This is a genomic window from Bradyrhizobium sp. USDA 4504 (genome assembly GCF_054063995.1).
The window spans coordinates 1-115343 of sequence record NZ_JBSSGV010000001.1 but is presented as its reverse complement, the minus strand read 5'-3'; the positions used below and the strand labels follow the sequence as shown (position 1 = coordinate 115343).

88 protein-coding genes and 17 pseudogenes (1 of these 105 running past the window's edge) are annotated in these 115343 nt (G+C 59.5%); 42 read left to right on the top strand and 63 right to left on the bottom strand.

The window, feature by feature from the left end; genetic code table 11:
* A protein-coding gene (locus ACVMB1_RS00525; protein WP_456847875.1) for a GSU2403 family nucleotidyltransferase fold protein crosses the window boundary here: on the top strand, positions 1 to 306 show its 3' portion. Its footprint begins 33 nt before the window's first position; the window shows 306 of its 339 coding nt (coding positions 34-339); its start codon lies off the left edge, out of view; it ends in the stop codon at positions 304 to 306.
* A 235-nt stretch (positions 307 to 541) separates the two neighbouring features.
* Here the strand turns inward: ACVMB1_RS00525 and ACVMB1_RS00520 are convergent, their stop codons facing one another.
* The 5 genes and pseudogenes from ACVMB1_RS00520 to ACVMB1_RS00500 all read right to left on the bottom strand — a co-directional run bounded on the left by ACVMB1_RS00520 (position 542) and on the right by ACVMB1_RS00500 (position 5952).
* Positions 542 to 772 (bottom strand): hypothetical protein, encoded by a 231-nt coding sequence (locus ACVMB1_RS00520; protein WP_456847873.1) that lies wholly within the window; start codon positions 770 to 772, stop codon positions 542 to 544.
* Positions 773 to 1069: 297 nt separating this feature from the next.
* Positions 1070 to 1228: a hypothetical protein gene (locus ACVMB1_RS00515; RefSeq protein ID WP_456847871.1), complete on the bottom strand. Its 159-nt coding sequence runs from the start codon at positions 1226 to 1228 to the stop codon at positions 1070 to 1072.
* Between the two features lie 1815 nt (positions 1229 to 3043).
* Positions 3044 to 3744 (bottom strand): annotated as a pseudogene (locus tag ACVMB1_RS00510) (ATP-binding protein).
* A gap of 11 nt (positions 3745 to 3755) precedes the next feature.
* Positions 3756 to 5294, bottom strand: a complete 1539-nt coding sequence (istA, locus tag ACVMB1_RS00505; protein ID WP_456849836.1) for an IS21 family transposase — start codon at positions 5292 to 5294, stop codon at positions 3756 to 3758.
* Between the two features lie 403 nt (positions 5295 to 5697).
* A complete protein-coding gene (locus ACVMB1_RS00500) occupies positions 5698 to 5952 on the bottom strand; it encodes a hypothetical protein (RefSeq protein ID WP_456847869.1) in 255 nt (84 codons plus the stop codon).
* A gap of 452 nt (positions 5953 to 6404) precedes the next feature.
* Between ACVMB1_RS00500 and ACVMB1_RS00495 the strand changes: the two genes are divergently transcribed.
* From ACVMB1_RS00495 to ACVMB1_RS00455, 9 genes and pseudogenes are all read left to right on the top strand, one after another.
* Positions 6405 to 6569, top strand: a complete 165-nt coding sequence (locus tag ACVMB1_RS00495) for a hypothetical protein (RefSeq protein WP_456847867.1) — start codon at positions 6405 to 6407, stop codon at positions 6567 to 6569.
* A 648-nt stretch (positions 6570 to 7217) separates the two neighbouring features.
* Positions 7218 to 7448 carry an RNA-binding protein gene (locus tag ACVMB1_RS00490; RefSeq protein ID WP_456847865.1) on the top strand — a complete coding sequence of 77 codons (231 nt, stop codon included), beginning with the start codon at positions 7218 to 7220 and terminating at the stop codon, positions 7446 to 7448.
* Between the two features lie 67 nt (positions 7449 to 7515).
* The gene (locus ACVMB1_RS00485) at positions 7516 to 8130 is read left to right on the top strand and encodes a hypothetical protein (protein WP_456847863.1); all 615 of its coding nucleotides are present in this window, start codon (positions 7516 to 7518) and stop codon (positions 8128 to 8130) included.
* A gap of 10 nt (positions 8131 to 8140) precedes the next feature.
* Positions 8141 to 9214: a helix-turn-helix domain-containing protein gene (locus ACVMB1_RS00480; RefSeq protein WP_456847861.1), complete on the top strand. Its 1074-nt coding sequence runs from the start codon at positions 8141 to 8143 to the stop codon at positions 9212 to 9214.
* A gap of 48 nt (positions 9215 to 9262) precedes the next feature.
* Positions 9263 to 10147 carry an IS1 family transposase gene (locus ACVMB1_RS00475; protein ID WP_456847859.1) on the top strand — a complete coding sequence of 295 codons (885 nt, stop codon included), beginning with the start codon at positions 9263 to 9265 and terminating at the stop codon, positions 10145 to 10147.
* A 72-nt stretch (positions 10148 to 10219) separates the two neighbouring features.
* Positions 10220 to 10543: pseudogene (locus ACVMB1_RS00470) on the top strand (DUF4172 domain-containing protein); the annotation flags it as partial.
* Entirely contained in the window at positions 10516 to 11022 is a 507-nt protein-coding gene (locus ACVMB1_RS00465; RefSeq protein WP_456849834.1) for a Fic family protein, read from the top strand. The pseudogene ACVMB1_RS00470 and the gene ACVMB1_RS00465, both read left to right, overlap by 28 nt.
* A 21-nt stretch (positions 11023 to 11043) precedes the next feature.
* On the top strand, positions 11044 to 11256 hold the full coding sequence (locus tag ACVMB1_RS00460; protein ID WP_456847857.1) for a hypothetical protein: 213 nt from the start codon (positions 11044 to 11046) through the stop codon (positions 11254 to 11256).
* 465 nt (positions 11257 to 11721) lie between these two features.
* The gene (locus ACVMB1_RS00455) at positions 11722 to 12303 is read left to right on the top strand and encodes a cation transporter (RefSeq protein ID WP_456847855.1); all 582 of its coding nucleotides are present in this window, start codon (positions 11722 to 11724) and stop codon (positions 12301 to 12303) included.
* Between the two features lie 328 nt (positions 12304 to 12631).
* Here ACVMB1_RS00455 and ACVMB1_RS00450 read toward each other — a convergent pair whose 3' ends face one another.
* Positions 12632 to 13249, bottom strand: coding sequence for a cell envelope biogenesis protein TolA (locus ACVMB1_RS00450; protein WP_456849832.1), 618 nt, complete (start codon positions 13247 to 13249; stop codon positions 12632 to 12634).
* Between the two features lie 152 nt (positions 13250 to 13401).
* On the opposite strand from ACVMB1_RS00450, the pseudogene ACVMB1_RS00445 reads away from it, so the two are divergent.
* Positions 13402 to 14004: pseudogene (locus ACVMB1_RS00445) on the top strand (ATP-dependent DNA ligase); the annotation flags it as partial.
* A 121-nt stretch (positions 14005 to 14125) separates the two neighbouring features.
* Here the strand turns inward: ACVMB1_RS00445 and ACVMB1_RS00440 are convergent.
* The 5 genes and pseudogenes from ACVMB1_RS00440 to ku form a co-directional block, all read right to left on the bottom strand.
* Entirely contained in the window at positions 14126 to 14590 is a 465-nt protein-coding gene (locus ACVMB1_RS00440) for a metallophosphoesterase family protein (RefSeq protein WP_456849830.1), read from the bottom strand.
* A pseudogene (locus ACVMB1_RS00435) lies at positions 14587 to 15083 on the bottom strand (NUDIX domain-containing protein). Before ACVMB1_RS00435 ends, ACVMB1_RS00440 begins: the two are co-directional and overlap by 4 nt.
* Positions 15084 to 15150: 67 nt before the next feature.
* Positions 15151 to 15813, bottom strand: a complete 663-nt coding sequence (locus tag ACVMB1_RS00430; RefSeq protein WP_456847853.1) for an HAD family hydrolase — start codon at positions 15811 to 15813, stop codon at positions 15151 to 15153.
* Between the two features lies 1 nt (position 15814).
* Positions 15815 to 16150, bottom strand: a complete 336-nt coding sequence (locus ACVMB1_RS00425; protein WP_456847851.1) for a hypothetical protein — start codon at positions 16148 to 16150, stop codon at positions 15815 to 15817.
* A gap of 5 nt (positions 16151 to 16155) precedes the next feature.
* Complete coding sequence (gene ku, locus ACVMB1_RS00420; RefSeq protein ID WP_456847849.1) at positions 16156 to 17085, bottom strand: non-homologous end joining protein Ku; 930 nt, start codon at positions 17083 to 17085, stop codon at positions 16156 to 16158.
* A 142-nt stretch (positions 17086 to 17227) separates the two neighbouring features.
* Between ku and ACVMB1_RS00415 the strand changes: the two genes are divergently transcribed.
* Entirely contained in the window at positions 17228 to 17623 is a 396-nt protein-coding gene (locus tag ACVMB1_RS00415; RefSeq protein ID WP_456813776.1) for a hypothetical protein, read from the top strand.
* Positions 17624 to 17678: 55 nt separating this feature from the next.
* Here ACVMB1_RS00415 and ACVMB1_RS00410 read toward each other — a convergent pair whose 3' ends face one another.
* From ACVMB1_RS00410 to ACVMB1_RS00400, 3 genes are all read right to left on the bottom strand, one after another.
* Complete coding sequence (locus tag ACVMB1_RS00410) at positions 17679 to 18059, bottom strand: ImmA/IrrE family metallo-endopeptidase (protein ID WP_245311697.1); 381 nt, start codon at positions 18057 to 18059, stop codon at positions 17679 to 17681.
* 181 nt (positions 18060 to 18240) lie between these two features.
* Positions 18241 to 18606 (bottom strand): helix-turn-helix domain-containing protein, encoded by a 366-nt coding sequence (locus ACVMB1_RS00405; RefSeq protein ID WP_456847847.1) that lies wholly within the window; start codon positions 18604 to 18606, stop codon positions 18241 to 18243.
* Positions 18603 to 18908 (bottom strand): hypothetical protein, encoded by a 306-nt coding sequence (locus tag ACVMB1_RS00400; protein WP_057019390.1) that lies wholly within the window; start codon positions 18906 to 18908, stop codon positions 18603 to 18605. Before ACVMB1_RS00400 ends, ACVMB1_RS00405 begins: the two co-directional genes overlap by 4 nt.
* A gap of 224 nt (positions 18909 to 19132) precedes the next feature.
* Here ACVMB1_RS00400 and ACVMB1_RS00395 point away from each other — a divergent pair, with 224 nt between their 5' ends.
* A complete protein-coding gene (locus ACVMB1_RS00395) occupies positions 19133 to 19519 on the top strand; it encodes a hypothetical protein (protein ID WP_057019391.1) in 387 nt (128 codons plus the stop codon).
* Complete coding sequence (locus tag ACVMB1_RS00390; protein WP_456813774.1) at positions 19488 to 20108, top strand: DUF6036 family nucleotidyltransferase; 621 nt, start codon at positions 19488 to 19490, stop codon at positions 20106 to 20108. Before ACVMB1_RS00395 ends, ACVMB1_RS00390 begins: the two co-directional genes overlap by 32 nt.
* A gap of 99 nt (positions 20109 to 20207) precedes the next feature.
* Here the strand turns inward: ACVMB1_RS00390 and ACVMB1_RS00385 are convergent, their stop codons facing one another.
* The 3 genes and pseudogenes from ACVMB1_RS00385 to ACVMB1_RS00375 form a co-directional block, all read right to left on the bottom strand.
* A complete protein-coding gene (locus tag ACVMB1_RS00385) occupies positions 20208 to 20378 on the bottom strand; it encodes a hypothetical protein (RefSeq protein WP_245313790.1) in 171 nt (56 codons plus the stop codon).
* 126 nt (positions 20379 to 20504) lie between these two features.
* Positions 20505 to 21839: an IS5 family transposase gene (locus ACVMB1_RS00380; protein WP_456847845.1), complete on the bottom strand. Its 1335-nt coding sequence runs from the start codon at positions 21837 to 21839 to the stop codon at positions 20505 to 20507.
* A gap of 613 nt (positions 21840 to 22452) precedes the next feature.
* Positions 22453 to 22560: pseudogene (locus tag ACVMB1_RS00375) on the bottom strand (NUDIX hydrolase); the annotation flags it as partial.
* 869 nt (positions 22561 to 23429) lie between these two features.
* Between ACVMB1_RS00375 and ACVMB1_RS00370 the strand changes: the two are divergent.
* The gene (locus ACVMB1_RS00370) at positions 23430 to 23834 is read left to right on the top strand and encodes a hypothetical protein (RefSeq protein ID WP_456847843.1); all 405 of its coding nucleotides are present in this window, start codon (positions 23430 to 23432) and stop codon (positions 23832 to 23834) included.
* Between the two features lie 740 nt (positions 23835 to 24574).
* On the opposite strand, the gene ACVMB1_RS00365 is transcribed toward ACVMB1_RS00370, so the two are convergent.
* Entirely contained in the window at positions 24575 to 24814 is a 240-nt protein-coding gene (locus ACVMB1_RS00365) for a hypothetical protein (RefSeq protein WP_456847841.1), read from the bottom strand.
* A gap of 379 nt (positions 24815 to 25193) precedes the next feature.
* Between ACVMB1_RS00365 and ACVMB1_RS00360 the strand changes: the two genes are divergently transcribed.
* The 3 genes from ACVMB1_RS00360 (at position 25194) to ACVMB1_RS00350 (ending at position 26923) form a co-directional block, all read left to right on the top strand.
* The gene (locus tag ACVMB1_RS00360) at positions 25194 to 25412 is read left to right on the top strand and encodes a hypothetical protein (protein ID WP_456847839.1); all 219 of its coding nucleotides are present in this window, start codon (positions 25194 to 25196) and stop codon (positions 25410 to 25412) included.
* 1009 nt (positions 25413 to 26421) lie between these two features.
* The gene (locus ACVMB1_RS00355) at positions 26422 to 26622 is read left to right on the top strand and encodes a hypothetical protein (protein ID WP_456847837.1); all 201 of its coding nucleotides are present in this window, start codon (positions 26422 to 26424) and stop codon (positions 26620 to 26622) included.
* Between the two features lie 43 nt (positions 26623 to 26665).
* On the top strand, positions 26666 to 26923 hold the full coding sequence (locus tag ACVMB1_RS00350) for a hypothetical protein (RefSeq protein WP_456847835.1): 258 nt from the start codon (positions 26666 to 26668) through the stop codon (positions 26921 to 26923).
* Between the two features lie 38 nt (positions 26924 to 26961).
* Here the strand turns inward: ACVMB1_RS00350 and ACVMB1_RS00345 are convergent.
* Positions 26962 to 28146, bottom strand: a pseudogene (locus tag ACVMB1_RS00345) (IS3 family transposase).
* A gap of 1098 nt (positions 28147 to 29244) precedes the next feature.
* On the opposite strand from ACVMB1_RS00345, the gene ACVMB1_RS00340 reads away from it, so the two are divergent.
* The 4 genes from ACVMB1_RS00340 to ACVMB1_RS00325 all read left to right on the top strand — a co-directional run bounded on the left by ACVMB1_RS00340 (position 29245) and on the right by ACVMB1_RS00325 (position 31734).
* Positions 29245 to 29820 (top strand): hypothetical protein, encoded by a 576-nt coding sequence (locus ACVMB1_RS00340; RefSeq protein ID WP_456847833.1) that lies wholly within the window; start codon positions 29245 to 29247, stop codon positions 29818 to 29820.
* Positions 29817 to 30782, top strand: coding sequence for a hypothetical protein (locus ACVMB1_RS00335; protein ID WP_456847831.1), 966 nt, complete (start codon positions 29817 to 29819; stop codon positions 30780 to 30782). The genes ACVMB1_RS00340 and ACVMB1_RS00335 overlap by 4 nt, the downstream gene beginning before the upstream one ends.
* Positions 30783 to 31157: 375 nt before the next feature.
* Positions 31158 to 31334 (top strand): hypothetical protein, encoded by a 177-nt coding sequence (locus ACVMB1_RS00330; protein WP_456847829.1) that lies wholly within the window; start codon positions 31158 to 31160, stop codon positions 31332 to 31334.
* 172 nt (positions 31335 to 31506) lie between these two features.
* Positions 31507 to 31734 (top strand): hypothetical protein, encoded by a 228-nt coding sequence (locus tag ACVMB1_RS00325; RefSeq protein WP_081334919.1) that lies wholly within the window; start codon positions 31507 to 31509, stop codon positions 31732 to 31734.
* 612 nt (positions 31735 to 32346) lie between these two features.
* Here the strand turns inward: ACVMB1_RS00325 and ACVMB1_RS00320 are convergent.
* Positions 32347 to 32511 carry a hypothetical protein gene (locus tag ACVMB1_RS00320; RefSeq protein ID WP_456847827.1) on the bottom strand — a complete coding sequence of 55 codons (165 nt, stop codon included), beginning with the start codon at positions 32509 to 32511 and terminating at the stop codon, positions 32347 to 32349.
* Positions 32512 to 33447: 936 nt separating this feature from the next.
* Positions 33448 to 33654: a hypothetical protein gene (locus ACVMB1_RS00315; protein ID WP_456847825.1), complete on the bottom strand. Its 207-nt coding sequence runs from the start codon at positions 33652 to 33654 to the stop codon at positions 33448 to 33450.
* Between the two features lie 345 nt (positions 33655 to 33999).
* Between ACVMB1_RS00315 and ACVMB1_RS00310 the strand changes: the two are divergent.
* Positions 34000 to 34518: pseudogene (locus tag ACVMB1_RS00310) on the top strand (helix-turn-helix domain-containing protein); the annotation flags it as partial.
* An 803-nt stretch (positions 34519 to 35321) separates the two neighbouring features.
* On the opposite strand, the gene ACVMB1_RS00305 reads toward ACVMB1_RS00310, so the two are convergent.
* Both ACVMB1_RS00305 and ACVMB1_RS00300 read right to left on the bottom strand, forming a co-directional pair.
* Positions 35322 to 36107 carry a Crp/Fnr family transcriptional regulator gene (locus ACVMB1_RS00305; RefSeq protein WP_456847823.1) on the bottom strand — a complete coding sequence of 262 codons (786 nt, stop codon included), beginning with the start codon at positions 36105 to 36107 and terminating at the stop codon, positions 35322 to 35324.
* A gap of 567 nt (positions 36108 to 36674) precedes the next feature.
* Positions 36675 to 38057, bottom strand: a complete 1383-nt coding sequence (locus ACVMB1_RS00300; RefSeq protein WP_456847821.1) for a carbohydrate porin — start codon at positions 38055 to 38057, stop codon at positions 36675 to 36677.
* Positions 38058 to 38752: 695 nt separating this feature from the next.
* On the opposite strand from ACVMB1_RS00300, the gene ACVMB1_RS00295 reads away from it, so the two are divergent.
* Positions 38753 to 39115, top strand: coding sequence for a response regulator transcription factor (locus tag ACVMB1_RS00295; protein WP_456847819.1), 363 nt, complete (start codon positions 38753 to 38755; stop codon positions 39113 to 39115).
* 92 nt (positions 39116 to 39207) lie between these two features.
* Here ACVMB1_RS00295 and ACVMB1_RS00290 read toward each other — a convergent pair whose 3' ends face one another.
* On the bottom strand, positions 39208 to 39435 hold the full coding sequence (locus ACVMB1_RS00290) for a hypothetical protein (RefSeq protein ID WP_456847817.1): 228 nt from the start codon (positions 39433 to 39435) through the stop codon (positions 39208 to 39210).
* Positions 39436 to 40360: 925 nt separating this feature from the next.
* Complete coding sequence (locus tag ACVMB1_RS00285) at positions 40361 to 41470, bottom strand: DUF1236 domain-containing protein (protein ID WP_456847815.1); 1110 nt, start codon at positions 41468 to 41470, stop codon at positions 40361 to 40363.
* Positions 41471 to 41695: 225 nt separating this feature from the next.
* On the opposite strand from ACVMB1_RS00285, the gene ACVMB1_RS00280 reads away from it, so the two are divergent.
* Positions 41696 to 41923 (top strand): hypothetical protein, encoded by a 228-nt coding sequence (locus ACVMB1_RS00280; RefSeq protein ID WP_057019402.1) that lies wholly within the window; start codon positions 41696 to 41698, stop codon positions 41921 to 41923.
* 272 nt (positions 41924 to 42195) lie between these two features.
* On the opposite strand, the gene ACVMB1_RS00275 is transcribed toward ACVMB1_RS00280, so the two are convergent.
* Positions 42196 to 42708, bottom strand: coding sequence for a PRC-barrel domain-containing protein (locus ACVMB1_RS00275; RefSeq protein WP_253603894.1), 513 nt, complete (start codon positions 42706 to 42708; stop codon positions 42196 to 42198).
* Positions 42709 to 43089: 381 nt separating this feature from the next.
* A pseudogene (locus tag ACVMB1_RS00270) lies at positions 43090 to 43441 on the bottom strand (glycosyltransferase); the annotation flags it as partial.
* Positions 43442 to 43703: 262 nt separating this feature from the next.
* On the opposite strand from ACVMB1_RS00270, the gene ACVMB1_RS00265 reads away from it, so the two are divergent.
* The 3 genes and pseudogenes from ACVMB1_RS00265 to ACVMB1_RS00255 all read left to right on the top strand — a co-directional run.
* Positions 43704 to 43889 carry a hypothetical protein gene (locus ACVMB1_RS00265; RefSeq protein WP_057019405.1) on the top strand — a complete coding sequence of 62 codons (186 nt, stop codon included), beginning with the start codon at positions 43704 to 43706 and terminating at the stop codon, positions 43887 to 43889.
* Positions 43890 to 44497: 608 nt separating this feature from the next.
* Positions 44498 to 44797, top strand: a complete 300-nt coding sequence (locus tag ACVMB1_RS00260; RefSeq protein ID WP_225648814.1) for a hypothetical protein — start codon at positions 44498 to 44500, stop codon at positions 44795 to 44797.
* Positions 44798 to 45399: 602 nt separating this feature from the next.
* Positions 45400 to 46248 (top strand): annotated as a pseudogene (locus ACVMB1_RS00255) (IS5 family transposase); the annotation flags it as partial.
* Positions 46249 to 46266: 18 nt separating this feature from the next.
* On the opposite strand, the gene ACVMB1_RS00250 reads toward ACVMB1_RS00255, so the two are convergent.
* Positions 46267 to 47103: an IS5 family transposase gene (locus ACVMB1_RS00250; protein WP_076824982.1), complete on the bottom strand. Its 837-nt coding sequence runs from the start codon at positions 47101 to 47103 to the stop codon at positions 46267 to 46269.
* Between the two features lie 71 nt (positions 47104 to 47174).
* On the opposite strand from ACVMB1_RS00250, the pseudogene ACVMB1_RS00245 reads away from it, so the two are divergent.
* A pseudogene (locus ACVMB1_RS00245) lies at positions 47175 to 47681 on the top strand (IS5/IS1182 family transposase); the annotation flags it as partial.
* 728 nt (positions 47682 to 48409) lie between these two features.
* A pseudogene (locus tag ACVMB1_RS00240) lies at positions 48410 to 48505 on the top strand (DNA ligase); the annotation flags it as partial.
* Between the two features lie 275 nt (positions 48506 to 48780).
* Here the strand turns inward: ACVMB1_RS00240 and pyk are convergent.
* The 5 genes from pyk to ACVMB1_RS00215 form a co-directional block, all read right to left on the bottom strand.
* A complete protein-coding gene (pyk, locus tag ACVMB1_RS00235; RefSeq protein ID WP_456847813.1) occupies positions 48781 to 50193 on the bottom strand; it encodes a pyruvate kinase in 1413 nt (470 codons plus the stop codon).
* A gap of 115 nt (positions 50194 to 50308) precedes the next feature.
* Positions 50309 to 50785, bottom strand: coding sequence for an Lrp/AsnC family transcriptional regulator (locus tag ACVMB1_RS00230; protein WP_069276339.1), 477 nt, complete (start codon positions 50783 to 50785; stop codon positions 50309 to 50311).
* Between the two features lie 343 nt (positions 50786 to 51128).
* Entirely contained in the window at positions 51129 to 52907 is a 1779-nt protein-coding gene (locus ACVMB1_RS00225) for an FAD-dependent oxidoreductase (protein ID WP_456847811.1), read from the bottom strand.
* Between the two features lie 30 nt (positions 52908 to 52937).
* Positions 52938 to 53768 carry a phosphoenolpyruvate hydrolase family protein gene (locus tag ACVMB1_RS00220; RefSeq protein ID WP_069276338.1) on the bottom strand — a complete coding sequence of 277 codons (831 nt, stop codon included), beginning with the start codon at positions 53766 to 53768 and terminating at the stop codon, positions 52938 to 52940.
* On the bottom strand, positions 53755 to 55008 hold the full coding sequence (locus ACVMB1_RS00215) for a Tm-1-like ATP-binding domain-containing protein (protein WP_456847809.1): 1254 nt from the start codon (positions 55006 to 55008) through the stop codon (positions 53755 to 53757). The genes ACVMB1_RS00220 and ACVMB1_RS00215 overlap by 14 nt, the downstream gene beginning before the upstream one ends.
* 221 nt (positions 55009 to 55229) lie before the next feature.
* On the opposite strand from ACVMB1_RS00215, the gene ACVMB1_RS00210 reads away from it, so the two are divergent.
* Together ACVMB1_RS00210 and ACVMB1_RS00205 are read left to right on the top strand one after the other, a co-directional pair.
* Positions 55230 to 55730, top strand: coding sequence for a hypothetical protein (locus tag ACVMB1_RS00210; RefSeq protein WP_456847807.1), 501 nt, complete (start codon positions 55230 to 55232; stop codon positions 55728 to 55730).
* Positions 55731 to 55943: 213 nt separating this feature from the next.
* Positions 55944 to 56261, top strand: a complete 318-nt coding sequence (locus ACVMB1_RS00205; RefSeq protein WP_141713303.1) for a hypothetical protein — start codon at positions 55944 to 55946, stop codon at positions 56259 to 56261.
* Between the two features lie 471 nt (positions 56262 to 56732).
* Here the strand turns inward: ACVMB1_RS00205 and ACVMB1_RS00200 are convergent, their stop codons facing one another.
* The 6 genes from ACVMB1_RS00200 to ACVMB1_RS00175 form a co-directional block, all read right to left on the bottom strand.
* Entirely contained in the window at positions 56733 to 57767 is a 1035-nt protein-coding gene (locus ACVMB1_RS00200) for an ABC transporter permease (protein WP_456847805.1), read from the bottom strand.
* A complete protein-coding gene (locus tag ACVMB1_RS00195; protein ID WP_456847803.1) occupies positions 57748 to 59289 on the bottom strand; it encodes a sugar ABC transporter ATP-binding protein in 1542 nt (513 codons plus the stop codon). Before ACVMB1_RS00195 ends, ACVMB1_RS00200 begins: the two co-directional genes overlap by 20 nt.
* Positions 59286 to 60248 (bottom strand): ABC transporter permease, encoded by a 963-nt coding sequence (locus tag ACVMB1_RS00190; protein ID WP_253587986.1) that lies wholly within the window; start codon positions 60246 to 60248, stop codon positions 59286 to 59288. The genes ACVMB1_RS00195 and ACVMB1_RS00190 overlap by 4 nt, the downstream gene beginning before the upstream one ends.
* Before the next feature lie 66 nt (positions 60249 to 60314).
* Positions 60315 to 61490 carry a sugar ABC transporter substrate-binding protein gene (locus tag ACVMB1_RS00185; protein ID WP_069276335.1) on the bottom strand — a complete coding sequence of 392 codons (1176 nt, stop codon included), beginning with the start codon at positions 61488 to 61490 and terminating at the stop codon, positions 60315 to 60317.
* Positions 61491 to 61696: 206 nt separating this feature from the next.
* Positions 61697 to 63211, bottom strand: a complete 1515-nt coding sequence (locus tag ACVMB1_RS00180; protein WP_069276334.1) for an amidase — start codon at positions 63209 to 63211, stop codon at positions 61697 to 61699.
* Positions 63212 to 63595: 384 nt separating this feature from the next.
* Positions 63596 to 63973: a nuclear transport factor 2 family protein gene (locus tag ACVMB1_RS00175; RefSeq protein ID WP_069276333.1), complete on the bottom strand. Its 378-nt coding sequence runs from the start codon at positions 63971 to 63973 to the stop codon at positions 63596 to 63598.
* Between the two features lie 1332 nt (positions 63974 to 65305).
* Between ACVMB1_RS00175 and nodU the strand changes: the two genes are divergently transcribed.
* Positions 65306 to 67015, top strand: a complete 1710-nt coding sequence (gene nodU / locus ACVMB1_RS00170; protein ID WP_456847800.1) for a nodulation protein NodU — start codon at positions 65306 to 65308, stop codon at positions 67013 to 67015.
* 155 nt (positions 67016 to 67170) lie between these two features.
* On the opposite strand, the gene ACVMB1_RS00165 is transcribed toward nodU, so the two are convergent.
* From ACVMB1_RS00165 to ACVMB1_RS00130, 8 genes are all read right to left on the bottom strand, one after another.
* The gene (locus ACVMB1_RS00165) at positions 67171 to 68925 is read right to left on the bottom strand and encodes a phosphoenolpyruvate hydrolase family protein (protein WP_456835757.1); all 1755 of its coding nucleotides are present in this window, start codon (positions 68923 to 68925) and stop codon (positions 67171 to 67173) included.
* Positions 68926 to 68979: 54 nt separating this feature from the next.
* Positions 68980 to 70089: an ABC transporter ATP-binding protein gene (locus ACVMB1_RS00160; RefSeq protein WP_456813751.1), complete on the bottom strand. Its 1110-nt coding sequence runs from the start codon at positions 70087 to 70089 to the stop codon at positions 68980 to 68982.
* Positions 70089 to 70913: an HAD-IIA family hydrolase gene (locus ACVMB1_RS00155; protein WP_456813750.1), complete on the bottom strand. Its 825-nt coding sequence runs from the start codon at positions 70911 to 70913 to the stop codon at positions 70089 to 70091. The genes ACVMB1_RS00160 and ACVMB1_RS00155 overlap by 1 nt, the downstream gene beginning before the upstream one ends.
* Positions 70906 to 71676, bottom strand: a complete 771-nt coding sequence (locus ACVMB1_RS00150) for an SDR family NAD(P)-dependent oxidoreductase (protein WP_253603916.1) — start codon at positions 71674 to 71676, stop codon at positions 70906 to 70908. The genes ACVMB1_RS00155 and ACVMB1_RS00150 overlap by 8 nt, the downstream gene beginning before the upstream one ends.
* Positions 71673 to 72614, bottom strand: coding sequence for a ribokinase (locus ACVMB1_RS00145; protein ID WP_456847798.1), 942 nt, complete (start codon positions 72612 to 72614; stop codon positions 71673 to 71675). Before ACVMB1_RS00145 ends, ACVMB1_RS00150 begins: the two co-directional genes overlap by 4 nt.
* The gene (locus ACVMB1_RS00140) at positions 72611 to 74416 is read right to left on the bottom strand and encodes an ABC transporter permease (protein ID WP_253603920.1); all 1806 of its coding nucleotides are present in this window, start codon (positions 74414 to 74416) and stop codon (positions 72611 to 72613) included. Before ACVMB1_RS00140 ends, ACVMB1_RS00145 begins: the two co-directional genes overlap by 4 nt.
* Before the next feature lie 80 nt (positions 74417 to 74496).
* The gene (locus tag ACVMB1_RS00135) at positions 74497 to 75882 is read right to left on the bottom strand and encodes an extracellular solute-binding protein (RefSeq protein ID WP_456813749.1); all 1386 of its coding nucleotides are present in this window, start codon (positions 75880 to 75882) and stop codon (positions 74497 to 74499) included.
* 383 nt (positions 75883 to 76265) lie between these two features.
* Positions 76266 to 77342 carry a hypothetical protein gene (locus ACVMB1_RS00130; RefSeq protein WP_253587991.1) on the bottom strand — a complete coding sequence of 359 codons (1077 nt, stop codon included), beginning with the start codon at positions 77340 to 77342 and terminating at the stop codon, positions 76266 to 76268.
* Positions 77343 to 80068: 2726 nt separating this feature from the next.
* On the opposite strand from ACVMB1_RS00130, the gene ACVMB1_RS00125 reads away from it, so the two are divergent.
* The 3 genes and pseudogenes from ACVMB1_RS00125 to ACVMB1_RS00115 form a co-directional block, all read left to right on the top strand.
* The gene (locus tag ACVMB1_RS00125) at positions 80069 to 80503 is read left to right on the top strand and encodes an SET domain-containing protein (protein WP_081334933.1); all 435 of its coding nucleotides are present in this window, start codon (positions 80069 to 80071) and stop codon (positions 80501 to 80503) included.
* A gap of 360 nt (positions 80504 to 80863) precedes the next feature.
* A pseudogene (locus ACVMB1_RS00120) lies at positions 80864 to 81069 on the top strand (IS5/IS1182 family transposase); the annotation flags it as partial.
* Positions 81070 to 82006: 937 nt separating this feature from the next.
* Positions 82007 to 82189 (top strand): annotated as a pseudogene (locus tag ACVMB1_RS00115) (transposase); the annotation flags it as partial.
* 37 nt (positions 82190 to 82226) lie between these two features.
* Here ACVMB1_RS00115 and ACVMB1_RS00110 read toward each other — a convergent pair.
* Together ACVMB1_RS00110 and ACVMB1_RS00105 are read right to left on the bottom strand one after the other, a co-directional pair.
* Positions 82227 to 82890, bottom strand: a pseudogene (locus tag ACVMB1_RS00110) (ISNCY family transposase); the annotation flags it as partial.
* A gap of 231 nt (positions 82891 to 83121) precedes the next feature.
* Complete coding sequence (locus ACVMB1_RS00105) at positions 83122 to 84861, bottom strand: NEL-type E3 ubiquitin ligase domain-containing protein (RefSeq protein WP_069276325.1); 1740 nt, start codon at positions 84859 to 84861, stop codon at positions 83122 to 83124.
* Positions 84862 to 85849: 988 nt separating this feature from the next.
* On the opposite strand from ACVMB1_RS00105, the pseudogene ACVMB1_RS00100 reads away from it, so the two are divergent.
* A pseudogene (locus ACVMB1_RS00100) lies at positions 85850 to 86030 on the top strand (IS3 family transposase); the annotation flags it as partial.
* Positions 86031 to 86554: 524 nt separating this feature from the next.
* On the opposite strand, the gene ACVMB1_RS00095 reads toward ACVMB1_RS00100, so the two are convergent.
* On the bottom strand, positions 86555 to 86890 hold the full coding sequence (locus ACVMB1_RS00095; RefSeq protein WP_141713301.1) for a hypothetical protein: 336 nt from the start codon (positions 86888 to 86890) through the stop codon (positions 86555 to 86557).
* A 555-nt stretch (positions 86891 to 87445) separates the two neighbouring features.
* Positions 87446 to 89446: a UvrD-helicase domain-containing protein gene (locus ACVMB1_RS00090; RefSeq protein WP_253603926.1), complete on the bottom strand. Its 2001-nt coding sequence runs from the start codon at positions 89444 to 89446 to the stop codon at positions 87446 to 87448.
* 641 nt (positions 89447 to 90087) lie between these two features.
* On the opposite strand from ACVMB1_RS00090, the gene ACVMB1_RS00085 reads away from it, so the two are divergent.
* Both ACVMB1_RS00085 and ACVMB1_RS00080 read left to right on the top strand, forming a co-directional pair.
* Positions 90088 to 90888: an ATP-binding cassette domain-containing protein gene (locus ACVMB1_RS00085; protein WP_069276320.1), complete on the top strand. Its 801-nt coding sequence runs from the start codon at positions 90088 to 90090 to the stop codon at positions 90886 to 90888.
* Positions 90885 to 92444 carry an ABC transporter permease/substrate-binding protein gene (locus tag ACVMB1_RS00080; RefSeq protein ID WP_456847796.1) on the top strand — a complete coding sequence of 520 codons (1560 nt, stop codon included), beginning with the start codon at positions 90885 to 90887 and terminating at the stop codon, positions 92442 to 92444. Before ACVMB1_RS00085 ends, ACVMB1_RS00080 begins: the two co-directional genes overlap by 4 nt.
* 704 nt (positions 92445 to 93148) lie before the next feature.
* Here the strand turns inward: ACVMB1_RS00080 and ACVMB1_RS00075 are convergent.
* The 10 genes from ACVMB1_RS00075 to sfnG all read right to left on the bottom strand — a co-directional run bounded on the left by ACVMB1_RS00075 (position 93149) and on the right by sfnG (position 103648).
* Positions 93149 to 93952, bottom strand: coding sequence for a glycoside hydrolase family 12 protein (locus ACVMB1_RS00075; protein ID WP_069276462.1), 804 nt, complete (start codon positions 93950 to 93952; stop codon positions 93149 to 93151).
* A 106-nt stretch (positions 93953 to 94058) separates the two neighbouring features.
* The gene (locus ACVMB1_RS00070) at positions 94059 to 94325 is read right to left on the bottom strand and encodes a hypothetical protein (protein WP_141713300.1); all 267 of its coding nucleotides are present in this window, start codon (positions 94323 to 94325) and stop codon (positions 94059 to 94061) included.
* 885 nt (positions 94326 to 95210) lie between these two features.
* On the bottom strand, positions 95211 to 96032 hold the full coding sequence (locus ACVMB1_RS00065) for a prephenate dehydratase (RefSeq protein ID WP_253587998.1): 822 nt from the start codon (positions 96030 to 96032) through the stop codon (positions 95211 to 95213).
* Between the two features lie 218 nt (positions 96033 to 96250).
* A complete protein-coding gene (locus ACVMB1_RS00060; RefSeq protein WP_456813747.1) occupies positions 96251 to 97447 on the bottom strand; it encodes an acyl-CoA dehydrogenase family protein in 1197 nt (398 codons plus the stop codon).
* Positions 97448 to 97469: 22 nt separating this feature from the next.
* Positions 97470 to 98258, bottom strand: coding sequence for an ABC transporter ATP-binding protein (locus tag ACVMB1_RS00055; RefSeq protein ID WP_069276460.1), 789 nt, complete (start codon positions 98256 to 98258; stop codon positions 97470 to 97472).
* 60 nt (positions 98259 to 98318) lie between these two features.
* Positions 98319 to 99650, bottom strand: coding sequence for an ABC transporter substrate-binding protein (locus tag ACVMB1_RS00050; RefSeq protein ID WP_253603934.1), 1332 nt, complete (start codon positions 99648 to 99650; stop codon positions 98319 to 98321).
* A 26-nt stretch (positions 99651 to 99676) separates the two neighbouring features.
* Positions 99677 to 100720 carry a branched-chain amino acid ABC transporter permease gene (locus ACVMB1_RS00045; RefSeq protein ID WP_069276316.1) on the bottom strand — a complete coding sequence of 348 codons (1044 nt, stop codon included), beginning with the start codon at positions 100718 to 100720 and terminating at the stop codon, positions 99677 to 99679.
* Positions 100721 to 100723: 3 nt separating this feature from the next.
* A complete protein-coding gene (locus ACVMB1_RS00040; protein ID WP_253603935.1) occupies positions 100724 to 101614 on the bottom strand; it encodes a branched-chain amino acid ABC transporter permease in 891 nt (296 codons plus the stop codon).
* Entirely contained in the window at positions 101614 to 102459 is an 846-nt protein-coding gene (locus tag ACVMB1_RS00035) for an ABC transporter ATP-binding protein (protein WP_375167114.1), read from the bottom strand. Before ACVMB1_RS00035 ends, ACVMB1_RS00040 begins: the two co-directional genes overlap by 1 nt.
* Before the next feature lie 88 nt (positions 102460 to 102547).
* The gene (sfnG, locus tag ACVMB1_RS00030; protein WP_069276313.1) at positions 102548 to 103648 is read right to left on the bottom strand and encodes a dimethylsulfone monooxygenase SfnG; all 1101 of its coding nucleotides are present in this window, start codon (positions 103646 to 103648) and stop codon (positions 102548 to 102550) included.
* A 541-nt stretch (positions 103649 to 104189) separates the two neighbouring features.
* On the opposite strand from sfnG, the gene ACVMB1_RS00025 reads away from it, so the two are divergent.
* On the top strand, positions 104190 to 104471 hold the full coding sequence (locus tag ACVMB1_RS00025; protein ID WP_141713299.1) for a hypothetical protein: 282 nt from the start codon (positions 104190 to 104192) through the stop codon (positions 104469 to 104471).
* Between the two features lie 367 nt (positions 104472 to 104838).
* On the opposite strand, the pseudogene ACVMB1_RS00020 reads toward ACVMB1_RS00025, so the two are convergent.
* Together ACVMB1_RS00020 and ACVMB1_RS00015 are read right to left on the bottom strand one after the other, a co-directional pair.
* Positions 104839 to 105485 (bottom strand): annotated as a pseudogene (locus tag ACVMB1_RS00020) (peptidase S10); the annotation flags it as partial.
* An 8-nt stretch (positions 105486 to 105493) separates the two neighbouring features.
* A pseudogene (locus ACVMB1_RS00015) lies at positions 105494 to 106839 on the bottom strand (IS5 family transposase).
* A 1575-nt stretch (positions 106840 to 108414) separates the two neighbouring features.
* Between ACVMB1_RS00015 and ACVMB1_RS00010 the strand changes: the two are divergent.
* Both ACVMB1_RS00010 and ACVMB1_RS00005 read left to right on the top strand, forming a co-directional pair.
* Positions 108415 to 108648: a hypothetical protein gene (locus ACVMB1_RS00010; protein WP_141713294.1), complete on the top strand. Its 234-nt coding sequence runs from the start codon at positions 108415 to 108417 to the stop codon at positions 108646 to 108648.
* Between the two features lie 260 nt (positions 108649 to 108908).
* Entirely contained in the window at positions 108909 to 115286 is a 6378-nt protein-coding gene (locus tag ACVMB1_RS00005; RefSeq protein ID WP_456847794.1) for a shikimate kinase, read from the top strand.
* Positions 115287 to 115343 lie beyond the last annotated feature (57 nt).

Below are 115343 nucleotides of genomic sequence, written 5' to 3'. Positions count from 1 at the left end.
GCGCGACGAGCTGGTATGGGAAATAACAAAGCCAACATTTCAACATTGCTGGCAGCCGCGGCTCTGATCTTTCAGCTTTCCCCGCCTCAACGTGGGATCGGCGATGTCATCGCGGCGCTTGCCAAGACCGGCGTTTTTCGCCTTCGCGGATTGCTCATTGGCGCGATCGCCCACCAAACCTATGCCGCCATGCTTGGTGTTCGCCGCTCCGCCGGCTCGCGACAGACCGGCGACGTCGATATCGCCCAGTTCAAGATGTTTCGATGGCTGTCGACGACTCAACGCCGCCCCTTCTGGACGTGCTGAAGGAGGCCGATAAATCCCTCGTGCCGTTCCTCACGGATCTGACGGCCGGTGCATGACCAGCTACGCCTCCAAAGGCGGCTTGCACGTCGAGGGGGAAAGGAGACCGGCCGCCTCCAAAAGCTGCCCGCCCTCACGGCGGTCGGCCGCTGCGTCCTTGATTTCTTGATCGGCGACCCCGAGCCCGCGGTCATCCTGCATGCCGCCCGCATCTCCGTGCATGTCCCGCCCCGGCGCGCTATGCCGCCCACAATCTCATCATCTTGCAGGCGCTTGCAGGTTTGCAGAGCCGGACAATGACCTGCTGCAATCTGAAACCTTGCTTGCGGCCCTGGCCGAAAAGCGCCGCCATGAACTGAAACCGGCCCGGAAGGAAGCTCATGCTCGCGGACCCAAATGGCGCTAGTTGATGCTCGAAGGGCTTTGCTTTGCTCGCGGCCTCCGTGTCGGACGCGGTGCTCAAGACCATGGCGCGCCTCGCTCGCTATGACTTCAGCCGCGACGTCGTGACGTTCCAGCGAAAGGACTCCGGCGGCTTAGTCAACCGCGCAGTACCGCGAGGCGCTGGACGACCGTTTCAGTCCAATGGTGTCGAATAAGACGGGCGGGTGGAGCGCTCCTCAAGAACAGGCCCAGCATCGAGGACATTGGTCGCACCAATACCTCATCGCGCCGGTCGAGGAGCCCAGCACCGTTATGGTCAAGACTGGCGACGTCGAGGGTTTTCGGTGCGAGGAGCGCCCCAACGAAAGCGAGGTCTTCGTCCTCATGCCGCGCTTGATGCCGATCGACCAGACATGCCCTCGCCGCCGACCTGGCTGGTGACCAATTGCCCCGCGCGCTCCAGCACTGGCCGCCAGGGCGCCAACACGAACTCGCGGGATCTCTCAATCAGGACGAACCCGCCACTGTTCAGCGTCAGCATACGCCAGCACAGCTATCTGCACGTTGTCATCAGGTCTCGCTTTTCATCAGGCATTGAACATCCTGTTGCTCTATCTCAGCGCGTCGTCGAGGGTGCGAGGACAATTTAAGCTAAACTGTCCGAAAGCCGAGCAATTGCTGGTGCTCTGCGTATTCGCCCGCTGTCCTAGGCCCCATCGGATGTTCTACCCCTATCCGATCTTTGACCTAGATCAAGCAATCCGAAGCGGAGAACGAACCGGGGACAGCGGAACGTGATTAAGTATCCTAGTTGAATGCATGACTTTGGAAGCACGAAATAACTTTGGAAAGCACTAATCATAAGGGTCGTCTCTGACACCGGGGAAGGACGATGCCCCATCGTAAGTACCGCGCGCTGGAGCGCGAGTGCCATCTACAGGCCGCTATCGCGGGGCACAAGGAGACTAGAGACGAACTCCAAAAAATGGAGCGCGAGTACAAGGTTCTCGCTGATTGGTTAGAGGCGCGACGGCGAGCCGACCAGCAACCGCCCACCGAAGAGTAAGGTAGGCTCAGTTGCGGCTCTGTCGTCGCCGGGTGCCAGTGTTACGACATGGTTTCCTAGCGCTGAGCGCCACATGATCGGCCACAAGCGCGACCAGTACACGTTTATCGGCATGGCCGTCTGCAAGGCGATCATCAGCTAATGCACGGCAAGCACGACAATGGAGAATACGGACTTTTCGTTCAGGACCCTCGCGAGCGCGTGATCGGCGCGCCCGAGATCAGGACGGATGGCTTCCATCCGTAAAAGGTAGCGATCCGCGACGCATTCGCCGGGGCCTGACAATTTCCCCGCCATACGACATGTCCACAGGCCAGCCCAAAGAAACGGCCCCAGCGACGGACCGAGGCCAAGGTTAACTCTGTCATCGCGTCAAGCGCCGGGATCATGCAGCGCTCGTGGGACCCACTCCACGAGTGGTCCGCATCTGCATGGTACCGGGCGTAGGTTTTGTGGCAACCCAGAAACAGGCTGGGAACCATTAACTCTCCGGTCCGGGCGGCTCGCGCCAAAAAAAGAAACGGCCCCAGCACCCTTGGAGGTGATGCTGAGGCCGTTCCTCATTCCGCGCTTGCCGAGCCGCCGGTGAAATAATTAGGCGCCCCTCTGGGCCTTAGTAAATTGACCTTGATGAAACGGCCTACCCAGTCTCGAGATCATCGAATCAAAGCCGGAGCAGGTCAATTAACTGCGTGAATCAAACGTAAATGAATTGCCTATTTTTTCCGGATGCTTAACGGGTGTCCTAATTCCCCTCCGCTGGGTGTCCTAGCTAGGACAGCACCAAAATAACTGACGTTTTCCCGTCGCAGAAATTCCTTCGAGCCGGGAATATGGATTTAGCGGCAAGAAGGGGAATGACCGCGATCGCCCCGCCAAAACGGCGCGTACTCCCGTAGCTGCCAAAGCGCTTTGCGCGTATCCCGTGGGAAGACGGTTTCTTGGCCTCGACGAGCAGCGTGAGGCTTTGATCGATTTCGGCGTCTATTGGCGCTCGCTTGTTGGAGAAAGTCTGTTGAAAGCAGGAGTACGGATTCCGATGATCTCGCCCGGGTGTACCGATTTGATCTCGCCCAGGATTCCGAGATGATCTCGCCCACCATTTCGATTTGATGTCGCCCGGGGCGCGAGGCGTTCTGGCTGTTTGGTTTCTGGCATCGGTGAAGCCGCGGGGTCAGCCTTGAATCGCGGCTTGAGGCCCTTCTTCGTCTGCTGTTGGTCTGCTGTGGGCATGTGGGCAACGCTCTTTGCGTTGTCCAAGCGCAGCGGCATGTCCACAGCGCCACTGGCTCAGGCCTTTCGATCGGGTTTGCGGGTTCGCCGCAGGCTCTCGCCGTTGAGATCGATCCGGTGAGCGTTGTGGACCAGGCGGTCGAGGACGGCATCGGCGTAGGTGGGATCGCCGATCAGCGCGTGCCATTGATCGACGGGGAGCTGGCTGGTGACAGTGGTGGAGCGGCGGCCGTAGCGGTCCTCGAGGATCTCGAGGAGGTCGTGGCGGGCTGCGGCGTCGAGCGGCTCGAGGCCCCAGTCGTCGAGGATGAGCAGATCGATGCGGCCGAGCGCCCGCAGGAGCCGCGGGTGGCGGCCGTCGCCGCGCGCCAAAGCGAGATCGGTGAACAGCCGCGGGACACGCTGATAGAGCACGGAGCGATTGTCGCGGCAGGCCTTGTTGCCGAGCGCCGAGGCGAGCCAGCTCTTGCCCAGATCAGCAGGTTGGCGTGGTCGTCGATCCATTGGCCTTCGACCAGCATCGTCAGGAGGCTGCGGTCGAGGCCGCGCGGGGTGCGATAGTCGATGTCCTCGACGCAAGCCTGCTGGCGCAGCTTGGCGTATTGCAGCAGCGAGGCTTCGCGTTCGAGCAGCAGCGCGAGCCATTCGGCATGGCCGAGGCTTGCGGCATCGCCGCCGGCTTCGATGTCGGCAAAGGCCTTGGCCATGCCATGAAGGCCGAGCGCGTGGAGTTGATCGAGGGTCGGATGCGTGAGCAAGGCGTGATCTCCTAGTTGTAGTAGCGCGGCCCGCGGATGTTGGGATGAAGGACCGGCGCGTTGTCCGCGGGGCGCTTGGGTGAAGGACGCCGATCGAGATTGTTGGCAAGGATCGATTTGACCGAGCCGTAGGTGCGCGCGCCGATGTCGATCGCCCGCATGGCGGCAGCATCGAGCCGCTCTTGCCCGTAGGATTGGCCGAGCCGGATGATGCCGAGGCAAGCGCGGAAGCCCTGCTCGGGGTGCGCCCGCTCATCGAGGATCAGGTCGCACAGCGCGGCGGTGGCCGGCCCGATCGTGGCGGCCTCCTTGCGAATGCGCTCGATGGTCCAGCCGGCGTAGCGCCGATGACTGGACGCCATGTATTCCGGCACGGTGGTGTGCTTGTGGTTGCCGCTCATGCGCTGATGCGCGGCGATCCGCTCGCCCTTGTGGAAAATCTCGACGGTGCGGGCGGTGAAGCGCACCTCGACCTCGGCGCGGACGAAGCGATGCGGGACGCTGTAGTAATGAGCCTCGACCTCGACGTGATAGTCGATGCTGACCCGGCAGATCCGCCACTCGGCGAACACGTAGGGGCTCTCCGGCAAGTCCTTGAGCGCCGGCCGGTCGATCTCCTCCAATAGCTTGCGGCGGGTCACGCCGAGCCGCCGGATCGGCCGCTCCTCGTTGAGCCGGGTCATTAGCTCGGTGATCGCCGCGTTGACCTCGGCGAGGCTGTGGAAGGTGCGGTGGCGCAGCCGCCCGAGCAGCCAGCGCTCGACCATGAGGACCGCCTGTTCGACCTTCGCCTTGTCCCGTGGCCGTCGCGGCCTGGCCGGCAGAATGGCGGTGCCGTAATGCGCCGCCATGTCGGCGTAGCTGCGGTTGATCTGCGGGTCGTAGAGGCAGGCCTTGATCACTGCGACCTTGGTATTGTCCGGCACCAGCAGCGCCGGCACGCCGCCGATCGCCTCGAAGGCGCCGACGTGGCCGCTGATCCAGTCGGCGAGCCCCTGCGTCCAGGTCGCCTGCGCGTAGGTGAAGCTCGATGCGCCGAGCACCGCGACGAAGATCTGCGCGGCGCGTCGCTCGCCGGTGAACCGGTCGATTACCACCGGCACGCCGTCGCCGGCATAGTCGACGAACAGCTTGTCGCCGGCCGTATGCGACTGGCGCATCGTCACCGACAGGCGGCCTTCCCAGGCGCGGTAGAGCTCGCAGAACCGCGAATAACGATACCCGCCGGGTTCGCCTGCGATGTACTCGTCCCACAGGATCGACAGCGTCACATGCTTGCGCCGGAGTTCGCGGTGTACCGCCGCCCAGTCCGGCTCGGCCTGCCGGCGATGGCCCCGCCGGGTGCCGGGACCGGCTCCCGCACTGGCGAACAGCCGGGCTTCCAGCGCAGCGTCGGTGATGTCGTCGGGCAATGGCCAGGTCAGCCCCGCCGCCTCGAACCGGTGGATCGTCAACCGCACCGTCGAAGGGGCTGTCCCCACCCGCCGCGCAATCTCGCGGGTCGGCATCCCGGCCGACTTCAATCTGATCACATCGCGCACATGGCGCATCGCAAACCTCTCCGTCGGCATCCAGGTCCCCCTTCGCAAAGCCGAAAGGCGGGACCGTATCGGAGCCAGAAGAGGCCTCGTCGCCCCGGGTTCGCCCTTGCGATACCCCGGGCGACATCATCCCGGAATGGTGGGCGAGATCATCTCGGAATGGCGGGCGACATCATATCGGAACGGTGGGCGAGATCATTCCGGAATCGTGGGCGACATCGAGCGGAATCAGCACAGGAGTGGTGGGCAGCCGCGCAGCGGCCACCCGATCGCCGGTTTCCACTCGCCATTACATATTCTCCGCATCTCATGCGTAGAATACCCTTGCTTTGCGGCGAATAGACCCCATTTCTCCGCAAAAGATACGGCGAACCTATATCCACGAACTTCAGGTAGTGTCTCAGTTTGAAATTTAGGTTCGAAGCCCGCGATGGGCCATCGCCGCTAATACTTTTTTATTGATGTCCATGCGCTTGACCATCTGCTTCTCGGTCAATGATCGCTTGCGCTTGGTATCCTGCAAAAACTCGTACTCCCATTGATTGATCAGACCGTTTTGGAAGCAAAGAACCACCGCATCTTCGTTTAGGCTCTTAGTTATGTCTTTTCTAATCCGCTTTAGTGCGGCGAAGATTAGGTCGGATCGAATCCCAAGAAAGCGCTTCACTCATACGTTTCCCACCTCGGCGACAGCCTGAGTGATTGTGTTTTTGATGACGCATATTTCAATGATGGGGAAATGTTGGCAGAGGCACGTTTCGGGCTGATCCGCCTCATACACGCCAGTGAGCACCCATTCGCGACGAGCCGTGGCCCAGTCAGTTGCTCTACTCAGCCTTAAGATCGCGGCCTTTAAATTCTCAAGATTAAATCCGTCTCCCATCGCCGCCCCCATTTTTGAAGCTTACCGCTAAGCATTAGCGCGGCGCTCTGATGATGGGAAGCGCATTCGATTCCCGCTATCTCAGCAAAGCTGCCGAACGGAGAGCCCGTCAAAACGGAATTAAATAATTCAGCGTTTTCAATGGATTAATACATTTGATCGATGATAGAGATCTGCCAGGTTGGCAAGTGTAATACAGTGTAATACAAATTGGGCTTGGGCAGCGGAGGCGGTTTATGAGCGAGCAGGAATTGGAAGAGTTTCGCCAGCGCGTTCTGGCTTCGCGCCTCAGCCGCACCTCGTCGCGCGAAATTGCCCGCAAACTCCTTATCGAAGAAGGAGTTATCACGCCTGAGGGCGAGTTTACAGAACGATACGGCGGCAAGAAGTCGGCGGCGTAATTTAGTTTGCACCGCCTTTCGGCATCGTTCGTCCTTGGTTATCATGGCTGTGATCGCGCTGTCGGCGAGCGATTGCTGGCGGGTGAGAAATTCACCCCCAGCAACAATCCGTATGATTGGTTGGGAACGGGAATCTACTTTTGGGAGGCGAATCCTCTCAGAGGGCTAAAATTTGCGGAATACTTGCGGGATAAGCCCCGAGGCAAAAGTAGCGTTCAGGAGCCCTTCGTCGTTGGGGCGATCATTGATTTTGGCCGTTGTCTTGATCTGCTTTCGACAACTGGCGTCGATGCCGTTGCGACAGCATACGAAGACTTTCGGGCGGTCTCAGAAGCGGGCGGAGTTTCGTTGCCCGAAAACCGCTTAGGCGATGATCTTCTGCTCAGATTTCTCGATTGTGCTGTCGTAAATCATCTTCATGCATTGAGGGACCAGTTTAGCCAAGAGCCCTTTGATACAGTTAGAGGAGCTTTCCGAGAGGGAAAGCCACTGTATGAAAATGCAGGCTTTCACGCGGAAACACATGTGCAGATTTGCGTCCGGAACGACGACTACATCAAAGGAGTGTTCAGAGTCCGGGCCGACCACCTGAACCTAGCGCCCAACCCAGGAATGGGCTATGCTTAGCGGCAAGCAAATCAGGTGAGCATGCCAAAAGGCCCCAAAGGCGAGAAGCGCCCCGGTGACGTGATCGGCGCCGCCGTCATGATCGGCAAGATCGCCACCGGCGAGATAGAGGACATCACCACGGAGGACGGCAAGAACGCCGCCGCCGTGGCGCTGGGGCGCTTGGGCGGCAAAAAGCGCGCTGAAGGTCTTTCCCCCAAAAAACGATCGGAAATTGCAAAAAAGGCGGCCAAGAGCCGCTGGAAGCGCTAACTCAGTTGACGTGTCGATTTTTCTTACCTACAAGTAGGTGAATAAAATCGACACGGAGCGTCTGAATATGGAATTCGCCGAGACGAAGTATTTCCGCGAATCTTGGGAAAGCGATCAGCGTTTGAACCAACTCCAGGTGACGCGCCGAGGTTTGCTGGAGGTGCGCGACATTGCCATGCAGGAGCGGTCGAACGCTACAAACTTCCACCCAACCAATTCCCCCGGCACCTTTGGATACCACCATGGCACTTGGGCGCTTCGTGATCGGTTTGTTGGCGATCATTGGGATGTCGATAGGAGCGATGGTATTGAAGCAATCTGGAATGACGAGCTGAAAATCAAAATCGCTTTCTGTAATGTCGATTTGGCCTGCAATGACGAACATGTTCCAAAACCCCGGTCGGAAAAGGGAGCTGGAGCGGAACGTGCCAGCGGCACGCCGTTGTTTGGCAAGCTTCCGCAGTTCGCGCCTCGGCAGGCCGAAACCTCACGCCTATACTATTTGATGGTTGATCAAGATGGGGCTGCCGAATTGACCCGGCCGATTGTCAGCGGCGGAACTTTCACGTCTGCCGTTGAGCGAATCTATCTTTCGCGCGGCATGGATGAAGATTCCAGCGCGGTCGGCGTGGATGATAACGGACCGGTCGACAATTTCGACCCTCAGGTGGTTCGCAAGTAGCGCAGTTCTCATGGGTGAAGAATTTAACCCGCGCAGGCTCACCCTTGCGCGAAAGCGCCGACGACTCACGGCCAAAAGTCTTGCTGAGCAAGCAAGACTTGCGGTTGATACGATCTCGCGTCTGGAAAACGGCAGCAATGAGCCGGATGAAGCAACAATCGATAAATTGCTTCTTGTGTTAAAATTTCCGAGGTCGTTTTTTTTCGATCACGACCCGCAGGAAATCGATACGGGCGCCGTCAGCTTTCGAAGCTTTTCGAAGATGAGCGCCAAGGAGCGTGATGCCGCAATTTCTGCAGGCTCTCTTGGCTTGCAATTGAGCGCGTGGGTCGAGGAACGCTTTGCATTACCGCAGCCGAAACTCCTTGATCTCAGCTACGAAACCGACCCGGAAATGGCTGCTCATTCGATCCGGCAGGCTTGGAGTATCGGCGAGCGCCCAGTCGGCAATCTGATGGGGCTGCTTGAGACTAAAGGATTGCGGATATTTTCGCTTTCGGAAAACACAGCAACGGTGAATGCGTTTTCGTTTTGGAGAGACGAGAAGCCATTTATCTTTTTGAACAACTTCAAGACGGCTGAAAGCAGCATTTTTGATGCGGCTCACGAACTTGGCCACCTCGTCATGCACAAGCATGGTGATCCAAAAGAGACGCGCTCTGCGGAGCGCGAAGCGAACAGATTTGCGTCCACGTTTCTCATGCCGGCCAAGGATGTTCGGGCTACGGTTCCAAGGCGGATCACCATCGATACCGTTTTAGAAGTGAAGAAACGATGGCGCGTGTCTGCCATGGCGATGGCCCATCGCCTCAATTCGCTGAAGCTGCTTTCAGACTGGCAGTACAAGTCCGTTTGCATCGAATTGGCGAAGAGGGGCTATCGCTCTGGGGAGCCGGGCGGGATCGAACGGGAAACCTCTGTTATCTGGCGAAAGGTCTTGACCCAGCTTTGGTCGGAGAAAACCACAAAAAACGATATTGCTGCCGACCTCCATTTGCCTCTCGATGAATTGGAAGGGCTCATCTGGAACCTGGCAGGTGTGCAAAGTGCTCCGGCAGTAGCAGTAATTCGGGCCGTAACTTGATCTGAACTTAATACTTGACGCTAAGCAGAAAGTTCAGTTAAGCGGCTCATGAACAAGCTGCCGCTCCAAACCCGTGTCCAAATCCTCACGATGCTTTGTGAGGGCAACAGCATGCGGTCGATCAGCCGGGTTACCGGCGTGTCGATTAATACGGTCGCAAAGATGCTGGTAGACGCAGGCGAGGCTTGCGCTCTCTTCCATGACGCGACCGTGCGCAACGTGTCTTCTAAGGCCGTCCAGTGCGACGAAATCTGGTCGTTCAGCTACGCCAAGGCCAAGAACGTCAAGTTCGCCAAGTCTGCCCCGGCTGATGCTGGCAACGTTTGGACGTGGACCGCGATTGATGCCGATTCCAAGCTGATCGTCTCTTGGCATGTTGGCGACCGTGGCGCGCACACTGGAACGGCCTTCATGCATGACTTGAAGGCGCGGCTCGCCAACCGTGTCCAGCTCACTACGGACGGCCACAAGGCCTATTTGAAAGCTGTCTTGGATGCGGGTTTTGATGCCGACTATGCGATGCTGAACAAGATTTTCGCCACGGACTACGCCGGTCCGGGCCGCTACAGCCCACCCAAGTGCATCGGCGCTATCAAGAACCCGATCATGGGCAACCCGGACCCGAACCTCGTCAACACCTCATTTGCTGAGCGCCAGAACCTCACCATGCGCATGTCCATGCGCAGATTCACCCGCCTGACCAACGACTTCTCGAAGAAGTTCGAGAACCATTGCCACGCGCTGGCGCTGTACTTCTTCTTCTACAATTTCTGCCGGGTTCATAGGACGCTTGGCGCTACCCCGGCCATGGCGTGGGGCTTGGTCGATCACGTCATGAAAATGGAAGATGCGGTGACCCTGATCGACAAGCGGTCGGCACCGGGTCTGCGCGGTCCCTACAAGAAGCGGGAACCGGACCAGATTTCAAACTGAGACACTACCGAACTTCAGGATTGGCCCCATTTCACTTGGGATGCGGCGAAGCTCCCCCAAAGGCTCGCGGCTGTTCGCAATCGGCAGGGGCGCCTTACCGGTCGCATGGAAGAACTGGGCTTCAAACTAAAAACCGAAGCCAACCTCGAAGCGCTTACCGAGGAAGTGACGAAGTCGAGCGAGATCGAGGGCGAAGTTCTCAGCCGCGACCAGGTTCGTTCGTCACTCGCACGCCGCTTGGGTGTCGATATCGGCGCTCTTACGCCAGCTGAGCGCAATGTCGAAGGCATCGTCGAAATGATGGTCGACGTAACGGGCAAGTACAATGCCCCCTTACCGCCGAACGCCTATCTGGCTGGCACGCTGCCCTGTTTCCTACAGGTCGCAACGGCATGACCAAAATCACGGTGGGAGCCTGGCGCACCGAAGAATCCGGACCTATGCAGGTCGTCTCGGGCGCGATCGGACGCGAGCGCGTACATTACGAAGCACCCAAAGCGACACTGCTACCCGATGAGATGAAATCCTTCATCGGCTGGTTCAACGGCACGCAGGACATCGATCCGGTGCTGAAGGCGGCTATTGCCCATCTATGGTTTGTGACCATCCATCCGTTTGAGGATGGCAACCGCCGCATCGCGCGCGCGATTGCCGATCTGGCGCTGGCACGTTCCGAAAACAGCCCACAACGATTCTACAGCATGTCGGCTCAAATTGGGCAGGAGCGCAATGCCTACTACGATATCTTGGAAGCGACGCAGAAAGGCGACCTTGAGATCACTGAGTGGCTCACTTGGTTTCTCGATTGTCTTGATCGCTCCTTTGACCGTGCCGATACAATTCTGGCACCCGTGCTCAAGAAAGCGCGCTTCTGAAAGAAGCACGCGGGTCAGAAATTGAACGAGCGCCAGAAAGCAATGATCGAACGTCTGTTCGAGGGCTTTGAAGGCAAGCTTAACTCATCGAAGTGGGCCAAACTTACCAAGGTCTCGCAAGACACCGCTCTGCGCGACATCGAAGATCTGGTTGCGAAGGGGATACTCGCGAAGGACGCGGCCGGCGGTCGTAGCACGAGCTATTCGTTGGTTGAGGCCGTAGTAGATTACTAAGGCAGCACTGGGTTGACGTGAGCTTCAATTTGAGCAGCTCGGCTCGAAGGCCTTCCAAGACCTCGCCTGCTCTCTCACCGCCGAAATGTTTGGCCTGTCCAGACGTTTTTGGGATCGAACGACCGCGGCCGTGATGGCGTTTTCCTGGGAGCGCTAAAACGGCAATACCGCACAACCGCGAAATCGACCATCCAGTGTAAGTTCACTGGCGTGCCTGGGGCGAACCTCACCCTTGCAGCGCTTCAAGAAGAACTGCCGAAGCCCGCTGTTCGCTAAGCAGGGCGCAGCCGGGCTCGTTAGTCCGCCCGGCAACTCAAGCAAAGGTCACGGCACTTCGCTAACTTCCGCTCAATCTCTTGCCTTGTCGTCGTGCATGTTTGTTAGCTGCAAAGGGCTCGGCTCTTTTTATCAGGGCTTCCTATTTTTTCTAGGGACGGTACACCGGGGCATCTGGACGATGAAAGCATGATGAGAACGGCACTAAGTAAGACCGTGCGGTTCGTCGCGATTCTGAACCTCGCCTATTTCGGAATCGAATTTGCCGTAGCCGTCTGGATCGGATCGGTTTCTCTATTCGCCGATAGCATCGACTTTCTAGAAGATGCATCGGTGAATTTCTTGATCCTGGTCGGTCTCGGCTGGACGATTCGCAATCGGGCGCGGCTCGGAATGGCGCTGGCCGGAGTTCTTCTGATACCAGCGTTGGCGACACTTTGGACGGCTTGGGAGAAATTCAGCACTCCTATCCCGCCAGAGCCCACTCCGCTGGCGCTAACAGCGGTTGGCGCCATGCTGGTTAACCTGTTTTGCGCTCTCATGCTCGCGCGTTATCGCCATCAGGGCGGAAGTCTCACCCGCGCTGCATTCTTGTCGGCTCGCAACGACGTTATGGCCAATATCGCCATTGTCGCAGCCGGGCTCGTGACCGCATTTGCGTGGAACTCAGCATGGCCAGACATCATCGTTGGCCTTGCAATCGCGGCGATCAATGCTGACGCCGCGCGCGAGGTTTTTGCCGCTGCGAGGCACGAACATGCCCAAAGCTGAATTTCAAACTGAGGCATTACCCACGGTCCTGACCAAGCGGCCTCAACATTTACCGATGGTTGCACCGCAACCGCAAGCCAGCCCACTTTGTCGTCCCCGTCTATCCGGCCAGACTATAAGCGCGGGTGAGCCGGCACTTGCCGAGCTGGACTAAGCGGGGATCAAGAATGAAATGACTTCATTCTTCTGACCGGCGTCAGCTTTTCCTACAATTGGGGCGCGCCGCTCGCATCCGAGGTGCCGAAAGCGAAATAAGAGTATGAGCGCACCGCCATAAGCCGTTGCGAGTTCATGGCGCTGATCGCTCGTGCCGCCGACCAAAGAACCGCTAACTAGCCCGCGCACGCCGCATCGCAGCTTCCAATCGCGCCTTCTCTTTATCCCAGCGATTTTCTTCGGCCCGCGATCTCTTCTCAATAGCCACGACCTCCGCCTGGATGGCCGCGGCTCGTTTCGCGTGTTCCTGTTCGGCCTTGTCCAACGCAGCCTGCGCCTTGTCGACCGCCTGCTGACGGCGTTTTCTCTCCTTCTGTCGGGCGGCCTCCTCTCTCGCTCGTTCCACCTCGCGACGCCTCTGTTCTCGGTCGTAGTCGAGAGCGACCTTTCGCTCCGCAGCCTTGTCGACAGGGCGAGAGGAAAGCTTCTTCGCCTTAGAGCCTATCGGCTTGCGGGCAGTTTTCGTTGGCGTGCCACCGCCGAGATCGGTGGGCAGCTCGGCATGCTCCTTGAAAGATCCGTCGGATCCGACCGGACGCCTGAGCACGACGCCAGGCTTTGCGATGGTCGCGGCGATGACGTCCGGATCATCGCTTTCCTTCGCCGCGCCCTGATGAAAGAGATTGCTGTCTGCGCCCCACGCTTCCAGCGCCGCTTTCATGGAAGGAGCGGCGATCGCCAGATCGAAGAAGCCCAGCGAGGTCAGGTAGGTTTTCAGTTTTCTGGCCATCGGTCTGATCAGACCTTCACGTTCGATAGTTAGCGTCGCGCTCTCTGGGATTTGCCGCGGCGTCTGACGGAACATGCCATGGCTTTAAGCGTTCCCTCATTCTTGAAGGACGTCCATGCATACGCAACACGCTCTGAAAAATTGGCCCTTGAATGAGCCGGACGTCGACCCTGCCCAAGCGCTTACAGCCGATGCTGGCGACGCTCACCGACGCGCCGTTCGACGATCCCGGCTGGATTTTCGAGGATAAGTACGATGGCTTCCGGATGATAGCAGAAATCCGGCGGGGCAAGGTTTCGCTCTACAGCCGCAACGGCAAGATCATCAGCCGCAGCTATATCGAGGTCGCCAAAGCGCTGGAGGGCGTGAGGGGCGACGCCGTGATCGACGGCGAGCTCGTGGCGATCGGAAAGGACGGCGTCTCGCATTTCCAGCTACTTCAAAACGCGCTGCGCCATGAAGCGTAGCTCCTGTATTGTGCCTTCGATCTCATGTTTCAGGACACAGTCGACTTGCGCAAACGGCCTCTGCTCGAGCGGAAAGAACGGCTGAAAGCGATCCTGCCGAGCAACCAGCTGATCGCCTTCAGCCGTCACCGCAAAGCGAACGGCACGAAATTCTTCGCCGAGGCCGAGCGGAAGGGTCTGGAAGGCGTCATGGCGAAGCGCGCCGACAGCGCCTATGCGTCCGGAAGCCGGACGGCGGATTGGCTGAAGATCAAGACAGCAAAGCGGCAGGAAGTGGTGATCGCGGGCGGGCCAAGGACGTCGTGCGCGAGCGAGAACGTCGGCGCAAGTAGAACTTCCGTTCGGCGAAAGCCGGCAAAAAGGATTGACCCACTCGCCTCCTCCGGTGTGAATTCCTCCGCGGTGGCACTCAGTCGCTTCCGAGGCCATGGATTTCCGGTCGCATGCCGTCAGTCGTGAGTTCGAGCGTCGCAAGCGTGATCGGCAGCTTGAAACGCCGGGGTCCCGCGCTGCCGGGATTCAGATAGAGAACGCCACCGACCCTATCGATCTTCGGCACGTGGGAATGCCCGGAGACGATGACGTCGATGCCGGCGCCGGGTTCGGCTTTGAGCGTCTTCAAGTCGTGCAGAACGTAGATCGATTTTCCCGCCAAGCGCACAAGGGTCGTGTCGGGGTAGTCGCGAGCCCACTCGCCACTGTCCACGTTTCCACGAATGGCCGTGACGGGCGCGATCCGGCGAAGCGCATCGACGATCTCGGGGCGCCCGATGTCACCGGCATGGATGATGTGATCGACGCCCGTCACCCCTCGTTCCGCCTCGAGCCTCAACAGGCCGTGCGTGTCCGAAATGATTCCAATCCTGAACATTATTTCCCGGCGCCCTCAACCGCGATCGCCAAAAGGCGATCGAGAAACTTTACCTGAGCGGACAGCATCCTGGTCCGCGCGAACTCGATATCAAACCATTCCGCGCGGTCGACCTCGGGAAAGCTCTGCCGTCGACCGCTTCGAGGCGGCCATTCGATATCCAAGTTATTGCTGGTCAGGCCGCCGGGTCAAAATGGCCCTTGCCGGCGAATGCGATAACGCGCTTCCCTCCTCGCTGTCGGACTTCCCCCAGCGTCCGGAGTGGACCAATCGAAGCGCTGGGGCCGAGTTCTTCGGCAAATTCGCGTCGAGCGACGTTCTCCGGAGCATCATTGGCATCGATTTCACCTTTTGGAATGGACCAGGCGCCATCATCCTTCTTACGCCAGAACGGACCGCCGGGATGAACGAGCAGTACCTCGAGCCCGCGGGCGCCCTTGCGGTATGCGAGAATCCCTGCGCTCGAGGTCGATCTCCTGGAAGTTTTTTCAGCCATATCGCTCCTACTTTGCAGAGCAATCGAGAGCTGAGCAGGCGAGGAGCACTGAAGGCGCGACGACTGACTAATTGCACAGCAAAGATCGTTCGAAACAGGCCAGTAGCGCAGCGAGCCCCGGATACACCTCGGCGCACCCGGCTTTCCTCAATTCGTGTTCTGTGAAGCCTCCGCAGAGCACGCCAATCGAGCGAACTCCCGCCTTACCAGCCGCTTCCGCATCGTACGGCGTATCACCGATCGCAACGGTGCCGGCGCCATCAATCTTGAGCTTCCTGAGAACGACATTGAAGATGTCCGGCTCCGGTTTCGATTCATCTACATCGTCGGAAGAAGTTGTGAGGTCCACGAGATCGACGACGCGAGCGACGTCGAGATAATCATTGACTTCATCCTTCTTGGCCGAGGAAGCAACCGCGATCCGGACTCCAGCATCGCGAACGCGCCGCAGCAAGTTTGGGACCGCCGAGAAGGGACGCACAAGCGGCAGATATTCCGACTTGAAACGCTTGCCACGCCACTCCTCCAGTTCCTTGCCGTGGTCCCGTTGTTCGTCGACGGACAGAAAGACGGGAATGAGCTTGTCGCCGCCTTTACCGATCTGTCCTCTAACGTTCTCAAAGCTGACATCGTGGCCAAACTTGAGCAAAGCTTCCTGCCATGCCAGCGCGTGGAGATCCACCGAGTCAAGAAGCGTGCCGTCCAGATCGAAGATAGCGGCTTTTGGCAACTCACGGTCCTCCACGTTCGGAGTGATTTAGTTTCGCATACCTGCTGGCACCAAGCGTGTTCTTCGCCACGCGACGGTTGAGATCCAGCGAGCCCACGTCCCACCATACCGGACCGCGCTCGCCGCGCGCCTGCTTAACCTCGTCCAGAGTCCTGCGCGCCGTTACTTCGGCCTCGTGGTCGACCGCCTTGATGGCGTCGCGCACCGCCCGCCGCGGCGCCACTAGACGGCCGACGAGATGGTCTCGCGTGATCCCGTCGAGACCGGGATTTGTCATCCGCCAGAGCCTGCGGCGGACGAGGAAGTAGTGGCCGTCCGGCGTCACCGGATGCTTCACGACACCTAAGCCGACTTCCGTTGCGACTTGCCCGCCGGCTTCTTCGCCGCGGTCTCCTTCGCCGGCTTCTTGCCTGCGATCGGCATCAGCATTTCCTTCTGCCCGGCCGCCTTGCGCGGCTTTTTTCCTGAGTTCTTGGGTGCCTCCGTCGCGGCCGCGCCCTCTCTGCCGATGCTCTTGCGCAGCGCGTCCATCAGGTCCACGACGTTCTCACCTCGAGGACGCACTTTCGCGGTGATGGGTTTGCCGGCGCGCTTCTGGTTGATCAGATCAATGAGCGCGGTTTCGTACTGGTCTTCGAACTTGTCCGGCTCGAAATGGCCCGCCTTCTGATTGACGATGTGCTTGGCGAGATCAAGCATGTCCTTGGTGACTTTGACATCCTGAATGTCATCGAAATATTCATCCGCGGGACGCACTTCGTAGGGATAACGCAACAGCGCTCCCATCAGGCCCTTGTCCAGCGGCTCGAGCGCAATGATGTGCTCGCGATTGGTCAGCACAACACGACCGATTGCGACCTTGTTCATTTCGCGGATGATTTCCCGAGTGACGGCGAAGGCATCGTGTCCGACTTTACCGTCAGGACGCAGGTAGTAGGGGCGAATAAGATATCGCGGATCGATCTCGCTGCGGTCGACGAACTCGTCGATCTCGATGGTTCGCGTCGATTCCAGCGCGACGTTCTCAAGCTCCTCCCTGGTCACCTCGATGAAGGTATCGGTATCAACCTTGTAGCCCTTGACGATGTCCTCGTTGTCGACCTCCTCGCCGGTGTCGGCGTCGACCTTGGCGTACTTGATCCGATGGCCGGTCTTTCGGTTCAGCTGGTTGAACGAGACCTTTTCGGATTCCGAGGTGGCCGGATAGAGCGCGACCGGACAGGTAACGAGGGAAAGACGCAGGAAGCCTTTCCAGTTTGCGCGGGGGGCCATGCCGGGAACTCCGATACTGATATCGGATTCAAGACGAACTACCCGGCTTGGTTCCGACATCGCGCCCCGTCCCACGGAAGGATTTTCTCAGCGGCTGCCCGGTCGGACTCGACATTTGTTCTTGTTACGCTCTAATTCGGGCATGACCGACCGACCCGCGAGCTGGCGCATGCCGACCGCGAAGCAGATGGAAAAATTGGCCGCTGAAGCCGACCGTCGACGAGCGCCCTCCGCTGCGGGTCCTGATGCCCCCCTCCCGGCGGAATATTGGGAATCGGTCCTCAAAGACCCTCGCGCCGGCGCGACCGTGACCCAGGCCCGACCGCGACGCCTTTCCGATATTAAGGGCCACGTGCTGCGCGTCTCCTGTCGCCGCTGCGAGCGGACCCTGGAAATCCAGACCGCCGTTGCCGTCCGCTTGTATGGCGATAATGCGCTCTGGAAGGACGTCGCGCAGCGGCTGCTCGATAACACCTGCCAGCAGCGCACGGGCAGGCATGAAGAAGACGGGTGCTGGTCAGGGTTCGAGATGCCGTAGTCGCTCAGGATTTGCCGATCCGGCCTGTTTGCCAAGGATATCTGTGCGCAAGTCTTTAGGCGTGACTCGCTGCAGAGAGGCCGCGCGACAGCAAGTTCACCCCTGCCGAGAGCTGAGTGAGAAGTGTCGCGTAGCCGACCGAACCCGCAGGCGATAGTGAATATCTGCGCTGGCGTCGCCGTTTCCGGCGTCCAGCGTCGCACAGCAAAGGCGCGACGCGAGCCGATGACATGAGGGCGAACCCTGCAAATGTATCCGCCAAGAACTCTTTTGGATCGTCCCAGGGTTGCGCTTTCGCATCCTCGCGCAGTTCATCGATCGACGAGACATGACCGAATACGTGATGGCCGAGCTCCTGCGCACAATTGTAAGCGCGCCAGGGCAGTGGCCGTCGCGCTGAGAGGTGGATGCGCGGAGGAAGGCCGCGCTGATACATCCCTTCCATATTGATGTTGTTGAAGGGCACCACTACGCCCAGCGTCTCGCACAATCCGTAGATGCAGATCAGCCGGCCTGATCGAGCTTGGCCTTGGCCCGTGTGGCCGCGGCGGCTTGCATGCCCTCAGTCGCCAAGGCACGACGGTTGAAGCTGAACTTGGTGGTGCGCGTCACGCTCATCAGCGATCGCCTCCGCTTGGGTTCGGATCGCTGCGCATTGCGGCCAACAGTTTGAGCAGGCGTTCCAGATCATCAGGCTTGAGTTTGGAGAGTTCGCGCGCGGCAAGCTCGACCCGCGGGTCCTGGGCATTGAGCTTTTCTGGCGCCTCGCCAAGCAGAAAAGCGACGCTGACGTCATAGATCTCGGCAAGCCGAGCGAGTTCGTCAGCTGAAACGCGGCGGTTGCCGGCTTCCATTTCGGTGACGGAAGGACGATGCAGGCCCAGTATTTTTGCGACATGACCTTGTGATAGGCCCGCGAGCTTACGTGCCTGCTTGAGGCGCTCAGCAATTTGGCGGCGCTTGATTGAATCAACCTCGGTCATGCTGCTGCGGCTTTTTGCTCGCTTTGCTTCTTGAGAAGGTCGCAGATAAAGCCCGCCGTCTCGTCGATTGTTCGGGCCAGTTTGGTCGTCTCGTCGACGAAAATATTCACGTCTTTGGGAATCTCGGCCTTTATCTCGGTCGCAAGGATTCTGGTCGCGACCGGCCAGACATTACTGTCGAATTTGGGGATGTTCTCGACCGGCTTTATTGCCCCGCTAAGGGGCGGGCATTCCAGGCCGCTATCAGTCTGGATCTGACTGAGGACCTTGATCAGTGTTTCTTTAACGATAACGGGGTCCATGCTTGCCTCCTTCGGACCTCCGACATCTGGTAAGATAATCTTACGTAACGAACCCTCAAGGGGCCGGCATAAAAAGAGAAGGCCTAAAGGATCTGAAGGCTGGTCCTTGAGCGGTGTTGTAACCTAGAGTGGAACTGACAGGAACGCAAAGGGAACAAGGATCGGCGCGGCTAGTTGGATTTTTACAAGCTGATGCTTATGCTCCCCTAGAGGCAACGGAAACGATGACCATTCGGGTCAACCAGGAGCACGTAAACGACACCGCGAAGCTGATAATTCATCGGCTTATTGCGCGGGCGATCGGTCGCGACCCTTCGTTGATCGACAGTGCGAAGATTTCGCTCGATCGTAGCGCTTCGGAGCGTTACGCGGGCTATTCATTCGTCAGCGAATGGGATGATTTGCTTCGCCTTCCGCCGTCGAAGGTACGCCGCCGGTTAACGAGCCGCGACGAGGAAATGACTCGTTTGCGTCTGTCGTCCCCGTTCGTGATTGCCGATGGGATTGACTTTAGCGACGTTGCGCTAAGGCGTCGTATCTGGCAGGCAGCGAAGCGTCTCGCCGTGAAATCGGCTGCGCATGAACCCGCGGGTGCGCGGATTGTCGCGTGACGCAGCAATCATTGTTCGAACCTTTGAAGACCTTATCGAGACGGTCAGGGCGATAGCCCGGCTGTTTGAAACCGACAAGGTCTTCATTATTGGCAGTCAAAGCATTCTCCTCTCGTGGCCGGACGCTCCGGTCATCTTGAGAACATCTGGCGAAATCGACGCCTATCCTGAGAATGCTAGGTTGTGGGAGATCACTCAAAAAGAACTAGATCCGGATTTCCCTCCGGAAGCTTCCGAACAGATCAACGCGCTCTTTGGCGAAGGCTCTGATTTTCACCGGAATCACGGCTTCTATATCGATGGGGTGGACGAAAATACGGCCCGTCTTCCGTCTGACTGGAACACGAGGGCGATCTATAGGGAGGTAGAGGTCGACGATCGAACGGTTTTGGCGGTTGCGCCCTGCCCTGAGGACGTGATCGTGTCCAAACTCGCGCGGTTGTCGGATAAGGACACGGAGTTCGTCGAAGCCTACCACGCCGCTCGGCCCCTCAATTCCGAACTGATTATTGAGAGAATCAAGGCAACCAGTCTAGAGCCCGAATTGCAACAGCGGGCGGTTGGCTTCATGACCCATCTTACAAAGTAGCCGCATGCAACGCTACCGGCCTCGAACGGATAGTAGTTCTACGCCAAGTGGACCGCTCGGGTGATGCTTCCCTTCAACGCCGATCGAGACGACGAATAATTACTTCTGGCCGTTTGCCGCGTCGGCAAGATGGTCGATGCTCTGAAGCACGCCGAGCAGGGCATAGGCATTGAACGGCGTGCCAGCTCCGGTCTCGTAATGGCTCACGAAGTTGCCCAAAATCGACGGAGCATGATGGTTCGGCAGATCATTGATCTGCTGTGATGACATCACGCATCGGTTAGCCGCTTGGTACAGTTTCAGGGCATCGGTGATCGCCTCGATATAGATCCAGAGCGTCCGTCTGGCTCCGCGCGTGGCATAGTCGTTCGTGAAGAACTGGCGCCGGCGCCCGGCTTAAGCGGTGTTTCGAGCCGGGACGGTCTCGAAGAAGGCTCGGATGATGACACGCAAGAGCTCTGCGAACCATCGCAGCAGCAGGCCGAAGTTATAGCCGGCAGCGGCGAGAACAGCGTTGATGCGGTCGCCGAGGCGTTCCTTGAGATAATTTCTGTCCATGCGGTGCTCGGCCTTGACGTGGCCGATGACGGGCTCGACAGCCGCGCGACGCTTCATCTCGCGACGGATGGAAGCTGTGACGCGGCGGACCTGACCCGAGATCCAGACCCTGAACCGATGCGGGTGGTTGTGACCGCGATATCCTTTGTCGACGTGGATACCGCGAGCCTCCACCCCGGTGAGCTTCTCCATGTCGGCGATTACGGGACCGAGCGTGTGCCCATCGAAGGGATTGCCATGCAGCGCCTTGGCATGGAGCACGAACTGGCCGCCCTTCGGAGACGTCACAGGGGTGGCGATGCTGACCTTCCAGCCGAACTCGTAGGGCGCGCGGACTTTACCCTTGCCGATGCACTCAACCTCCGGAGCATGTAACGCATAGACCTTCGGACCGCGCTGATGCTGATCCTGGCTGCGCACCTGCTGCGCTAAACCGAGCAACGGGCCGAAGCGAGCTTCCAGCACCGTATCGCCATCAATCTTGCGGCGGATGTCGCGGATGATCCGGCCAAGCCGTGTCCGCAGGAACTTGAGCTGCCGCCGAGCGCGTTTGAACTGGTGGGCGTGGGTATAGCGGCCGGTCATGATGGCGGCGCGCTTGGCCAGGCGCAGATAGCTCTGGCGTAGCGGCACACAGTTGCGCTTGGCGAGCCCGACCAGCTTGATGATTGCTCGATGCAGGAGCCGCGCGTCGGTCGGATGCGCAACCGCCTTGGGCTGCACCGTGGTATCGACCACCACGCGCTCCAGGTCCTTCGGGCCGAGGGCGCCTGTCTTGTGCGCCACCGACAGACTTTCCTGGATTAGCGCAACGAGCTGCTCCTCGCCGAGCCGCTGCCGCCAGCGCGTCATCGACGATCGATCGAACGGCAGACGCTGGCGGAAGCTCAGCTCGCCGCAGAAGTATTGGTAATAGGGGTTCTCGATCCAGCGAGCGCACAGCACCTCATCTGACAGGTTGTGCATGTGCCTCAAAATGAACAGGCCGGCGACTAGCCGCCTCGGCAAGCCCGGCTGTCCCGACCCTGCTTGGCACACCGAACTGAAGCGCTCATTCAGGATGTTCCAGTCGATCAGCGCTGCCAACCGCACCAGCGGATGACCCATGTCGATGATCTGATCAAGCGCCGGAAGCAACAGGTCTTTCTGGCGATCATCCCGCGGCTTGCTCATCGCATTCCCCAATGTCGACGACGCTGTCAGGGAATCACGAATCACCCAAAAGCAAAACCTAAAACGCAAGAAAGCGAGGTCCAATACCCCGCTTTCCTGCAAAATCGAATACTACATCAAGACCAATTCTGCTTATTTCTCAAGTCAATCCGCATTCTTCACGGACGACATAATCGGGCGGCACGGGAACTTCGAGTTTCGAGATGAGTTGGCCGAGCTTGTATTCGAGATCGTAGCAGAGACGCAGCAACCAATATCGACCTGGCCCGCATTGAGATGCTGTTGCGTTTGGGCTTGAGACGGTCCGCCTCCTGGGCCGATACCATCAGGCGCCCCTTCGGCGGCATCCTTGCAGTTTCTGATGATGCCAATCAGTCGTACCGTTGAGCTTGTCAAAATAGTTCTCCAGGCTTGTGTTGTGGCTCAAGATGAAGAAATGCAAGCCGTCAGCCGCCGTGCGTATCGCAATAACGTGCCTAACGCGTCCATCAAGGCGAACTGATGTCCTGCATCGAAGCTCGAAGCAACATCATCGAGCACCATGAATCGCGGCAGAAGCCGTGCTTTATTGCGGCGGCGAGAAAGATCGCGGCAGCCACGGCATTGGTTTCACCTTTGGAATGGACCAGGCGTTATCATCCTTCTTACGCCAGAACGGACCGCCGAGGTGAACGAGCAGACCCCGACCGCCCTTGCGGTATGCGAGAATGCCCGCGCTCAGATCTCCTGAGAGTCTTTTTCACCGCAGGCCTATCGCTCCTATTTGCGGGGCAATCGAGAGCTGAGCAGGCGAGGAGTAAAGGCGCGCCGACTGGCAAATTGCACAGCAAAGATCGTTCGAAACAGGCCAGTAGCGCAGCGGGCCCCGGATACACCTCGGCGCACCCGGCTTTCCGCAATTCGTGTTCCGTCAAGCCTCCACAGAACATGCCGACCGTGCGAACTGCCGCCCTACCAGCCGCTTCCGCATCGTATCGCGTATCACAAATCGCGCCGGCGCCCTCAATCTTAAGCTTCTTGAGAACGACATTGAAGATGTCCGGCGCCAGCTTTGTTCTTCTATGTCGTCTGAAGAAGTTGTGAGGTCCACGAGATCAACGACGCGAGCGATGCCGAGATACTCATCGACTTCATTCTTCTTGGCCGAGGAAGCAACCGCGATCCGGACTCCAGCGTCGCGAACGCGGCGTAGCAGCTTCGGGACCGCCGAGAAGGGACGCACAAGCGGCAGATCTTCCGATTTGAAACGCTTGCCACGCACCGCCGGCCGGGTTGCCAGACTGGCCTGGCCTGAACAAGCGCTCGGGGCGTTGTTCATTCTCTGCAGGATCAGTAACGGGCTGATCCGACGGCTTGTTCGGCTTGCCATTCTGCCAGCCGCTGGTCTTGATCCCGTGCGCCATCTATTTCTCTCTACTTTGGAACGTCTTCTGCCGTGCTCGTTTGAAAACACGGCAAATGAAAACCCGCCGCGGCGGTGCCGGGCGGGGCCCATCTATTCACTCAAGCTGATTTTGCGAGCGAATTCGGCTACGTCGCTGCAGAAGTCAATTCCTGGTCCGGACCTGTGGAGAACGATAAGGGTGTAACATGAGCGTCATCGATCCAGCCATTGTGCTCGTCATCGGCCTAGCCGCTGGGATGATCGTTTACCTGCTGGTGAGCAAAACCCGGCGTAGGCGCTATAGCCAAAGACAACATATTCCCGATGAACGTGACGCGAACGCTGGCCCGCAAAACCATCCATCCGCAATCGCCCACCCCGAACGCGGTGACGAGGCCCGCTCTCCTACGGCGCTCGGCAGCCGGTACACCCACCTTGAAAATGATCCGACCCACGCAACAAGCGTGGAATTGGGCAGCGTTTTGATGGACCTCAGCGAGTTGGAGACGGACCTCGCCCTGGCTCGGCAAAGCAAGGACACGGATTTAGCTCTCAAAATCCGGCTCGAGATGGACGACTTGGAAAATCGCGCTTCCGAACTAGAGAAGTAACTGGTGAATGGTCGCGATATTCGCCGGGACTAGCGCGGCCGCTACCGAAAGTACGTCATGCCGCCGACAACGATCGATAGGACAAAAGCCAATGCAGCGGCCCCAATAATCCATGGCATGTCACGGCGTTCTCTGGGGGTCATGCGGATTCTCCGGTCGCGAAATTGAGCGCAAAGAAAAGGCCTCAGCACGAGGGGTGCAAGTGCCGAGACCGAGTCCATATCCCTCGCTCAACGCCGATGACGGTCGGCACTGAACAGGCCATCAACTGACCTGCTAGGGGATGGTTCCTATCCCTGTGTTGCCGTATCAGCTGATCGTGCCACGCCATGGCCGCGAGCGAGCCAAAATAAGCACTGAGGCCAGCTCGACGGCTGCTGTGGCCGTTTCAGCCTCAACAACGAACCATCCGCCGGCCTTTGCATGGTGGGCCAGGTCGCACTGAACCGCCTTGGCGATTGTGGTGGCTGCTGATACGGCGATCAGGTGCCCAAAATGCGCTCTCAATGGTGACCGCTGCCGTCGCTGAGCGCCGCAGCCTCGCAACGGCTGGCGCCAAATCTTCGGCGTAGCCGATACGGCAGGCCTTCGGGCTCTCGATGCCGGCGACATAGACACAGCCGAACCGACCGCGCTTCAGCTGGTCCCGTATCGCCTTGGTATAGTCGGCAAGGTCGATCATCGGCGCCCCTCAAATCCAGCCGCCCTATCGCGGCGGTCGCTCCAGCGCTTCCGATCCTTCATCCAGCCGACGCCGCCGATCCACACCTTGCCGTGTGGGTTAACGACCGGGTTAACCCGGCCATGGCCCGTTCGGTCAGGAAGTTCGGCAAGATGCGCCCGGCCGGCTCATCGACCACCTCGATGCTGAGCTCCACCCCGCCGAAATGCTCCAGGATCAACGCGACCGACTTGTCGATCCGGTTGTGGATCGCGCTCGCTGCATCGCTCCCGCTCAGCCACGCGCCAGATAGGGTCATCGTGCGCCCATGCCACGAGCCGCCGAACGCCGCCGTGGTAATGTCCTAGCCAAGTTAGCCAGTCGGCCACGGTCTCGGCTTGGGCGATCTCACGAGCCGTCGGCACGATCCGGACGCGGGTCTCCTTGTAGCCTTAAGCCAAGACAGCATGGGGCGTCAGCCGATTCCAGACCTGCGACGCTCTGAAACTTGAGCTCGGAATCGCCGAGCGCGTCGAGCACTACGATCCCACGGTTGATCGCACCCTTAAGGGTGGAGTGCTGCTGCTTCGGTGTCATCGGACAGCTCCCGCTTCGCGCTTGCGCTTCAGCTTAGGAACAGCACCGATCGATCCCGGTTGACTTCTGAAAAGGCGAGGAATGCTCCGGTGCCCGTTACAATGGTAGCCGCGAAGGATCTTGAGCTCATCGCGCTGCGCGAAATCCGCAGCTTTCCCGGCGCAGAGTACGTCTGCCACGTCGAAGTCGAACCGGCTGGCAGCGATTGGGCGATGACGGCAATAGCCCGCGACGGTGCCGATTTCGATCGCATCCAGTATGCCGTCAGCCTGACCACCAAGAGGCTGAAACAGCGGTATGCGGTACGGTTCGATTGGTGAGCTTGTGCGTGGCGAAAGGTCATGGGCCGACGGGCTGCGCAATTCCGGTCGCCATCGAGCTCGAGACGGTGCGCCCGGGCCTAGCCGCGCGTGTACTGCGCGCAAATACTTCAACGAGCCATCTGACGGCCTCAGCGTCATGGATCACAGCAGCATCGACGAGCGGATATTGCCTCATGTTCGTGGCCGCGCAATGCCATTAGGAGCTACGCCCGCCCCCTCCGCCGGAAAACGATACAAATATTCTGGCAAGGCGTTCGGTACGTCTGCTGATGAGAGTGACCATTAGGAAATCAGCAACCCGCTGAGCGCACGCTCCTTTGAGGGACGGGACCGTTGGGGACGCAGTACGGTCGCGTTTCGGAGGAGCTGGCGTGTGGGCCCTTACGTCGGCTCCTCTTTTAGAAGTTGTTTGAGGTGGGCAACTGCCGTTTCTCCACGTACCCGCTAACGGAAATGGCACTGGGAATTTCAGGGCCCCAGCACTGGGAATGACAGGGCACCGCCGTGACAAACCATTTCGGGCCCGGCGGCGTACTTTTTTGTCGCCGCCGCTTAGAGAGTAGCCAAGTTGATCAACGGCGATCGCCTGCCTTAGTTGGTAGTGCGAGCCTTTCCGGCCGGCCGAGGTCGGTGTCTGGCCGTTCCGCGCCATGGTCCTCGACTTCGTTAGTATACGCGAGAACACGGCGACGCGGGCAACGGTAGCAGGACGGGTTGCCGCGAGAGCCCTCGGGTGGTCTACCGTCTCCTCCCCGACGCGCTGGATGGAGGCGCACCGCTGGTCCAGTACGCCCGCAACGGGACGCGCCCCCGCGCGCACCTTCGGGCTCTCTGATGATTTCATTGGCGCCGTAACCGCATGGTCCCCCAGCAGCCAGACGCCCCCGGCCACACGAGGCCGCCGGCTGGTGGAGTTGGGTGTGCAGGCTAAGGTCAGATGAGTTGACCAATAGGATCGAATGCTACCGCCACGCGTTGTTTTGAGCCTGGAAAGGAGTTCAGCGCAATGGTCAACGTTCGAGAGCGAAGGAGCACACCAACAGGCGCAGAGAGAGAAGCCCGTAAGGTATTCAGGCAGGCAGAAGCCAAGGAAGCTTTGACCGATTACGCTAAAGCGCAGAAGGCATTCCACGAGAATCGAGAACGCCTAAAGGCAGAACGGCTGGCGCGGGAGGCCGAAGCCGCCGGCCTCACCAAGGCAGATTGAGCGTCACAGAGGACCAAGTTTGGCCCACCCGGTGGAGGGTGAAATGGCCCTGCACTTCAGCCGCGTCAACACCGGCGATCTGGAGATATGGATCGCAAGCAGCGACGACTATTCATTCGTTATCTGCAGTGAGAGCCGAAGTGGAGCGGGATTGCACGGAGAGCCGGGCTTTGTTGCGTCATACCGCCCCGACTTTGTGAATATGCCCGCGGCTCAAGTAGCCGGATCGCCTTTTAGCACGATCGCTGAAGCCGAGCGTGCCTGCAATGCGTTTCTGGGTCGTCTCATTATTAAGGGATGACTACCCGAGGCTGGAGCGCGTGACCTGCCACTGAACTTTCATCCAGCGGCAGTTAGAGTCTCGGTGGTTTGTACGCCAAGTGGCGCGGGTGGAGCAACGGACGATCGGCGGAGCTGGTCGGGGTCGCGCAGCCGAGCGTCCGTTGCGGTGAGAGTGGCGGCGTAGGCCGCGGGCGTCAGGTATTGCAGCGAGGAATGAGGTCGCTCGCCATTGTAGTCGGCGACCCATGCCGCGAGTTTGGTCCTGGTGTCGTTGAGATCAGAACAGCGTCTCATTGAGGAGCTCGTCGCGCATCCGGCCGTTAAAGCTCTCGACGAAGCCGTTCTGCATCGGTTTGCCCGGTGCGATGAAGTGCCAGTCGATGCCGGTTTCCTTGCACCAGGCGAGCATGGCGTTGCAGGTGAGCTCGGTGCCGTTGTCGGAGACGATCAGGCTGGGTTTGCCGCGGCGAGCGACAATCGTCGTCAGTTCCCGCGCCACACGCCGGCCCGAGATCGATGTGTCAGGAATGGCGCCCAGACATTCCTTGGTGACATCGTCGACGATGTTGAGGATGCGGAAGCGTCGTCCATTGGCGAACTGGTCGTGGACGAAGTCCAGCGACCAGCGCGCATTCGGCTTTGCTTCCACCAGGATCGGTGCCCGGCACCCCATGGCCTTGCGGCGAGCCCGCCGCTTGCGGACCGTCAGCCCCTCTTCCCGATAGATCCGGTGAATGCGGTTGATCCCTGATGGCTCGCCCTCCCGCCGCAGTCAGGACGAACAGTCGACGGTAGCCGAACCGTCGGCGCTCGTGAGCAAGGTCGCGCAGCCGGGCACGAAGATCCGTATCCGGAGGGCGGCAAGATCGGTAACGGACCATCCTCCGATCCGCGTCGACGATCGTGCAGGCCCGTCGCTCCGACAGGCCCATCACGGCCTTCAGGTGCGCCACAGCGGCGCGCTTGGCGGCGGGCCCTACCATTTTTTTGACAGAAGCTCGCGAAGGGCGGCCGCGTCGAGCATCTGCTCGGCCAAAAGCTTCTTCAGCTTCGCGTTCTCATCCTCGAGCGACTTCAGCCGCTTGGCTTCGGAAGCTTCCATGCCGCCGAATTTGGCCTTCCAATTGTAGATCGTCGCTTCGGAGACTCCGTGTTTGCGAGCCAGTCAGCTGTCGTCGCCCCAGCCCCATGCTCCTTCAACACTGCGATAATCTGCTCTTCCGTGAACCTTGCTCGCTTCATCTGTCCGTCCTTGCTCGGGCCGGACTCTAACTTCCATCTGGAGGAAATACTCAGGGGCAGGTCACGCGGTCTAAAGGCAAAAAATAGATGGATGCAGTCAAGACCGCGAATGGATGGTTGGAGCTACCCCACTGGCTCATCGCTGCGGGTGCATTACTGGTGATCGCCGGGCTAATTGGGCTTGCGATGAATCGTAGGCAGATGGAGATGGCCCAGAATCATCCTGCCAGCGCTCCGAGTGCTAAACCGCGTCAGCAACTGCCTCCGCTACCGGATCTTCTCGACTCACGGCCACGAAGGGATCAGCGCTCGGCGCCTACCGCCGGAAATCCGCCACTTACGAGTAACGATCCTAAATAGCGGTCCGAGCGTGAGAATCACGTAAGTGCGGCTGTCTCAGCAAAGGGGATCGATCTTTTGCAAGCCGACCCGGCGACTTTTCGAGTTGGCGATAAAGTGCGTCTTAGCCAGCTCGGGGCCGACCGGATCAGGAAAGCCCCCTCAAAGACGGGACGCGTGGTGGGCGCCGGCAAAGCAATCAAACTAGCATTTCGAGTCCTATTTGACGGAATGAAGTCCCCGGTTAGCCTGCATCAAAGCTACCTCGAATTGGATGACAGTTAGGAACAATCCGAGTCATTCCTGTCCACAGCTGCGATTTGCGGTAGAGCTGCCCTGTTCCGTACCTCAACCTTATTGACGATTTGCCGCACTTCCTCGATTCCTGCTTCTGATTAGGTTCGAAATCTCGGGAGTACATGTTCGGCGCAACCGGCCGGCATTTGGCCGAGCGGGAAAGAGGAAGCACGGCATCTATGCCGTCAGGGACCGCGGGCTGCCGCAAGATCGTAGGCCAACTCGGTTTAAAGAACTTTTCGAATCATCAGAGTAAGCGCGAGTTTCTAGAATCCCACGGGTAAATCGCGTCGCGTCACTTTCTCCCGATCGCCAGACTTTATTCCAAGGTCCGCGCAACAGGAGCCAAACGGCTATCGACAGGAATGGCCGCCGCCGGCCACTGCGCTCGTTCCCGCAGCACAGGAGTGCTCCGCAGCCCGGCAAGTCGCCGCAAAAAGCCATTCAGTTCGCCGGATGAACATGAACCAAGGCATCCACCACGACGTTATTCTCGGAAAAACGCAGTATCTGGGAAGCAGGAATTGCTTTGGATCCCGACTGGCAGCGGCAATGTTCTCGTCCAACGATGCGAGTAAAACCAGTGAGGCGGCCCGCCGATTGCGGAGAAGGAGCAATTCCTTACTGCTGGTCTTAGTCATTGGATTTCTGTTTTTTGGGGCCGCAGCGGGCGCTCTGTATTATGCGTTGCAGCCGGAAGTTCTCCGGATTGCAGTTGGACCGCCGGGAAGCGACGATCACAAGGTAGTTCAGGCGATGGCCGATGCTTTCGCGAGCGAAAGCCGAACTATCAGGTTATCTCCGATCGCGACAGAGGGGGCAGTCGAAGCCATCGCTCTGCTTGGTGCTGGCAAGGTCGACCTTGCGGTCGGCCGTGGTGATCTGGAGATGCCGGCCGACGCGCAGACAGTTGCCACGGTACGCAAGAACTTCGTTGTGCTGTGGTCGCCTTCCGGACTTGCGGGCCAGAGCGCCAGGGGAAACACGGACCGAAGATCAAGGAGATTGCCGACCTCGCAGGGCATCGTGTCGGCGTGATCGGCAGGACACCAGCGAACGCGACGCTGCTGCGGGTCATCTTGAGCGCCTCCGGCGTTGAGGTGGACAAGGTCGGGCTTTCGCACTTTGGCACGGACCACATCGATGAGCTGGCGCGCGACCTGACCATCGATGCGTTCATGGCGGTCGGTCCGCTCGACAGTAAAATCACGTCCGAGGCCATCGCCGTAACGGCCCGCGTGCGAGGTGAGCCGAAGTTTCTCCCGATCGACGCTTCGGAAGCCATCGCTTTGAAGCACCCTCGTTATGAATCTGAGGAAATTCCACCCAGCGTCTTTAATGCGAAGCCGGCTTGGCCGGACGACAAGGTTGAGACGGTCAGCGTCAGCCACCTAATCGTGGCGCGAAAGACGCTGTCTGAAGCGACCGTGGCGGCCTTTTTCCGGCAGCTATTCGCCATCCGTCAGGCGATTGCCAGGCAAGTGCCTGGTGCTGCGCACATCACCAAGCCAGACACTGAGAAAGACGCCGAGCTGCCGGTACATCGCGGAGCGGCGGCCGTCATCGACGGCAACGAACGCACTTTCCTCGACAGGTACGGCGACTACTTCTGGTTCGCGCTCCTGCTTCTCTCCGGGATCGGTTCGGCCGGAGCTTGGTTGCGTCGCTATTTGAATCGGGACGAAAGGGAAGAAAATACCGGTCATCGCAATAGAATCCTGGCGATGGTCTCCAGCGCGCGGGCCGCGGAGTCAAATCAGCAACTGCTGGCTTTGCAGGGGGAGGCCGATGCCATCATCAGTGAAACCCTCGAGTGTTACGATGACGGCGCGATCGAGGAGGAGGAACTTGCGGCCTTTGGCCTTGTGCTCGAATTGTTGAGGCATGCCATCGTGGAGCGGCGAGTGGAGCTGCAAAGGGCGCAGCCCGAAACAGGCTCGCGGCGGGGCGATACACCGCAGCCTCACGCCGCAAGGATGATCCGGCCGGGCGAAACCTGACACCGCGATCGGCACTGGTGTCGTCAATTAAAAGGACCGGCCAAGGGCCAGCACTAGTCAGGACTTGGGCCTGTGTCCGTGACGCACCTCGGCAACTATGGCAGACCCTGTAAGCCGGGCCGCAGTAACGCGCCAGCCTGGAAGGCCCTTTCGGCTCCTGGAATGGCTGCGGCTGCTGTGCTCGACCGTCGTTCTGCTCGCCCGGACGGAGGGTGATTGCCGTCGGAGTTTGGCCCCGAATCCGACGATCTCGAACACTGATCTCAGGGACACTTGACGGAGATAAAATCGGACCTCGGCCGCGCCGGCTAATTCCGTAACTGCCCCTCCGACAAAGGGGTAAAGTGCCCCGGGTCACATCTGAGGAGCAGCAACATGACCTTGCAAACCCCCGAGATAGTTTCCACCAGGATCGACTGGCGTGTCTTCACGATCGTGGGCAACACGATGCCCCCCCGAGATCCCGACGACGACGAAGAGGACGAAGAGCAAGACGACGAAGAGAATCGAACCGACGAACAGCCGGTTGTGCGCGAGCCGGACGAAGACTGAGCAGGATGCTTATGTTTGACCTAAGCCTGCACTTCGCTCGGGACCATCCTCAATCTGCGCGCGGCGCGCTCGGCCGGCGGCTTTCAAGGTCGTTCTAATTCCGAGAGCAGCGTGCAGACGTTGAACGGACCACGGTTCCTTGTTGGCGTTCACTGGTGCGGAGGAGGAGAGCATGACCCTGATATGGCTTGGTGTGTTCCTTGTTTTCGGCGGCGTACTCCAGATGGCGTATCAGCCAATCTGGCGAGGCCGATTCAGCGGTGGAAAATGGCTTCGTTCTGGGCGCGACACGCTGGAACCTGAAGGACCGGGTAGCGGCTTCGGCATCAAATCGAACTGGCCTGGACTTGTGATGGTCGCGCTTGGCGGCGCTTCCTTGCTGGCCGGAGCCGCCCTCTGAGTTGGACGGCGTTGCCCGTGATCTAGTCCAGCCATGTGCTAGAGCCATGTCTCTACTTGGCCCTGGAGCCGCCGTTCAGAGGTCGGAGTCACTACTTAAAACCGGCGAGATTTCGCGTCCAAGCTCGAATTGGGATCCGTCTCGGCTCGGAGCTGGCACTGGTCTCTCAAAGCATTGCGCTGGCGGCCGACAGAGCCGGTGTCCCAAGCCCTTCAGTGAACTGGCCATATAGCTGGCTATAGGGCATTATGGGCCGATCGTTCCGGTCGGAAGCCGTACCGAGCACGACAAGATGTCGGTCTCATAGATCGGCTCCAGCAGCAGCCCGCTGTGCCACCTTGTCTTCCAATGTCGGTATGCCGAGTGGCCGTTCGGTCCCATCCGCCTTCGGGATGTAGTGCCGTCGCACCGGCGGCGCGATGTAACGTCTGGATTTGAAGCGCCAGGAAATCACCGAAATTGGTCTCCAGCGGTGGAGACCGGTATATGACAGCGATTTCGGTCGGTCCGATCGCAACGAATACCGTGACGAAGCTCGACAAAGAGATTTGAAGGAAGCGTGCACCGCGAATTTCCAACCGGTCGCAACCACCAAAACAATTCCGAAGCTCGTTACAGCCGTTGCCGTTCAATCGAGGATGTGACGATGGAGGGAGGCTTCAAGCTTTTTTCTGGCGGGTCCTGCCGCGTGACAAGGTAGAGCTCGCCGGCTAGCAGCATCACGGCGGCGACCACCACGCCGAACATGGCCAGCACTAGATCGTATGGGTCATCCATCGCATTCCGACACGTCGGTTGGCTGAGCAGTGGCAGCCATCGCCTTTGGCTATCCGCGCGAGCGCTAGTGGAGAATAACAGCGGGTCAAAATGACCTTTGGCTATCCGCGACAGGCGCCGTTGTGAACGGCGGGCGATGGCTCCGCGTCATCAAACGTCGTTCGAAACAATTCGTTCCCGATCGTGGCCGTTTACCGCCAGGGCGGGCTCGGCCCGGTGGAGAGATAGGAACCCTTGACCAATGGTGGGTGCAATAGCGCGTCAAGTTCGAACATGCCCCGGCCGACGGACCAGAACTGCACCGCATAGTGGGCCCGGGTCAAATAGTCACCCGGGCACGCGACGATGTGCGACAGCTTGTCGGACCGGCCGACACGGTGATCCAATAAGCTTGCCTGCTGTCTTTCGCCGCTCGCTACGCCTTGCCTCGGCAACATCGGCCGCTGCGCCGGGACTGAATCCTGGTCAGCCATCGCAGAGGAGCCGGGCTACGGCCAGGACAAAGACAGATCCTCCGTCGCCGCCGGGGTGCGCGCCGTGCTGCCGGCTGCGGATCGCGAGCTGACGGCCCTCCAGATCAGCCCGGATTCCGGCGGGCCAAAGTGCCTGGCCGGGCCGGACTCCAACACCTTGCAGGTTTGCTAGCCGCGGCGGATTACGATTTGCCAGCGGCTGGCCGGCACATTCGCGATCTCCTGTCAAGCCGCGAGGTGGGCGTCGGCTTCGAAGTTGACGACACTCTTGACGATGCCTGTCAGAGGTCCTTCTCGGCGAGAGCCGCTTCCAATAGTTCGACGGCCTCGTCATAACCGGATTCTTCAGCCCAGGTGGCCAGCGTCCACAGCGGATCTCATAGCGCGAGATCGCCTCGGCCGCAGCGAAAACCACATCTCGTACAGACGGGGTCGGCAGCGCTTCGATGCCGCTGACATCGAGTTAATTGAAGAGCGATCCGCGCAACAGGCCGCCGCCGTCGATGCGGAACACGTTGGCATGAAAGATCAGTCCCTGAAGGCCGACGAGTTTCTGGAGCCGACGTCGGCGGCGGTTGACGCGATCTTCTCGGACAGCACCGCGGATTTTGGACTGTTTATCGGCCCCCGCCGGCTTCGCGTGCACTGATCGCTGCTTCCCCGGCGCCACCACTAACTCCTGAATGCGACTCCTTATATTTACAGTTGTTAGGATAGCTAACAGATATTACATATATTTTACTTATTACAGATGAAGGCCACAAATGGCCGAAGATCTGACCCGCTTGAAGGTTGAAAGTAACGAACGTGAGGAGCCGCGGAAGGGAGCCAATTTCCTGAGCAGCGCCGCCATGCTTAAGCACGCAAGTCTTTTTCTCATCTAGGCTGACGGGGAGATGGTCGCAGCAGAAATGCCGCCGTCTCTGCTCCTTGCCATGAAAAGCATTCTCACACTACTGGCTGAAACGGGTGAGGTTCTCCTCCTCAGATCAGACCCTGAAATTCACCCGAGAAGGCGGCCGAAATTCTCGGCATCTCACGGCCACTGGTTTACCAGCGGATGGATTCCGGCAAACTTCCGTTCCGGTTGATTGGGAGGCACCGACGTGTTCTCGTCAACGACGTCATGACGCTGAAGCGCCTCGAGGATCAGCGGCGCGGCTTGACGGATGCGCTTGATCTCGACACAGGCGAAGCGACAAGTCCCGCGACAACAACGGAGAAGAGTCCCTCCTCCGCTAGCCTCCCCAAAACAAGCGACATCGATCAACTCGTGCTCGGCACCACAAACGCTCCATATCGCCGAATGATGAGCGCGACCGATCTTGTGGCTCGCATCACCTCGAGGGATTGGCGAAATTGGATTGCACATATCGTAACGTTCTTCACGGAAGTGCGTCCCGAGCTTGTTCTGGAATTTGCGGAACGGCCCGCCATTCCCATTCAAGATTTGGCGGCTTCCTATGAATCGATGAAGTCAACAACCGGCGAAAGCAGCCCGGCATTGGAGAGCGCACTTGAGCGGCTGGTGTAAACTCCTTGGTCGAACGCTCGACGGGCTGTCGGACCTCGAATGGCAGGGACAGCCAGTCCCCGATTGGGTTCTGGGCGGCGGCACGGCCCTGATGACGACGCCAATCATCGGCTGAGCCGTGACATCGATGCGTTCATTGATGAGCCGCAATACCTTGCCTTCTTGTCGCCAGGTACTACAGACGTATGGACTTGCATCGGCTGGGACAACACCGCGCACTATCTCAAACTCGGATATTCCAAAGGAGAGATCGACTTCATCGTCAGCGGGACTCTCACGGACTTGATTCGATTGAAGAGGAGATTGACCCGACGTCAATTCGAACGGGATCGAAGCCAACGATCATGATCAAGCCGCCGGCGGAGATCGCGCTCAAGAAGATGTTCCCGGCCTGGATTCGCAGCAATCTCCTTCTGCCGGTACGACTTTCGTCGCATACCGGTGACATTGTATGAAAATCAATTTGTCTACACGCTAAAAATCCGATCGGCAGCCTCGGCGCTACTGATGCTCCACGCACTTTCGCTCGAAAGCCAGGGCTCGCCCGACAAATTCCGTTGGCTCTCTGCAGGTGTATTCGCCATTGCCTGATCGGTGAGGGATTGCCGAGTGGGAAAATCTCGACCGGGCGGGTCCCCATTAACGTCTCTCCTCTCGATCCCGTCAGATTGTCAGACGTCGCAGTTACGATCTCGACAAAAGCAAGGGCGACCGCGCGGATGAAGCTCTTCGAAGCTCAGGTCGTGGCCGCGCTGACGGCGGCGAAGTATCCGACGGCCGAGATCCATCGCCCCGAACCGCTGTCAGTTGGCGAAAGGCGTATGCGGCGCGATCTTGTTCTGCGCGATGATGGCTTCGGCACGCGCGAGATTTTCCAGCAGACGCTGGCTGGTCAAAACGAGGAAGTAATAGCCGAACTGCGGATTTTGGAAGTAGATCTCGAGCAGCTTTTCATAGCTGATAGTCAGGACGCGGCCATCCTCGATACATTCAATCGTCGCGGTCCGGCGGTTGTCGGGCGTAAGGAAGCCAAGCTCGCCCATCAAACGCCCCGCTGGAACCTCAACGTTGATTTCGATGACCCGGAATTTGCCGGTAACAGTCAGCAGCATTTCGTTGGCCGGGTCACCCTTCTTCATCAAGATATCGCCCTTGCGATAGTTGCGGTCGGTCATGAACGGCTTGAGCCACTCCATCGACATGTCTCCCTTTGTTGCGGTGCGCGCCTTCTTCACGAGAGCAAGCATTTGACGGAGACGGTAGGCATTGATGGGAATCATCAGCAGATAAAGAAGAAAGGTCGTGACGGCTCCGGTGAGCGCACCGAAGATGGCGAAGAATGCGCAACCGATCATGTTCGCGACCCGCAGCGGCACCATCGTGTGCGTCAGCAATGTAGCGACAAAGAAGATCGCGCCGACCAGGGCGAACATATTGGCAAGCGTGATGTTGTGCAGAAAGATTTCCAGCAGGCGGTTGAAGATGGCGTCCCAGGTCACGTTGTTCGGGTCGAGGCCCATTTGGACCAGAATCTTCGCGAACCTGAAATTGTCGGTTGCTGCATCAAGAATGCGGTCCAGCATGGACATATCTCCTTTGTAGTCAGTGAAGCCAGCTTAACGGAAGTGGCTTTATCGCAGCACAGCAAAACTTGGTCACCAACTTCCGAGACGGTCATTTTCGACGGTTTCAGTGGTGATTGTCGGCTGGCTGATGTCCGCCTCTTTCCCGGAAGCGTCGCACCGGGGCCTGCGGGGGAAGCGTTGCGTTTGGCCAGCCCCTGTGATTCAAGCTTCCAAACTGGGGCTCGAATCATGCCTTACGAACTTGCCATTATGAATGGATTGCCATGCTGCCGAACAAACCACGTGGCGTTCCTCGGGTTAACGACGGCCGATTGCACGGCCTTCACCATCTTCGGCAGTGTCTTGATGATCTTGTTCTCTGCGAAACAGACGTCCTTCAACGTATCATGGGAAATGTCATCAAGCTTCTTGGGTTTGCTTAGGCGGAGCCCTCCTCGATTGTTCGATACGGTCTTCCGCCCATCGCCTCCTAATCGGAAACGACCGGCCCGTGACGAACGCTCTTTTTGAATCCTCGGTTGGCGCAACAAACCTTGTGGACGTCCGCGGCAGAACCGGGCCCTAACGCCTTCAGAACTTCACCACCGTCCGGAGGCCGAAGACCGATGCGTCCTTGAGTCGGAGACCTTTTATGTTGCTGAGCGGATCCGTTGCGCCGCCGCCGGGGCGGCGCACGAACTGAAAGTTCGGCTGCAGCGTGACACCGGCATGGACTTCGTACTGATAGACTGCCGTTAAAAGCGTCTCCGAAGTCCGAACGGGCCAGGCGGGTCCGTAGCCCGCCTGAAAGTCGCGATCGAGAGCCTGCGCCCGAGGCGAGACATGTGCGTAGGCTGCCGAGATCCCCAGCTTGTCGTGGGGACGCGCCTCGTCGAGACCGATGAACTCAACGCCACCATCCGCATAGTAGTCGATCAGGTTCTGGGCGGGCGGACTATAGGATGCTCGCGCGAAGACGCCGATGCCACGCTCGTAATCGTGTCCTACGCGGAAGAGCTTCTGCTCGAAGACGGCATAAAGCCCATAGTCGCCGGCGAAAGTTGCGGGGATTCCCGTAGTGCTGGGATCAGCGAGAGATAGTCCGGACGTGTCGAACCTCTGGTCGTTGAAGTTCCCGAAGTGCCGCCAACCGCCTAGTTTCAGCTTGCCGGCCAGGCCAGGATCGCCTTTCTTGGCGTTCCACTGAAATTGGGCTTCGTACAGCGTTAGTGGCGGATCGTTGATCCGGAAATTGACGCCGTAGCGATTGCGAAGCTGCGGGTCGTCGGGCCCAGGGCCCGCCGCGTTGCCGTCGAAGACTGCTCCGACGAGCGTCAGGTTGTCGGTCACGTCGGCGCGGAAGCGAGCGCCTAGAGCGGCGAGAGGCGGCGATGGACCCCCACTGGGCATGTTCAGCGCGAATATCGCCGGCCAGCCGAGCGACGCGTTCGTGAAGACGTCGGTATATTTGGAGGTGGCAAACTCCGAGTCGGCTGCGAGCTGGCCCGCTCGCAAGGCGATCTTATCGTCGTTCCACTTCTTCTCGAACCACATCTCGTACAGACGGGTCGTCGGCAGCGCTTCGATGCCGCTAGCATCGAGATAATTGAGGAGCGATCCGCGCGACAGACCTCCGCCGTCGATGCGGAACACGTTGGCATGAAAGGTTAGCCCCTGAAGGCCGACGAGTTTCTCGAAATCGAGGTCGGCGGCGAAATTGAAGCGGTCTTCGTAGACGGCGCCGGGCTTCGCGCCGCCGGATGGATTTCCGAGCACCTCTCCGATGTAGGTGACGGCGAACTTGACGCCCTGCTTTTCGAACGGATTGGGCAACACGCCGAGCGTCGTCTCCTGGACGGTGCTCTCTCCCGTGTCGGGATCGTTCGGCTTGAGATCGTCGGTCTTCTTGTCCTCCTGAGCCGCAGCGCTCCCGCAGATCAGCAACAGGAGGATCAGACTTGCCCAACCGCGCATGCGCCACGCACCTCCGTTCTTATGTTGCAGCTTTCGAACAGCGAGGCAACCGGCACGACGGCACGTGCTTGTCGACGAGCGGACGCCTTGTGTACGAAACAGCACACAGGATGCGATCCGCAGTTGATGTTCCAAAACCATGTAGGTTCGAACGATAGCAGGACGCTGCAGCGACCGAAGGGCATAACGATCAGAACCTCAACCAAACAAGAATCAGGGTAGTTTCCTACAGCGGCTCGATCCAGGCCCGATCACCGGCGCCTCGGATGACGGCTCGTCGGGAATCGGGATATCCAGCCGGGCGGTGCCCAGCAGCAGCCACCGCCTTTGCTGCCCTCCTTCACCAAACCGACGGATGCGTCCGCGGCGGCGGCCAAGCTGTAGCGTGCCGACCGGCCTCGTGCCGAATGAAGAGAAGTCCACCGCCGACGTGAGTATTCGAAGGATGTAACCTCCAGCCAATGGCTGCTGAGCCTCGCATGGCGGAGCCGATCAGTCGTCAGCCGCCTTTCCCCAGCAGCCTGCCCCTGCACCGCAGCCGTCCGCGCCGCCACCTTCGCCACGCACGAAAGCGGCCCTCCGATGGCGCCGCGAGGCAAGCCAGAACAGGCCCAATCGGGGGCTATCCGTCAGGAACGGCTCCGTATTTTTGGCCGTTCGACATGCGTAACAGAGCTATCGGATATGAGCTACCAGTGAGCGTGCTTCTTGTCGAGGACGACCCTCTGATCCGCGAATTCATCGTCGAAGCGCTGCGCGAGGCAGGCTACGTGATCCACGCGAGCACCGGGGAGGAGGCACTGGCGTGGTGCAAGCGCCACGTTGCGGACGTGTTGGTCACCGATGTCCGGCTGCCCGGACAGCTCGATGGATGGCAGATCGCGGAACGCTGCCGAGAGCACGATCCGGAACTGCCGGTTATCTACGCAACGGGCTTCTCGCCTGCCACACCCTGTCCCGTCCCCGGCAGCCGCATCGTGCATAAGCCCTTCCATCCGGACGAGATTGTTCGGATGATCAGGGAGTTCGGCGCAGAAAAGTGGGCGCGGCCGGGTTAGCCGCTCTCCTCACCGCCGAGCCTTGGCCGCGATCGCCGTAGCCTGGACCGCGATCTGATCCGTCGCTTTGATCACCACGCCCTTTCCCTCGATCATCCTCTCGGCACGCCTAATTGCTCGACGGCCCGACCGCAGATCTCGGCGGGGTCCTTGAGGCCGGTCTGACCGATCTCGATGATCTTCTTGGCACTCAGTTCAGTCAGCGGGTCGTTGCGATCCTGCACGCCGATCGTGCGCAGGGCCTGTTCGTAAGCTCTCGAAAGCCGGGTGATCTCTTCCGGCCCCAGCGGCGAGTTTTGAAGTATTCGGTAGATGGCCATTATTGTTTCCTGCAGAGCGCAGCATAGCACCCTGCTGAGCGAGCATGCATCTTGGCAGCCAATTTGAGCTTTCGCGGACTGGCCCCGCCTGCGTCCGAGCTGCCTGCCAGCGCAGGGCGGAAGACAGGCGGGGCGGCCAAGGCCCCCCTTTTCCGGGCTGGTCGATAAGCTGCGCGCAGGGGGAACGCTGGCGCGAGCACCGGGTTTGCCCGCCCCAAGGGGCGAACCCCGAACTGGCGCCGCCTCACAGCCTCAAGCGCCCCGAAATTGGGCCTCCATCGGCCAAATAAGAGCCGCGAGGCGAAGATCCAGCCCTCGATCTCTTCCCCTAGAGGGTTATTCATCATCGCGTGCAGCGGCGCCACCATGGGTGCCGAGAGGTAGCGAGCAACTCAGCGCAGGTCGATCTTGGCGAGGAGCGCCTGGATTTCGGCGCGCCCATTCGAGCCGGGGTCGCCTTCGAGCCGCGCCAGCGACTGTCCTTCTATCCCAGGAGCTTCGCAACAGCAGACATCTTGTCCCCGCGGGAACGCAATCCCGTGGAAAGGGCCGCTCTGGGAGCGGCCCTCTTGCTAGATCACCAGCTCCTTGTGCCGAAGCTAGTCTAAAACCGATGCTTGGGCCGCCGCCGTAGTAGCCATAGCCGCGATCGTAGTAGCCCGGCCCGCTATAGTAGCCGTAGCTCCGGCGGACCGCATAGCCGTCGTCTTCGTCGTAGTAGCGTTGGACATAGCGGGGGCCGCCGGTCCGGTAGCAGCGGCCATACTCATTGCAGACCAGTCGCACCTGCTCGATGCCCGCGACCTCCGTCGACGCGATGGCCGCAGGCGCCAGAGGGGCGGCAGTCGCCGACGACGCCATCAGAGCACCAACGAGAGCTCCTAGTGTGATGGTTTTCATGGGGTGTTCTCCTTCCCTAGCGAGCTCAGTTGATCTCTTCGATGATGCGGCGCTCATGGGGCTCGACGATGTAGGTCCGGCTGTCCCGGTTGATGTACCGGTACTCGCGAAGGCTCGGCGCATCCCGATAGACCTCTTCGGGGAACGCTTCGATCTCCACGTCTTCCGGCACGCGCTCTCCGGTGCGGATTTCGGTACGAACCGTGCTGCCGGTGGTGCGACGCTCGCGCTCGACCGGCCGTGCCTTGGCGTGCTTGCGGATCACTTCGCGGTCCCTATCGGTGAACGTCGTCTTGCGCTGCTCGGTGCGCGCCGGCGCCGTGGCCGTGGAGCGACCCGAGTACGGCAGCACCGCGACGATCTTGTAGCTGGAGGGCTCCACGATCACGATCTCGTCCTTCACCAGCACGAAGTCGTAGCCCCGATACTGGGGCACGATCTCGACGACCTCCGCGGGCAGCGGCTGCAGCCGTACATCGCGCGGCACGACCGTGCCGACCGACAGTGAGAAGTTCACGTTGTTGAGCGGCTGCACGTTGAGGTGTGAAATCGACGTGCTGATCCGGGTCCGCTGCTGATCGTTGATGTTCACGGACGCATTCACGTTCGTGTTCGACGAGCGATCGGCCGCGTTCTGCTGGCTGTTCGGCTGCTGGGCCGTGGTGGTCGAATTGCTACCCGTCGGAGACTGCGCCTGACTGGTGCCCGAAGCCGGTGGGTTCGCGCTCTGCGTCTGATTGTTCGCAGGCGGATTGGTCTGCGCCTGGTTCGAAGGCGGATTGGTCTGGTTGGAGGGCTGGCTCGTCTGCGCCTGGTTGGTAGAGTTGTTCGACGTGGGCGCCTGCGTGGTGTTGGTGCCCGTCCCGGAGTTGGAGGTTTGGCCTGCCGCGCTCTGGCCGGTCGCTGGCGGAGGCTGCGTCTGGGCCGCATTCGTCGAAGGGTTGGCTTGCGCCGATCCCGGAGCGGAGTTGGACGACGGTGTCGACGTCGAAGAGGACGGCGGCGTCGACGTGGAATCCTGCTGACGCTGCGCAACTGGCGGATTGGAGCTCGACGTGCTCGGAGAAGATTGTGCGAGAGCCGAAGTCGCGAGCGCAACTGCGGCGGTCGTAGCCAACAATAAACGCTTGTTCATCTGAAATCCTCCTAATTGGTCGCCGAACAACACCGGACGACGGGCCGGGTTCCTGCTGGAGAATTTTCGGCAAATTAGCTGGACGGGCGCAGCCAGACGTTCTTCGAGCCGCGAGCAATTGGTCCAGTGACGCGGCGGCGTGCCTTCCGGCTACCGGTAGAAACGGAGCTTCGCGCGCGCCTCCTCGTTGGAAGTGACTACTTAGAAGCCATTGGAGGAGACACCATGAAGAAGCTGATCGTATGCGGCGCTCTCGCTGCCTTCGCCCTCGGCGCCCAGGCCGCCAGCGCCGCCGAGTTCTACATCGTTCGCGACGCGACGACCAAGAAATGTACCGTCGTCGACACCAAGCCGACGACGACCACGACGACGGTCGTGGGCGACGGCGTCTACAAGACCAAGACGGAAGCCGAGACCGCCGTGAAGACCACCAAGGTCTGCACCGAACAGTAAACGGCTATCGCGGGGCCGAGCCGGCCTCGCGAAAACGTTCTGACAGCCATTGGAGGAGAAGACGCCCGTACTGATCTTATGGGCCATTCCCGTCGCGCTCGTTGTTGGCGGCGGCGGCTGTTGGATAGTTCACATACACTGAGCGAACGGTCGTTCGCATGAAAGGCTCGCCCGCAGCCCAGGCGAGCCTTTTCTGGACCCACTGGGCGCTGGCCGCCGGGCAGAAAAAAGGGCCCCAGCATGGGGCCCTTTTTCCGTGAACTCTCGTCGTCCTAATTGTAGTCCGAGTATTTGAACTGCGGGAGTGCCTTCAACTGCTCCTTGTTGCCGCTCATGACGGCGTGGTCCGGGACCCAATCGTTCGCATTGCGGTTCGTCGTGTTCGTCGAAGCCGCCCCGGTGGTGGTGTCGGTCGAGGTGGTCGAGGTGCTGCTCGAGCTGGTCCGGACCGGCTCCTCGACGAACTTCAGCTTGTCCATCGAGACGGCGATGTCGTGCTCGCCCATCCCAAGGAAGCCGCCGACGCCGATCACCACCGCGTTGATCTTGCCGCTCTTGTCGACGAGCAGTTCGTTGATGTCTCCGAGCTTCTCGTTGGCCTCGTTGTAGACCTTCAGGCCCATCAGCTTCGAGGCGCGCCAATTGCCCTTGAGCGCCATCTTCGCATCGGCCGGCTGGGCGGTGGCCGCCGGCGCGCCGCGATCGGCCGGCTGAGTGGACTGCGCGAATGCAGCGCCGCCGATTACGGCAGTGCCGAGCAGAGCGACGGCAAGAAAGCTTTTCATCGATTATCTCCTCCAACGTGAGCCGCACCTTTCAGATGCCCGGCCCCAACGTCCGCGATTGCCACTTGTTCCTGATCGCTCTTTCAGTCGGACGGGCCGTCCGCAAAGGATTCGCTCCATACTTCATAGGATCGGGACTGAGGCCCGCTGTCGACTTTCGGTGCTCACGAGCCGGACGGCAATTGCCTGGCCTTCGCAGCAGAGGCAAGCCGGCGGAAGCGCGGACCACCGGCTTCGAACAGTCTTTCGGTTGCTTCGCGCAGTCGCCGGGCTAGCTGGACCTTCGGCTGGGAGAGGAAGCACTTCGCCTCCAGTGCGCCTGTCGCGAGAAGAACAAAGTCGCCGCGGCGGAAAGAATAGTTTTCATGCGAGTCCGGCAACTCAACGAAGCCGTTCGGACGGCCGGCGAGATGTGGCTGCCCCTTTCTCCAACCCTTCGCGCCGTCCCGATCGAGCAGCTCGCGATATCGGCGTTCTTACCCCTTCGCCATCCGGCTCGCAGGAAGCGCTCCTCGCACCGGGCGCGGAGCACTGTTCTGTTGAACCGGTCCGTTCGTTCACCGCCCTGATCGCCTGCCCCTCGTTATCCACGATAAAGCCGGTGATGCCGTCCACCCCTTCGGGCACCGAGCCCGCTCGGTAGGCAATCACAGCCGTTCCGCAGGTCATCGCTTCGATCAAGGACGAACCCAAACGCCTCTGGCCACTTGATCGGAAACAGCAAGGCGGCGGCCCAAAGAACGGCGGCTTCCTGATTTCGTTCAACGAGGTATTTTGGCGGCCAAGGAACGCAATATCGAACGAGGATGCAGTTGTTGACCTAGCTTATCATCTGATTTTTATATGAGCCATTTTGACGACAAGACCGCAGGGCGGCGCTTTTGGTTTGGCATCGCTGTGATGGTTTCGGTCAGCGCCTAATCCATAGTCGAATAGCGGAAAATTAACCCTCTTCTGCCGCCAACCTCCTGATCGGCGGCCACAGGCCAGGCCTCATGACGGACACCACCGCCCAAACAGCCCGACTGATGAAGGTGACGGAGGCAATCGTGGCCGAACTGAACCGCCAGGGTGTGGCAGAAGCCGTGGCTGACCTCGGGTTCGATCCGCTCGAGATGGCCCGCGTGGCGATCCGCGCGGCTGACGGCGACGTTGTCCCATTTCGTCGGCCGCAGACCTGAGGCATGCCAAGGATGGTCTGCTCGCCTGCAAAGATGGCAAGCAATGAAGACACCAATCCCGCGCTTAACTCCAGTGAGGACTTGGAGGATATCCAAGTTCATGCCTCGGGGGGCTGGCAATCGACGATGACTCCGAGACTGGCATATTCACCGTGGTGACACCCGGTCGGGCACTACGAGTTCCTGATTAATCAACAAATAGCCAACGAGATCGTGCAAAAGCTCCGTGAGTTCATCCGCGGAGACAGCACTAAATCCACAAGATGAGTGAGCCGGCGCCGCCCTTCTTGCACACCGTCATAGGCAGCGACCGTCATGGCTGGCGCAAGATCGCCTTGGGCGACGCGCCAGTTCGCCGCCCGCGGTCTCCTCGCCTACTACTCGGGCCATGGCTGTAGCCATTCGATCGAGCTCACGCCAGCCAAGATCGGCCAGTGGCCCGATCGCACCGCGCTCTCCCGCCTCGATCTCCATTTGCCTGTATGCTCTGCGGTCGTCGCGGGGCCGACGTCGGGCCGCATGTTGAGTCACCCCAAAGATGGGAACAGCACGACGAGGACGAAAGGAAAATTCCCGTGAAGTGAAACGGCGCCGAGGCAGCGGACTAAATGAGTTTTGAGGTCGTGAGTTGCGGAGCCACGGTAGGTAGCTTGACTTCTTATTCGACGAAAGTAACAGTCAGACCGATTTTGAAAATGATTGCTGCGATTTTTGCTGTCGGAGCGCCGCTCCGGCGACCGGAGATTGACATGGCTGCAGTGCTTGCAAGATTTTTTCCCCGGGCGTCGTCAGGGTCGATCGCAGAAATCGAGTCGCTGGTCTCCGTTGCAATCTTCAGCGGTGTTGGCCTTCTGACGGGTCTGATCGTATTGCTATTGGACCAGTATATTCCGGGCGAATGGTTCTGAGACGCCTGCCCCTGCCGTACCGCTACGTAGTCGTTAGATGATCATGGTACAGTTTTCATGTCATCACAGCGTCTCAAGAGCGTTGCTCAGCCCTACCATCATTTCAGGCGCCCTCAAATGCGAGCAGTGCGCCAAAGCCAGTCCAACATTGGGCCGGGCTCTATAGTCACTCTGACTGGAAATGGGTGGCCGCTGAATATGACGGGCATCACGCCGGTCCCGAGAAAGCGCTGGCCGGACCACGCGATGCGGGATGGCAGGATCTAGTTTGAGAAGATCAGCTACCCGATGATCCACCAGGACGCGGCGCCGCCGGCGCAATACTGGGCCGGGCTAAGACGCGGTCGATGAGAAGAAGTGGCCCCGAGAGCGGCACCTTGGTCAGAATGACCCAGGCTGGTAAGGATCCTTTCGCCTGAGAGCTCAAAGAAGTAGTCGTCCGTGAAAATCGGCTAAGCAATTGAGCTAGAATCGCATTTGTCGTTGCGGACTGTTTTGCGATTGCAGGATTTTGAAGCTTCAGGCATCGGAACCTTGCAATTTCATTTTCAGGATTCCGTCGAATCGCCAGTCATGATTCCGTCGGCGCATCGGAGGTGGCGATGCGACCGAAGAAGCACAGGACGACGGGATCGGGCGATCTGTTCCGGGCCAGGCTGGACCAAATCATCAATATGAAGCACGAGCTGGTTCAACTCGCCGGCAAGGTCGATTGGGACTGGATCGACGGCGAGATCGCGCCGCTCTATAGCGAGAACGGTCGGCCGGGCATCGCGACCCGCTTCATGATCGGGCTGCTGTTGCTCAAGCACATTTACGGCCTGTCCGATGAGGGGCTGTGCGAGCGCTGGGTCCACGACCCGTATTTCCAGTACTTCACCGGCGAAGAGTTCTTTCAGCACGCGTTCCCGCACGAGCGCTCGGACCTGAGCCACTGGCGCAAGCGGCTCGGCGACAAGCTGGAACTGTTGCTGGCCGAGAGTTTGCGGGTGGCGCACGAGACCGGCGCGTTACGCAGCCAAGACCTCAAGCGGGTCACGGTCGATACCACCGTGCAGCCGAAGGCCATCACCTTCCCGACCGATGCCAAGCTGCTGCACGCGGCGATCAAGGGGCTCAACCGCCTGGCGAGGAAGCACGGGGTCAAGCTGCGACAATCCTATCTTCGCATTGCCAAGACCGCGGCAATGATGGCTTCCCGCTACGCCCATGCCAAGCAATTCAAGCGGCATCAGCGGCAGTTGCGCATCCTGCGTAGCCGACTGGGCCGGATCATCCGCGACATCCGCCGCAAGATCGAAGGGCAGGAAGCGCTCGAGAACGCGTTCGCACTGCCGCTCAGCCGGGCCACGCAGATCCGTTCGCAGCAGCAGCGCCAGCGCGGCTGGAAGCTGTATTCCTTCCATGCTCCGCAGGTGGAGTGCATCGGCAAGGGTAAGGCCAGCGCTCCTTAGAGTCTGACTCATAAATCACCCAACCTTAGCTGCAGCCGCGAGTCTGCGGGTCAGGAGCCTGATGTGTGCAATCAGCAGCCAGGCAGCTTCGGTTGCCACCGTCGCCTCGAAGTCCTTGGCGAGGCGGCGGCATCTGCCGAACCATGCGAATGTGCGTTCAACCACCCACCGCCTCGGCAGAAGCTGGAAGCCTTTGACGCCTTGAGGCCGCTCGACGATCTCGACAGTCCATGGACCGCAGTCTGAGAGCGCGTCGAGGAGTTGATTTCCGCGGTAGATCCGGTCGGCAAAGACGTGGCGCAGCCGGGGGAAGTTCATCCGCACGTTCTTCAGCAGCGGTACGGCGCCATGGCAGTCCTGAACGTTGGCGGGATGAACATGAACCCCAAGGAGGAGGCCATTGGTATCCGTCACAATGTGCCGCTTGCGGCCGTAGATGCGCTTGCCTGCATCGTAGCCGCGCGGTCCGCCAGCTTGGGTGGTTGGCGCACTTTGACTGTCGATCACGGCTGCCGTCGGCTTCGGTGTCCGTCCAAGCTTTTTTCGCGCCCGTCGGACAAGCACGCTGACAATCCTCTGCCACCGGCCTGTATCCCGCCATCTATAAAAATAGCCCTGCACCGTCGAATAGGGCGGGAACTCCTGCGGCAACGCCCGCCACTGGCAGCCGGTCGAAACGATATAGAGGATCGCTTCGATCACACGACGCAGCTCCGTCTTACGCGGCCGGCCGCGCCGGTTCGCTCGCGGCAACAGGCGTCTGATCACCGCCCACTCCGCATCGGTCATATCGCTTGCATAACGCAGATCGTCCCGCCGATATTGCTCCCGAGTGATCTTGGTCCAGGGCATCGTGCTCTCCCTCGAATCTTTGCAAATCCGATGGAATCACACCCCACTGAGATCACTCACCCATTTTTCAGTCAGGCTCTTACGAGTTCGGGGTGAAGGCCTCCATCGTCACCAACAACCGCCGTGCTCCTGGGGGCCTGTTCGTGCTGCACGCCAAGGCGCTGCCCGATAACCCCTACGACGGTCACACCTTGCGGGACGCCATCGACCGCACCGAGACACTCACCGGCTGTGCGATCGAGCGCGCCTATGTCGACAAGGGATACCGCGGCCACGACGCGCAAGATCCCCGTCGCGTCTTCATCTCCGGCCAGAAGCGCGGCGTCTTCGGTGTCATCAAGCGCGAGCTGCGCCGCCGCTCCGCCATCGAGCCCATCATCGGACACCTGAAGGCCGAAGGTCACCTCGGCCGCTGCTACCTCAAGGGCCGCCCAGGAGACGCCGCCAACGTCGTCCTCTCAGCCATGGGCCACAACTTCCGCCGCATCCTCGCCTGGCTCAGGAAGCTCTTGCGCTTCATCCTGATCGCTCTTTGGCCCGCCTTCGCAACCCCAGTCGCCCTCGACCCCGCTTGTTAACGGACGACGAAGTAGCCCCAGCTCAAAGAAGTAGCCCCAGCGCGCGGCACGTCGCTGGAGCTCAACTTCCGTCGGTTTCCGGATGCCGTGGGGGACAGCATCGGGACTTGGTCAAAACCGCTCCAGCGGGGTCCTGTTCCTAACTGACCAAAAATAGGCCTTGGTTTCTGCTTAGAGACAACCCGCTCAGACACGGTTTTACGGTTATGCAGCCGGCTAGCGAAACTCATTTGGTCCGCGTGACAACCGATGACGGCGAAGTTCAGATTTGGCTTGCCGCGACCCCACGCGAGGAGGCCCTTGACCGAGTGCTGGACGTTGTCCCGGAAGGATGGGCGGTTGGCTTAGCTCAACGACCATTGAGCGCTGAGCACATCGCAGCGTTGGACATGACGGTCGGACAGGTCAGACGGCATCAAGTGTCCTAATCCCCGCAGCGAATTGCCTAGATTGTGCCCGGAGTTCTCCATGGAAGAGCAAAGCTCCTCCCAACTATTTCCGGGAGGGATCATTGTTCCATCATCATCGGCCGTGGGTAATCCGTGGGCGTCGGTGGCAGACAGCCCGGTAGTGCTCCCGCCTGCATAACATAGGAGGCGAGCGCCATGAGCGAGCTCCTTGCTTTCCAAGCAAATTGATCCTCTCGACAAGCATTGCTGTGAGGAAGACGGAGCGATTGCGAAAAGAGGCCCGTGCAGGTTACCAAGCCCATCCAAGTACAGAACGCCATCTGGATTGAGCCGAAGCTGCTCACCGAGATCGAGTACCGCGCCAAATCCGCCGAGGGCAAGACGCGGCCGCCATTCTTCTGCAGCGTGCGCTGAGGATCTATGAGCGCGCCGCGCCGTAGCTGCCGCGATAATCCGCGCTGGATCAGCGCGGCGCACCCGGACCCGCCATACATTTCGAGGGCATTTGATGTTGTCTTGCCCCACACCGCGAAGGTTCAGAACGCTGAGCATATTAAGGGCGGTTTACGATTCATCGTTTCGGCGGCGCCTCCCAAACGCGCAATCAAGCTATTGCCCCGACCAAAGCTCTGCTGCGTGCCCATCAAGGAGCTGCATCATGAGCAGCCAGAGCCATTCAAGGACTAGTCTTAACATACGACAACGCGAAGATTGTTTGTCGCGCCTCTAAGTCCAAACGGCACTCCAGAGACGACCACAGCCAACTCGCCTAGCCGAATATAGCCTTCGCGCTGCGCGGTCGCCGAGGCGATCCGCGTCATCTCCTCATAGCCAGAAGGATCGCTGGACACGGCACTGTGCACCCCCCACAACAGGCTCATGCGCCGCGCCACTCTTTCATCCGGAGTAAGGGCAAGGATCGGCACCGGCGGCCGGCTGCGCGAGATCCGCGCGGCCGTCGTCCCGCCCGCCGTGAAGCCGATGATGACCTTGGCGCCAATTGTAGCGGCAAGATCTGCTCCTGCGGCCGCGACGGCATGCGAAGGGGTGCTCTCCACGTCAGCTCGAGACGCCTCGATCAGCGACCGATAGAGATGATGCCGCTCCGTGCTTTTGATGATGCGATCCATCATGGCCACCGATTCAGTCGGGTAGGCCCCACTTGCCGATTCAGCAGACAGCATCACAGCATCGGCTCCATCATAGATGGCGGTCGCGACATCTGAGGTTTCGGCCCGCGTCGGCGTCGGCCCAGCCACCATGGAATCCAACATTTGCGTTGCGACGATGACGAATTTTCCGGCACGCCGGCAGGCGCGTAGGAGCTCCTTTTGCCGGCCTGGCACCTCCTCGGGCGGGATTTCGACGCCAAGATCACCGCGCGCGATCATAATGCCGTCTGACAGGCTGATGATGTCGTCGATGCGATCGAGCGCCATCGGCGTCTCGATTTTGGCAATCAAACCTGCGGCCTCGCCAATCAGGGCGCGTGCCTCGATCAGGTCGGACGGTTTCTGAACAAAGGACAAGGCCACCCAGTCGACCCCAAGATCAATGCCGAACGCGAGGTCGGCGCGATCTTTCCTGCTGAGCGGAGATAGGTCAAGCATCGCCCCCGGTACGTTGAGCCCCTTGTGGTCCGAGATCCGGCCTCCAACCGCCACTTGCGCAACGATTTCTGCGTCTCCTGGCTCGGTGATCCGCAAGCGCACCCGGCCATCATCAATGAGAAGTTCTTGTCCGGGGTGCGCGGCTGCAAAAATCTCCGGATGAGGCAAGGGTATCGATTGCTTTGCTCCTATGGCTCCATCGATCACAAAGCGGACCGTTTCACCAGCACGCAAAACCAGCCCGCCGTCTTCGAGGGAGCCGATACGAAGCTTTGGGCCTTGTAGATCCTGCAGGACGCCTATCGGCCGGCCGAACTCTCGCTCGAGTTCACGGATACACGCATAGACTTTGGCATGGTCTTGATGGCTTCCGTGACTAAAGTTTAGCCGAAAGACATCCGCACCGGAAAGATAGAGAGCACGTATCTTCTCAGGCTCGGCACTTGCCGGACCGACGGTTGCCACGATCTTGGCGTGACGCGAGCGATGCAACGTATCCCCCATCTGAAAGAATGAGATCGATCTAGCGATAAAATCAAAAACAGACGCTTGCGGACTGCGTTTGACGGCAGTTGAGCACCCCAATCGCCCTCCCCTCGTCAGGCGCTCAACACCATGCGATGGACGCTATCGGCAAGGTGAATCCTGCTTTGAATCGATCCATGACAACCATAGTTTCAATGCGCTTTATGTCTGAACTTTCTTCGGTAAGGCGCCGGGCAAACCGCTCGTAATCTTCCATGTCGTTCACGGTAACTAACAAGACAACGTCGGCCAGACCTGTAACGTAGAATGCGCTCATCACTTCAGGCATCTTACGAATTTGCCGCTTGAGGCGATCAACAGTGTCGGCACGCGCGCGCTCTAAGGAAATGAGGACCACTGTCGTCACATTCCGCCCAATTGCTTTTGGAGAAATGATGGAAACGTCGGCCTCTATGATACCCTTGGATCGAAGGCGCTTCAGCCGACGTTGCACTCCGGACGCGGATAGGCCGACCTTTGCTCCAAGTTGTTCGCTACAGAGGCGATTGTCTCGTTGGACGAGATCAAGAAGACGAAAATCGATCTTGTCGAGTTGCATCGCTGTCTCGCGGCCAGCTGATGGCGATCGCGCCGGGGAAACGGACGCCTGCGCGGCTTGTCCTGACATTTTCGATTCGTCACCGCGCAGCCAAGCTGTTGAACGATCGATTTCCGCTGTCATATGCCTTGGAACGCCCATTGGGACCCCAGCTCTTTGCGATACATCGAACACAGTTGGCGCGGCGATCTCCCGTCCGCCGGGCTCACCACGCTCGAACCCGGCCGCCAGGACCCACGTCCGCCGAGAGCTGCTGATGAGAAGGCCGTCCGAGTCCGGTTCTATCGAAGCGCGCCCGGGCCCGAACACATATTCCCCCGCGACGCACGAATGTGGTTGACGATCAAGCTCCCGAAGCGACGGCTTTTTGCTCCTGATCTGCGGAAAGCATTATTGCGTTGATGGCGCGATATGCGAATACGATGGCGGGACCGATTGTTATGCCTGCCCCGGGATACACTCCGCGCATCGGCGAAGTCATGTCGTTGCCGCACGCGTAAAGCCCCTGGATTGTATTGCCTTGTGCATCCAGGACGTTTCCGTAACTGTCGGTCGCCAATCCGGTCGCCGTGCCAAGCGTAGCCGGAACGATTGGCAACGCGACAAATGGCCCGTCTTTGATTGGTCCTAGATTTGGATTTTTTCCCACGGCCGGATCGCCGAGGGTGCGATTGAAAGCCGATTCCCCACGCATAAAGAGCGGATCCCGCCCTTGGGCAGCGTGCGCGTTGTGTTCCTCGATCGTCTTTTGAAGCACAGCGGAATCTAGTCCCAGCTGCTTTGCGAGCTCCGAAATCGTTTCACCTGTCTTGATGTAGCCAAGCCGGACATATTTGCCGATGCTCAACGTCCAGGGCCATGGCAGCAGGTGTCCCATGCCCCTCAATCGCACGAAATGGTGGTCGCAGATGAAGTAAAATCGCTTATCTGCTGGATATCCGTTTTCAAACATTGCCAGGCAAATATCGTGGTACGAGTTCGATTCGTTGACAAAACGTCTTCCGTTTGGACCGACGGCGATGACCCCAGGACGGCCGCGGTCGAGCCAGCCGTATGGGACGACCCGCGCCCCTCTACCGCGTTTCAGAATTGAGACTGGGGTCCAGAAGCCGGCAGATGCAACATCTTTATCGATGGCGGCCCCGAGCGCGGTTGCAAGCCCAATGCCGTCACCGTTAACATCGGTATGGGCCAAGGTAAGATCATGCTGGTGTGCACCACTGAGGTGCGTCCTCAACTGCGCGTTCCGGGCAAAGCCGCCAGTTGCGAGAACAACCCCACGCGAGGCACGCACGTGGACATCGAGGTTGATCCGCTTGACGACGGCACCCGTGACGCGCCCGCCTTCCTTGATGAGTTCGAGCGCTGGAGAAGATGGCCAAATCTCCACGCCGTACTCACGCAGGCTCACCAGCAGCCGCGCGATCAAGGCATTCCCTCCGCTGAGCTCAGTACCACGCCTGAAGCTGAGCCGATCCCGCGCATAGCGGCTCAGGCGAGTTAGGACGTGTTTGAGCGACGCAACAGATTGGAGCGGGTTGAGAAAGCTTCTCACCTCACTTGATGAGATCATCATGCCCCCGAGCACAACCCGAATGGGGTCGCCGATCAAATCGAAATCCTTGCCTAGAAGCCGCCCATCATAAGCGGCCGGGCTCAGTGCCCGCCCCCTATCAGCGCCGCCACGTTGGCTCGAGTGATAATCAGGCGTAGAGGCCAGGGTAAACTTGACGCTCGTGCCGTTCTCGAGGGCGGTTAGCGCCGCTGGGCCGTCTTCAAGATAAGCATCAATGAATTGCGCGCGATAATGAACGCCAAGTTCGTGCTGCAGATATGTCTTCGCATTGGCGATGGTGTCAGCGATGTTAGCCGCGCGCGCTTGAGCAGAACAAGGAACCCAGATCATGCCATTCGACAGAGCCGTCGTTCCACCAAGACGTGGAGATTTCTCGCACACAATGACGCGCAGCCCCGCCTTTGCCGCATAGAGCGCCGCCGACAATCCAGCCGCGCCGCTGCCGATCACGAGGACATCTGTTTCCCAGTCCTGATCCGGCCTCGTTCCTCCTTTTGAGGTGAACGCGATCGTGTCAGGTTTAGCTCGGTCATTTGGTGTGGTCATGCGGCCTCGCTGCACGTATTGCAGTGAATGTCAGTGGGTTTGCGGAAGCGGGACAGCTTTGAATTCCGCCGCCGCTGTTTTCACTGCCCGCTCAATTGGAATTCTTTCGATTGAGGATGCGCCAACAAAGCCGACACACTCGGTCGTTCGATAGACCTCGATCGTATCTTCAGGCTCCGCAATTGCCCCGCCATGACAAAGCGATAGAACGTCCGACCGGACGCTTCGCGCCGCCGCGTTGATCTCATTGATGCGCCCGATCGCCTCCTTTATGGATTGGCCGTCCTCGTGACCAACCAGGCCGCCGCGCGTTGCGCCGACATGTGGGACGATGCAGTCGGCCCCCGCACTTGCCATGGCTTTGGCGTCTTGAGCGCTTGCGACATAGGCGAGCGAAAAGATATTCTTCTTGCGCGCGAGAGCGATCAGTTCGACCTCACGTTCAAAGCCCATGCCGATGCGGCCGCGGCGGTCACGCCAGTTGTCACCCATTGTGGAGATCGTTGGGTAGTTGATGACGCCGGAGAACCCAGCAGCCCAGAACTTGTCCAAAAGAGCATCGAGGTCGAGCCGGAGAGGATCCCAAGCCTCGATGCCGCCAACCACGGGCACGCTAGACACCACATTACGAATTTCAGCCGCAAGCTCGAGCGTGCGTGCGTTGGAATCGCCAATCCGGCTCGTGGGCAGCCCCATCAGGCGCGACAGGCCGGTCGAGTAGACCACCAGCATGTCGGCACCTCCAAGAACGGCACATTTGGCGACCAGGCCGCAGCTACTACCTGCCGCGAGAATTGCTTTTCGCTCCGCCACCTGTCCTTCGATCCTGGAAAGAATTTCGGTTCGCTCAAACATCCGCATGGGATGAACCTCCTTGCGTGAGTTGTTCCAGGATCCATGCCGCGGCAACCTCGGCGAACTCGCCATCGTTAATGTGACAGTTCAGGTCGCGGACCCAGACGTGCGCGGGGAGATGTTCCTTGACCGCATCCAGCCAAGCCTTGTCAGCGACGGGATCGTAGAAGATGCCGCCTGGGCGGTCGTAATCGGACACGCCTTTCGCCGGCCAAAGGACAATTGCGGGTCCTTTTGCTTGCGATAGGCGTTCTGCCGTGAACCGGCCAATGCTCGCGTTCTCAGATGCAGTTGTGCGCATGAGCGTCGTGTAAGGCGTGTGGGCGTAGAACTGGCGAGCGCGAAACTGATCAGGAACGCTCGATGGCAGGCCAAAATTGACCATATCGACCGCGCCGGGCGCGATCACTTGCGGAATGTTTTGCCGCGACGCTGCCTTGAGCCGATCCGGACCGGCGCTTGCGGTGCCTCCAACGATTTCGTCTGCGAGCTCCGTTGTGGTCAAATCAATGACGGCGTCGAATTCGCCAGCAGCGATCAGCTGCTCCATCTTACGGCCGCCCGCCCCGTTCGCTGGAAAGACGATGGCGTCTACGCCGGCATCGGCAAGGCGCGCTGCGCACTGGTTGGCCGCTGGCGTTGTCACGCCGAACGCAGTGATCGCAACGATCTTCTTGTCTCGTCCAAGCTTGACGGGAGCATAGCGCGTGGCCGCAATGGCCCGCCCCGCATTCTCGAGCACCCTTGTGGTAAAGGCGTTGATGCCGAAGAGATCGACCAGCGTCGGATAGAGGATGATGTCGCTGTGAGTGGCCAATTCGGCGAGTAACGCAGGCCTTGCGCTGCTCACCAGAAGTTTCGGAAAGCCATAAGGCAGCTCAGACACAACCTCGCCGAAAACCGCGCTCCCCCTGCCCCCCGCAACCCCGACAATCGCGCTGATCGTTCCTGAGCCCAGGAGGTCACCAACCCTAACGCGTGTCCTTTCAGCAATCCGCTTCAAGAGTTCGGTCGGAGCCTTCGCATCGGCTTGTTTGTCGCCGTCATCCCTCTTCGTGCCGACGTCGATCAGGATGGTCGTGCGGCCACACGCCTCGATAATGTCGGCGAGATAAGATGCCTCGCGGCCCTTGGTATCCAGCGTGGCCACGATCGCGACCGCGTCCGTAGTCGCGGATCCAGTCGCCAGTTCGGACAGGCTACCATCCCGGGCCGACCTCTGGCCGTCCGTACAATGATGAGACACGATCTTCCTCCCAGAACCATTCCTAACAACTGGTGGTCTAGACCCGGCTATACCCGGGTATAAGATCGGCGTGGCCTCCAAATGGGTAAGATTGGGTAGAAGCGGTGAGAGCGAGAGTTCCCGGCAAACTTGCCACCCGCATGTCGGACATAGCTAAAGGCGCACAATTGCAAGTCTACGCGCCCTCTTTGCGCAGCCTTCCGGAAGGCTCCCTGCTAGTCATGGCGACCCTGCCAATCCTCGACTGGAACGACTGCCTTATGCGAGACTTGCGTACCCTCGACAAGGCAACGTCCGCTCCTCATGTCTATGCAGCGATCCTCATGATCGATCCCTTCGCATGCTGGGAGGATATTGCCGAATCGTTGAAGGATGCCGGCATCACCGGTGTCGCCAATTTCCCGCCGGCATCTATGATCGAGCGGTCGGCGGCGGGCGTGCCTATTGATGCCGGACAGGAGCTCGAACTTCGGCGGATGGAATGGTTCACAAGCCTTGGTTTCAAGGCGTTGTTTGCCATCGCGAGCGATTCCGAAATTACCGCGGCGGAGACGCGACTTGGCTCCCATCTGGACGGACTCATCCATCTACCAGCAGAGGCTCTTACCCGGACGATGAGCGAACAGATGGAGCTGGTAAGCCTTGGCCAACATGGATCGTCACTACCAATGTTCGCGCTCTTGGATGGCACGGCTTCGACGCGGCCAACTGGAGCAAAGTGATGAGCGGGACTGCTCTCCAAGATCTGCAGCTTCCTGATGAGAGGTTTTTCTTGAAAAACCCACCACAACACTGGCCGCCTTTTCGTGAAAAAGCCTGGTTCGTCTGACCTTGATAAACCATTCTCACGCTGGCGCATTTGTCACATCGTTTCCGGTGCCGCCCTGTCCAAATGATCTCGTTCGCAGCCGTCACTTCTTTTCGTTGAAATGCGATTGCGCAACGGCCAGGTGTTTCAGGCACGACCATCGTTACGCTGTCCCGTCGATCTGCTTGGCTGCAATCAGCTCACTCTGTCGACTGCAATGATGAAGGTTAAAAAAACCGCTGCCGGGCTTTCTCCGGCAGCGGCTCAAGTCTCGGGAGAAAGCAGACGAGCCGGTCTGCCAGCGGACCCAAGAGATCAGAACGGAATTCTGGCCGCCGGTCGCAATTATTCAGATGATGTCGGATTGGTCACGGCGTACGAGTTCAGCATCTGGGTAGCATTGGGTAAACCGACCGCATCAGGCGCAACAGTCTTCCAAGTCTGACGCGACAGTTACCTACCTACGGCTCTAGAAACCCGATGTTTGCGGAATGTCGCGGGCACGGTTCACTTAACAGATACTCGCCGGCACTATCGGCGCGCGCGGCTGTCAGAGCGACCGACACTCGTCATCACTTTGCGCAACCGCATAGCTCGCTTCCGAAGCCAGGCCCGGACCCGCCTCGCGGCAGTGCACGTGTACGCGGGCTGCCTCTCACCGACCGGACTTTTCTGATGACGGGCCAGTAACAAGTTGGATTGGCATATCGACTGATACATCCAGAAACGGAGCTCTCGCGTCGCCATTTGCTTCTAACGGCATCAGCAGCCTGACTGCCGATGTCGACCGACCGCACCATTCCGTCAAGCGCTCGAGTGATCCGGCCGCCGATCCTTTTTTCGGCATAATGTCCGTTTCGATGGCGCGAGCCAGACGGAGGCAATTGCCGGTCCGTATCGCGACTACAACGCGCCGCTACTTAATGGAGGCTAGCCTGGATCGATCGAGAGTTATTGTAACGGATAGAACTACGATGAGCCCCGTCACCATGATTTGCAGGTATGTATGCACGCCTGCGATATTGAGGCCATTTTGCAGGACGGCGATCACCAGAACACCGGTCAGCGTTCGATGCACTCCCCCCGAGCCTCCAGATAGCGCAGTACCGCCCATCACGACCGCGGCGATCGCCTGGAGCAGCAGATCGTCTCCCATGCGCGACGTTCCCGTTGATGTCCGCGCAACAAGGAGCAGACCCGCAACTCCGCAAAGCGTTCCGCAGACAACAAAAGCGACGGCTTTGGTGCGAAGGACGTCGATCCCCGAAAGTCGAGCAGTCAGGCCACCACCGCCGATCGCAAAAAGGGCTCTTCCGAAGTGGCTTCTCGCACCGACAACGGACGCGACCACAAAAATGAGAAGTGCTAAAACTCCAGAATTCGGAATACGGCCGATCATAGAACCGGAAGCAATCCACGTCAGGTTGGGGCTTTGAAAGAACACATTGCCACCACCGCTGATCCACGTGGACACGCCGCCAAGAACCGTCATCGTGCTTAGTGTGGCAACGAAAGAGGGCAGCCGTAGTCGAAGGACGAGCGCAGCATTGACGAGGCCGCACAGAGCTCCAATGCATGCGGCAGCGACGGCTATTCCAGCTGCACCTATATTAAAGTCACGGATCAGAACCGCAGACGAAATTGCCACAAGCGTCACGATGGCTCCAACCGAAAGGTCGAGCGCTCCCATGAGAATTACAAATGTGATGCCCGTCGAGACGATCAGCAGGATCGAGGATTGCCGCATGAGATTGAAAAGATTTATCCAACTCAGAAAGCGCGGATTGATCAAAGCGAACACCGCGACCATCGCCATCAGCAGCAACAATGGCCCTACCGCATTTATGATGGGACGGTGACGGTTGTAAAACTGGGCAATCTGCACCTTTGCTTCTACACCTGATCTCGATCTCGCCCCAGTCGTCTGCGGCTCATACCATGTGTTGGACAAGTTCCTGCTCCGTTGGCTTGTTATCGGCAGGCGCATTGCACAAGAACTGAACTTCTCCCTCTCGCATCACGAGGATGCGGTTTGACATTCCAATAAGCTCAGGCAAATCGTCTGTGACGAGAAGAATAGCTACACCCTCCTCAGCCAAGTCCCTCAGGACGCCGTAGATCTCTTGTTTAGCGCCGACATCGACGCCGCGCGTGGGATTGTCGAGGACCAGCACCTGAACCTTTCGAGCCAGCCATTTAGCTATCACCACCTTCTGCTGATTCCCCCCGGAAAGGAACTGGCAAAGCTGTGCCGGCCCTTTGCATCTAACGCGCAAGCGATTGATGTACTTTTCAGCGAGAAGCCGTTCTCGGGAGCGAGAAATGAAACCAGATAGGCGTGAGACAAGCGGAAGCGAGGCCAAAGACATATTTGCTTGAACCGACATGTAAGGCACGATGCCTTCGGTCTTGCGTTCTTTGGGGACAAAACCCATGCCGCGCGCCATCGCCGCTTTTCCACGTCCGCGAAGCGGCAACGCTTCGCCGCCCACTTCGATGGTGCCGTTTGGGGGAAAGGGTTCAAATCCGACGACGGCTTTGGCTACAGCCTCCTTGCCGCATCCGACAAGGCCGCCAATTCCAAGGATCTCACCTTTGCGAACCTCAAAGCTGACATTCTGGACGTTGTGGCCGCTTAGACCTTTGACTGAGACCGCGATGGGTGCCCCCTCGAGTTTCAGCTGGCGCTTCTCCATGAAGTATTCGTCGTCTCGCGTTCGGCCCACCATTGCTCGATGAAGGCTTTGTTCGGAGATCTGTTCTCCTGCGAACTCGCCAACGTTCCGCCCGTCCTTGAACACGTAGATGCGGTCGCAAAGCTCTACGTATTCCGCGAGACGGTGAGTAATAAGTATAAATGAAGCGCGACGACGGTACCGTCGAATCGACTCAAAGAGAATTTTGATCTGTCGCTCGCCGATTGCCGCTGTCGGTTCGTCGAGTAGGATGATTGGATGATCAATATGGAAATGTTCGGCCAAAACGAACGCCTTGGCAATCTCGATCATCTGCCGATCGTGAAACGCGTAGTCGCCTGTGCGACGGCGCGGATCGATGCAGTCAAGACCGAGGTCTTTGAGATGTCTTTCGCTTACGGCGATCATCGCTCGTCTGTCGACGATCCCTATCCGATTGGCGAAGTTGGCTTCTAAAGACAGAAATATATTCTCGTAGACAGCCAGGCTTGGAATAAGGGCCTGCTCCTGAAAGACCATCGAAATACCGGCCTCGACGGCCTCAGTATAGCTTGTCGGCTTGAAGCTCTTGCCGAAACGTCTCATACTTCCCGCGTTCGGTGTATGGATGCCGGCAATCATTTTGAGGGTCGTTGATTTGCCCGCTCCGTTTTCACCGGCAATTCCAACTATTTCGTTCGAAAACACATCGAGATCGATCCCTTCAACGACGCAAATGCCATTGAAGCGCTTCGACCCGTTGCGCATCGTGTAGATGGGCGTCGGCACGCCGCTCATTTCACATCCTCCGCGCTCGCACGATTGGTGTTCAGGAGAACAGCGAACAGAATGACGGTCCCTTGAATGATTGTTTGTAGATAGGGAGGCACGGCAAGAATGTTCATGCCGTCTGAAAGGATCGTTATGAAAAGAACCCCGATTATCGTCAGGCGCACGTTGCCAAACCCGCCCGTTATCGCTGTTCCGCCAACGACCACTGCGGTGATCGTGTCGAGAGTCATATAACTGCCCATTGTGACTGTTGCGGACCCCAGACGAGCGGCCAGCAAGACACCGGCAACTCCTGCAAGAAGGCCGGACAATGCAAACGCCTGGATTTTGATCGTATTGACCTTAACTCCGATGAGCGCGGCTACTTGCTCGTCGCTTCCGATTGCGAGCGTCATCCGTCCGAAACGCGTGCGATCAACTACGAGAATGGCAACACCGTAGATCACCGCCGAAACCAGTACCGCATTGGGGACCAGATTGGCCAGTGCGCCCTGGGCCATATCGATTAGGGCCGCGTGCGATACCGATAAGGACCGGCCATCTGAGATGAAAAGCACCGCTCCTGAAATCGTTGTTGCTGTTCCAAGCGTCACCAGAATTGAGGGAATTCTGAGATAGACGTAAACCAGCCCATTGATCGCGCCAAACACCAAGCCGACCAAACACGCGATGGGAACCGACCATAAACCCAGGTCTGGTGCGAGCCGAGCGACCAGCATGCCGCAAAAGCTGGCAACCGCTCCGATCGATAAGTCGATAGAGCCCATCAGGATCACGAAGGTCGCCCCGATGGATGCGATCAAGAGGACGGAACTCGATAGTTCGATTGCCCTGATATTTGCGATGGTAAAGAACGATGGAGCCGCCAAACCAAAAGATATAATCGCGATTGTAACGACGACGACTGTTATGGCGCGCCGCCATAGCTCACCATCTCTACGCCCAACCAGCGACGCTTCTAGCATTTTTGCGATCCGTCAGCGTGAGGTAAACACGATGCTCCTCTCCACGGAGAGGGGCATCCGGAGCGATCACTCGGGAATTCGCTGCTTATAGTGGCCGTTATACTCGGCCTTGAGCTGATCCACGCAACCGGAATCAACGGCGTCTTGATAAGCCTTCGGAAATTTGTATCCGGCCGGCGTGCGCGCTCCCCAGTACGTCTTCACGTCGATCGGCCACACATAGTTTTGAGCATCCCAGTCGCTGGGATGAAGAACCCGCGACATTTTCTTCCAATCAAACGGAAGCTTCTCGCCGGCAAGAAACGCTTGATACTTGTCCACATTCTGAGCGGTGATCAGCGTGGCTCCCGTGTACATCATGCGTTCACACGGGCTGGGCTTAAATCCCTTTGCGACATCGTATGCCCGCACGAGGGCAAAACCGGCTTGCCACTGTGGCGTAAAGCCCATTGTCGCAAGAATGCGGCCTTCCTTCACTAGCTTGAGGGTTTCTCGATTGCCATCGAGGCCGACGATCGGAATGCGCATACCAGCATCTTCGACGGCTTGCATCGCGCCCAGTGCAATCGAGTCATTTTGCCCGAAGACAGCATCAATCTTGGAGTGAGCCACCAACAAGTCTTCCATGACCTTGCGAGAGTCAACCTGATTCCATTTTCCTGGTTGGCGCGCGACGAGCTTGACGTTGGGATATTCGGCCAGCGCTTTATCGAAACCCGCGGTTCTGGAAATATCTGCATCTACCCCAGGAAAACCGGTAATGTGCGCGACGTTGCCTTTTCCGCCGATCTTGTCAAAAAGCAGTTTGGCAATTCTATAGCTATTTTCGACATCATCCGGCGAGAAGAAGGTTGCAAAAGCATAGTTGTCGGCCCCCGCATCCAAAGGATGGAAGCCGGGCAACGACTCCCAAACAGCAACATGCACCGCACCGACCTTCTTCGCCATCTCAACGATGGGCTTTATGTTCGCCGCAACGAGGTTCTCGCCGAACGTGATCCTGACACCCGCACCGAACTGGGCCTCATAGATTTCGATCTGCTTTGCGGCATCGCCTTTGCCCGAAAGGATGCGATAATTTAGACCGAGGGATTTTGCGGCTTGTTCGGCACCTTGCGACCAGTTGTTGAAATATTCGTTTTCTAATGTGGAAACTTCAGACAGGACATCCTCAGCGCTCGCACCACCCGCAATGCCCAGGAATGCGGCGGTAGCAAAAAGGTAAGTCGACAGTCTTCGCATTGATTGACCCTCCTCGCACTTGTTTGTTGTAGATGATTTGTCTTTCGTTCACGTTGGTCGGCAGGCGCGCACGTCTTCACAATGGAATAATTCGGAACAAACGACGTGTTTGCCTGTGTGTCAGAACAGTTATCCCGGCTTGCGAAGAGTTTCATAACCCAACGCGGACGCCGCGGTGGTCCGTTGCTGCGGGCATCATGCTCTAGTCACATCTTCTTCCAGTCTCCGATCCGCTCGAACGCATGCGCCGCCCTATAGATGGTTGCTTCCTCGAAGTGGCGACCGACGAGCATCAGGCCCACCGGCAGGCCATCCACGATTCCGCATGGCAGCGACATAGCCGGATGGTGCGTGATGTTGAACGGAGCCGTGTTGGTGAACATCTCGGTCGCACGAGTGATATAATCCTCTCGGCTGACGTCATGTGGAGGGAGTTGCGTCGCCTTCATCGGCGTCGTCGGTAGAAGAAGCAGATCGTAGTCCTTAAGGGCCCTGTCGTAAGCTGCACTTAAGCGGCGAGACACGTTGACGGCCTTGCCGTAGAATCGCGGCCCGTACGTGTTGTTTACGTAGGTGCCGAGCAACAAGAACAACTTGGCCTGCTCGGACAGGGAGTTCGCCTTCTGGCGCCACCCTCGATGAAAATCCATGAGCGACAGTGAAAAGAGGTCGGATCGGCTGGTACCAAAGCCGTCACCGAACATCATGGTTTGTGTGGCGCCCTCGGTACCGATCGGCGTCCAGATTGCGGCTCCTTGGAGGTGCATCGGTACCGAGACCGTTTCAACGGAGGCCCCAAGATCCTTGAACCGTTTGGCCGCTTCACGAACCGCTCCATTGACGCCAGCTTCCGCCCCGGGCTGTTCGAAGCCCTCCTTCAGAACGCCGATCTTCAATCCGCTGACGCTTTGACCAAGCGCTTTCGTGTACTCTTCGACTTTCGGTGCTTTGATGCGCGGATCGTAACCATCGTCTCCGGCGATTACCTCCAAGAGCAACGCATTGTCTGCGACCGTTGCGGTCATCGGGCCCGTGTGGTCGAGCGTCAGCTCGTTAGGCATGATGCCGGTATAGGGGACAAGACCCCAAGTAGGCTTCATCCCGTAGATACCGCAAAACGAGGACGGCATGCGTATTGAGCCGCCCTGGTCGCCGCCGATCGCCATATCGACTTCGCCAAGCGCCACAACAACAGCCGAGCCCGAAGACGAGCCGCCGGCAGAGTAGCCCATTCTATGAGGATTGTGCACCGGTCCGAGCGCACCGGTATGGCTACCACCGGATGTGCAAAAGCATTCGCAATGCACTTTACCTGCAATTTCGGCACCCGCATCAAGCATGCGGGTGACAATGGTTGCGTCGATATCTGGTACGAACCCTTCGAGCGTCGCCGAACCGTTCATCATTGGAACCCCGGCCAACATGACGTTATCTTTTAGAGCGACGGTCTTGCCCTTGAGTTTTCCGCTCGGCGCTCCTTCGATTCTCGCCTTGCGGTACCACGCGTTGTGCAGATTTTCCTCGGCTTTGGGTTGATAGCCCGGGATGCGTGCATATTTCACCGGAGGCAACTCGTCCGGAACGGCTTCGATGTATCTGTAAGCTTCGAGGGATCGGTTGATCAGGCCGCGGAAGGAGACGATGTCCTGGTCGGTAAGTGAAAGGCCGCATTGTGAGGCGACATCACGCAACTGGGCGGGTGTGGGCGGGACAACTGACACTGGGCGCTCCTGTACTATCCGACGGCAGACCCACTCTGCGATGGGTTCAATTCGGCAAGGCTACTCGACTGCAGGTTGGTCGAACCTGAAGCGGATCGTTCACAGTGGGTAAATTTGGGTAATTCCGCCAAGTAAGAGGCCGCCGAGAGCAGAAATTTTCGCACTCACGCCATCTGCAGCGCTTCTTTTCGGGCACGCCGCATGCTGAAAACTAATAATTGCATGTGGCGACCGCTCGGCGGAAGCAGCTAGTGCCCCCTTGCCGGCGTGCACGCACCAATCAAAAAGAAGAGCCATAGGCGGCAAGTAGCCCGCTGTCGGCCCGCATATGGGATGAAGAGCTGACGAGCTTGCTTATCCGCGCGTATTAGCTTGGTTCAGCCTTCAGGCTGGAGTAGCGGATGAGTGGTGATGAACGATTTTCCACTCGCCGTCCTGGCGGCGTAGTACGAAAGTGAATCGAGCCGGCGTGGTTACCTGGTGACCTTTCCACAGCTGTGAAAAGACATAACTTCCCACCACCAAGGAAACGTTGTGCGCCAACACCACGGAATGCCATACGTCCATTTTCACGGTAGCGCTGCCGTGAAAGTAAGTGCCTATCTCCTTGGCGCCGATATAGAGCTTAGCGCTCGATGTACCGTGAAGCATCGCGTCATCTGTGTATAGCGCAACCAGACGATCCGGTGCGTGCGTGTTGAAAGTTCGTTCCCAGAGCCCTAGGAACTCACGGATGTCCGGCAACAAGGCTTCGTTGTTCACTACAAATCTCGAGACTGGCTGATAAGTTGATGGAGCTGGGAATGCACCTTCCGCTACGCCGCTATTATCGGCAAGACCGGCTGCTTGCGATAAAGCGGCTAAGTCTCACTTTTCTTTGTCCATGCTGAGGACAAGGAGCCGGTTTGGCGGGAGTAAGTAAAGGCTGACGGTATCGCGTACGTTGTCCACCAACAATGGATCGGCAGCTTGAATACGCGACTGCAGCCAAACAGCTGGTTTATTCTGGGTGCGATTGTCTCGGCCGAAACTATCGAAATGCCGAAGGGCAATACATCCCTCGGGCGCTTTGTGGGCTCCAGGCGCAGAAAGGCCCACTTCGTCTAACTCGACTGAGTGTCGAAGCAGGGTCGTCAGCGCAACGACGGGGCCCAATCGCAAGGTATTCGCGCCCGTTGAACCTACGCGCCGCGCTGCCCGCAACACCTCAATGCATCCCCGAGCGGCCGTGGTTTCTTACGGTAATTGCCTGCTCTCCAGCGTCTGTCAACCAATCCACGCAAAAGCTGGTGCCCTGAATGTCGCGCCCGGTCGAAGAAGTGCGGATGGCCGCAGAGGCAGCCAAACAGCCGACGTCTAGTCCGCGCGTCTCCACCGCTGGCGCAATGATCTAATGCAGATGGCGCAGAGAGATCGCGCAGCCATCTCATTCTGCCGGAAAGCGGCTTTGGCGTTGCGCAAGCCTCATCGAAAGCAATCGAGAGGGAGCATCTGCAACGCACTGTCGGGATCAGGTCATTCCGTTCTGTTCGCGACAGCCGCCCGATGAGAATAGGCGCAGAAAAGCAGCACTGGCGATTGGCACGCTCTTTGAAACTAAGAAGTCGTCCCGTCCTATGACGAGCCATGCGAGAACAGACAATGTTGCAAAGACGCAACCGACCTGGCGAAGCAAGTCAAATTGGAGCTGACAAGAAGAATGAAGTGGGCCGCGCTCCTGCTACAGCTTACACTTTCCTCTGCAAGACTCCCTCCTTCACGACGGTCGAGATTGGATTGAAGCATTGAGATTCTTTCTCGATCCCGATGCACTGCTCGGTCGTGAATGCGAGGCTCGGCCCGGAAACCGCGACGGCTTTCCTTCGCATTGGCGCAAATCATGCACTGCGCTACGCGGGGCATCTAATGATCGGATCTCCGGTTGGAGCACGCCGCCGATACCGACACCGTCACGTGCTGGATGACATGCTGATCGAGATCGAGCGTGAGCGGCGTGTGAATGATTCGATCCGCGGCGACTGCTTGCCCGCATGCCCTCGCGGTCCGATTTGATCTTCGAATAATCGAAACTCCCGCATTAAACACGGAGGCATTATGCGCATCTGCGGTATCAAGCTGACGCATGACGGAGCGATAGCCCTTATTGAGGACGGCCGGCTTATCTTTTGTATCGAGCAGGAGAAGCGGAGCAACAATCCGCGGTATCAAACGATCGAGAATCTCGATGCAATCGTGCGGGCTTTGGCGGAACACGGTCTCGACCCGCGGGAGGTTGATCAGTTCGTCATCGACGGCTGGGTTGGGACGGTGGCCTCCAAGTTCCGGGTCCTCAGTGGTAGCGTTCCTATTACTCTCAAAGGGGCATCGTATATTGAACGCCATGCAGAGGGACTTCTGACCTCGCAGGACGGTTTTGGCCTCAGGCTCCGCGGCAGGGATTTCCCTTATAGAAGCTATCCGCACGTCACGAGCCACCTCGCCGCCGCGTACTGCACCAGCCCCTTTGCCAAAGCTGGACAGGGAGCTTTCTGCCTCTTGTGGGATGGCGGCACCTTTCCACGTCTCTATCATGTAGGACGACAGGGGGCACGGTTCATCGAGTGCCTGTTCCCAGTGATTGGGCACGTCTATGCCGCCGCGGGCCTTCACTTTGGGCCGTATAAGCAGGCGAACCGCGCCAACTGGGACCTAGGCGACCCCGGCAAGATGGACCCTGGCGGTGCCGGCAAGCTCAACTTGGGTCTTGCAGGCAAGCTGATGGCTTATATCGCCCTCGGGTCTGTTGAAGAAGCCATCGTCGCGGTCTTTCAGGAGCTCTATCAACAGCGCTTTGCGGCTGACACGAAGCTTGCCACTTATCGTACCGACATCAAAAGTATGGAATCTAAGCTTGCGGCTGTGCATGGTTTCTTCGATGCTAGCGAGCGCCGGTTGGAGGCCAAGGCACCCGAAGATGTGCTCGCATCGTTTCATTGCTTCCTCGAGCGTCTGCTTGTGCGCGAAATGGCAATTGCTTTGCAGCGGCACTCGTGTTTTGCGACACGCAATTTGTGCATAGCCGGCGGCTGCGGGCTCAATATCAAGTGGAACAGTGCGCTACGTGCGGCAGGCCTGTTCGACGCTGTCTGGGTGCCCCCCTTTCCAAACGACAGTGGCTCTGCAATCGGAACCGCTTGCTCTGCAATGGCGGACAAAGGATTCGGGCCGCTGGAGTGGTCGGTCTACAGTGGTCCGGTACTGCATGGTAGCGATGTGCCGCCCGAATGGGACGCGGTGCCCTGTGGCATGCATGAACTCGCGACTATTCTCGCCAGCAACAAGCCCGTTGTTTTTCTTTCCGGCCGCGCCGAACTTGGACCTCGGGCATTGGGCAGCAGAAGTATTTTGGCAGCCGCCACATCGCCGCGAATGAAGGATTATCTCAACGACATCAAACATCGAGAACGCTTCCGGCCAGTGGCGCCGATATGCCTGGAAGATCGTGCGCCGGAGATTTTCACTCCCGGGACGCCGGACCCTTACATGCTTTTCGATCACCAGACGCGAGCAGAATGGCGGGACAAAATTCCCGCGGTTATACATCTCGACGGATCTGCAAGATTGCAGACGATTAGCAGGACCTCTCAGCACAAAATTGCCGAGCTTCTCGTCGAATACGAATCGCTCACAGGCATTCCGCTGCTTTGCAATACGAGCGCCAACCAACACGGACGTGGGTTCTTCCCGCATGTCGCAGCGGCCTGTGAATGGGGGCGCGTGGAACACGTGTGGTGCGATGGCATGCTGTGGACGAAAGCTCCGTAGCGAGCAATTGGCGACTGACGGCGCGTTTCACGCCAAATTCACTGAGCAAATGGAGCTGGTAAGCCGTGGCCAGCACGGATCGTCAAACCAATGTTGACGCTTTTGGATGCGGCCGCTTCGAGCGGCTCGCTTCAGCAACGTGAACACTGGGACTGTTACTCTAGGATCCGCAGCTTTTTGATTTTGTTGTATAGAGTTTTTCTTGAAAGCCCTAGAGAACTAGCTGTTTTTCCGCGATGAAGTCTGTTTCGTTTCAAGCCTTCTATGATCCATTCCCGCTCGGAGAATGCATTTTTCGGCTTAGCTGGTGCCGACGCGTTCAACAGCGGCCTGAGGACGCCCGCGCTGATATGCGCATCTGCGAGCGTCACGAGTTGGTTCACGATCTGACGCAATTCCCTTAAATTGCCGGGCCAATTATGGCCAGCGAGCGCCAAAAATGCAGAATTTTCGATTGCCAGCGTTTGGGCATTCGAATCCCCCTTCGCCTCGACTGTGAAATGTTGAACCAGCTGAGGGAGGTCCTCCAGTCGGTCTGGCAAGGCAGGTAGCTTGATGTCGAGCCCCGAAAACAACCCGAGCAGCCGGGGACATAGCACCGTTTGAAGGCCCGCCCCGCGGGCGACCGTCGCAGTTGCGATAATTCGAGCACTGGAGCGCACAATCGATGCGCCGTTCAAGGGCGAGAAACTACCAGTCTCGAGGTAATCGGCAAGCCGTTCCTGCCCGTCACGCGAAAGCTGATCGAGATGCAGCAGCAACACGGTCGTATCGCTTGCACTTTCCAGCAGCGACAGTTGGCGTCTCCTGCTCTGATCGCGCTCGGCCCCAAAAAGCGCGCCGACCGTATCGATGGGCGAACCGGGTCGGCATTGAAACAGCGTTGCCCTCGCGTGCTTGCGGTCGCTGAAGGCATGGACGAGGCTCGCTATCCTCCGCTTGCCCGAGCCGGCCTCGCCCCAAACGAGCACAGGATTGGGATGGGACGCCAGGCGCTTTGTATTCTCTAGAACGCGTTTCATGATTGAGGACTGTGCGATGACGCCGTGCCTGAAGCCGCTCAACTGGAGTTGGCGCTCAAGAAGATCGACCTTCTCCCGCAATAAGTGAAGAGTCTTGAAGCCGGAGGTGACCTCAAGGACAGACATCTCCAGCGGGACGCGATCGAGGGAGGAGCCACCGATGAAGCCCTTGACACCTGTTTCGCCGCAGATATCCAAGAGTTCGTCAGGCTTCGTTATCGGGCCGCCGCCGAGGAGGCAGATCACGTTTCGGTCGACGGATTGAGCCACACGCGCGACTGCGCTCGTGCGCGCGGCAAGCTCCGACAAGCTGATCGATGGGTCAGATGCGCTTTCAACCCCACGATTGAGATTGAAGTTGATGCAGATGGCCTGGATACCAGCCTCTACCATGCGCCTTGCTTCGGATTGAGTTCGCGTATAGGCGATCGTCATCAGGCCACGTTTTGCCGCCTTCACCAGCAGCTCAATTTCGCGAGCGTAACCTAGGCCGGATTTCTCAAGCAACGACCTCCTGTAGTCATCAATGTGGATGACCGAAGGGAAGTTAGTAACCCCCGAAAAACCCCATCTACTGATCCGGTCGAGCCAGCGATCGATATCGAGCTGCGGATCAAAGGTACAAGCGCCGAAGAATACTGGCAATTTCGTGCTGGGCAGGATCTCGGTCCGACCGAAGCCGGCGACGAATTCATTGCTATTGCGGATTGGAAGGATTGAGGCGGGTGAAGAGCCGCCCATCGCGCGAAATCGGCCGGCATTGAGCGCAAGCACGAAATCTGCCCCTGCTCGCTCGGCCGCTCTCGCAGCCATGCCCGATCCGATCCCCGCCCCCAGCACAAACGAACGGGAATTCCGGAAGAACTGCCTGATACCGCCTCCCTTCACCTCGACCGCAACCCGTGGCTATAGACCGCGTTCGCTTTTGGCGACTAACTAAAATTAGCTCCAATTTGCGGGCGCATGCAACCGCCGCAGAGCTTTTCCGTTCGTCTTGAACAGATGGCAGTCGGCCGGGGAAGCCGCAAGACGAACTTTTCCGGAGTTTTTGAGCGGATCAGGCTTTGCCGCTTTTGCCACGACTGCCTCCTTTCCGGCGTTGCCATAAACGTAAGTGACGCTGCCGAGATGCTCGACGAAATCGAGATCGAGGTCGATCGCGATATCCTTCTCTGCGGACGATGAGGAGAAATCATCGGGCCGTATGCCAAGCGTGATCGGCTTGCCGATCAGCGATTTGTCCGCCTCCACGGGGACACAGACCAGCGCACCCGCATCCAATCGAACCTCCATGCCCGACTCATGCGCTGCTTCGACCTTGCCGCCTAGGAAATTCATTTTGGGCGAGCCGATGAATCCCGCGACAAACCGGGACGCCGGATTGTGGTAGAGATCATGTGGGCTCCCCACCTGCTCGACAACGCCCTCCTTGAGCACGACGATCTTGTCAGCCATGGTCATGGCTTCGATTTGGTCGTGCGTCACATAAATCATCGTGTTGCCAAGCTGCTTGTGAAGCTTGGCAATCTGAACCCGCATTTGGACGCGCAATTCCGTATCCAGGTTCGACAACGGCTCATCGAATAAAAACACCTTTGGCTCACGCACAATGGCGCGGCCAATTGCCACGCGCTGCCGCTGCCCGCCGGACAGTTGTCGAGGTTTACGACCCAGGACGTGATCCATTTGCAACAGCGATGCAGCCTGGGCAACCCTGGCATCAATGTCGGCTTTACTAAGTTTCGCCATGCGTAGAGGAAAGGCGAGATTCTCGCGGACAGTCATATGCGGATAGAGAGCGTAGCTCTGAAACACCATGCCAAGGTTACGATCAGCCGCATCAACGTCGTTGACGACCTCGTTATCGATCAGCAGCCGTCCATCGCTAATTCGCTCCAGCCCTCCGATCATGCGCAGCAGCGTCGACTTACCCGACCCAGATGGCCCAACGAAGACGACGAATTGGCCATGGTCGATTGCCAGGTCGATATTCCGTAGTACCTGGATAGTCCCGTAGGCCTTGCTGACACCTTCTAGACGAACGTCGGCCATCACGCTCTCCTCTGTTGCGGGCTTCCAACCAGGGCCGGGATCTCAATCTCCGCCAGGCTCGATACGATGAAATCTGGTCGTGCCAGGGAAGGATTCTCTCGGGGCGGAACGCCGGTCGTGACCAGCACGGTTGGAAGACCAGCTCGCTTACCGGCCTGAATATCTGTCGCAACCTGGTCACCGATCATCAGCGTGGCGCTGCGTACCGTCCCTAGGCGGGAAAGCGCCGCTTCTATCATGTGCGACTCTGGCTTACCAACGATCAGGGGTTTGACCTGGGCAGCAGTAGCCACAGCCGTAATTATTGCTCCTGCTCCCGGTTCGAATCCATTGGCGGTTGGCAAGAGGAGATCGGGGTTGGTCCCGATGAGGGCGGCTCCGTTCAAGATCGCTTCAATAGCAATCCGCATCTTCTCATGTGTGATGTTGCGATCGAGACCCATCACCACGATCTCCGGCTCTTGGTCAGTCACGTCCAGACCTACCGCGGCGACCGCATTCACAAGCGAGGTCGCGCCGATGACATATACGCGGCTTGCGTCCGGGTACTTCGCGCGCGCGAGTTCTGCGGCCGCGATCGCGCTGGTAACCACTTCGTTCGGCACGATTGCAAGGCCAAACGCTTGCAATTTGCGGGCGACGTCCTCCGGCGTGAGGGTCGAATTGTTTGTCACGAAACAGAACGGCATTCCGGCCTCCCGCCAACGCGTAAATGCTTCTATGGCATCGACAATTGCGGCATCTCCGCGATAGAGGACGCCATCGAGATCCGAAATGATCCCAGCGACTGACGGCCAGTCAAGATGAGAGCTTGGGCTAGCCATTCATCAGCATCCCGCCATTCACGTGAACGATCTGTCCTGTCATGTAGGAAGCCGCAGGACTCGCGAGGAAGACGGCTAGCCCTGCGATATCCTCAGGCACTCCAACCCGTCCTAATGGGATCCGGCCACCATGGCGAGCTTCGGTCTCCTCCCGCGGGCGACCGTGCATGGGAGTATCAATGATGCCAGGCGCGATCGCATTCACGTTGATGCTGAGGGGCGCGCATTCATAGGCAAGTAGTTTGGTCATGTCGTGAACGATTGCCTTTGAAAGGCAATAGTCACCCCCGCCGGCCTGGTAGTTGAAAACTGCACCTTGCGATGACAGCGAGGAGCCCACATTGACAATGCGTCCGCCTTTGCTTTTCATGAAGCGCTCAACGACCAATTTCGAACAGCGCAGGACGGCGATCGAGTTGATCTGGATCGTACGTTCAATTTTTTCAGCGCTGCCGCTGAGCAGCGGCTGGGCAGATTTTATGCCTGCATTATTGACCAGCACGTCCAGCCGGCCAAAGTGCCTGGCGATTTCTTCGAGGACCCTACCGACGTCTTCCTCGCGCGCGACGTCCATAGCCATGGGCAGTATGCCATTGCCATAGGGCAGTCTTGGCAGAGTATCTCTGAGGTTCTCTAGATTGGCATCGGTGGCGACGACGTTCGCGCCTCCCTGGCGAAATGCATTCGCAATGGCAGAACCAATACCGCCACCTGCCCCGGTGACGAGCACCGTTCGGTCTGCAACTGAGAACTGTACGGTCATTCCAACTCCAAGATCGTTTGAGACTGTAAAAACTCGTCAACTGCCTGGGCAGTCGGCATTGAGCTTTGAGCACCGCGCCGTGTTACACATAAGGCAGCCACCGCTAGCGCCCTTCTCACTGCTTCCTCTAGAGGCAGCCGCTGAGCGAGCGACGCTGCGAATGCCCCGTTGAAGGCATCGCCTGCGGCCGTGGTATCGACGACCTTGACGGGGAACGCCCGAAGAGCAAAGGAGCGCGTGGCATCAGCGTAATATGCTCCCTGCGCCCCGAGCGTGATCAGCGCGGCACCGGGCCCGAGGTCAAGCAGCTTCCCCGCCGCGCGCGCGGCGCTATCGAAGTCGCACACCTTGATGCCCGTCAGCTCGAAAGCTTCCGTCTGGTTCGGCGTGACGAAGTCAACGTTTCTCCAGGCGGCCGGTGGCAGACCTGGCCTCACCGGGGCTGGGTTGAAAATAAGCTCGAAGCCCTTCTTAAGCTTCATCTCGAACAGCCGATTGAGCGCGGGGATCGGCATCCCCATTTCTGCGACGACGATTGTATCGCGCTCTATGAATTTGATTGCGCTCTCGATCATGTCCGGCGCCACCTTCGAATTGGCGCCTGGGTCTATGACGATCATGTTGGAGCCGTCGTCAGCGACCATAACCACGGCCAAGCCCGAGGCTTCGCCTGTACAGATCGTAATTGCATCAGTGCAAACGCCGGCTTCCATGAGCGATTTTAAAAGCGACTGACCGGCATCATCATCACCGAGATGCGTGTAGAAGTGTGGTTTTAGGCCGAGGCGGGCGGCCGCGACGGCTTGGTTCGCGCCCTTTCCTCCAGGGTGACGTCTCACCGTACCCATCAGGCTTTCACCCCGTGTTGGAAGCCGCTCGACATTGAAGCACAGATCGAGATTCGTCGTTCCGAAGAACATTAATGGCCGGACGCTCATTTTACGGCACCGAAGGTTAGGCCGCGTTCAAGGTGACGCTGACCGATTACGATCAGAATGACGGGAATGATCATCGTCACGACCAGCCCTGCGGCCATGACCGGGTAGAATTGCACGCCTGGATTGAGCAGCTTGAGAAGAGCGACCGTTACCGGCGCCTTGGTCGAAGTGAGGATCAGACCTAAGGCGAAGTTGTGCCAAGCAAGCAGGAAGATGAGCAACGAGGCCCCGATCAGGCCGGGTTTCAAAAGCGGTAGCACGATGTGCAGCACCACTCGGACCGGTTTGGCGCCATCCATGGCAGCTGCCTCCTCGATGTCTTTCGGGATGTCTTCGATATAGGACCGGCTCAGCCAAACAATCATCGGCAATGTAACGACTTGGTAGACCCAGATCATCCCGATATAGGTGTCATACAATCCAATCGTCTGAAAGACGCTGAAGAGCGGGATGACGACCAAAAGGACGGGGGCAAAGCGGAAGCCCAAAATGAAGAAGGCAATGTCTTCCTTGAAAGGTATGTCTCGCCTGGCTAGGACGTAGCCGGCTGGCACTCCAATGAGCAGCGCGATGATTACGGAGCCCAGCGCAATGACGACGCTGTTCGTGACCGGCGTTAGGAAGTCGACTTTGATGGTGCCATAGCTGGTCGCTCCGGCCTGGCTGACATCAAACAGGACACGGAAATTCTCCAGCGTAGGCACGAACAGGAAGGTTGGCGGCCAAGTCATCACTTCAGCCTGCTGCTTCAGCGACATCATGGCGATCCAGACAAGTGGAAAGGCCAAGATCAATGCGCAAATGCCGACGAGCAGGTTCAGAAGCACATTGACGGAGGTGGAGCGCTTCAATCGCATGGGTTGCATCCTCAGCTTACGCGCTGCCGAACGAGGCGCCATAGCTTCACCATTGGCAAACGTTGCGATTAACACGATCATCCAATTGACGACCATAAGTGCGGCACCACGCCCAAAGGCGAGATTCTGGAACGCGGTAACGTAAGCTCGCACCGAAAGTACGGAGGTGCTATTTCCAGGGCCACCTTGCGTTGTCCCAAAAATGATGTCGAACTGATTGAGGGATTCGATCAGCCGAAACACGGCGGCGATCAGGATGTATGTCGCAATCAGCGGCAACTCGATGTGCCGGAAGGTTGCCCAGCCCTTCGCGCCATTTACACGCGCGGCCTCCTTGACCTCTTCATTGATGCCCTGAAGACCGGCGAAGATGATTAGGGCGAAGAATGGCGTATAGGTCCAAACGTCAATAAGGACGAGTGAGAACATCGCGCTGTTTGGATCTGAAATCCATGTAAATCTGCCTATGCCTGCCAGGGAGAGCAGGTAGTTCATGATTCCATTTTGCGGGTCCATCATTGTCGTCCACATGAGCGCTACGCTCATCGGAGGCAGGACGAGCGGCAGGAGAATGACGGGCCGCATCACGCGCGCCAGGAAGACGTCAGTTGCAAACAGCTTGGCAAGCGCCAGACCCAATACGGCTTGCGCAAGCACCGCCGATCCGGCGTAAACAAGAGTGGCACGAACGCTATTCCAAAAATCTCCTGTCTTGATCAATGCCGCGAAGTTGTTGAGGCCGATGAAGTGAACCAAAGGCCGGCCGAATTTGAGATCGGTCAGCGACTGAAACACGCCATAGAAAAACAAGATAAGAAAGCCAAGAAGTACGATGATAGCGGGGGTGATTGCGGCAACGCTCCACCAATCAAAGCGCGGATCTTGCACGCTGACCGCCTTGCGTTTTGGCGATGCAAGTTGACTGGTCGAAGACTGCAGCGTCACGAGCCCGCGGGATCCTCGGATGTCCATCTCAGTTCATCTTTAAAATGCAGGGCGGCGATGTTGCTCGCCGCCAGCGCGTTTCACATGGACGAGCGGATCTCGGAAGCGAGATCAGCCAGCGTGGCCTTCACGTCAGCTCCGTTGACCATTTTTTGCATAGCGACGGCCCAAGCGTTCATTGCTTCTGCAAAGCCAACACGAGGTGTAAATGCGAGTTTTGCTCTATCCTGCACGGTCTTGAACGTGTCCACGAAGTTATTGAACTCAGGCTTTGCCGCATATTCGAGCCAAGCCTTGTCACTCCAGGTAGAGGCACGCGGAGAGTTGACGAGCTTGGCAGCGACGGCTCCGTTCAGTTCGACCTGCTTTGACGTTGCCCATTGGATGAACAGCCAGGCTGCCCCCTTCTTCTTTGAAGCGGCATTCATCGCAAGAGACCAGATCCAGATGTTGGATTCGAAATTCTTGCTGTTAGGAGCGCGCAGCGGAGGCGCGAATGCGATCTTCCCCGAGCCAGGTTTGCCGGCCACGTCATTCCAAAAGCCGAACATATTGAGATCGATCGCCATCGCCGTGCGTCCCGAACTGATGCCATCGACCACCTGGTACCAATTGTCGTTCGCAAACGACGGAGCCGCGCACTTCTTGATCATGTCCACATAGTCCTTGTGGAACGCGATCGACTCCGCCGAGTCGAGGCCAGTGTCCGTCTTGCCATCCTTGAGGACGAAATCATGCACCCCATAGGACCTGACGATCGAGATCGCGGCCGTGTGGATGCTGCTCCAAAATCGCACGCCGCGCACGCCAAGGGGTGTGATCGCGGGATCCGCGCCCTTCAGTTTTTCGCAGGCCGCGGACATCTCCGGAGGAGTCGTTGGGACTTTAACGTCGTACTTGTCGAGGATGTCCTTGCGGTAGAGCAGCTGGATGTTCTCAAAGCCATGCGCAATGGCCCAGACCTGTCCACTTCCCGGCTCGATCTGCCCCTCTTTGACCTTCCAGGTCAGCGCATCTCGAAGTGCAGGAAAGAAATCCTGATAGTCGTACCCCGCCGCCGTAAGTCTCGGATCGTTCAGATAATTGTCGAGCGGCTCAAGCAATTGACCCGGCGCAAGATCCCATGCTGGTTGGATGCCCGTCCCCACCACGTCCCAGCTCGTTGACTTGGTGCTGAGCTGGATTGTCAACTTATTCCAGTAGGCATCGTCCGGATAAAGCTCGGGCGTCACTTTGATGCCCGTGAGCTTCTCGAACTCCGGCAACTGGGCTGCGACCGCGTCGGCATACGGATGAATGTCATAGGCCCAGACAATCGACGCGCCTTCAAACTGGCGCCAGTTGATCTCGTCCGCCCTGGCTTGGGTGAATATCATGCCCGTTTCAGCCAAAACCGTGCAGCAGATGAGAACGCTTCGGGCAAGGCTCATCCAATAACCGCGAAAAGCGGCGAGCTTCCTTGTCATCATTCCCTCCTAGGCTCTTTGGCCCGTAAACCCACGCGCCCTCGTCGTCCGGGGGCGCGGTGAAGGGATGCTAATCCGTCATTTTTCTGCCTTGAGCTGGTTTTCAAACCAGCGTTGGGTAACATTGGGTAAGACGCAAATTCACGCTTGGTGCCTACGACGCACCTGGTGGGTAAGACAGCATCACGGTCGGTTCCGTGAAACAGGTCCTTATCGGCGAAGCATGATCGCTTTCGTTGACTTGGGCTATCGACCCGACGAGGGTCCCGGCCTTCGGACCGGATGCGCAAGCGCTCGGCACGCTGACTTTCAAATATCTGAAAGCAGGGGCGCCGGTCGCGTGCGATCCGACCGCAGTCGATAGCTCGTCAGGACTGAGAGGGTCAGTGGCCGGAATCGGATGAGCAATGAGCTCGAGAGCCCGTCATCATCTCGGGCGTATCGAAGGTGATCCTTGCTTTCTTGATCGGCATACGATCTTGCGGTGTGCTAGCAATGTTCGGATTATCCACGCTGGCTGTCCAATAATCAGCTAGATTGCCGCCCAGAAACAAGACCTCGGTCTCCTCGCGCGGTATTCCCCCTAACCAATCTCGCAGCTCCTCATCTCCGGGAGCATGCCCACGCTCTAGAATATCGTTGATCTTTCTGATCGGCCAGGCGGTGACGCTTGGTACCGTATAAGTGTGCAGCTTCTTCGCGTTCCTTGCAATTGCGTTCGCGCCATTCTCGCTGTGGTCCTTTGAAAGGAGCAGTCGCGAGGGGGTCTGGGACAATGACACAAAAGCACTCTCTGTAACGCCTTTCGTGTGCCACGCCGCGAGACGCGCCATATCAATTTCGTCCTCCCTTTCGTCGTCCGAGCAGATAGCAGCCTTATAAACATGCGGGCTAGCCTGAGCACGCAAACCCGCTAGGGAACGCACATGCGCGATGGCACTCACCTCCTCGTCTAGAATAGGCTCACAATCGATGTCCTCGTTCTGAAAACGATGCAGCGGCAGATACGATGATGCCACCACATCGTCGAAAATGCGGTCGACTTCGACGCTGCCGGCATAAGATCCGGTGGTTCGTGGCCACTGTGCGGCTCGCTGCGCAGCGAGTTTGATCTCGTTCTTCAGCGCCTTAACGCTCGCTCCGGCTAGCGATGCGGCAAGTTCAGCGCGCCCCCTGACGAAGGATTCGGCCGGGCACCGCTCGCTTTCCTGGATGGCGCACGCTCTTCGATTGCCCCTCGTCAGGGTCGAGGGTGATCCAACCCGGCAATCGATCGAAGCGGCGGCTGAATCCGATGTTCGGTGTGACCGCAGTTCGCTCAGCTGCTGCTCAAAGTCCGCTTGATCCGGCGACGGATGTGCTGGTGAGCTGGTTTGTGCGCTTGAAGGGCCGCCCGGCTGTTGCTGCGTCCGCTGCTTCTGGGTCAAGGGTCCTAATGCGTTTGGTGGATCGATGTTCATCTGTTCCCCTCGCGCATGGGACATTCAGTTTGATCTTGGCAGGTGCGGCTTTCCAGAAGCCGACAAGTGAGGAAAGGAATGCGACCGACGGCCAACTTTTCGGGGGCTTCCCGCCTCGGCTACCGACGCTGCGAAAGAGCGTCCCACGAAACTGCGGACCGCCAGGTAATCCCGCGTCTTCGGCGCGCTTGATGAGCTTATGAGATAACGTTGCGGCTGTATAGCTCCACTGATAGTTGAACAGCCGCTGGTAGTGTGCCCGCAGCGGGTCGCGTCCCTCGGGTGAGTGTGGCAGTCGGGCTGGCCAATTTGGCTCTCTTAAGTCTCTAAGCGCGTCAGCTTGTCGACAGCTGATCCTAGTAGAGCATAATCAGAGAGCGACACTATCTGCGCGCGATTGCGAACGGACTCGAGGGGACATGGACCCATTTAACAGTATCAACTCATTCAACCAAAATCGCGCTGCTCACAACGCCGCGGAGCTACAACAGCAGCAAGCGGAGTTTGAGCCGTACTTGGATGAGGTGCCGCAGCTCGATACCAGTGCCGTCGCAAGGGTTCCTATTCCAGATCACTACTATCCTCATCTGTCTGACGAAGACCGTAGACTCACCGAGGCGTTGGAACTTGGGCACCATAGGGCCCGCGGTCCTCATCCCGAAGACGCAGTTACCAGACGCCTCGGGGACGCCGCTGCGCAGCACAACGCGCCGCGGGAAGCTTTAAGTTGGCCGAAGGAGCTGACTGCAGAACATCACGATCAGGATCCGCTGGGAGGGATGATGGGCGAAGCCATCCGAGCATCGTCTCTCATGCCAACCGCGCGCGATCACCAGGCACCGGATCCCGGAGAAGCCGTGCATCACTTCAGCTGGAGCGATAGCTACCAGCCGGCTCCTAACGAACTGACCAGGAGCTCCCCCCCTTAAAAGGCACGAGGTCCTCATGGGTGAGGATTACGCGGGGCAGTTGAGGCCTGCGAAGAGGCAGAGGACGCTAGGTCAGCCGGAAGGGGATGCCATTGGGCGCCAGCTGAGCGAGTCCGGCAATTCAGTCGCTCCTGTGCTGATGGAGGACGCCGGCGCACCGTCGCCTTTCGGGCCAGCGGTCGGTTCGACGTTCGTCCTTCCTGCGGAAGGTTACGATCAGGATATGCTGTGGGCGATGATGGAAGACGCCGGCCCATCGTCGTCTCGCGAGCCAACCGCACGCCATCACCAAGACTTGGATTTAGGAGAGGCCGTTCGTTCCTTTAACTCGCGGCACGGCGACCAGCACACGCCGGCTGCCCTTGACGGTAGCAGCGTCCCGCCGAGCCAGGACAGCCGACCCACCCGTTTCGTGGTTCACAATGACCGCTACACTGCGCTGTTCGTGCCCGCGGCGGAGATGAGGCGAAGCACCCCACTCAATTCGCCAGGCGCTGGCATTCGTCTCGGCTCTCGGCCGGAAAGCGTTCCGCAGCCCAGTGCACGGCCGGCGAATCGGGCCTCGCCAGCGCTGCTTGGACGGTCGATGGATCAAGCCGCCTCGGCGTCCGCCAGGGCTGAGAGGACATCCCCGGCGGTCCGCGAGATTTATGCTGCATCATTCGCCGTTCCCGAGGATTTTTCGCACGGCACCCAACCCGCCCCGGACACGATGCTCTCGAAGCTCGGCCGCTGGGGTCTCTTGCCAGACGCGGCGCAGCCGGTAAAACAATACGACATTCGCGGCGAGCGCTACATCGCCATCGTGGGGCCTGGAGGGCCCAATGACGTTCGGCTCATCCATCAACCACGAATGGAGACGCCGACGTACACCCCCGACGCTAGGAGCCCGTCCAGATAGCTCTGGTATCGGGCTTGCTAATGGACGATAGCTTGCTCCAGCGAGTCTTGCGAGCTTGGCGACCTTGTGGGCGGTGCAGATGATCGCTACCCGTCCCGATCAACTTGCACGCATCGTCGCTCAGCGACTCATCGTTCAGCCGAACGGCCATCACCTCCTTGTTATTGGAGAGCCGGCCGCCAAAGCTGCGAAGAAAAACCTACGGTGTTCTTGACGGCACGTTTGGCGGCATTGCCCTTCGTAAGGCCCTCCTCAAGCCCCGAAACAAGGGAAGCATCCTCGGAGTAAAGAGGCTGCTTCCTGCGTCCCATTGAAACCCCGGTCGACTGAACTGGTGGCAACTGATGACGACGGGTCTGGTGGTCCGTCAGCCCAGATGCACATCCTGGTCGTAGCCTTCCGCAGTTCCTCTGGCCAACGCCGGTCTGCGGCGTCATCGATCCGCCCCGAGTCTATCAGTGCCGTATCTTCGGGATCAGCAATGGTCAGGATACCGGGCGCGATCGCCATCGCTTTAGCGCCGACCGACGACTTCCGCAGCTGAGCCAGTGCTGCGCCGACGTTGCCGCCCACACCAGTGTCCTGGTTGTAGCTCTTGACATCCAGCGCCTCCGTGGAAAGCCGGCCAGCAATGTCCTTCTTATTCTTTTGAGGGAGATAGTCGCAGAAAACCTCTGAGAGCAGTGCATAGATCCTCCCAACTACGCCGCTGACGCTCGCCCAGTTCGCCGAGATGCTGATCCGACAGTTACAGCGCCGAAACGAATGCAGAGATCGAAGAAAAATCGAAATTGTGGCGGAGGCGCGATTAAACGACCCTACCAATTCTTACAGGAGATTTGCGGGACTTAGGTCAGTTAGCTTGCTGGGTGTTAGTCACTTTTGGAGATATTTCAGTGTTGATTGTTGAAACCATTTTGAAGCCAGACCACTTTGGCGGCATCGGACTTTTCTCTGCTACTCTTTTACCTAAAGGTACATTGGTTTGGATTCATAATCCAATCGTTGACATTGCCGTGACGCCTGAACAGTACGAAGCCTTACCTCCAACATTTCAAGCTTTACTTGACAAGCATGCCTATCCAAGAGACCGCGATGTGGATGATGGTGTTGTAGAGTACAATGCTGACAATGCCCGTTTCATAAATCACAGCAGTCAGCCAAACACATATCAAGACGATCATTGTCGAATCTTCGCAGCCCGTGACATACAACCGGGTGAAGAACTGACTTGCGATTACTTGTCTTTCGATCCAAGGTGCGACCTATCGTGGGTTAAAGAGCTAGCGCCGAATCTTGGTGCCGGAAGGCGCCAGGCGGCCTCGGATTGAGTTTGCGGTCAGGCGACGTTGATTCCGCCGGCGAATTTACACGGGGGAGAGTTTCGGCAGCGGTTGCCCCACCGAGACGACGCGAGTTGAAGATCATCGTGAGCGCGGTCTTGTTCGACGTCCCTTGGCGCGCACGAACGCGCTTTCGATGACGTTGGCAGCCCCCCTACGTGGAGTTCACTACATCTGCTGTGCCAACCTAAGGCTTCGTTACTGACTCGCTTTTTTACTCGCTAGTGTCCGCAACTCGTCCTGGCATCGAAACACTGGGCTGCTGTTACGATTACCCCGTTAGTCTTGGTGAGGCGCTCATGAAGAGGCAGTGGGAGCGGACGCTGCTGCCCCGAATGCCTCGATGACTTGATTGACGAGAGCAGCCCGGTTCGCGTGATCGACGTATTTGTCGATGCGCTCGGTTTGGCTGAGATAGGCTTTGAGATTGCGGATCCGGCGGCGGTTGGCCGTCGTACCATCCCTCGGTGCTCCTCAAGCTTTACATTTACGGCTATCTAAACCGGGTGCAGTCGAGCCTGCGGCTGGAACGAGAGGCCGGGCGCAATGTCGACTGATTGAGCTGCTGGTTTTTCCCTTTTGGCGCGCCAGACGGGCGAGGAACAATCAGCTTGGCAGTGCATCGGCTGAGGGCCCCAGCCGGTCCAGGCGCCCCCGACTGCTGGAGGAAAATCCGTATCGTTCGGGTTGGCGGCCCCCAGGCTGGGGCCGCTCAATTGACCGGGGCGTCGGACCCGACACCTGACCGCATCGATTAACATAGCCACGTGGCAGGGCCGAAAATTAAGCGCTGTAGTATAGTTGGCCGCTTATCGATCCGCTGTTCGTGCTTTCAGCTTGTATAGTCACGCATTGCGCACACAATGAAAGCCCTTCGCTGCTCAGCCACGCGCGGCTAGCAGAGCTGCGGCAATCCCTCTATGATAGATCCGGCGCGCCCGTAGAGATCAGCGCAGATGGAGACAACAGAGAGTAAGGCCGCCTCAGTTGTGGGGCCTGCACTCGGCCAACAAAACGGCCCCGGCGAGAGCACTGACTGGGCCGTTCTCATTCCTGTCGCCGAGCCGCCGTTGTCTGTATCGGGCGCCATCGGGCCTTACAATTATATCCTCCATGAAATCGTCTGCCCAGTGTTCGCATCATCGAATCACGTCGCGTGCTCCGTCAATCAACGTGGATCAAGCAAACGCAAATAGTTGCCGCTTTTTCCTGAGTGCCCATTCTTTGGGACACATCCGGGCAGAGCTCGCGGGCAAGGTACAGCCCCATAGATATTACCTCGGTTCCTCGACTGGTGATGTAACCCCAAAATGCGCCGGATGACACTTGAAACGGTCGGGCAAAGAGATCGGCAACATCGCATTCGAAGCCATGCGAATTGACGCGACAGCCCCTATCTCAAACGGACCGCCGAAGTTGTTGCCTGTGTGACCTGCCCCTGAGTATTTCCTCCAGATGGAGTTAGAGTCCGGCCTGAGCAAGGACGGACAGATGAAGCGAGCAAGGTTCACGGAAGAGCAGATTATCGCAGTGTTGAAGGAGCATGAGGCCGGAGCGACGACAGCCGATCTGGCTCGCAAACATGGGGTCTCGGAGGCGACGATCTAAAATTGGAAGGCCAAGTTCGGCGGCATGGAAGCTTCCGAAGCCAAGCGGCTGAAGTCGCTGGAGGAGGTATAGCGCGACGATCAGGATGAGAGTCTCACCCTGATCGCCGCCGCGCATCCGTCAGCACCGTGCTCAACAGCGTCTGTTCGCGCACGATCAGAGGAGCGCACTCCGTCCAGCCGGTAGCAATGTCGGTGAGCACGAGGGTCTGGATGAAGCTGCCGCGCGCAGATGGACCGCTATGCGCGACAAGGTCGGCCTCGACGAATCCGGGCGCCGGATCATTCCAATCTGCCGACGTCCTTATTGGAACACTGCGACGCAACGAGTGCGTCGCGTGCCGCCGATCGCTTGCGACCTAATCCTTCTCGGACCCGCACCAATGCGCGGTCGATCGTCGCAGCGCTCATTGCCAAAAGTTTGTCGCGGATCTCGGGGGCAAGGTCGAGGTGGCCACACCGTTCCATCGCCTCAATCAACCCAGGCATTAACGCCTTCAGCCGCTTCCCGCAGATCCGGTCCGACGCCTCCCAAAGGAGCACGAGCGCGTTGTGTTCTACCTCATTATACATTCGACGTCGCGCCCTTCGGCTTGGGCGCGCGTCTTCCTGACCTCGAAGTAGTCGCATCGCATGCTTGCGATGGAATCCGGTGATGTCGACGAAATCGTCTAATATCCGCGTCTTCTTCGCGCGATCCGAACGCCGATAGCGCGCGCCTCCTGCCGCCGTCAGTTCCTTCCGCGTTGCCATGCTTAGCCACCCCATCGTCGCCCCCGCTCCAAGGGAGCAATTTACGTGAGGCAACGGCTCAGCATCCGGTAACAATTAGGGCGAGACAATGCGTAACCATTGTTACGGTCGTCAAACTGAGGCGTCTCTTTTCTAATTCACCTGGGGACTCGCCGAGAGCGGCCTTCTTAGGCCGACTGGCTTGGCGAAGGCTGTCATTAAGTCATCGCCCGAGCTCTCGACAGCAATCCTGGGTTTGACCGTGTATTATAGCTCGATGCCATTCGCCCTAAGTACCCGGTGCATTACCTCACCCTTGATCTCGCGAGCGATCTCGTTGACGATGTCAGGTCCAAGCGTCCGCTCGGCATCGGCGTCGCCCATCAGCCCTGCTTCGAGGAGCCGTTGATTTAGCCGAGTTTGAAACTCGTCGTCCATCGCGTCGACGAGCCGCTGCTCCATCGCTGCATGATCTTCGGGCGCAATGCGCCTCAACACTGATTCCCAAGGCTGCCAACGGGTAGCGAGATAATCCGCAAAGCCTGTCTCTTCCTGTTCCCGGACCGTTACTATCGCTCTCTCAAGGTGGTCGCTGCTGACATGAGCGACGGTTAAAAAGCGCATGTCGGCGGCTACGTGATGCAGTTCCAGTGGCTCGCGCAACTGGTTCTGGTAGGCCAGATAGACCTCGACTTCGTCGGCCGGGAGGGTGAGATTTAGCTCATTGACCGTCTGGCGCGCTATCCCGTCCAGCGCCTCCATACGGAACATGACGCGGGCATGCTGGAGCAACTCGGGGAGCCGATCGTCGTACAGGCCATCCTCGATGTCGGCATTGAGCCGCGCGCTCTGCATCCCGTTCCATGTCAAAGTGACCCGATCCTCACAGCTTGCGCACGCATCAGAGGCCAGCTGGAAAAACAGCTCGCGCAGTCGCGGCCTCGCTGCCGCCTGCCGCAGATCCTCGCCGACGGCCTGCCGAAATTCGTCACTTTGGTTGTTCACCGTTCCGGCAAGCCGCACGAGGAATCGAGCGTAGTCTTGAGCGCCGGGCTCACCGGCGAAGCCTCGCCATGTCGCCAGGGTGGTTGGGTCTTCTCTCAGCCAGTTTTGGAGAATTTCTGGCAGGACCGCGCTCTGCGCGAAACGGATTCGAGGACCGGCATAGCCCGCAGCAGTAGTTGCTCTCGCTAGATCACTTTGGACTGGCTCTTGCAGTGGATTGTCTCTTAAATCGACCAGTGCGTTGCTCCTTAGCTGCAGCAGGCTCGCCGGTACCTCCGTCAGCTGATTGTGGCTGACATCAAGTCTTTCGAGGCCAGCCGGCAGTTCCGGCAGCCGGACCAGCTGATTGTCGTCCGCATCTAGAATTTCCATACGCGAGGGAAGAGGCTCAGGCATTTCGGTTAGCTGATTATTGCTGACGTTGAGGGTCTCAAGATTGGCTGGAAGAGCGGGTAGGCTGGTCAGCTGATTGTTTGGAGCGGAAAGATCCCGGAGCTCCGTCGGAAGGGTGGGCAGACTGGTCAGTTGATTGCGTCCAAGCAACATCAAGCGCAGTCCGGCTGGAAGGCTGGGCAAGCTGGTCAGCTGGTTGTATGTAACGTTGAGTTCTTCAAGCGTTGCCGGAAGCTGAGGCAGACTGGTCAATTGGTTACGCCCAACCCATAGCCTCTGCAGTCCGGCTGGAAGCTCGGGCAGGCTGGTTAGAAAGTTGCTCCCCGCTCTTAGTTCTTGAAGGGTCATCGGCAGGGCAGGAAGCCTGATCAGGGAGCGAAAGGTCAGGCCCATCGTCTCATCCCAACCCTGCGGCGGCCAAGGTATCGCTTGATTGGCGTGGTTCTGCGACCGGGCTTGGTTCGCCGCGGAGGGCAGCGCCTCCGTGAGAGCGTCGTCCCAATGCGCCGCGAGGGGAGAGCCGGGTTCTGAGGCTTCGGACTGGGACGTTTCGGAGTCAGAAATCGCGAAAGAGCCACCACCGTCGAGCTGTGACAAATCTCTATCCATTTATTGTCGTCTCCCGCATGACATTATCAAGGAAATGCGCTTGAGCGCCCTCCCCAAAGGTTAACTCTCATCATGGTGATCCATCGAGAAGCCAAGCGGGCCATGATGGAGCCCACTCAAGCTGTCAGAGCCGAAAACGCTGGCTGCTCTGACGCAGCGATGATGGCCAAAGATATTTTCAGGCATCTGGTTCTCACACGACTTAGTATCTTGGATAAATCCGGCTCCTTCTCCAAGCCGAATTGGGCGGATGAGGTCAAGCCTTCTTGTCTGGATGGATATTCTCGTTCTAGGACGGCTGAGCTGTCTAAAAGCTGACTAGTCTTGCCGCTTAAAAAAAATGAGCCCTTGCGGTTCAGTTCAGCCGAGAGACCGTCATCTCCGCGTTCCTCTTTCGGTCTCCCGCTGATTCGTTCGGTAACGCGCTAGGAATGGGCTTGGACCAACAAGCATATGCGGTGATGGAGCTTCTGACCGGGAATGCAGTCGTGCTCGGGAGCCACGCCACGGCGGTGGAATCCGTCGAAGCTGGTTTGAGGCCTATAATGCAACCGACCAAAGGTAAGAGATTTCCGCGTCGTCTTCATCGCTCATGAACATCGGTCCGAATGTGATGTGGCTGCCTTCGGACGTGCCCCATAAAAAGCCGGTTCGGACGTCCAGATCAGTTTCAAGAAAACGCTATGCTCGAGCAATGAAAGACGTGAATCGGACGACAACCCACCGAGCGACGTCCGACCCATCAATTCCGCAGATCGATCTGATCGAGAGACTCAATTTTGTCACTTGCAGCGTACTCGGCAAGACGCTCGATGAAGCTTGGGGGCAAACCTTAGGGAAGCGATTATCGAATGAAAGAGACTGTGTTAGCGACAGCGAGCGCTCTTGCAACGGCAGCGGTTCCCCCTTTTGCTGCAATGGTCAGTGCCCAATCGGTTACCTGTAGCGCGGCAATCTGGGTAGGAAGTCTCCCCCTGATCGCCGCCGCGCAGACTACAATGGCGAACGCCCCCATTCCTCGCTGCAATACCTCACGCCCGCGGCCTAAGCCGCCTCTCTCACCGCAGCGGGCGCTCGGCTGCGCAACCCCGACCAGCTCCGCCGATCGCCCGTTGTTTCCACCGCGCCGCAAGGCGTACCCCCCCGAGACTCTAACTGCCGCTGGATGAAAATTCAGGGGCAGGTCATGTGAGGCTCATGAAGCGCCACAACGGTTCATAATCGAAGCACCGTCGCGAACACACAGCCTAGAAGACATCCGTTTGCCTCCGGCATGGAGGAGAACAATTTATCCAGGAGATCCTGGGTTCTCGGTATGGTGAGCGCCGTGCAATGTGCGCTCATATAGGCGTGCGGCGCTTAGCCCGGTGCCTTCTCTAACTACCGGCCCCTTTTCCTTCATCCAAGATGGCAAGATTGTATCGGTGGAGAAGACCCCGCACGCGGACCGCAGGTGCATAGGATCGATGCAAAGCATCGTGAAGGCATCGCGTTTCGCCTTGTTGCTCAACCACAGAAGCGCCTTTGTCTCCGTTCTCGTAGCAAGCGCCGCCTCTATCCACGTACGGATCTGCGGCGTAGCAATCAGGAAAACCGCCGAAACGGCGTAGGTAGCGCTCCGCTATGGATATACCATCTCAGCAGAGGACAGATCATGGCTGTCGTACGAACCGCGATGACCCTCGACCGGTTCTCACGAGTGACGATCGACCAGTTCTCTCTTGATAAGGATAGTCACACTTCTCTCCAAAGCCCGTACAGCTTCCGTCACAATGCCGAACGCATTGCGACACATCTCGAGCACTGCTGCACCGAGTTCATCAGGAATGTGAGCGGGCCGGCCAAGCTTGAGGTTGACGGATATGCCATCAATTAGCGATCGGGAGTCGTGGCGCCCTTGAAGTTGAGCGGCAGGGGCATCAAGCGGTCGCCGCTCGTGACCGATGGTGTCTGGTGTTAGCCGGATTGAAGTAAGACAGGAATCATCTTGTTGGAACCGCGCCGGCGTGAAGGCTTCCGTCATCGACATCGCATGGTCCTGCTCCAGCTTGGTTCGCGGTAGTGCGCTGGTCAGGTGATGCCGCCGAGGCACTGATGTTTGACGGGCCAGCCGCCGGTGTGTGGGCCGTCAGGACATGACTTTACTAGCCTTGATGCAGACCAGTTCCGCAGGCGTCCACTATCGAGGTGCAGACCATGGGAGCGCCACGCCTCGCTCGACCAACGTGGCGTCTAAAGTCCCGCTTCGCGGAGCCGACTGAGAAGATGGCAAATCGCGTCAACCGCAACAATCATGTCGCGGATCTCGCGAAAGAGGGTTCTGCTGCGCCACTTGAGCTTGAGCGGCCGGAGCCAAGCGTACCATCTGGCCTGTTCGGTCCGTGAGGATAACTTGCTGGGATGGCACAAGACACCGTGCCAGGATCGTGACCCATCGCGCGTCACGGACACGATTGGAAAACCAGTGCAACGTCTCGGCGAACACGTTGGTGAGTGCGAGGAGGCCGAGGGCATCGCCGCGCCTGACGACGATCGGTCCCACGGCCCGGTGAATAGCAGCCGCGGTTCAATTTCGTTGGCCTGATCAAGCGACCTCAACGACCTGCCCGGTAGTCATGAAGACCAGAAGAGCCCGCTTGGCCTTGGTCTGCTTCCGATAGTCGACGATCTGTTGCCTGTAGTGGCCGATGCTCGACGCGTCCGGCGCCACGTCGCTTTTCCAATCGACGACCGCATCGATGGCTCCGGCGTCATCGAACGCGACCGCATCGGCCTGTCCGGAGAGCAGTACCTCCTCGCCGTTGCTGCTGTCGCTTCCGAACAATGGGAGCTCGGGGACGAGACGCGGCCGCAGCTTGGCGACGTCAGGAAGGGCGAGCGTCCGCCGCACCGTAGCGGCCAGTTCAACGGCGCTGATGCCGACCTCCGCGTCAGTCGCCGGCTCTTGCCCCATCTGGCAGATCAGTTCGGCGGCTCGCGCTTCGAGCTCGGTCTGGGCGTCGCCGGCTTCTCCGGTCAGTACCTCCTCGATCAGCTTGTGGAGGATGGTACCGCGCGTCGAACTGCCGAGAACGGCGGCCGGCTCCAAGGTCGCGGCTTCGGGAGTCTCCTCGCTTTCAATCTTCGTTTCCGCTTCGTCCACCTGGTCAAGTTCTCTCCGGCTCGGGCGATGCCAGATTATGGCCTTGCACGCGTCAAATATGGCGGTCGCCTCGGCGGCGAAGGTCTCGCGGATTTGGCCGTTCTCCCGGTACATGACGCCCCTCACCTTCGCGGTCCCGACGTCCCTTGGGTTGATCGCCGGAAGATCGGCAATGCCCAAATCGACAAGTTTTGCCCAGCACTTGTCCGACAGGGTGGTGGAGTGCCTGGGCAGGATCAACAGATCGCGTGCCCGAGTCGCCGCCACGTACCAGAGACGTACGCGCTCGCGCCGCTGCTCTTCGTCGGCGCGAGCCTCGATGTCGGCATGGTCCGCCGGGCAGATACCGAGGATCGGGGTCGAGAACAGGTTCTTCGAGCGATCCTGAACCAAGCCGGTTTCGGCGTTGGGCGTGCCGGTCATGTTGATCGGGATGACGACCGGCCATTCGAGACCTTTAGCCGCGTGGACCGTGATCAGCGAGACCGCTTCCTGCTCTGCGTCGGGCCGGCCTTCGACCTGACGCACCGCTTCCTCCCAGTTTGCGCGCATGTCGCTCGCGAACGCCCGCAGGCCGCGAACATCGTAGGCCCGCGCCATGTCGAGGAAGAGATCGACGTTGGCGACCGCCCGCTCGGCGCCGGCCTTGAACCGCTGCCGGATCTGCGCACGGACGTGGAACGCCGCGATCGCATCGGCGAGGAGCGCGTATGGTATCGTGGTACGCGCTCGCTTGCGCAACGACGACAGCTTGATCAGGACATCTCGGGCGAGCGCGTGGCCCACGCTTTCTGGATCGGTCCGGATTGTCAGCATCGGCAGGCCTTGCCGGTTGGGATCCGACGGCAGTGCTTCTGAGATGTCGAGCAGTTCGGTTTCGGTGAGGCCGACCAGCGGTCCACGCAGCAGCGACCCGAATGCCAGCGTGTCGCGCGGGTCGGCGAGAGTGCGGGTCAGCCCAATGAGATCCTGGATCTCCTGTGGCCGGAAAAAGCCCTTGCCGGCCTGGGTCGAGACCGGAATTGCGAGATCCTCCAACGCCTCCTCGAAACGCCAGAGCTCGGTGCCGACGGGCGCCAATAGGCCGATGTCGCCAAAACGGCACGGTCTTGTCTCGCCGGTCTGCTGGTCGCGGACCTGCAGATTACCGACCAACCGGTCGCACAGGTCGGCTACCGCGATCGCTTCGGCGTCGCGGATCGCGGCGGCCTTGGGCTTTTCGCCTTCAACTACAACGTCCAGCGCGCACACACCTGGCTTCTCGCCGATCGCGGAATGGATCGGCGACAATTTGGAGAATCCGGGCTGCCCAGTGGCGGACAGGGGCTGCTCGAACCGAGCGTTGACAAAATCGACGATCGGCTCGACGGACCGGAAGCTGACGGTGATCTTGATCTGCGAGCCGGCGTCCACCGCCGACCGTGCGGCGATGTAGGCACTCACGTCGGCGCCCCCCTATGCTCGGCATCCAAAAGTCAGAGCTAGTGACAGGAATATCTCTGTACGAAACGCTCCAATCTGTAGCTGAGACAGCACGCTAGCTGATAGTGAGATAATTCGCTCGCTGTGTCGGTGCTCGGCGGCGCAACTGTTACAATTTGCAATTAGTGTCTGCGCGATAGGCCCGCCGAATTCTTCATGCCCGTCATCGAGCGACCGTAGCGTGCCCGCCGCGCGTACGAAACCCATCTCGCTCGTGCCAAGTGTGCAAGACATGTGGCAGCTGCTACGGAGCGGTCGGTCGGGTTAGAATTAAGATAACCCTCTACATTCCTTGGAGACCTTTGCCCCGCCACATTGTTCGCGATCGCTGCGCGAACAGACTTTGTTCGACCCGGACGAACGGGCACGGCCCCTCCGGCTAGCCAATCCCGAATGAAGTCACGACGGTACATTTCGTACGGAACGACTGTAACGCCATTACCAATTTCGACATCTCAAACCACCAACCGTCTTGCCGCGTGTCGCCGTGGGGCCGCATGGACTTGCTAGTGTCCTTCGAATTCGAAGTTCGCTAACGTGCGCCACCGCTGAATGAAGCGAAGTTCGGATCCGGAACACTCGCGCACTGGTCCAGCACAACCATGACACTCGCACCGCTGATTACCTATGCCCATGTGGGGAAGAGTTTTGCCAGCGGTCGTGACGCCGAGCGCGTCAACGCGGTCGACGATGTCTCGCTCGATATTGCCGCGGGCGAATTCCTGGCGATCGTTGGCACCTCCGGCTCCGGCAAGTCCACCTTGTTGCGGCTCGCCAACCGCCTGCTCGATGCCGACGGCGGCCGCGTCATCGTGGAGGGCGAGGACGTGCGCAACGTCGACCCGGTGGGTTTGCGCCGGCGCATGGGCTTCGTGTTCCAGAGCAGCGGGCTTTTTCCGCATATGCGCGTCGCCGACAACATCGCCGTCACACCGAGACTGCTCGGCTGGCCCGCCACCGAGATCGCCGTGCAGGTCGATCAGCTCCTCGACCTGGTACAGCTCGATCGCTTCCTCCATCGCGATCGCTTTCCGCATGAATTGTCGGGCGGCCAGCAGCAGCGTGTAGGCGTGGCGCGGGCGCTCGCCGCCCGTCCCCGTATCGTGCTGATGGACGAACCCTTTGGCGCGCTCGATCCGCTGACCCGCTACACCATGGGCGAGGAGTACCGCGCCCTGCATCGCAGGCTCGGTTTGACTACGGTAATGGTCACCCATGACATGACGGAGGCGTTGTTGCTTGCCGATCGCATCGCGGTGATGCGGGCCGGACGGGTTGTGGCGCAAGGCCAGCCAGCCGAGCTGGCAAACAACAAGGATCCCTACGTGGCGGAGCTGTTGAGCACACCCAGGCGGCAGGCCGAGCGGCTGAACGCCCTGCTCCCGGGAGCAAGCACGGAATGAGCTTCCTGTCCGACCCGCGCTGGCACGACGCGGCGGCGCATCTGCCGGACTATCTTGGCAGCCACGTTCAGGTCAGCCTGGCAGCGCTAGCGCTCGGGCTCGTGATCAGCCTCCCGCTCGCGATCCTCGCGCGCAATCATGCCGTGATCCGCGGCATCCTGCTGGGCCTCGCCAGCATCGTCCAGACCGTGCCCGGACTGGCCCTGCTGGCGCTGTTCTACCCACTTCTGCTCGCCATTGCGTCGTTGACGCTTCGCTGGTTCGGCTTCGACTTTTCCGCATTCGGATTTCTGCCCTCCATGCTGGCACTGGCGCTCTATTCCATGCTGCCGGTGCTGCGCAACACCATCACCGGCCTGAACGGCGTCGATCCCGCGTTGCTTGAGGCGGCGCGAGGGGTGGGCATGACGCCGCGGCAATCGTTGTTCACGGTGGAATTACCGTTGGCGCTGCCGGTGATCATGGCCGGCATCCGCACCTCGGCGGTATGGGTGATCGGGACGGCGACATTGTCCACGCCGATCGGGCAGACCAGCCTCGGCAATTACATTTTCGCCGGCTTGCAGACCCAAAACTGGGTGCTCGTGCTATTTGGCTGCGTCGCCTCAGCTCTGCTGGCGTTAGCGGTCGATCAACTTTTAACGCTGATCGAACGCGGATTGGGCGAGCGCAAGCGCTTCCGCACTGCGCTCGGCAGCGTCGGGATCGCCGCACTGGTCGCGGCCACATTGATCCCTTCGGTCTCGCGCGCCCCGTCGACCTACATCATCGGCGCCAAAACCTTTGCCGAGCAATATGTGCTCTCCGCGCTCATCGAGCAGCGTCTGCAGGCCGCGGGATTGCAGGCCTCGACGCGCGAAGGTCTCGGTTCCAACGTGATTTTTCAGGCGCTCGCGGCCAACGACATCGACGTCTATGTGGATTATTCCGGCACCCTGTGGGTCAACCAGTTTCACCGCAGCGAGATGCTGCCGCGTGAAGCATTGCTCGCCGAGCTGAAGAAACTCCTGGCAAAGCAGGACATCACCCTGCTCGGCGCGCTCGGTTTCGAAAACGCCTACGCCCTGGTGATGCCGCGGCAGCGCGCCGAAGCACTCGGCATTCATTCGATCACCGACCTGGCTGCGCACGCGCCGACGCTGTCGATTGCGGGCGACTACGAGTTCTTCTCGCGCCCGGAATGGACTGCCCTGCACAAGGCCTACGGACTCTCATTCCGTACGCAACGACAGATGCAGCCTGATTTCATGTATGCGGCAGTGGCGAGCGGCAACGTTGATGTCATCGCGGGCTATAGCAGCGAGGGGCGGATCAAGGAATACGACCTGGTGACGCTGGCCGATCCCAAGCACGCGGTCCCGCCCTATGATGCGGTCCTGCTACTTGCACCACGGCGCGCTCATAATACCGCGTTGCAGGACGCGCTGAAGCCACTGCTTGACCGGATCGACATTCCGACGATGCGCGAAGCCAATTTGCGCGCCAGTGGCAGCAATGCGAACTCCTCGCCCACCGCGGTGGCGCTCTGGCTTTGGCAGAGGATCAGTGGGCAGTAGACGCCGGCCCATAGCTGGCTAGGAACGCATGAACGCGGCTCGGTTGTCCAATACGCATCGGCCGCTCACGCACGCGCGGCCAACTGGGGCTCGGGGTCTCCTCAAGGCTCGAAACAGCCGAGGATTGTCATTGAACCGATCTACTTCTTTTGGAGATTGCCAGTAAAATCCGTCGTTCAGATCCGAATGTCAACGATGCGGCGCCAACTGATTCGATCCTGGCTCCCAACGACCAAGAACACGTCGTCATCTATTAGCGTCTCCTAGACGCAGACGGGGAAGGCGCCGACTGGAGAGAAGCCGCCGAGATCGTGTTGCGCATCGATCCTAAACCTGAGCCGGAGCGTGCTCCCCATGCCTATGATAACCCATCTCGCTCGCGTCAAGTGGATGGCTAAGCATTAACGGGATCTGTTGCGGAGCAGTTGGCTATGTTCGAACTAAGCAAGATTGCACGCAGATCTGGCGCGAAGAACGCAGCGATCAGGATAGCGGGCGGCATAGCCGGGATATCGATGATTGCCCAAAGGTTGTTGGGTGCGAGAGCTTTGTTGGATCTGATTGTCGCGGAGCGTCAAGCGTGGCGTCTTGGGAACTTGTGGACTTCGGCTGCACGGTGGTATGGACCGTGACCGTTGAGGTCTGCATAATGCGTCGGCCCCGTGCCGCCGAAGTCTCTCACATCACCTCACTGACGCGGATCCTTACTTTGAGGTCACGCTCCAGTTGTTGAAATTGAAGTTCATTCCCCCTGGGGATGAGGTGACCTCGACGCCGTATTGAACGCTGCCGACGTTTATATCGCCGAAGTAGCCCTTCGACTTGATCCACTCCAGGATGCTCTTGATGTCCACTGTTCCACTATTGGTCTTCGAAGTGCGCAGGAGTGAGATGACCTTGTGACCGTTAAAGCCTTCAAACACGTTCCAAGTCGCTCCGCCCACGTCGACATTGGTGTAGACCGGGATCGCTGCCCCGGAACGATCCTGACGATAATGGTAAGAAATTGGTTTGACGTTACCGCTGCCGTCCGGATTTCCAGTGTAATTCGTCCAGAGCATTATCTCATGCTGGTTTGAGCTGTCCCATATATCGTAGGCAACGTCCCAGGCACCGCTTGTCGGAACATCCTGATTGAAGTTCGAGCTCAGAGCGTTGATTGAACTGAGCGGTTTCCCGATATTGAAAGCCTCGTGCGGATAGCTCTTGATGCCAGCAGTATTAGGCTGGTTCGACCACACACTCCACTGGTTGACTGCACGCACCGAAATCGTCTGAGGCCCAGCACCCTTGCCCCACACGTCGTTGTTCCAAGAGTAGCCATCGCGTGAGAAGTTCCCGTATGGAGCGCTCGAACTCCAAATCGGAGCCTTCGCCGGTACAGGCGCGGCAGACAGTGACTTGGCTTCATTCACGGCTTGCCTAAATAGATTATGATCCTCCTGTCTGAAAACATAACCAGTTTGGGATCCTGGCGAGCCCGCATCGTTGATCCGATTGGAATTCATAATGCTCTCCTTGCTCTTATGAGTAGCAAAATCCCTCGCCGAACCACCCAGCGGGTATCCCCGGTTCGTGATCAGTTCAGTTATAGGCGGCATCGGCATCTAGAGATCAGGTTCGAATGCTAGGAAGGTTGGCTTTCGAGAAGCTGACCAGTACCCCGACACAGAGGTTTTTGATTCGTTGAAGATGGTTTGATTTGGTTGAGGGCCTCGGACAGTCGAGCGCCATTTTGCGCGAGCTTCTCGGTTGTGTACAACCACTTGACGCGATCGCGATCGGCATGGCGCCGTTCTCCGGCGCGGTGACCAGGTCGGGGAAATTGTCGACGTCCATCGAGGCATTGGCGACGAGAATGCCGATCTCGATCTCAACCATATTCAGACAGCCGGCGTATTGAGGTGACTCCAACCGGCGCAGTGTCCGTCGCGCGTCGGCGGCGGGAAAGGCCTGTTGAGCACTCCGGCCGAATGAATGAGATTGTCGAGCACTATTTGGCCTTCATCGGCGCCTAGCCTTCGTCTGCGCTTCCCTGGATCAAGCGCGAGCGGCGGAAAAGTGCGAACTAGATGCTCTTGCGCCACATGACTGGGTCGCATCCGGAGTGCGGAAGTACGGCGCCGTCCGTTCACGATGAGCTGCATCAGCCCCGCCGCGGGAGGAGGCGGAAGATGTCTGTCAGGTGCCCCTTGATCTTCCCAGCGGTACGTCGGATCAGCGGCCGCTGGAGTCCTTCGAGCCTCACCTTTGTAAAGTGACTCGTCAGGCGCGGCGGGGCGCTCCTCCCGACGAGCTCAGTGATGTCATCCCTGACAATGCGGTCGATATCAAACCAGACCGTCCGCTCGACCAGTTGCAAAGAGCGCTCGTGCGGACATACCAACGAGGCGAGAACCAGCAGGCCGGGCTCTTCCTGCCCGATCCGAATTCGGAGAGCCCCGAGCTATCAGCGGGGATCGCAGCAGAGCGGAACGCTCGCTCGTACTTTCTCCGATCTCTCCTGCATTGTCTCGGATTTTGATGCGGTTCGCCACCCGTCGTTTCGATCTCGCTCCCTACTACGAGCGGGCCCGCTGGCGGCGCGAGAGCTTGCAGCCTACCCTCATTCTCAAGGTAGTTCTGCAACGCATTGTCGACAAATTCTGCCAGCTTATGATTGTCACGCGGCAGTTGCAGGCGCTTTCCCCATGAGCGGCTCCACGATCTCCTTCGTAGAGCTACGAAGAGTTCCGAAAGGGCTCGGATCACGCCAAGTAGAAGCTATCAGTACCGGCGCGGATATGACCCGAACACGCGAATGTCCGGGCGCTTTCGAAGCAATCCGGCAAGGCTATCCGTCTGCGCATGCCCCGCGACCTCAATCAAATATCGATGGCTGTCAAGGCCCGCTTTGGCCGGTCGCTCGTAAATCGTCAGGATTTGGACTCGGGCACCAGCAAAGGAAGCAAGCAAGGAGGCAAAATCCGCATCACTTACAGTCGCGAGCAACGACGTCTTGTCGTTCTCGGTTGGCGGAGGCATATCCCTGCCTAGCACCCACCAGCGCGTCACATTGTGCGGGCCTTCTTCAATCCCAGCCACCAGCGAACCCAGCCCATAAATCGCCGCGCCAACTCTGGGGCCAATAGAAGCCCTGTCCAAGGCTTCGCTGTTGGCAACGGCTTGCGCCGCGGCGCCACTACTCGCCACCGCGGTACGTCGAACCTGCGGCAGCCGGTGATCTAACCAAGGCTTAACCTCGTCAAGGGCAACCGGATGCCCGAAGACCTCTCTAATATCCTCCAGACGCGTTCCATGACGAACAAGAAGGCTATAACCGAGCATTTTGGGATATTCGGCCACGATCCTTACATTCGGCAGGTCCAGGATCGGATCCAGATACGGGGTAGCTCCCACCAGGGACGTGGTAACGGGCAGGCAGGCGCGGTCGATCTTCCCACTTTGGTATGCTGAGAGCAATTCCTCTTGGGACATAGGGGCTAGGTCAGACGGACCGAACAGCTCAAGGCAAGCTTGGTGTGTCCATGATCCGGCTGGCCCAAGGTAGCAAGTTTTACCCGCCGTCGCAGCTGTCAAGGTGAGCACATGCAGTGCCCCACTCGCTGCCGCAACGAGCGGAGTGTGCTTAAGAACAACTGTGCGATCCGCGACAACATGGTCATGACCCACCTAGCTGGATATCACGTACTAGGCTATGCGACAGCCCCTACGGTCTGGTAGGCGCGGCGACAGAGTTTTCCGCACGTTCTTTTTGCGCCACCAGGTAGCTTCGACCACCTGTGGGGCAGCCTCGCGGCCAACCTCTATTCTCCGCCCTCGTAGAACAGTTCCAGCGGCAGGCCGACCACCGCCTTTCCGATCCAGTCGCGCGCGATGACATTGGACGGCCCCATCGCGATCGCCGCGCGGGCATCGCGATAGGCGCGCTCGATCGGGCCGCGGTGATAGCCATACCCGCCCGTCACCGTCAGCGCCGTCGCCGCGACCTTGTTGGCGACCTCGGCGGCGTGCACCTTGAACTCGGTCAGCGGGATCAGGATTTCGCTTTGCGGCTTGCCGGCGCGCCAGAGCGCATCGAGCTTGCCCGCGAGCTCGTTGCGCCACGGCCGTAGCGTCTCGACCAGCACCTTGGCCGCGCCGAGCTCCTGGCGAATCGCCTGATAGTCGGACAGGCTCTTGTTCCGGTCCTTGTGCACGAAGGTCGTGCTGTGTGCGATCGCCGCGTTCAACGCGCCGCGTGCGACGCCTTCCCAGACCGCACCGAGCCCGATCAGATAGACCGGAGAGACGCCGTCATAGATGATCTCCTTGCCCTGTCCTTCGGCGCCGAGCCGGTCGCGCTGCGGCACATGCACGTTGCTGTAGCGGATCGCCCCGGAATGATTGGCCCGCACACCGAGCGCATCCCAGGGCCGGGACTCGATGCCCTCGGCCTTGCCGTCGACAATGAAGAAGATGATATCGGCCTGGTCCTTGGTGCCAGGCGTGCGCGTCTGCACCAGGTAATAGTCGGCATGGCCCGAGCTTGTCGTGAACGACTTTTCGGCATTGACACGATAATCGTCGCCGTCGCGCGAGGCTTCGGACAGATTGTACCACCAGTGACCGCCGGTGGCGCGTTCGCTGGTCGAATAGGTGCCGAGCAGGCCGCCATTGTTCGCCTTCAGCCAGCGCTCCTTCTGGTCGGCGTTGCCGAACAGGTTGATGGTCTGGGCCGCGCCGACATGCATGACGTAGATGAGCCCGGTGGAGGCATCGGCCTGTCCGATCCGGTACGCGGCTTCAGCGAAATCCAGATGGCTGAGGCCGAGTCCGCCGAATTGCGGCTCGTTCAGCACGCCGGTCCAGCCGGCCTCCGCCAGAGCACGAAGATTCTCGCGCGGAAAGCGACTTTCGCGGTCGTTGCGGTCCGCATTCACCGTCACTGTCGCGTCGATGGCGGCATCGAGCCTGGCATAAACGTCGTCGTCGATCTTGCGTGCGAGATTGTCGTTGGCCATGGTCAGTCTCTCCGGGTTGCAATCATGCGACAGCCTCGCGTGGCCGCCTCTGGCCCTGATCGTCCCGCGACGATCCGCCGAGATAATGGGTCTTGATGTCGGCGCGCTGGCGCAGTTCGGCCGCGCGACCGGCCAGCACGCTGCGCCCGTTTTCGAGCACGACCGCGTGGTCGGCAAAGCGCAGCGCCACCGTCGAGTTCTGCTCAGCGATCAGGATCGACAGTCCCTGCTCGCCGTTCAGCTGCTGGAGCGCGCGAAAGATTCCTTCGACGACCAGCGGCGCGAGGCCCATCGACGGTTCGTCGAGCACCAGCAGCCGCGGACGCGACATCAGAGCCCGGCCGATCGCCGTCATCTGCTGCTCGCCGCCCGAGGTCAGTCCGGCCAGCGCGCGGCGATGCTGCTTGAGGCGCGGAAACAGCTGATAGGCGCGCTCGATATCCGCGGCGATTTCCGCCCGCCGCGCATCGCGCCCTATCGCGCCGGTGATGAGGTTTTCCTCCACCGTCAGCGAGGCAAAGCAATGCCGCCCCTCGAGCACCGGCACGAGCCCGGCGCGCACCAGCGTCGCCGCCGACGTGCCTGCGACATCGCGGCCATCGAACACGATCCGCCCGGCGCTGATCTGGCCGCGGCGGGCAGCGAGCAGCGCCGAGATGGCCTGCAATGTGGTCGACTTGCCTGCGCCGTTGGCGCCGAGCACAGCGACGATCTCACCGCGCCGCACGGCAAGCGAGACGTCGCTGACCGCCGCGATCGCGTGGTTGTAAGTCGCGGCCAGGCCTTCGACCGAGAGCAGGGTTTCACTCATCACGTGATCCATGGCGTTGGCGGATGCGGGAGGCCGGATCGCTCCCGCATCGCGCGCGGCTCAATTGCTGACGGCTTCGCCACCGGAGGTCCGCACTTTGATGCCGTGCTCCTTGGCATAGGCGGCCGCCGACTTCTCAATGATCGGGCGCAGGAAGGCCCAGTCCGGTGCGATCCAACCGGAGACGACCTTCCATTTGCCGCCATCCCACTGCTGGAAGGTGACGCGGCCGTCGCCTTCGTGATTGTCCCAGGTGACGTTGATCGAATGGAACAGATCCTTGGCGCCGAGCGCTTCGACCCGCGCCGGATCGAGCTGGAGATGCTCGAAGCCCCATCGCACCTCGTCTCCGGTCAAGGTGCGCTTGCCGAACTTCGCCTGCGCAATCCGGATCGCCTCGACATTGAGGATGCCGTTCACGATGCCGAGGTTGTGGTAGACGCTGCCGATCCGCTTCTTGTCGTCGAGATTGCCCTTGCCGGCGCCATAGACCGTCTTGATCACCTCCTGCAGCACCGGATACTGCTCGCCGGAGGCCTGCGTGGTGATCGCGATATAGCCCTTGGCGGCGTCGCCGGCCGGGATCACGTCCTCCTCGGAATTGGACCAGACGTTGCCGATGATGTGGTCGGCGGGGAAGCCAACCTTCAGCGCGGTCTTCAGCGCCACTGGATTCATCACGCCCCAGCCGCGCAGCACCACGTAATCGGGCTTTGCGCGGCGGATCGACAGCCATTGCGACTGCTGCTCGTTGCCGGGATGCGGCACCTCGATCTGCTCTAGGCTGAACTGGTACTTGTCGGCCAAGAGCTTGTAGATCGGGATGGTCTCCTTGCCGTAGGGCGAGCCGTGATAGAGCACGACGATCTTCTTGTCCTTCAGCTTCTCCACTCCGCCCTCGCGGCTCGCGATGTAGTTCACGATTCCCGAGGTTTCGCTGTAGGGATTGAGCAGCAGCGGAAACACATAGGGGAACACGCGGCCGTCGGTCGAATCGGTGCGGCCATGATTGATGGTGATGAGCGGCACCTTGTCCTTGGTGATGCGGTCGATCATGGCGTAGGCGATCCCGACCGAGAGCGGATTCCAGGCGGCAACGCCGGGCCGCCCCTTCAGCCGTTCATAGACCTCGACGCCGCGCTCGACCTCGTACTGGGTCTCGCCCTCGTCCCAGGTCAACTTGACGCCATTGACGCCGCCGTCGCGGATGTTGATCAGATTGAGATAGTCGATGAAGCCGCCGAAGAAGCCGGTGCCGCCGGCCGCATAGGGGCCGACCCGGTAGCTTTGCAGCGGAAAGAACTGTTCGTCGGCGCGCGCCGCCTGTGTTGCGGCCAACACGGAGGCGACCGCTGCGGCAAAGGCAACTTTCAGATATCTCGATTTGATCATCTTCAACTCTCCAGTGGCGCGAAACGTCATGTGTTGCGAATGGCGGCCGGCCGCGTGACGGCGCTCCAAAGCCGGTCCCACAGCGCGACCAGGCCGCGCGGTTCGACAATCAGGAAGGCGATGATGAGCCCGCCGAGAACGATGCGCTGGCTCATCTCCAGCACGCCCGAATCGAATACGCCGCCGAGCAAGGCCGCGCCGGCGCGTGACAGGATCAACGGAAACACCACGATAAACGCGGCGCCGAGAAACGCGCCGCGCAGCGAGGCCAGCCCGCCGATGATGATGATGAACAGGATCTGGAAGGAGCGGTCGAGATTGAAGCCGGCCGGCTCGACCGTTCGCAGATAGGCAAAGGCCCACAACACCCCGGCGATGCCGATCAGGAACGAGGAGACGGCGAAGGCCAGGAGCTTGGTGCGCAGCAGCGGCACGCCGATCACCCTGGCCGCGAGCTCGTGATCGCGCACCGCGATGAAGTTGCGGCCGCTCTGCGCGCGCAGCAGCCGCAGGGTCAGGAACGTCGCCGCCACGACGACGCTCAGCGAGAACACATAGCGCCCGGCCGGGCTGGTGAAGGCGAAACCGGCCACGCTCAGTACCGGGGCATCGATCACGCCGGACGGACTGTCGTTGGAAAACCAGCCGAACTTGGTGAGCGTCCATTGCACGAAGAACTGCGCGGCCAAGGTCGAGACCGCGAGGTAGAAGCCGCGCAGGCGCAGGCTCGGCAATCCGAACACGATTCCGATCGCGGCCGCGACGAGGCCGGCGAGCACAAGGTCAACGATCAGCGGCAGCTGCGGCAGCCGGAGGTGAAGGTTGTAGGTCGCATAGGCGCCTACCGCGAGGAATGCGGCGGAGCCCAGCGACACCTGCCCAGCATAGCCGGTGAGCACGTTGAGCCCGACCGCGGCAAGCGCCAGCGCAAGGAACGGCGTCAGCACCGCATCCAACAGGTAATCCGAGCCAGCGACCGGAATGACGCCAAAGGCGATCCCCGCTGCGGCGGCGATCGCAATGGTCTCGACGCCAGGCGCGAGCGATCCCGCCGGTGCTGCTGCGCTCATCTCCTAGACCCTTTCCACCAGCTTCTGCCCGAACAGCCCCGACGGCCGCACTAGGAGCAGCACCAGCGCCACGACATAGGCGGCCCAGGCTTCGATGCCGCCGCCGAACAGCGGCCCGACATAGACTTCGGCGAGCTTCTCGATGGCGCCGATCAGAAGACCGCCGATGATCGCACCAGCGATCGAATCGAAGCCGCCCAGCACCAGCACCGGCAATGCCTTCAACACAACCAGCGACAGCGAGAACTGCACGCCGAGACGCGCGCCCCATAACAGTCCGGCGACCAGCGCGACGATGCCGGAAGCGGTCCACACACTGGCCCAGACCCGTGGCAGCCGCAGGCCGGCGGCAAGTGCCGCGAACGGATCGTCGGCAACGGCGCGAAACGAGAGCCCGGTTCGGGTATAGCGGAAGAACAGCGCGAACAGCGCCACCAGGCTGCCCGCGGCCGCCGCGGCGAACAGATCGAACCGGCTGATGAAGACCCCGGCGATGTCGAGCGGCACGTCACTGATCCCGATGTCGAGGCCGTGAACCTGCGTGCCCCACAACAGCTGCGCCGCGCCCTCGATCACATAGGAAAGCCCGAGCGTTGCCATGAACAGCGTAATCGGCGGCTGGTTGACGAGCGGCCGCAGCACGGTTCGCTCGACGCTTACGCCCAGCACGACCATGATCGCGAGCGTGATCAGGAACGCGACCGGAAACGATATGCCGCGCTCGATCAGGCTGACGAAGGTCAGCGCCGCGAACAGCAGCATCGCGCCTTGTGCGAAATTGAGCACGCCCGAGGTCTTGTAGATCAGCACGAAGCCGATCGCGACCAGCGAGTACATCACCCCCGACAGCAGGCCGCCAACCAGCACCTCGATCAAAAACTGATAGTCGAACATCAGACGGCGAGCTCCGTGACGTCCTGATGCGCGACGCCGAGATAGGCGTCGATCACGGCCTTGTCGGTCCTCACCTCGTCGGGCGTGCCATCGGCGATCTTGCGGCCGTTGTCGAGGACCGCGATGCGATCAGAGAGGCCCATCACGACGCCGATGTCATGCTCGATCAGCATGATGGTGGCGCCGTAGCTGTCGCGCGCATTGCGCACGTGCTCGGACAGCTCGCGCTTCTCACTCAACGTGACGCCCGCGAACGGCTCGTCCAGCAGCAGCAGCGTCGGTCGCGCGACCAGCGCCCGCGCGAGTTCGACGCGCTTCTGCAAGCCATAGGGCAAGGTTCCGGCGGCGCGCTCACGAACGTCGCCGAGGTGCAGGAAGCCAATAACATCCTCGGCGGCGGCGCGGTTCTCCGCCTCGATCCGGCGCGCCAGCGGCGAGCCGATGATCTGGCGCAGGAAACCTGCGCGGACGCGATGCGCGAGCCCCATCAGGACATTGTCGAAAACCGACAGCCCCTTGAAGATCGCAAGGTTCTGGAACGTGCGCGCGACGCCGTGCGCAGCCAATCGCGCCGTCGGCACCTGAACGAACGCACGCTCGCCAAGCCACACCTGCCCGCGGTCGGGCCGATAGAGCCCGCTAATAACGTTGAGCAACGAGCTCTTGCCGGCGCCATTGGGCCCGATCACCGCGCGGATCTCGCCCGGCGCGACCGCAAGGTCGACGTCGCGCAGCGCCGCGACGCCGCCGAATGTCAGCGCGATGTCGCTCAATGCCAGGACCGGCCGTACCGCGCGATCGGCGGCCGGCGCGAGCCCCCGTTCGGGCGCATCGACCGCCCACATTGCACGCGGCTTGCCTTGCGCTGGAGCCGCCTCCAGCGCAAGGACGTCAGCATTCGTTGCCATCGCCGTCACGTCGAAAGGCTCCCTATCATTCGGCGGCCTGGGCGTGCGCGGCGGTTTTCGCCTCCAGCGCACGGACCAGCGGAATGACCCGGCGGCCGAAATATTCGACCTCCTCCTGGAAGTGCAGGAAGCCGAGCAGCACGAGATCGACGCCGACCTCCTTGAGCGCGACGATGCGCTCGGCGATCTGTTCCGGCGTGCCGATCAGATTGGTCTTGAAGCCGTCATTGTACTGGACGAGATCCTCGAAGCTGGATTGCGCCCAATTGCCCTGGCCCTCCGGCGAAGCCTTGCCGGCATTCTTCACCTCATGTCCGAACGCATTGACCGCCTCCGGATCGGCCTTGACGATGATCTCGTCGAGCACGGCGCGGGCCTCGACCTCGCTATCGCGCCCGATGGCAAAGGCATTGACGCCGATCTTGACCGAGTGATTGTTGGCGCGCGCCTTCGCCCTGATGTCGTCGACCTGCTTCTTGATCTCCGCCACCGAATTGCCGTTGGTGAAGTACCAGTCCGACACCCGCGCGGCCATGTCGCGCGCGGCGCGCGAGCTGCCGCCCTGGAAAATCTCGGGCAATGGATGCGCAGGTTTCGGCTTCAGCGTGTAGTCGGAGAAGCGGTAGAAATCGCCACGGAACGTGAAATTGTCCTGGGTCCAGATTCCGCGCAGCGCGCGGATGAATTCCTCGGAACGGCGGTAGCGCTCGTCGTGATCGAGCCAGGGCTCGCCGATCGCGGTGAACTCGCCGCGGAACCAGCCGCTGACGATGTTGACGGCAACGCGGCCCTCGGTGAGCTGGCTGATGGTCGCGATCTGCTTGGCTGCGACCGCCGGATTCCACGGTCCGGGCAGCAGCGCCGCGATCACCTTCAGCTTAGTGGTTGCGGCGAGCAAAGCGTGGCTGAAGGCGACCGGCTCGTGCTGGAACTCGGCGCCGTAGCCGGCGGTGAAGCGGATCTGGCTCAGCGCATAGTCGAAGCCGCTCTGCTCTGCGATCTGCGCCAGGCGGCGGTTGTAGTCGATGTCCCAGCCGGTTCGCTGCTCGATCTTGCTGATGACCAAGCCGCCCGAGACGTTGGGCACCCAATAGGCGAACTTGATCGGATCATTGCTGGCGGTCATTCGAATGTCCTCATTCGGTTGGGATGTGACGACGCGCGCCACGGGAGGTGGCAGCAGGATGCATTCACGCTGCGCGGGACAGCGGGTTGGTAAATGACCGACTGACAATTTGTCAGTTCGGATGTTTTTGAAAGGTCGGAGCGGTCAGCAATTCCGATCCGCGACGCACGACCAGTGCGTCAACAGCAGATCGTGCGACACGACGTTCGCAATGCGCAGGCGTTGATTTCGTCGAAGACGTCGGTGCAAATCATTAGAATTTCCCCTCGCAAGCACCATCGGCTGACGATCAAGTGTCTCAGAGAAATTGCGGGCGAGCGAGTCCAAGCCAAACTCTTTTTTGCCCAGTCCGGGAAAGCGGTATTCTCTTCTTCAAAACGAAATGCGTGGTTTGTTCCTGCGCGGCTGAAATCACGTCGACGATGATGCGCAAGTAAGATTCGACCGCTCGAGATTCGAGAACAAAATGAGTGCAGGAGAACTGCCTTCTCCTTACCAAACGTTTGCGCGCCCGGCGCAGCTACGTAAAAGCAGATAACGCTTGAGACATTTTCTCGGAGCGATCTTTTCTGGTCGAAATGCATCGTCGACGATCGCTGAACGCAACACCTCGGGAACGATCGCGTTCCCGAGGTCGAAAGGTGATACAGGGAGCGGCGCCTACTTCATCATCGCGCCGGGGACGATGTCCTGCACGTCGTTAACATTTGCACAGCTCGCTGGGCGCTGCGGTTCCCATGATCTGAACGAGCCGCTCCTTTTGCCGCCAGAAAAATTGCCGATCCTAAGCTGGCTCGATATCAAGCCGTCAAAATCACTGTGACCAGCCACTGGTAGTTCCAGTGTACCGACCATCACGCACGATCTTTCCGGCCCTCTAGATGAGGTCGCCAGGGCTCAATCGACACACCAAGTCGTTGACTTTTTTTCATGCGCCTGACGAGCTGCTCCCATCGGTATCGGGCGCCGCATTGTGCTTGGAACGCTGCGATTACGTTCCACAACACGGGGTCATGTTGGAAGCCATTGAGAGATACCTGGTTCACACACGAAACTGGCCTCGAGCCATACCTGATTGAAGACGAAGGCGTCTGATGATCGGAGCGGGGCTAGGATTCCATCCGCATTTTGAGAAATCGTGGATGTTTGCGCGAACGCCAGGTTGCTTGTTACCGAGTCCGTCGGCGGCGTTACTTCATCATCACTTCGACTTCCGCGCGAAAAGCTTGCCGCGAGGCGTCTCGTGAATAGAACATGTGGCCGCCCGGAAAGACCACAAGTTTGATGCGCGGAGTGGAGGCAGATGGCGGCAATTGATCGAGCACGATTTGTGATCCGAAATACGGCGTGGCGAGGTCAAACAGCCCGTGCGCGACTAGACTAGCAATTTCATGTTCCGGTCCGTTGCCAGGATTTGCCGCAGCTCCGAAACTGACTCCGGAGGGCTGCGGCCGAAATCCCAAGCCTCCATGACCTTGGGGTTGCCCAGTTCATAGGAGCCGTCCGGCCGCCAGCTTAGTTTGCGTGTGAGGAGATCGACAGTGGCGCTGGTCAGAGGCGCCACCAGCGTATCGCCAGAGGGATCGCCGGAAAGTTGGAAATCGGACTCCGGATATGGATCGAGGCCACGCACAGATGCATCATACCGGCCGATCAACTTGCGGTTCTTACGGTCGAACTCGCGGCGGAACTCGGCGACTTCGAAGCGACCGGCGAGCCTACGACTGACCGCTTGGTCGATACCAGTCAGCGCCGCGACCTTGTCAGCCAGACGCGTAGTCGCTTCCTTATCCGCCTGGCCTTTGATGAGATCGACCAGAAACTCGCCGCGTACATAGTCGTCCGTTAACAAGCGGGGTCGAGGGCGACTGGGGTTGCGAAGGCGGGCCAAAGAGCGATCAGGATGAAGCGCAAGAGCTTCCTGAGCCAGGCGAGGATGCGGCGGAAGTTGTGGCCCATGGCTGAGAGGACGACGTTGGCGGCGTCTCCTGGCGGCCCTTGAGGTAGCAGCGGCCGAGGTGACCTTCGGCCTTCAGGTGTCCGATGATGGGCTCGATGGCGGAGCGGCGGCGCAGCTCGCGCTTGATGACACCGAAGACGCCGCGCTTCTGGCCGGAGATGAAGACGCGACGGGGATCTTGCGCGTCGTGGCCGCGGTATCCCTTGTCGACATAGGCGCGCTCGATCGCACAGCCGGTGAGTGTCTCGGTGCGGTCGATGGCGTCCCGCAAGGTGTGACCGTCGTAGGGGTTATCGGGCAGCGCCTTGGCGTGCAGCACGAACAGGCCCCCAGGAGCACGGCGGTTGTTGGTGACGATGGAGGCCTTCACCCCGAACTCGTAAGGAGCGCTGGCCTTACCCTTGCCGATGCACTCCACCTCCGGAGCATGGAAGGAATACAGCTTCCAGCCGCGCTGGCGCTGCTGCTGCGAACGGATCTGCGTGGCCCGGCTGAGCGGCAGTGCGAACGCGTTCTCGAGCGCTTCCTGCCCTTCGATCTTGCGGCGGATGTCGCGGATGATCCGGCCCAGTCGGCTACGCAGGATGCGCAACTGCCGCTGATGCCGCTTGAATTGCTTGGCATGGGCGTAGCGGGAAGCCATCATTGCCGCGGTCTTGGCAATGCGAAGATAGGATTGTCGCAGCTTGACCCCGTGCTTCCTCGCCAGGCGGTTGAGCCCCTTGATCGCCGCGTGCAGCAGCTTGGCATCGGTCGGGAAGGTGATGGCCTTCGGCTGCACGGTGGTATCGACCGTGACCCGCTTGAGGTCTTGGCTGCGTAACGCGCCGGTCTCGTGCGCCACCCGCAAACTCTCGGCCAGCAACAGTTCCAGCTTGTCGCCGAGCCGCTTGCGCCAGTGGCTCAGGTCCGAGCGCTCGTGCGGGAACGCGTGCTGAAAGAACTCTTCGCCGGAGAAGTATTGGAAATACGGGTCGTGGACCCAGCGCTCGCACAGCCCCTCATCGGACAGGCCGTAAATGTGCTTGAGCAACAGCAGCCCGATCATGAAGCGGGTCGCGATGCCCGGCCGACCGTTCTCGCTATAGAGCGGCGCGATCTCGCCGTCGATCCAGTCCCTATCGACCTTGCCGGCGAGTTGAACCAGCTCGTGCTTCATATTGATGATTTGGTCCAGCCTGGCCCGGAACAGATCGCCCGATCCCGTCGTCCTGTGCTTCTTCGGTCGCATCGCCACCTCCGATGCGCCGACGGAATCATGACTGGCGATTCGACGGAATCCTGAAAATGAAATTGCAAGGTTCCGATGCCCGAAGCTTCAAAATCCTGCAATCGCAAAACAGTCCGCAACGACAAATGCGATTCTAGCTCAATTGCTTAGCCGATCTTCACGGACGACCGCCTATCTCAGTCCGTCATCACCCAGCTTCCCGCATAGCTCGTTGACGGAAGCCTCCCAATCCTTGGCGAGACGTCGGCAGCGGTTGAGCCATGCCAACGTCTCGCCAAGGATTGGGAGGCCTCCAGAGTCGAGCTTGGCTCGGGTGCGCGTCGCCGCAAAGCCTATGACGGAAGAGCGACGAAAGTTCAGGAGTGCCACTCACGCGACATAGAGCGCAGAGCTTGAATCGGACCCTGCGTCAAGTTGTACAGTCCGCGCAGACGTGCCCGCGAAAGCACTGACGAATGAAGCAACCGTTTTCTTTTGTACTATGTTCTACTTTCGGTTTGCGGGCCCTAATCGGAGTTGCGCTTGCTGTCCGTCGCTCGACTGCACCATACACGATACTGATCGCGAGCCAGCCTCTAGGTGATCGGAATGGGCACATCATTGTCAGTCTTCAATACGCCTGTCGCGTTGCCGATGGGCAATCGAAGGGCGCAGGAATCGCGGCGATCGGTCAGCAAATGGGCAGCGAAAAGGGACGTACTTGGCTCCGCTTGCGTTCACCGCGAGCTCGAAGTCTCTTGTGCCTAAAGGGGAGCATGCAATTCAAAGAGCTTCGCGTGTTTGGCGGTCGCTGATTCGGCGAACCCATTCGGTAGTCATCAGACCACGAGGATAGCGGTCGAGCCGACAAGTGGCTGTCGCACTCGTCAGGGCAGGGCATCCAGGTACATTGGATAAAGATAATGAGACGCATTGACGAGGACGACAAGTCGCCCATTTCGGAATTTGGTGCCGCTGAAGGTCGAGGCGCTGACGGTTCGAGCGCTGGACCGGCTTGTGTTCCTGGTGAAGAGGGGCGATCGTTCAGTTCCATTGTGGATCGGATGCGTTCCGAGCTTGAGGATTCAGGTCCTTCGGATTCTCGCAGCATGCAGCGCGACAGCGGTGCAGGCCGATTTGCCGCTCCCTCCGCCGGCGCACATCGGCTCCTTGGGGCCGCGCTGCAGGGCGCAATCGGTGGAAGTCGTCGTCGTTTGCGCTCCTTGCCGGAATCCGGCTCGTCGCGAACTGATGGGGAACTGCGGCATGACGATCCAGAGGCGGAAAGCTCGCTAGGACGCCCTCTCCCGTCGCACGGGGGGGGTGGACCAGAAGGGGGACGCATCCAGAATGTCCAAACCCCGGGCCTGCAACGGCCTTATGGAACGTACCATGGGAGACCAAGGCGAGATGAGGGTTTCTCGCGTCAAAGTGGCGAGGAGCTCTGGCGCGACGATCGAGAGGCTGAAAGCTCGCACGCGAGCAGACCCCCACTGGATACGCAGTCCGTGTCTGAGGGAAGTGGCAGACCAGGAAGGTGGTACGTCGCCGATGCGCCTGCGCAACCATTCCAGCCTGGGAGCTCGGAGCGAGCCCGTGGAACTTATCGTGGCGCAGCCAATCTGGAAATTACTCCATCGGCTTCGGATGGTGACCGGCAACGCGCCGATCGGACCACTGACCGCCCGCAAACAGGCAGGCTGGCGCCGTATGGCCAATCCATCTCTGACCGAAGCGGCCGAACCGGAAGGTCGCATGTCGACAATGCTGCCCTGCAGAACGTCCAAGTTGGAATACCGGAAAGGCATTCTAGACGTTCGGATGAACTAAATGCCGCCTTGAGGGAAATCGCCAGCGCTCGCGACATCAGCGTTTTCTCACGCGCAGTTGTACGTTACAGCAAGCAGCTGGGAAGGCAGGATCTATCAGACTTTCTGCAAACCGCAGCTGCCCGTTTCGATGCTCGATTTGTGCCGCAGTTGGAGGAAAATATCCGGTTCTCGTGGGGGTACGCCACGACATGCAATGTGGTGAGCCGGGAAGCTGGAGGGGAGGCCGGCACAAGAGCTTGCCAGGCCTTAGCGGTTCGGATGTCGCGCCTCGACAAGGCGCTTATGAAGCAAATTGATCCCATCGCTCTTTCTCTGTTCGCATTATCGTTCGGCCGACATTCCTCGGCGGCGAGCTGTCGCGAGGCTGCCGTCGCCATCGCCGGTGAGGTGCCGTCCCAGCTCTCGCGTTTTGACCCGCAGGCGCTTTCGAACCTGGTGAACGGTTTCAGCAAATGGCCGGGCGCGTCGGACTGTCGCGAGGCTGCCGTCGCAATCGCCGGTGAGGTGCCGTCCCAGCTCGCGCGTTTTGCTCCGCAGGCGCTTTCGAACCTGGTGAACGGCTTCAGCAAATGGCCGGACGCGGTGGGCTGTCGCGAGGCGGCCGTCGCAATCGCCGGTGAGGTGCCGTCAAAGCTCTTGCGTTTTGCCCCGCAGGAACTGGCGAACCTCGTGAACGGTTTCAGCAAATGGCCGGACGCGGCGAGCTGTCGCCACGCTGCCGTCGCAATCGCCGGTGAGGTGCCGTCTAAGCTCTTGCGTTTTGAACCGCAGCACCTGGCGAATCTGGTGAACGGTTTCAGCAAATGGCCGGACGCGGTGGAGTGTCGCGAGGCTGCCGTCGCAATTGCCGGTGAGGTGCCGGCCAAGCTCTTGCGTTTTGACCTGCAGCACCTTGCGAACCTGGTGAACGGTTTCAGCAAATGGCCGGACGCGGCGGGCTGTCGCGAGGCTGCCGTCGCAATCGCCGGTGAGGTGCCGTCGCAGCTCTCGCGTTTTGCCCCGCAGGCGCTGGCGAACCTGGTGAACAGTTTCAGCAAATGGCCGGACGCCGCGGGCTGTCGCGAGGCTGCCGTCGCAATCGCAGGTCAGGTGCCGTCCCAGCTCTTGCGTTTTGATCCGCAGGCGCTGGCGAATCTGGTGAACGGTTTCAGCAAATGGCCGGACGCGGCGGGCTGTCGCGAGGCTGCCGTCGCAATCGCAGGTCAGGTGCCGTCCCAGCTCTTGCGTTTTGACCCGCAGGCGCTGGCGAACCTGGTGAACAGTTTCAGCAAATGGCCGGACGCCGCGGGCTGTCGCGAGGCTGCCGTCGCAATCGCAGGTCAGGTGCCGTCCCAGCTCTTGCGTTTTGATCCGCAGGCGCTGGCGAATCTGGTGAACGGTTTCAGCAAATGGCCGGACGTGGTGGGCTGTCGCGAGGCTGCCGTCGCAATCGCAGGTAGGGTGCCGGCCAAGCTCTTGCGTTTTGTCCCGCAGCACCTGACGAACCTAGTGAACGGTTTCAGCAAATGGCCGGACGCGGTGGAGTGTCGCGAGGCTGCCGTCGCAATCGCGGGTCAGGTGCCATCCCAGCTCTTGCGTTTTGCCCCGCAGCACCTGGCGAACCTGGTGAACGGTTTCAGCAAATGGCCGGACGCGGCGGGCTGTCGCGAGGCTGCCGTCGCAATCGCAGGTCAGGTGCCGTCCCAGCTCTTGCGTTTTAACCCGCAGGAGCTGGCGAAGCTGGTGAACGGCTTCAGCAAATGGCCGGACGCGGTGGGCTGTCGCGAGGCTGCCGTCGCAATCGCAGGTCAGGTGCCGTCCCAGCTCTTGCGTTTTGACCCGCAGGCGCTGGCGAACCTGGCGAACGGTTTCAGCAAATGGCCCGAAGAAGCATTCACGGGCCAAGCGACGGTCGCAATCGCTCGCGAGGTCCGTCGCCGTGGCGATCAACTCTCCCATTTTACTCAGCAGGCGCTGGCGAATCTGGTGAACGGATTCAGCAAGTGGTCGGAAGACCCGGACACTTGCCAAGCCGCGGCCGTGATCGCGGGTGAGGTCGGTCGCCGCGCGCTCTCCGATTTCACGCCGCAGCAAATGGCACATCTGATAAATGGCTTCAGCAAGTGGCCCGACGACGCAGCGTGTCACCGGGCGCTGGTGGATGTCGCACGCGGACTAGGCCGCGCAGGCCAACGCTTCGGTACCTTCACGACGCCTCAGTTCGGCATGATCGCCAATGCCCTGGGGCGAAGTATCGTGAGAGGAGAGGAGGCGGGCGAGATCACAGAGACCGCTCTGCTGAAGGATCGCTTGCATCAGCTGGCCCATCACCTTCACTACGACAATGATCGGCTGGAGCAGAGCGATGTTCGGACCATCGCCAGCATTTTCAAGGCCTTGGCGAAGGCTCGACTATTCGAAGATCTTGGCTCGCTCGCCTCGACCGGGTTGGATCGGCTCAACGAATTGCATCGTGCCCCTGGTTTTGCCGCTGAGAATAACCTCGAAACCATGGGCAATCTCTGTGCCGCGCTGGTGCCGCTGGCGCGCAGCCCGCACCTGCGCTGGCACCGCAGAGTGGCTCTCCACTTGCTGAACGATCTCCAGCCGGTCGTGGAGCAAAAGATCGAGGCGCACTTCAATACAAGCGCGGCAGAGCGCATCCGTGGGCCGCGCGCGAGTCGCAATCCTGCCCTCTCGATCTATCAGATGCTCAAGGCTCGTGCAGTCCTGGCGAACATGTTCAAGCGACCGGTTATCGAGGGCAAGAAGGCCGATTTGCGGAAGAGGCAGCAAGAGCTGCGGCACGGTACCAAAGAGATCCTGGCCGGCACGCGCGACCTCATCCAGGGCGATCTTTCCAACATGAGCTGGAACCTGATCGCACAGATCGAGGCGGAGAGCCCGGTCGATGCGCTCGACACATTCGTCGAGCAAAACGCGGCAACGATCCGGGACAAATATCCTGCGTCCACATTCGATGTCCACGAGGTATTGCGAGCCATGGATCACGAGCCGAGGCCCCCACAGGGCGAAGCGGGTCTGATGCGGTTGCCGGTGGTGGACATGCAAGGACGGCCACTGGCCACAGAGTCCGAGACACGATACTCGGTTTTTCATCGGCTGACCTCAGGCGCGATCGAGGTGGTCGCCGTCCAGCTGCCGGCAAAGCCGAGCGCCCTCATGCTGGCGCGCACGCTCACCTACAAGGGGGTGCCGTACCGCATGGACCTGTTCGGCGGCAGCAAGTTGAAAGCACCAAGACCGACCGTGCTCGAAATCGCCGCCCATACTCCAGGCGGACCGGCAGCACCGTCTTCGGGGGGAAAACTGCTCGCCATTCCCTATGCCGAAACCGCGCCGGGGACGTCATTCGAGAAGCTGTTGCGGGCCTGGGCCCCGTTCAAGGAAGCCTATTGGTACACTCAGCGCAGGGGGTTTGCGGCGCCACCCGCAATCAAGGATCTGGGCCCTCACGATTACGCGCTGGAGGGCGCCTTCAAGCTGTTGCTGACGCCAGACCGCCCTACCAACGAGGAGCATCCGTTCAAATTGACTGGACCGGAAGGCCCGATTGCTTTGCGACCGCATGATGGCTGTGGCTTTATCAAGGCCTCGCTCGCCGAACGTATGCTCGCTATTCGCCGGGCCGGCCCCCAGGAAGGCCCCGATCGAATGCCGGCCTATGGTGAGGGAAGGAGATCGTCCGTTCCTGCCTCGGCGTTGCAACATTATCCGCGCAGTGAGCAGGTGGCCGACGAGGCTCGCGAAAAGGCCAAGAGCTGGCTGGACAGCAGAGGAGGGGAAAGCCTGATAGGCGAGCAGCTGTTTCGCATGGTGACGGCAGGCCACATCGATGCTCCCGGTGGCGTTGCCGTCCCGTCCAGTGATGATTACCTCCATGTGCCGAAGTGCAAGAGTGAGACGTTAACGGGAACGGGGGGCGTGCTGATCGGGCGATCTCCCTATGACAAGCCTAACCTGCGCCCACTCGCCGCCGAGCGAGTCAGGTCGGCAGCTGACGGGGATCCGACTGCGGCATTCCTCGATAGATGCGTGGCCATGCAATACAGTTTCAGTGTCGCCCAGAAGTCGCAGGAGGAGCTGGCGGCCCACGACCCGAGCTTCTTTGCCAAAGGCATTCTGATCGTGGTGCCGGATGGGATGTGGCCGGCCAACTACGCGGACCGCGGGCTGGTGATGTCGGCCGAAGACGTCAAGTGCCATTCGAGCTGGACCGAGCGCAAAGACCGTGCAAACGTAGACACGCCGGTCGACTGTGTGGGTATCCTGCAGGCGACCGAAGTGTTCGCTCCGGGGTCGTTGGTTGCAGTCCCGACCGGCGAGCAGAAAAAGCTCGACGGCGACTTCGACGGGGATACCGTCGTTATCATCGGCGATCGGCCGCAGCTGTATGAGCATGTTCGCCAGTTCGATGAGAAGGAACAAGCTCGCGGAGTTCGCTCGCTCAAGCCGCCGAAGTCGTATACCCCGGCGATCGAGGGCAACAATTACCAATTCAGTCGTGCCAGCCAGATCCTCGCGGCGACGCGGAACGCGTTGGAAATTTATAGCGGCCTGCAGCGGAGCTTTCTGGCGCAATCCCATCAAGCACGGCGTTGGTTTGCTGAGCGCGCGGTTTTTGGAACTTACGAGGGGTTTCATCACGAACTTCAGCGCGACATCCGTCAATTGCTGACCAAGGAGCAGGTGAGCGCCCAGGATGTCGAGCACATGCTCGATAGAGCGAGGCCCGAGATCAAGCTTGCAGACCATGCAGTCGCCCACGAAATTGCCGAGTTGCTCGTCAACGACCTCGAGGCGTGGGCAGCGAGCACAGCTGAGCAGATGCTGCCCGAAATATCCGAAAGCGTGAGCGACACCAAACTGACTGTGAGCCCAGCGCTTGCGGAGCTTTTCCCAAGCCTGGCGGAGACTTATCCGGCAGCCGCTCACCCACGCGACCGCATCCAGTCCTTGCTCGACCACTATCCTCCGCGCATCACTCCGCGGCCGGATGGCTACATTGCCGATGACCTCGTGCAAAGCGCGAGCAATCTTCTGAGCCTCGGGATCAAGGTCGGAACGGACGCCTTCAAGTCCGACACGAGTGTCCAGCTCTTCATGAAGAAAAGCGAATGGCTCCAGGGGCTCTTGCAGCAGACGCCAGGCCTGAAGTCCGTGCCCTATGTCAAGAGCATGGCGGCGACCCTCAACCACGGACGGTTCAATGTCGACACGACCCTGGAGGATCTGAAGGACAATCCCACATTGGCAGCTTCAATCATGGAGGCCTCTATTCATCTTGCTGCGGAGAAAGGGATTCTGCCTGGCTTTGGCCGACAGCCTGCCGAGGCTTCTGCCATCACGTTGACGCTAACTCGCGAGCAGGCTTCAGAGCGCGCCCAAATCGAGGTCGCGCGCGCCGCAGCCGAAGAGAAGGAGATCACTGTAGCAGCACGTCAGGTTGCCAAGGACCTTGAGCTGTTGGGCATCGATGTGAAGATGCCCCATCTCGACCGTCGGTTAAGATCGGAAAGCTCCCTCAGAGACCAACTCATGGAGGTGAATGATGCCCCCGAAGGCGCCTCACTGCTGATCAGCAGCGCCGTGCGCCATGTCTTCGAAGTGCCCGACAAGGATTTTGCACGTGCCTTCACGAAAGGCATTCTGGCGTTTGAGGAGCAAGGCTACGCCGAAATCAGCACAACCAACTGGTTCAGGATGAGCGCTCCGACGTTTGTCGGCATGAAGACTGTGCTCGCCACGCCGGATGGCTACCGATTCGAGGCGGAGTTCCATACGCCGGGCAGCTACAAGGCCAAAATTGCCAATCACGACACGTACAAGGAACTCCAGCGACGGCGCAGAGGCGATGCACCGGATCCCCGTAAGATGGAGCAGCTCACCCAGCGCGTGCGCGAGGTCTGCAAAGAAGTTGCGATACCGGAGGGTGTCAGAAACATTCCCCACTTTTCGATCGAAGGGGCGCGGACAGCTGGCGTCGGCGCAACCCTCGGGTTGCGATCTGCCCAACAGACCGCGACGCCCGAGCGATCACCGACTGCAAAGGAAGTTGTCGCTGCCCTCGACGGCCGGCCGATCGTGCTCGTCGGCATGCCCGGTTCCGGCAAATCCACCATCGGCCCATTTCTTGCGCGTCGACTGGGGCTGCCCTTCATCGACACCGATAAAAAAATCGAGACGACGGCTCGCATGCCGATTGCGGAGATTTTTGCAACCAAAGGGGAGCAGTATTTCAGGGACCTCGAGGCGAGGTCAATCGCACAGTTTCTCGAGCGGGGGCCGGTGGTGCTGGCCACCGGTGGCGGCGCGTTCATGCGTGAGGAGACGCGGCACCGCGTCGCGGAGAAGGGTGTCTCGATCTGGCTCAACACCGACGAAGGTGAGATCAGGAAACGCCTTAGTCGTGACACCGCCCGCCCGCTGTTGCAGACCGAAGACCGGAAGGACAAGATCACGCAGCTGATCAGCGAGCGCTCGCCGTTCTATCAACTTGCCGATCTCACGATCGTCCCCGGTCAAAAACGTGACAACAAGAACGCAGATCAATGTGTGGCCGCGCTGCGTGCCCACCTTTGCGGCGAAGGGGGCGCGGACCGGACACCGGCCAATGTCATGGGAGCGGCACCATGACCTCGCCGCTCACAAGGTTGATTGTCGATATCGCCCCGAGGGATCGGGCCGAACAGT

Excerpts from the sequence above, each read along its gene's own strand:
- ACVMB1_RS00520 (WP_456847873.1), bottom strand. The coding sequence starts at position 772 with ATGGTCTTGAGCACCGCGTCCGACACGGAGGCCGCGAGCAAAGCAAAG.
- ACVMB1_RS00515 (WP_456847871.1), bottom strand. The coding sequence starts at position 1,228 with ATGCTGACGCTGAACAGTGGCGGGTTCGTCCTGATTGAGAGATCCCGC.
- istA (WP_456849836.1), bottom strand. The coding sequence starts at position 5,294 with ATGCGCCATGTGCGCGATGTGATCAGATTGAAGTCGGCCGGGATGCCG.
- ACVMB1_RS00495 (WP_456847867.1), top strand. The coding sequence starts at position 6,405 with ATGAGCGAGCAGGAATTGGAAGAGTTTCGCCAGCGCGTTCTGGCTTCG.
- ACVMB1_RS00490 (WP_456847865.1), top strand. The coding sequence starts at position 7,218 with ATGCCAAAAGGCCCCAAAGGCGAGAAGCGCCCCGGTGACGTGATCGGC.
- ACVMB1_RS00485 (WP_456847863.1), top strand. The coding sequence starts at position 7,516 with ATGGAATTCGCCGAGACGAAGTATTTCCGCGAATCTTGGGAAAGCGAT.
- ACVMB1_RS00480 (WP_456847861.1), top strand. The coding sequence starts at position 8,141 with ATGGGTGAAGAATTTAACCCGCGCAGGCTCACCCTTGCGCGAAAGCGC.
- ACVMB1_RS00475 (WP_456847859.1), top strand. The coding sequence starts at position 9,263 with ATGAACAAGCTGCCGCTCCAAACCCGTGTCCAAATCCTCACGATGCTT.
- ACVMB1_RS00455 (WP_456847855.1), top strand. The coding sequence starts at position 11,722 with ATGATGAGAACGGCACTAAGTAAGACCGTGCGGTTCGTCGCGATTCTG.
- ACVMB1_RS00450 (WP_456849832.1), bottom strand. The coding sequence starts at position 13,249 with ATGGCCAGAAAACTGAAAACCTACCTGACCTCGCTGGGCTTCTTCGAT.
- ku (WP_456847849.1), bottom strand. The coding sequence starts at position 17,085 with ATGGCCCCCCGCGCAAACTGGAAAGGCTTCCTGCGTCTTTCCCTCGTT.
- ACVMB1_RS00415 (WP_456813776.1), top strand. The coding sequence starts at position 17,228 with ATGACCGACCGACCCGCGAGCTGGCGCATGCCGACCGCGAAGCAGATG.
- ACVMB1_RS00410 (WP_245311697.1), bottom strand. The coding sequence starts at position 18,059 with ATGTATCAGCGCGGCCTTCCTCCGCGCATCCACCTCTCAGCGCGACGG.
- ACVMB1_RS00405 (WP_456847847.1), bottom strand. The coding sequence starts at position 18,606 with ATGACCGAGGTTGATTCAATCAAGCGCCGCCAAATTGCTGAGCGCCTC.
- ACVMB1_RS00400 (WP_057019390.1), bottom strand. The coding sequence starts at position 18,908 with ATGGACCCCGTTATCGTTAAAGAAACACTGATCAAGGTCCTCAGTCAG.
- ACVMB1_RS00395 (WP_057019391.1), top strand. The coding sequence starts at position 19,133 with ATGACCATTCGGGTCAACCAGGAGCACGTAAACGACACCGCGAAGCTG.
- ACVMB1_RS00390 (WP_456813774.1), top strand. The coding sequence starts at position 19,488 with ATGAACCCGCGGGTGCGCGGATTGTCGCGTGACGCAGCAATCATTGTT.
- ACVMB1_RS00385 (WP_245313790.1), bottom strand. The coding sequence starts at position 20,378 with ATGTCATCACAGCAGATCAATGATCTGCCGAACCATCATGCTCCGTCG.
- ACVMB1_RS00380 (WP_456847845.1), bottom strand. The coding sequence starts at position 21,839 with ATGAGCAAGCCGCGGGATGATCGCCAGAAAGACCTGTTGCTTCCGGCG.
- ACVMB1_RS00370 (WP_456847843.1), top strand. The coding sequence starts at position 23,430 with ATGAGCGTCATCGATCCAGCCATTGTGCTCGTCATCGGCCTAGCCGCT.
- ACVMB1_RS00365 (WP_456847841.1), bottom strand. The coding sequence starts at position 24,814 with ATGACCCTATCTGGCGCGTGGCTGAGCGGGAGCGATGCAGCGAGCGCG.
- ACVMB1_RS00360 (WP_456847839.1), top strand. The coding sequence starts at position 25,194 with ATGGTAGCCGCGAAGGATCTTGAGCTCATCGCGCTGCGCGAAATCCGC.
- ACVMB1_RS00355 (WP_456847837.1), top strand. The coding sequence starts at position 26,422 with ATGGTCAACGTTCGAGAGCGAAGGAGCACACCAACAGGCGCAGAGAGA.
- ACVMB1_RS00350 (WP_456847835.1), top strand. The coding sequence starts at position 26,666 with ATGGCCCTGCACTTCAGCCGCGTCAACACCGGCGATCTGGAGATATGG.
- ACVMB1_RS00340 (WP_456847833.1), top strand. The coding sequence starts at position 29,245 with ATGAACCAAGGCATCCACCACGACGTTATTCTCGGAAAAACGCAGTAT.
- ACVMB1_RS00330 (WP_456847829.1), top strand. The coding sequence starts at position 31,158 with ATGACCTTGCAAACCCCCGAGATAGTTTCCACCAGGATCGACTGGCGT.
- ACVMB1_RS00325 (WP_081334919.1), top strand. The coding sequence starts at position 31,507 with ATGACCCTGATATGGCTTGGTGTGTTCCTTGTTTTCGGCGGCGTACTC.
- ACVMB1_RS00320 (WP_456847827.1), bottom strand. The coding sequence starts at position 32,511 with ATGGATGACCCATACGATCTAGTGCTGGCCATGTTCGGCGTGGTGGTC.
- ACVMB1_RS00305 (WP_456847823.1), bottom strand. The coding sequence starts at position 36,107 with ATGTCCATGCTGGACCGCATTCTTGATGCAGCAACCGACAATTTCAGG.
- ACVMB1_RS00300 (WP_456847821.1), bottom strand. The coding sequence starts at position 38,057 with ATGCGCGGTTGGGCAAGTCTGATCCTCCTGTTGCTGATCTGCGGGAGC.
- ACVMB1_RS00290 (WP_456847817.1), bottom strand. The coding sequence starts at position 39,435 with ATGGCCATCTACCGAATACTTCAAAACTCGCCGCTGGGGCCGGAAGAG.
- ACVMB1_RS00285 (WP_456847815.1), bottom strand. The coding sequence starts at position 41,470 with ATGAACAAGCGTTTATTGTTGGCTACGACCGCCGCAGTTGCGCTCGCG.
- ACVMB1_RS00280 (WP_057019402.1), top strand. The coding sequence starts at position 41,696 with ATGAAGAAGCTGATCGTATGCGGCGCTCTCGCTGCCTTCGCCCTCGGC.
- ACVMB1_RS00275 (WP_253603894.1), bottom strand. The coding sequence starts at position 42,708 with ATGAAAAGCTTTCTTGCCGTCGCTCTGCTCGGCACTGCCGTAATCGGC.
- ACVMB1_RS00265 (WP_057019405.1), top strand. The coding sequence starts at position 43,704 with ATGACGGACACCACCGCCCAAACAGCCCGACTGATGAAGGTGACGGAG.
- ACVMB1_RS00260 (WP_225648814.1), top strand. The coding sequence starts at position 44,498 with ATGAGTTTTGAGGTCGTGAGTTGCGGAGCCACGGTAGGTAGCTTGACT.
- ACVMB1_RS00250 (WP_076824982.1), bottom strand. The coding sequence starts at position 47,103 with ATGCCCTGGACCAAGATCACTCGGGAGCAATATCGGCGGGACGATCTG.
- ACVMB1_RS00230 (WP_069276339.1), bottom strand. The coding sequence starts at position 50,785 with ATGCAACTCGACAAGATCGATTTTCGTCTTCTTGATCTCGTCCAACGA.
- ACVMB1_RS00225 (WP_456847811.1), bottom strand. The coding sequence starts at position 52,907 with ATGACCACACCAAATGACCGAGCTAAACCTGACACGATCGCGTTCACC.
- ACVMB1_RS00220 (WP_069276338.1), bottom strand. The coding sequence starts at position 53,768 with ATGCGGATGTTTGAGCGAACCGAAATTCTTTCCAGGATCGAAGGACAG.
- ACVMB1_RS00210 (WP_456847807.1), top strand. The coding sequence starts at position 55,230 with ATGGCGACCCTGCCAATCCTCGACTGGAACGACTGCCTTATGCGAGAC.
- ACVMB1_RS00195 (WP_456847803.1), bottom strand. The coding sequence starts at position 59,289 with ATGAGCGGCGTGCCGACGCCCATCTACACGATGCGCAACGGGTCGAAG.
- ACVMB1_RS00190 (WP_253587986.1), bottom strand. The coding sequence starts at position 60,248 with ATGCTAGAAGCGTCGCTGGTTGGGCGTAGAGATGGTGAGCTATGGCGG.
- ACVMB1_RS00185 (WP_069276335.1), bottom strand. The coding sequence starts at position 61,490 with ATGCGAAGACTGTCGACTTACCTTTTTGCTACCGCCGCATTCCTGGGC.
- nodU (WP_456847800.1), top strand. The coding sequence starts at position 65,306 with ATGCGCATCTGCGGTATCAAGCTGACGCATGACGGAGCGATAGCCCTT.
- ACVMB1_RS00160 (WP_456813751.1), bottom strand. The coding sequence starts at position 70,089 with ATGGCCGACGTTCGTCTAGAAGGTGTCAGCAAGGCCTACGGGACTATC.
- ACVMB1_RS00155 (WP_456813750.1), bottom strand. The coding sequence starts at position 70,913 with ATGGCTAGCCCAAGCTCTCATCTTGACTGGCCGTCAGTCGCTGGGATC.
- ACVMB1_RS00150 (WP_253603916.1), bottom strand. The coding sequence starts at position 71,676 with ATGACCGTACAGTTCTCAGTTGCAGACCGAACGGTGCTCGTCACCGGG.
- ACVMB1_RS00145 (WP_456847798.1), bottom strand. The coding sequence starts at position 72,614 with ATGAGCGTCCGGCCATTAATGTTCTTCGGAACGACGAATCTCGATCTG.
- ACVMB1_RS00135 (WP_456813749.1), bottom strand. The coding sequence starts at position 75,882 with ATGACAAGGAAGCTCGCCGCTTTTCGCGGTTATTGGATGAGCCTTGCC.
- ACVMB1_RS00130 (WP_253587991.1), bottom strand. The coding sequence starts at position 77,342 with ATGAACATCGATCCACCAAACGCATTAGGACCCTTGACCCAGAAGCAG.
- ACVMB1_RS00105 (WP_069276325.1), bottom strand. The coding sequence starts at position 84,861 with ATGGATAGAGATTTGTCACAGCTCGACGGTGGTGGCTCTTTCGCGATT.
- ACVMB1_RS00095 (WP_141713301.1), bottom strand. The coding sequence starts at position 86,890 with ATGTCGATGACGGAAGCCTTCACGCCGGCGCGGTTCCAACAAGATGAT.
- ACVMB1_RS00085 (WP_069276320.1), top strand. The coding sequence starts at position 90,088 with ATGACACTCGCACCGCTGATTACCTATGCCCATGTGGGGAAGAGTTTT.
- ACVMB1_RS00080 (WP_456847796.1), top strand. The coding sequence starts at position 90,885 with ATGAGCTTCCTGTCCGACCCGCGCTGGCACGACGCGGCGGCGCATCTG.
- ACVMB1_RS00075 (WP_069276462.1), bottom strand. The coding sequence starts at position 93,952 with ATGAATTCCAATCGGATCAACGATGCGGGCTCGCCAGGATCCCAAACT.
- ACVMB1_RS00070 (WP_141713300.1), bottom strand. The coding sequence starts at position 94,325 with ATGGTTGAGATCGAGATCGGCATTCTCGTCGCCAATGCCTCGATGGAC.
- ACVMB1_RS00060 (WP_456813747.1), bottom strand. The coding sequence starts at position 97,447 with ATGGCCAACGACAATCTCGCACGCAAGATCGACGACGACGTTTATGCC.
- ACVMB1_RS00055 (WP_069276460.1), bottom strand. The coding sequence starts at position 98,258 with ATGAGTGAAACCCTGCTCTCGGTCGAAGGCCTGGCCGCGACTTACAAC.
- ACVMB1_RS00050 (WP_253603934.1), bottom strand. The coding sequence starts at position 99,650 with ATGATCAAATCGAGATATCTGAAAGTTGCCTTTGCCGCAGCGGTCGCC.
- ACVMB1_RS00045 (WP_069276316.1), bottom strand. The coding sequence starts at position 100,720 with ATGAGCGCAGCAGCACCGGCGGGATCGCTCGCGCCTGGCGTCGAGACC.
- ACVMB1_RS00040 (WP_253603935.1), bottom strand. The coding sequence starts at position 101,614 with ATGTTCGACTATCAGTTTTTGATCGAGGTGCTGGTTGGCGGCCTGCTG.
- ACVMB1_RS00035 (WP_375167114.1), bottom strand. The coding sequence starts at position 102,459 with ATGTGGGCGGTCGATGCGCCCGAACGGGGGCTCGCGCCGGCCGCCGAT.
- sfnG (WP_069276313.1), bottom strand. The coding sequence starts at position 103,648 with ATGACCGCCAGCAATGATCCGATCAAGTTCGCCTATTGGGTGCCCAAC.
- ACVMB1_RS00005 (WP_456847794.1), top strand. The coding sequence starts at position 108,909 with ATGTCGCGCCTCGACAAGGCGCTTATGAAGCAAATTGATCCCATCGCT.